At 58.8% G+C, this 115343-nt stretch carries 86 protein-coding genes, 7 tRNA genes, 6 rRNA genes, 1 other RNA gene and 1 riboswitch (1 of these 101 running past the window's edge); of the genes, 24 read left to right on the forward strand and 76 right to left on the reverse strand.

From position 1 onward, the window contains the following. The 3 genes in view from J0X03_RS22420 to fes are tightly spaced (at most 32 nt apart) and all read right to left on the reverse strand, a layout consistent with a single transcriptional unit that may run on beyond the window. Positions 1–1359: the 5' portion of an enterobactin synthase subunit F gene (locus J0X03_RS22420; RefSeq protein ID WP_160203905.1), read on the reverse strand. It extends 2586 nt beyond the left edge of the window; the window shows 1359 of its 3945 coding nt (coding positions 1–1359); it begins with the start codon at positions 1357–1359; its stop codon lies off the left edge, out of view. Positions 1360–1391: 32 nt separating this feature from the next. Then, a complete protein-coding gene (locus tag J0X03_RS22425; RefSeq protein ID WP_033644173.1) occupies positions 1392–1598 on the reverse strand; it encodes an MbtH family protein in 207 nt (68 codons plus the stop codon). Next, positions 1573–2952: an enterochelin esterase gene (fes, locus tag J0X03_RS22430; RefSeq protein WP_074446879.1), complete on the reverse strand. Its 1380-nt coding sequence runs from the start codon at positions 2950–2952 to the stop codon at positions 1573–1575. The genes J0X03_RS22425 and fes overlap by 26 nt, the downstream gene beginning before the upstream one ends. A gap of 282 nt (positions 2953–3234) precedes the next feature. On the opposite strand from fes, the gene J0X03_RS22435 reads away from it, so the two are divergent. Next, positions 3235–5517, forward strand: coding sequence for a TonB-dependent siderophore receptor (locus tag J0X03_RS22435; protein ID WP_047573056.1), 2283 nt, complete (start codon positions 3235–3237; stop codon positions 5515–5517). A gap of 220 nt (positions 5518–5737) precedes the next feature. Here the strand turns inward: J0X03_RS22435 and J0X03_RS22440 are convergent, their stop codons facing one another. The 3 genes from J0X03_RS22440 to J0X03_RS22450 form a co-directional block, all read right to left on the reverse strand. Beyond that, a complete protein-coding gene (locus J0X03_RS22440; RefSeq protein WP_103101951.1) occupies positions 5738–6970 on the reverse strand; it encodes a YncE family protein in 1233 nt (410 codons plus the stop codon). Between the two features lie 47 nt (positions 6971–7017). After that, positions 7018–9927, reverse strand: coding sequence for a condensation domain-containing protein (locus J0X03_RS22445; RefSeq protein WP_160203904.1), 2910 nt, complete (start codon positions 9925–9927; stop codon positions 7018–7020). A 78-nt stretch (positions 9928–10005) separates the two neighbouring features. Then, positions 10006–12099 (reverse strand): TonB-dependent receptor, encoded by a 2094-nt coding sequence (locus J0X03_RS22450; RefSeq protein WP_033641581.1) that lies wholly within the window; start codon positions 12097–12099, stop codon positions 10006–10008. A 535-nt stretch (positions 12100–12634) separates the two neighbouring features. On the opposite strand from J0X03_RS22450, the gene J0X03_RS22455 reads away from it, so the two are divergent. Together J0X03_RS22455 and J0X03_RS22460 are read left to right on the forward strand one after the other, a co-directional pair. Next, positions 12635–14245 (forward strand): condensation domain-containing protein, encoded by a 1611-nt coding sequence (locus J0X03_RS22455; protein ID WP_160203903.1) that lies wholly within the window; start codon positions 12635–12637, stop codon positions 14243–14245. A gap of 64 nt (positions 14246–14309) precedes the next feature. After that, positions 14310–17405, forward strand: a complete 3096-nt coding sequence (locus J0X03_RS22460; RefSeq protein ID WP_129993846.1) for an amino acid adenylation domain-containing protein — start codon at positions 14310–14312, stop codon at positions 17403–17405. A gap of 42 nt (positions 17406–17447) precedes the next feature. Here J0X03_RS22460 and J0X03_RS22465 read toward each other — a convergent pair whose 3' ends face one another. Then, positions 17448–18791, reverse strand: a complete 1344-nt coding sequence (locus J0X03_RS22465; protein WP_129993845.1) for a condensation domain-containing protein — start codon at positions 18789–18791, stop codon at positions 17448–17450. A gap of 275 nt (positions 18792–19066) precedes the next feature. After that, the gene (gltP, locus tag J0X03_RS22470) at positions 19067–20383 is read right to left on the reverse strand and encodes a glutamate/aspartate:proton symporter GltP (RefSeq protein WP_033641576.1); all 1317 of its coding nucleotides are present in this window, start codon (positions 20381–20383) and stop codon (positions 19067–19069) included. A gap of 901 nt (positions 20384–21284) precedes the next feature. Between gltP and acs the strand changes: the two genes are divergently transcribed. From acs to actP, 3 genes are all read left to right on the forward strand, one after another. Then, entirely contained in the window at positions 21285–23243 is a 1959-nt protein-coding gene (acs, locus tag J0X03_RS22475) for an acetate--CoA ligase (RefSeq protein WP_033641574.1), read from the forward strand. Between the two features lie 91 nt (positions 23244–23334). Then, positions 23335–23646: a DUF485 domain-containing protein gene (locus tag J0X03_RS22480; protein WP_004930047.1), complete on the forward strand. Its 312-nt coding sequence runs from the start codon at positions 23335–23337 to the stop codon at positions 23644–23646. After that, positions 23643–25295 carry a cation/acetate symporter ActP gene (gene actP, locus J0X03_RS22485; protein WP_103101956.1) on the forward strand — a complete coding sequence of 551 codons (1653 nt, stop codon included), beginning with the start codon at positions 23643–23645 and terminating at the stop codon, positions 25293–25295. The genes J0X03_RS22480 and actP overlap by 4 nt, the downstream gene beginning before the upstream one ends. A 185-nt stretch (positions 25296–25480) precedes the next feature. Here the strand turns inward: actP and rrf (J0X03_RS22490) are convergent. From rrf (J0X03_RS22490) to J0X03_RS22510, 5 genes are all read right to left on the reverse strand, one after another. Then, positions 25481–25596 (reverse strand): 5S ribosomal RNA (gene rrf, locus J0X03_RS22490). A gap of 99 nt (positions 25597–25695) precedes the next feature. Further along, positions 25696–28602 (reverse strand): 23S ribosomal RNA (locus J0X03_RS22495). Positions 28603–28808: 206 nt separating this feature from the next. Beyond that, positions 28809–28884: transfer RNA gene (locus J0X03_RS22500), tRNA-Ala, on the reverse strand. Between the two features lie 38 nt (positions 28885–28922). After that, positions 28923–28999 (reverse strand) — tRNA-Ile (locus tag J0X03_RS22505). Between the two features lie 74 nt (positions 29000–29073). Continuing rightward, positions 29074–30615 (reverse strand): 16S ribosomal RNA (locus J0X03_RS22510). The 16S, 23S and 5S rRNA genes sit together here with 2 tRNA genes alongside, the layout of an rRNA operon. A 637-nt stretch (positions 30616–31252) precedes the next feature. Here J0X03_RS22510 and purH point away from each other — a divergent pair. Together purH and purD are read left to right on the forward strand one after the other, a co-directional pair. Beyond that, positions 31253–32842, forward strand: a complete 1590-nt coding sequence (purH, locus tag J0X03_RS22515) for a bifunctional phosphoribosylaminoimidazolecarboxamide formyltransferase/IMP cyclohydrolase (RefSeq protein ID WP_103682164.1) — start codon at positions 31253–31255, stop codon at positions 32840–32842. A 48-nt stretch (positions 32843–32890) separates the two neighbouring features. Beyond that, a complete protein-coding gene (purD, locus tag J0X03_RS22520; RefSeq protein WP_046688074.1) occupies positions 32891–34174 on the forward strand; it encodes a phosphoribosylamine--glycine ligase in 1284 nt (427 codons plus the stop codon). Between the two features lie 49 nt (positions 34175–34223). Here purD and J0X03_RS22525 read toward each other — a convergent pair whose 3' ends face one another. The 6 genes from J0X03_RS22525 to nudC all read right to left on the reverse strand — a co-directional run bounded on the left by J0X03_RS22525 (position 34224) and on the right by nudC (position 38599). Then, a complete protein-coding gene (locus tag J0X03_RS22525) occupies positions 34224–34895 on the reverse strand; it encodes a DUF1481 domain-containing protein (protein ID WP_080273415.1) in 672 nt (223 codons plus the stop codon). Positions 34896–34931: 36 nt separating this feature from the next. After that, entirely contained in the window at positions 34932–35204 is a 273-nt protein-coding gene (hupA, locus tag J0X03_RS22530) for a nucleoid-associated protein HU-alpha (protein ID WP_004929874.1), read from the reverse strand. Positions 35205–35393: 189 nt separating this feature from the next. Next, entirely contained in the window at positions 35394–35984 is a 591-nt protein-coding gene (locus J0X03_RS22535) for a YjaG family protein (RefSeq protein WP_033644369.1), read from the reverse strand. Between the two features lie 48 nt (positions 35985–36032). Beyond that, positions 36033–36719 carry a deoxyribonuclease V gene (gene nfi, locus J0X03_RS22540; RefSeq protein ID WP_160203902.1) on the reverse strand — a complete coding sequence of 229 codons (687 nt, stop codon included), beginning with the start codon at positions 36717–36719 and terminating at the stop codon, positions 36033–36035. Between the two features lie 9 nt (positions 36720–36728). Next, on the reverse strand, positions 36729–37793 hold the full coding sequence (gene hemE / locus J0X03_RS22545) for a uroporphyrinogen decarboxylase (RefSeq protein WP_122017098.1): 1065 nt from the start codon (positions 37791–37793) through the stop codon (positions 36729–36731). A 38-nt stretch (positions 37794–37831) separates the two neighbouring features. Further along, positions 37832–38599, reverse strand: coding sequence for an NAD(+) diphosphatase (gene nudC / locus J0X03_RS22550; protein WP_033644901.1), 768 nt, complete (start codon positions 38597–38599; stop codon positions 37832–37834). A gap of 101 nt (positions 38600–38700) precedes the next feature. Between nudC and J0X03_RS22555 the strand changes: the two genes are divergently transcribed. The 8 genes from J0X03_RS22555 to J0X03_RS22590 all read left to right on the forward strand — a co-directional run bounded on the left by J0X03_RS22555 (position 38701) and on the right by J0X03_RS22590 (position 46434). Beyond that, positions 38701–39204, forward strand: coding sequence for an Rsd/AlgQ family anti-sigma factor (locus tag J0X03_RS22555; protein WP_019456431.1), 504 nt, complete (start codon positions 38701–38703; stop codon positions 39202–39204). 39 nt (positions 39205–39243) lie between these two features. Continuing rightward, positions 39244–39368: riboswitch (TPP riboswitch) on the forward strand. Between the two features lie 114 nt (positions 39369–39482). Beyond that, complete coding sequence (gene thiC / locus J0X03_RS22560) at positions 39483–41426, forward strand: phosphomethylpyrimidine synthase ThiC (protein ID WP_160203901.1); 1944 nt, start codon at positions 39483–39485, stop codon at positions 41424–41426. Then, a complete protein-coding gene (thiE, locus tag J0X03_RS22565; RefSeq protein WP_160203900.1) occupies positions 41419–42069 on the forward strand; it encodes a thiamine phosphate synthase in 651 nt (216 codons plus the stop codon). The genes thiC and thiE overlap by 8 nt, the downstream gene beginning before the upstream one ends. After that, a complete protein-coding gene (locus J0X03_RS22570) occupies positions 42062–42811 on the forward strand; it encodes a HesA/MoeB/ThiF family protein (RefSeq protein ID WP_033644364.1) in 750 nt (249 codons plus the stop codon). Before thiE ends, J0X03_RS22570 begins: the two co-directional genes overlap by 8 nt. Then, on the forward strand, positions 42808–43008 hold the full coding sequence (gene thiS, locus J0X03_RS22575; RefSeq protein WP_016929423.1) for a sulfur carrier protein ThiS: 201 nt from the start codon (positions 42808–42810) through the stop codon (positions 43006–43008). Before J0X03_RS22570 ends, thiS begins: the two co-directional genes overlap by 4 nt. 1 nt (position 43009) lies before the next feature. Further along, a complete protein-coding gene (locus tag J0X03_RS22580; RefSeq protein WP_046688070.1) occupies positions 43010–43789 on the forward strand; it encodes a thiazole synthase in 780 nt (259 codons plus the stop codon). Then, the gene (gene thiH / locus J0X03_RS22585) at positions 43789–44922 is read left to right on the forward strand and encodes a 2-iminoacetate synthase ThiH (RefSeq protein WP_033644362.1); all 1134 of its coding nucleotides are present in this window, start codon (positions 43789–43791) and stop codon (positions 44920–44922) included. Before J0X03_RS22580 ends, thiH begins: the two co-directional genes overlap by 1 nt. 816 nt (positions 44923–45738) lie before the next feature. Then, positions 45739–46434, forward strand: coding sequence for a helix-turn-helix domain-containing protein (locus J0X03_RS22590; RefSeq protein ID WP_033644361.1), 696 nt, complete (start codon positions 45739–45741; stop codon positions 46432–46434). Here the strand turns inward: J0X03_RS22590 and J0X03_RS22595 are convergent. The 17 genes from J0X03_RS22595 to J0X03_RS22675 form a co-directional block, all read right to left on the reverse strand. Continuing rightward, complete coding sequence (locus tag J0X03_RS22595; protein WP_147839220.1) at positions 46420–47694, reverse strand: sensor histidine kinase; 1275 nt, start codon at positions 47692–47694, stop codon at positions 46420–46422. The genes J0X03_RS22590 and J0X03_RS22595 overlap by 15 nt on opposite strands. A 1-nt stretch (position 47695) precedes the next feature. Continuing rightward, positions 47696–48160, reverse strand: a complete 465-nt coding sequence (locus J0X03_RS22600; protein WP_160203899.1) for a putative pterin-binding protein — start codon at positions 48158–48160, stop codon at positions 47696–47698. Continuing rightward, complete coding sequence (locus J0X03_RS22605) at positions 48160–48606, reverse strand: GNAT family N-acetyltransferase (RefSeq protein ID WP_033652702.1); 447 nt, start codon at positions 48604–48606, stop codon at positions 48160–48162. The genes J0X03_RS22600 and J0X03_RS22605 overlap by 1 nt, the downstream gene beginning before the upstream one ends. Before the next feature lie 168 nt (positions 48607–48774). Then, positions 48775–52998 carry a DNA-directed RNA polymerase subunit beta' gene (rpoC, locus tag J0X03_RS22610; protein WP_033644357.1) on the reverse strand — a complete coding sequence of 1408 codons (4224 nt, stop codon included), beginning with the start codon at positions 52996–52998 and terminating at the stop codon, positions 48775–48777. A 118-nt stretch (positions 52999–53116) separates the two neighbouring features. After that, positions 53117–57145 (reverse strand): DNA-directed RNA polymerase subunit beta, encoded by a 4029-nt coding sequence (gene rpoB, locus J0X03_RS22615; protein WP_047024913.1) that lies wholly within the window; start codon positions 57143–57145, stop codon positions 53117–53119. A 332-nt stretch (positions 57146–57477) separates the two neighbouring features. Beyond that, the gene (gene rplL / locus J0X03_RS22620; RefSeq protein ID WP_004929903.1) at positions 57478–57843 is read right to left on the reverse strand and encodes a 50S ribosomal protein L7/L12; all 366 of its coding nucleotides are present in this window, start codon (positions 57841–57843) and stop codon (positions 57478–57480) included. A gap of 63 nt (positions 57844–57906) precedes the next feature. After that, positions 57907–58404, reverse strand: a complete 498-nt coding sequence (gene rplJ / locus J0X03_RS22625; protein WP_004929905.1) for a 50S ribosomal protein L10 — start codon at positions 58402–58404, stop codon at positions 57907–57909. Positions 58405–58742: 338 nt separating this feature from the next. Beyond that, a complete protein-coding gene (gene rplA / locus J0X03_RS22630; RefSeq protein WP_004929908.1) occupies positions 58743–59447 on the reverse strand; it encodes a 50S ribosomal protein L1 in 705 nt (234 codons plus the stop codon). Between the two features lie 3 nt (positions 59448–59450). Further along, positions 59451–59879, reverse strand: a complete 429-nt coding sequence (gene rplK / locus J0X03_RS22635; protein WP_015376316.1) for a 50S ribosomal protein L11 — start codon at positions 59877–59879, stop codon at positions 59451–59453. Positions 59880–60044: 165 nt separating this feature from the next. Continuing rightward, entirely contained in the window at positions 60045–60590 is a 546-nt protein-coding gene (gene nusG, locus J0X03_RS22640; protein ID WP_004929914.1) for a transcription termination/antitermination protein NusG, read from the reverse strand. A gap of 1 nt (position 60591) precedes the next feature. Further along, positions 60592–60975, reverse strand: coding sequence for a preprotein translocase subunit SecE (gene secE, locus J0X03_RS22645; protein WP_004929916.1), 384 nt, complete (start codon positions 60973–60975; stop codon positions 60592–60594). Between the two features lie 259 nt (positions 60976–61234). Beyond that, a complete protein-coding gene (tuf, locus tag J0X03_RS22650) occupies positions 61235–62419 on the reverse strand; it encodes an elongation factor Tu (protein WP_015376315.1) in 1185 nt (394 codons plus the stop codon). A gap of 109 nt (positions 62420–62528) precedes the next feature. Beyond that, positions 62529–62604 (reverse strand) — tRNA-Thr (locus tag J0X03_RS22655). Positions 62605–62610: 6 nt separating this feature from the next. Then, positions 62611–62685 (reverse strand) — tRNA-Gly (locus J0X03_RS22660). Between the two features lie 37 nt (positions 62686–62722). Then, positions 62723–62838, reverse strand: a non-coding RNA gene (locus J0X03_RS22665) — RtT sRNA. Positions 62839–62884: 46 nt separating this feature from the next. Then, a tRNA-Tyr gene (locus J0X03_RS22670) sits at positions 62885–62969 on the reverse strand. A 25-nt stretch (positions 62970–62994) separates the two neighbouring features. Further along, a tRNA-Thr gene (locus J0X03_RS22675) sits at positions 62995–63070 on the reverse strand. A gap of 396 nt (positions 63071–63466) precedes the next feature. Here J0X03_RS22675 and J0X03_RS22680 point away from each other — a divergent pair. Together J0X03_RS22680 and coaA are read left to right on the forward strand one after the other, a co-directional pair. Continuing rightward, complete coding sequence (locus tag J0X03_RS22680; RefSeq protein ID WP_033644356.1) at positions 63467–64015, forward strand: GNAT family N-acetyltransferase; 549 nt, start codon at positions 63467–63469, stop codon at positions 64013–64015. Positions 64016–64234: 219 nt separating this feature from the next. Continuing rightward, positions 64235–65185 (forward strand): type I pantothenate kinase, encoded by a 951-nt coding sequence (coaA, locus tag J0X03_RS22685; RefSeq protein WP_025304936.1) that lies wholly within the window; start codon positions 64235–64237, stop codon positions 65183–65185. A gap of 48 nt (positions 65186–65233) precedes the next feature. Here coaA and birA read toward each other — a convergent pair whose 3' ends face one another. The 11 genes from birA to J0X03_RS22740 all read right to left on the reverse strand — a co-directional run bounded on the left by birA (position 65234) and on the right by J0X03_RS22740 (position 78370). Next, positions 65234–66196: a bifunctional biotin--[acetyl-CoA-carboxylase] ligase/biotin operon repressor BirA gene (gene birA / locus J0X03_RS22690; RefSeq protein WP_160203898.1), complete on the reverse strand. Its 963-nt coding sequence runs from the start codon at positions 66194–66196 to the stop codon at positions 65234–65236. After that, positions 66193–67230, reverse strand: coding sequence for a UDP-N-acetylmuramate dehydrogenase (murB, locus tag J0X03_RS22695; protein WP_033644353.1), 1038 nt, complete (start codon positions 67228–67230; stop codon positions 66193–66195). Before murB ends, birA begins: the two co-directional genes overlap by 4 nt. A gap of 377 nt (positions 67231–67607) precedes the next feature. Beyond that, positions 67608–67723: ribosomal RNA gene (gene rrf / locus J0X03_RS22700) — 5S ribosomal RNA — on the reverse strand. Positions 67724–67822: 99 nt separating this feature from the next. Next, a 23S ribosomal RNA gene (locus J0X03_RS22705) occupies positions 67823–70729 on the reverse strand. Between the two features lie 239 nt (positions 70730–70968). Continuing rightward, positions 70969–71044, reverse strand: a tRNA-Glu gene (locus J0X03_RS22710). Between the two features lie 88 nt (positions 71045–71132). Next, positions 71133–72674, reverse strand: a 16S ribosomal RNA gene (locus J0X03_RS22715). Positions 72675–73074: 400 nt separating this feature from the next. Next, the gene (gene hemG, locus J0X03_RS22720; RefSeq protein ID WP_033644954.1) at positions 73075–73608 is read right to left on the reverse strand and encodes a menaquinone-dependent protoporphyrinogen IX dehydrogenase; all 534 of its coding nucleotides are present in this window, start codon (positions 73606–73608) and stop codon (positions 73075–73077) included. 21 nt (positions 73609–73629) lie between these two features. Then, complete coding sequence (gene trkH / locus J0X03_RS22725) at positions 73630–75081, reverse strand: Trk system potassium transporter TrkH (protein WP_004934492.1); 1452 nt, start codon at positions 75079–75081, stop codon at positions 73630–73632. Between the two features lie 34 nt (positions 75082–75115). After that, positions 75116–75730: an IMPACT family protein gene (locus J0X03_RS22730; RefSeq protein WP_033644956.1), complete on the reverse strand. Its 615-nt coding sequence runs from the start codon at positions 75728–75730 to the stop codon at positions 75116–75118. Beyond that, positions 75730–77061, reverse strand: coding sequence for a Xaa-Pro dipeptidase (pepQ, locus tag J0X03_RS22735; protein WP_033644957.1), 1332 nt, complete (start codon positions 77059–77061; stop codon positions 75730–75732). Before pepQ ends, J0X03_RS22730 begins: the two co-directional genes overlap by 1 nt. Positions 77062–77173: 112 nt before the next feature. Further along, positions 77174–78370 carry an MFS transporter gene (locus J0X03_RS22740; protein WP_180995575.1) on the reverse strand — a complete coding sequence of 399 codons (1197 nt, stop codon included), beginning with the start codon at positions 78368–78370 and terminating at the stop codon, positions 77174–77176. A gap of 233 nt (positions 78371–78603) precedes the next feature. Here J0X03_RS22740 and fadB point away from each other — a divergent pair, with 233 nt between their 5' ends. Next, on the forward strand, positions 78604–80793 hold the full coding sequence (fadB, locus tag J0X03_RS22745; RefSeq protein ID WP_103101681.1) for a fatty acid oxidation complex subunit alpha FadB: 2190 nt from the start codon (positions 78604–78606) through the stop codon (positions 80791–80793). A gap of 10 nt (positions 80794–80803) precedes the next feature. Beyond that, positions 80804–81967, forward strand: coding sequence for an acetyl-CoA C-acyltransferase FadA (gene fadA, locus J0X03_RS22750; RefSeq protein ID WP_033644961.1), 1164 nt, complete (start codon positions 80804–80806; stop codon positions 81965–81967). Between the two features lie 172 nt (positions 81968–82139). Here fadA and fre read toward each other — a convergent pair whose 3' ends face one another. The 3 genes from fre to pepE form a co-directional block, all read right to left on the reverse strand. Continuing rightward, the gene (fre, locus tag J0X03_RS22755; RefSeq protein WP_033644962.1) at positions 82140–82841 is read right to left on the reverse strand and encodes an NAD(P)H-flavin reductase; all 702 of its coding nucleotides are present in this window, start codon (positions 82839–82841) and stop codon (positions 82140–82142) included. Positions 82842–82891: 50 nt separating this feature from the next. After that, positions 82892–84412: a 4-hydroxy-3-polyprenylbenzoate decarboxylase gene (gene ubiD, locus J0X03_RS22760; protein WP_033644963.1), complete on the reverse strand. Its 1521-nt coding sequence runs from the start codon at positions 84410–84412 to the stop codon at positions 82892–82894. A gap of 62 nt (positions 84413–84474) precedes the next feature. Then, on the reverse strand, positions 84475–85200 hold the full coding sequence (pepE, locus tag J0X03_RS22765; RefSeq protein WP_103101682.1) for a dipeptidase PepE: 726 nt from the start codon (positions 85198–85200) through the stop codon (positions 84475–84477). Between the two features lie 245 nt (positions 85201–85445). Here pepE and rfaH point away from each other — a divergent pair, with 245 nt between their 5' ends. Beyond that, complete coding sequence (gene rfaH / locus J0X03_RS22770) at positions 85446–85934, forward strand: transcription/translation regulatory transformer protein RfaH (protein WP_033644965.1); 489 nt, start codon at positions 85446–85448, stop codon at positions 85932–85934. Between the two features lie 42 nt (positions 85935–85976). Here rfaH and hemB read toward each other — a convergent pair whose 3' ends face one another. The 12 genes from hemB to udp all read right to left on the reverse strand — a co-directional run bounded on the left by hemB (position 85977) and on the right by udp (position 96746). Then, complete coding sequence (hemB, locus tag J0X03_RS22775; protein WP_042783470.1) at positions 85977–86999, reverse strand: porphobilinogen synthase; 1023 nt, start codon at positions 86997–86999, stop codon at positions 85977–85979. A gap of 14 nt (positions 87000–87013) precedes the next feature. Further along, a complete protein-coding gene (gene tatD, locus J0X03_RS22780; RefSeq protein ID WP_103101717.1) occupies positions 87014–87796 on the reverse strand; it encodes a 3'-5' ssDNA/RNA exonuclease TatD in 783 nt (260 codons plus the stop codon). 53 nt (positions 87797–87849) lie between these two features. Beyond that, on the reverse strand, positions 87850–88620 hold the full coding sequence (tatC, locus tag J0X03_RS22785) for a Sec-independent protein translocase subunit TatC (RefSeq protein WP_033644968.1): 771 nt from the start codon (positions 88618–88620) through the stop codon (positions 87850–87852). Positions 88621–88623: 3 nt separating this feature from the next. Then, the gene (tatB, locus tag J0X03_RS22790; RefSeq protein ID WP_033644970.1) at positions 88624–89181 is read right to left on the reverse strand and encodes a Sec-independent protein translocase protein TatB; all 558 of its coding nucleotides are present in this window, start codon (positions 89179–89181) and stop codon (positions 88624–88626) included. A 3-nt stretch (positions 89182–89184) separates the two neighbouring features. After that, complete coding sequence (tatA, locus tag J0X03_RS22795) at positions 89185–89448, reverse strand: Sec-independent protein translocase subunit TatA (RefSeq protein WP_004934452.1); 264 nt, start codon at positions 89446–89448, stop codon at positions 89185–89187. 80 nt (positions 89449–89528) lie between these two features. After that, positions 89529–91160 carry a ubiquinone biosynthesis regulatory protein kinase UbiB gene (ubiB, locus tag J0X03_RS22800; protein WP_033644971.1) on the reverse strand — a complete coding sequence of 544 codons (1632 nt, stop codon included), beginning with the start codon at positions 91158–91160 and terminating at the stop codon, positions 89529–89531. Then, positions 91157–91765: a ubiquinone biosynthesis protein UbiJ gene (gene ubiJ / locus J0X03_RS22805; protein ID WP_033644973.1), complete on the reverse strand. Its 609-nt coding sequence runs from the start codon at positions 91763–91765 to the stop codon at positions 91157–91159. The genes ubiB and ubiJ overlap by 4 nt, the downstream gene beginning before the upstream one ends. Before the next feature lie 13 nt (positions 91766–91778). Continuing rightward, positions 91779–92534: a bifunctional demethylmenaquinone methyltransferase/2-methoxy-6-polyprenyl-1,4-benzoquinol methylase UbiE gene (ubiE, locus tag J0X03_RS22810; RefSeq protein WP_004934443.1), complete on the reverse strand. Its 756-nt coding sequence runs from the start codon at positions 92532–92534 to the stop codon at positions 91779–91781. 78 nt (positions 92535–92612) lie between these two features. After that, positions 92613–94160 carry a DNA recombination protein RmuC gene (rmuC, locus tag J0X03_RS22815; RefSeq protein ID WP_033644974.1) on the reverse strand — a complete coding sequence of 516 codons (1548 nt, stop codon included), beginning with the start codon at positions 94158–94160 and terminating at the stop codon, positions 92613–92615. Positions 94161–94300: 140 nt separating this feature from the next. After that, on the reverse strand, positions 94301–94831 hold the full coding sequence (locus J0X03_RS22820; RefSeq protein WP_004934438.1) for a DedA family protein: 531 nt from the start codon (positions 94829–94831) through the stop codon (positions 94301–94303). A 76-nt stretch (positions 94832–94907) separates the two neighbouring features. Continuing rightward, positions 94908–95690, reverse strand: coding sequence for a tyrosine-protein phosphatase (locus J0X03_RS22825; protein WP_033644975.1), 783 nt, complete (start codon positions 95688–95690; stop codon positions 94908–94910). 294 nt (positions 95691–95984) lie between these two features. After that, on the reverse strand, positions 95985–96746 hold the full coding sequence (udp, locus tag J0X03_RS22830; protein WP_004934432.1) for a uridine phosphorylase: 762 nt from the start codon (positions 96744–96746) through the stop codon (positions 95985–95987). Between the two features lie 488 nt (positions 96747–97234). Between udp and J0X03_RS22835 the strand changes: the two genes are divergently transcribed. Further along, positions 97235–98062, forward strand: a complete 828-nt coding sequence (locus tag J0X03_RS22835; RefSeq protein WP_033644976.1) for a dienelactone hydrolase family protein — start codon at positions 97235–97237, stop codon at positions 98060–98062. An 84-nt stretch (positions 98063–98146) separates the two neighbouring features. On the opposite strand, the gene metE is transcribed toward J0X03_RS22835, so the two are convergent. Beyond that, positions 98147–100435 carry a 5-methyltetrahydropteroyltriglutamate--homocysteine S-methyltransferase gene (gene metE / locus J0X03_RS22840; protein WP_083223815.1) on the reverse strand — a complete coding sequence of 763 codons (2289 nt, stop codon included), beginning with the start codon at positions 100433–100435 and terminating at the stop codon, positions 98147–98149. A 90-nt stretch (positions 100436–100525) separates the two neighbouring features. Between metE and metR the strand changes: the two genes are divergently transcribed. Then, on the forward strand, positions 100526–101470 hold the full coding sequence (gene metR, locus J0X03_RS22845) for an HTH-type transcriptional regulator MetR (protein WP_016929455.1): 945 nt from the start codon (positions 100526–100528) through the stop codon (positions 101468–101470). Between the two features lie 15 nt (positions 101471–101485). On the opposite strand, the gene J0X03_RS22850 is transcribed toward metR, so the two are convergent. Further along, the gene (locus J0X03_RS22850) at positions 101486–102346 is read right to left on the reverse strand and encodes a carboxylate/amino acid/amine transporter (protein ID WP_033652651.1); all 861 of its coding nucleotides are present in this window, start codon (positions 102344–102346) and stop codon (positions 101486–101488) included. 151 nt (positions 102347–102497) lie between these two features. Here J0X03_RS22850 and J0X03_RS22855 point away from each other — a divergent pair, with 151 nt between their 5' ends. Beyond that, positions 102498–102827, forward strand: a complete 330-nt coding sequence (locus J0X03_RS22855; protein WP_033652650.1) for a hypothetical protein — start codon at positions 102498–102500, stop codon at positions 102825–102827. On the opposite strand, the gene J0X03_RS22860 is transcribed toward J0X03_RS22855, so the two are convergent. From J0X03_RS22860 to J0X03_RS22915, 12 genes are all read right to left on the reverse strand, one after another. Next, complete coding sequence (locus J0X03_RS22860; RefSeq protein ID WP_160203896.1) at positions 102808–103764, reverse strand: AEC family transporter; 957 nt, start codon at positions 103762–103764, stop codon at positions 102808–102810. The two genes, J0X03_RS22855 and J0X03_RS22860, sit on opposite strands and share 20 nt — an antisense overlap. A 60-nt stretch (positions 103765–103824) precedes the next feature. After that, the gene (gene ugpQ, locus J0X03_RS22865; RefSeq protein WP_160203895.1) at positions 103825–104562 is read right to left on the reverse strand and encodes a glycerophosphodiester phosphodiesterase; all 738 of its coding nucleotides are present in this window, start codon (positions 104560–104562) and stop codon (positions 103825–103827) included. Beyond that, positions 104562–105632, reverse strand: coding sequence for a sn-glycerol-3-phosphate import ATP-binding protein UgpC (locus J0X03_RS22870; RefSeq protein WP_060434765.1), 1071 nt, complete (start codon positions 105630–105632; stop codon positions 104562–104564). The genes ugpQ and J0X03_RS22870 overlap by 1 nt, the downstream gene beginning before the upstream one ends. A 5-nt stretch (positions 105633–105637) precedes the next feature. Then, complete coding sequence (gene ugpE / locus J0X03_RS22875; RefSeq protein ID WP_004934403.1) at positions 105638–106483, reverse strand: sn-glycerol-3-phosphate ABC transporter permease UgpE; 846 nt, start codon at positions 106481–106483, stop codon at positions 105638–105640. Further along, entirely contained in the window at positions 106480–107367 is an 888-nt protein-coding gene (gene ugpA, locus J0X03_RS22880) for a sn-glycerol-3-phosphate ABC transporter permease UgpA (RefSeq protein WP_015376293.1), read from the reverse strand. The genes ugpE and ugpA overlap by 4 nt, the downstream gene beginning before the upstream one ends. 78 nt (positions 107368–107445) lie before the next feature. Further along, positions 107446–108765 carry a sn-glycerol-3-phosphate ABC transporter substrate-binding protein UgpB gene (gene ugpB, locus J0X03_RS22885; RefSeq protein ID WP_033644983.1) on the reverse strand — a complete coding sequence of 440 codons (1320 nt, stop codon included), beginning with the start codon at positions 108763–108765 and terminating at the stop codon, positions 107446–107448. 187 nt (positions 108766–108952) lie between these two features. Then, positions 108953–110140, reverse strand: a complete 1188-nt coding sequence (locus J0X03_RS22890; protein ID WP_160203894.1) for an aminotransferase-like domain-containing protein — start codon at positions 110138–110140, stop codon at positions 108953–108955. Positions 110141–110184: 44 nt separating this feature from the next. Continuing rightward, positions 110185–110886 carry a high-affinity branched-chain amino acid ABC transporter ATP-binding protein LivF gene (livF, locus tag J0X03_RS22895; protein ID WP_015376292.1) on the reverse strand — a complete coding sequence of 234 codons (702 nt, stop codon included), beginning with the start codon at positions 110884–110886 and terminating at the stop codon, positions 110185–110187. A 4-nt stretch (positions 110887–110890) separates the two neighbouring features. Further along, the gene (livG, locus tag J0X03_RS22900) at positions 110891–111658 is read right to left on the reverse strand and encodes a high-affinity branched-chain amino acid ABC transporter ATP-binding protein LivG (protein WP_142001777.1); all 768 of its coding nucleotides are present in this window, start codon (positions 111656–111658) and stop codon (positions 110891–110893) included. Beyond that, complete coding sequence (locus tag J0X03_RS22905; protein WP_042783462.1) at positions 111655–112938, reverse strand: high-affinity branched-chain amino acid ABC transporter permease LivM; 1284 nt, start codon at positions 112936–112938, stop codon at positions 111655–111657. The genes livG and J0X03_RS22905 overlap by 4 nt, the downstream gene beginning before the upstream one ends. Then, complete coding sequence (gene livH, locus J0X03_RS22910; RefSeq protein ID WP_015376290.1) at positions 112935–113861, reverse strand: high-affinity branched-chain amino acid ABC transporter permease LivH; 927 nt, start codon at positions 113859–113861, stop codon at positions 112935–112937. The genes J0X03_RS22905 and livH overlap by 4 nt, the downstream gene beginning before the upstream one ends. A 117-nt stretch (positions 113862–113978) precedes the next feature. Beyond that, positions 113979–115094: a branched-chain amino acid ABC transporter substrate-binding protein gene (locus tag J0X03_RS22915; protein WP_025304902.1), complete on the reverse strand. Its 1116-nt coding sequence runs from the start codon at positions 115092–115094 to the stop codon at positions 113979–113981. Positions 115095–115343 lie beyond the last annotated feature (249 nt).

Raw genomic sequence — 115343 nt, forward strand, 5'->3', positions numbered from 1 at the left:
GCGATCGTCGGCGGTCAGCATATCGGCCTCGCCGATCGGCAACGTTGCCTGCGCGGCGAACTGCGCCAGCAGCAGCGGCAACCGTTGCAGGTGCGCCTGCAGCTCCTGGCGGCTGTAACGTTCGGCATTGGCCAGCAGCTCCACCTTCAATTGGTGGTTTTCATCGATAAACAGCGCAATCTCCAGATCGCGCACCGGCCCGGAGGCCAGATCGTGGGTAATGCCCTCGATGCCGGCGAAATCCAGCTGGTAATCGAACATTTTGAAGTTGAAGACCGTGCCGTACAGCGGTTCGCCGTCGCCGATGCGCCCCAGATCGCGCTGCACCTGTTCGGCGTCGTAGCGCTGATGGCGGCGCACCGTTTTCAGCTCGCGGCTGATGCGTGCGGCGGCCTCATACAGCGTGGCCTGCGGCTCGAGATGCATCTCCATCGGCAGCACATTGATCACCGGGCCGGCGGCGCACAGGGCGGCCGAGCCGGTACGGCGCATGAAGATAAAACCGGCGCTGAAGCTCGGTTGGCCGCTCAGGCGTGACACCCACAGCGCCACCAGCGCCACCGCCATATCGGCGGCGTTCAGCTTCTGCTGCGCGCCACGCTGCACCAGTTCGGCGAAGGCCTGCGGATCGCAGCGCTGTTCCAGCCGGTGGATGCGCGGCGTGGGCGTTTGCCCGGCCAGCGGCTGCGGGCAGATCGTGGCCGGCGGCGGCAGCTGCCGCGCTTTTTCGCGCCAGAAATCGGCGTCGCGTTGCCAGGCCGGCGCCTGCCGGTAAGCCTGGTATTCCGCCACCACGTCGCTGAACGCCGTAAATGGCGTCGGCTCGAGCGCGTCGCCGCGGCAAAGGTGGGTATAAATCGCCGCCACGCGGCGAGCGATGGCGGTGAAGCTGAAACCGTCCACCAACAGATGGTGATAACGCTGATACCAGAACCAGCGATCGTCCGCCAGGCGCATCACCACATGGCGATACAGCGGTGCGCCGCTGCCGGCGCGCAGATCGCTCGCCAGATCGATGTCCATCAGCGCGCGAGCGGCGGCTTCGGGATCCGGCGACGTCGTCAGATCGACAAGTTCCGGCGCGTGCACCGCCAGCGCGTCGTCCAGCCATTGCACCGGCACGCCGTCGCGTTCCGCAAAACGCAGCCGCAGCATGTCCACCTCGCCGAGGCCCTGGGTGATGGCCTGCAGCAGGGGCTCCACGGCGACGGGGCCGTTGAGTTCGATGGCATGCGCCACCGCGTAAGCATTGCGATGCGGGGAGATTTGATCGGCGACCCAAATGCCGGGTTGCGCCGCGACCAGCGGCCATTCGCCCGCAAGCGCCGGGCCGCTGAGAGAGTTAGGGGTGTGTGACACTGCTTATTGCTCCCGTGATTACCAGGCGCCGGTCACGCCTTGCGTGCTGCGACCGGCAGAATATCTTGCCAATGCTGTTCCAGCCACTCGGCGCACTCGGTGCGCGCCGCCGGGCCAAATACGATCGTCCAATCGGGTGGAATGGCGCGGAAATCCGGCCACAAACTGTATTGTTGTTGTACGTTGCGCAGCACCAGGCTGCGCTGCTGTTGATCATCGAACGGATTCAGGCTTTCCATCCTGCGTTCCTTGTGCCGCTGTCGTTACCGATGCCGGATAAGCGGTAGCGAAAGCGGAAGCCCACACCGCCTGCAGCCCGTCGGTCAGGCCGCTGCGCCAGCACAGCGCGTCGTGCCCGCCTTCCACCACCCGGTAGTGCACCCGATGGCCGGCTTCGCTCAGGCGCACCGCCATTTGCCCGCTGACCTGATGCACCAGCTTTTCCTGCGTACCGGCTTCCATAAATACCTTCAGCGCGCCGTGGTTGCCCAGGCCGTGGCGTTCGACCTGTTGCATCAGCCAGCAGGCGTCGTCAGGAATGCTCGGCAGCTGCAGCATGTCGCGCCGCGGCCACCAATAGGAGCCGGACTGGGTGATCACCGCGCCGAAGCGCTGCGGCCAGCGCAGCCCGGCGTACAGAGAGGCCAGGCCGCCAAAGCTTTGCCCCGCCACCACCGTCTCGGCCGGATTGTCGCTGTGCGGCGCCCATTCGGCCAGTTGCGGCATCAGTTCTTCCTGCACCGCCAGCCAGAAATCGTCCTTGCAGGTCAGCTCACGCGCCCGGTGCGGCAGATCGATGATGTCGATCAGCACATACACCGCTTCCGGCAACGCCCCCTCGCGGGTCAGTTGCATCAACGGCGCCCAGACCGGCATTTGCTTCGCCCAGAACTGGCCGTCGAGCAGGATCGCGAGCGGGCGTTCGGCCGGCTTGCTGTCGCCGGTGGTGTAGATCCAGACATCGCGGCTGTTGCCCAGACGCTCGCTCTGCCAGGTATGGCGCTGCAAACGCGCCGGCAGCGGCGGCGTGCAGCGCCCGCTGGCGATCTCATACTCATCGAACGAGCGCCACACCGGCTGCGGCGGCGCATCCGGCATGTGCAGACCGGAAACGCTGTGGCCGCTGGCGCTTTGCCAGGAGCGATAGGGGTTGAGCAGATCGGGAGTGGCGCAGGCGAACACCTGGTGCCACCAGTGACGCAGGTTGTGCATGTTGGCGTGCGCGTCGTCGTCGCTGAACGCCGGCGGCCGCTCGTCAAAACAAGGAATAAAGCAGTAGCTGCCGCGCCAGGCGCCGTTCAGCTCGGTCTGCCAGTACCATACGTCGGTACCGGCCAAACGCAGCAGGCTTTGCGGCGGATTCGGCTGATGGTGGTCGGTCAGGCAGTTGATGTTGATCCACACCCGGCGGTAGGCGGAAGTCAATTCGCATCCCTGCGGATCGCGCCAGAAAAAGGTGGTTCGCCACCGGCCGTTACCCGCCGGTTCTACCCATGGCGTACCGCGTCGTGCCACCGTCAACCACCACCCTGGACTGCCCGCATTGCTGCTGGCCAATAATCTGCTGCTTTCTGACTCTAGTTCTGTATTCACAACGCCTACCCATTTTGTAGTTGGCGGCACCGGGAACGTCGACTTTTCCCTATCGCCGGCCACCGCCCGAACACACTGTAGGCCAAATACTATTGATAATAATTTGCATTTGCAATAGTGTGTAAGGCTTGGAGATCGTGCTGGTATTGCGCGCAACGGACAGGGATCGGGGATACATCAATGGCATCCCTTGCCGCAGCCGATTTTCTATTCCGACTACACAAAAACTACAACCGCCTTTCCCCCATTCGGCGAGGGAGGGCAGCAAGGTAGGACACTCAAATGAAAAGCAAGCTATCACGTTATTCTTTGGCCACTCTTATCGGCTTGGGATTGGGCGCGTCCGCGTTCGCCAACGCCGCGCAGCAGACCGACACCCCCACCACGGAAGAAAACAGCGGCACAGCGGATAAAAAGCCGCGCGGCGAAGACACCATCGTCGTGACCGCCGCCCGGCAGAACCTGCAGGCGCCGGGGGTATCCACCATCACCGCCGACGAGATCAAGAAACGCCCGCCGGCGCGCGACATCAGCGAACTGATCCGCACCATGCCCGGGGTTAACCTGACCGGCAACTCCACCAGCGGCCAGCGCGGCAACAACCGCCAGATCGATATCCGCGGCATGGGCCCGGAAAACACCCTGATTCTGATCGACGGCAAACCGGCCTCCAGCCGCAACTCGGTGCGTCAGGGCTGGCGCGGCGAACGTGACTCACGCGGCGATACCGCCTGGGTGCCGCCGGAAATGATCGAACGCATCGAAGTGCTGCGCGGCCCGGCTGCGGCGCGCTATGGCAACGGCGCCGCGGGCGGCGTGGTCAACATCATCACCAAGAAGGCCGGCGATGCGCTGCACGGCTCGCTGAACGGCTACTTCAACGTGCCGCAGCACAAGCAGGAAGGCGCCACCAAGCGCACCGATTTCAGCCTGTCCGGCCCGCTGAGCGATTCCCTGAGCTTCCGCCTGTTCGGCGGCTACAGCAAAACGCAGGCCGACGCCTGGGACATTAACGAATCGCACAAATCCGAACGCGTCGGCGCCTACGCCAACAGCGTGCCCGCCGGGCGCGAAGGGGTGGTCGATAAAAACATCGACGCCTTGCTGCACTGGGATTTCGCCCATCTGCAGTCGCTGGAGTTCGAATACGCCTATGGCCGCCAGGGCAACCTGTACGCCGGCGATACTCAGAACACCAACACCAACGCCCTGGTGCAGAGCAACTACGGCAAAGAGACCAACCGCATCTACCGTGAAACCTTCGGCCTGACCCACCGCGGCGCCTGGGACAACGGCGTGAGCACCAACAACTACGTGCAGTTCGAACGCACCCGCAACACCCGCCTGAACGAAGGCTTGGCCGGCGGCACCGAAGGCATCTTCGATACCAAGAACACCGGTTTCGGCACCACCAAGCTGGATGACTTCCTGGCGCACAGCGAAGTCAGCGTGCCGTTCGAGCTGGGCGTCGCGCAAACCGCTACGCTGGGCACCGAGTGGAGCCAACAACGCATGAAGGACGGCACCTCCACCAGCCAAACGCTGATGGGCGGCACCATTCCCGGCATGACGGCCGGTACGCGCAGCCCTTACGCTTCCGCGCATATCTTCTCGCTGTTCGCCGAAGACAACATTGAACTGACCGACACCACCATGCTGACGCCGGGTCTGCGCTACGATCTGCATTCGGAATCCGGCAACAACTGGAGCCCGGCGCTGAACCTGTCGCAGGAACTGGGCGACTACTTCACGCTGAAGATGGGCATCGCGCGTTCCTATAAAGCCCCGACCCTGTTCCAGACCAACGGCAACTATCTGCTGTACAGCAAAGGCCAGGGATGCGCCGGTAGCGATACCAGAAACGGCTGCTACCTGCTCGGCAACGACGATCTGAAGGCGGAAACCAGCGTCAACAAAGAGATCGGGCTGGAGTTCCATAACGACGGCTGGCTGGCCGGCGTGACCTACTTCCGCAACGATTACCACAACAAGATTGAAGCGGGTAACTCCCGCATCGCCACCAGCAGCACCGGCACGGCGGTCTATCAGTGGGAAAACGTGCCGAAGGCGGTGGTGCAAGGGCTGGAAGGCTCGCTGAACGTGCCGGTCAGCGAGACCGTCACCTGGAGCAACAACGCCACCTACATGATCGAGAACAAGAACAAGACCACCGGCGATTACCTGTCGGTGATCCCGAAGTTCACCGTCAACTCGACCCTCAGCTGGCAGGCCACGCAGGATCTGTCGATGCAGTCCACCCTGACCTGGTACGGCCGTCAGAAGCCGAAGAAGTACAACTACCAGGGTAAACCGGCCACCGGCGGCGAAACCCGCGAGGTCAGCCCTTACGCCGTCGTCGGCGCCAGCGCGACCTATGATCTGACCAAAAACGTCAGCCTCACCGCCGGCATCGACAACCTGTTCGATAAACGCCAGTTCCGCGCCGGCAACGCGCAGAACGTCGGCGACCCGAACACCGGTGCGATCAACATCGCCGGTGCGGGCGCGGCCACCTACAACGAACCGGGCCGCACCTACTACATGAGCATCAACACCCACTTCTGATGACATGAACCAACGACAAAGGGGTGCTCTGCACCCCTTGAGGTAAATGACAAAGCGGATGACGTTGCCGGGCTTTCATTAGGCGACAGATAGAAAACAAGGAAAATCAATTCATTGATTTTCGGCTGATAACCACAAAGGAGGAAAAACCACGCTTTTTCCTCCTTTGTCAGCCACGAGAAAGGGCGCCGCGGCGCCCTTTTTTTATCTTTCCATTCAGTTATTTGGTGTGTAGCTGAATGCGCACCACGCTTTCGGGTTTGCCGGCCTTGGTGGCAGCGCCGTCGTTTTTCACCGTCACGAACAGCGCGTCACCTTTCGGATCCAACGCCAGACTGTTAGGGTGCGGCGGCAGGTCTACGGTTTGCAGGCGTTTAAGCGTTTTGGCGTCGAACACCGTCAGCGTCCCGGCGCCGTGATCCACGCGCACGCCTTTGCGGTTGGCGACATACAGCCGCTGGCTGCGCTCGTCGAGCAGCAGACCGATCGGTACCTCATCCGTCAGCTCGCTGGCCAGCACTTTGCCGCTGTCCGCATCCAGCGCAAACACCCGGTGGCCGCTGCTGCGCTTCACGTAGTCGCGCCCCAGATGATGGTTGCGGTAGTCGTCGCGATCGATACCCTGATCGACGCCCAGCAGGCGATTGCTCGCCGGGTCATATACCAGGTTCAGCAGCTGATCGGCCTGTACTTCGTGCGTGGCGGTGATCGCCAGCGTGTCGGCGTTCAGGGTGATCACCTGCCCCTGCATGTTGGAAACGAATACCCGACGGCCCTTCTCATCCAGCGTGATGCCCACCGCGTTGTAGCCGAAGCCCGGGATCACTTTCTCCAGCTTGCCGGCTTTGGTATCGACCACGTACAGCACGCTGTCAACGCCGAAGCCCAGGCCCGGCAGGAACAGGCGGCCGCTTTGCGCGTCATACTTGAGCTCGCGGAGGCGGTACAGGTAGTCCTCGGTGATTTTGAATTTCTTCAGCTCCGCCAACAGGAAGTCCAGGCGCTTGCCGCTGATGCCCGACTGCTTGTAAGCCTGCTCCAGCACCGCTTTGTCCAGCAGCTTGATGCTGCCCAGCGCGTGGTTGGTGGTGGTGTCCACCACCCCGACTTCGCCGTTGAAGGCCTGCGTCAGGTACAGGCGATTGCCCGCGTCGTTCAGCGCCACGCCGAAGCCTTTCACCTGCAGCGGGATCTCTGCCTTGATCGCCAGGGTGTTGGGATCCAGCCGCAGCACGCGGGAGCGCGCCTCTTCCTTCCAGTCCGGCGCGCTGACGAACAGCGCCTGCTGCGAGGTGCTGTAGGCCATCTCCACCACCGCCGACGACAGCGCCTGGCGCTTGATGTCCTGCGGTTTGATGCCGGCATCGTCCGCCTGCGCGGCGCCGGCGACCACCAGAGAGGCCGCCACCAGCAGCGACAGTAACGCGCGCGGGGTTGCTAGGGTTCCAGACATCCTTTTATCTCCTTGAAAATCATGCTTTCGGTTAGAGTGAAACAACGTCATGCCTGCGGCCCGGGCGGCAGCGCCGCCAGAGCGATATCACCAGCGATGTGCTGCGCAAACTGGGTAAAGACATGCTGAACGCCGTCGGCGATCAGAGTGGCCTGCTCCCGGCTGTAGTGGTCCTGACGGTAGGTCATCATCACCCGCAGGGATTTCTTCCCGGCCAGATCGTCTTCCATCACCTCAAACTGCAGGCCGAGCAGCGATTCGGCTTTCTCCGGCTCCACCTGACGGTAGGCGATCGCACTGCCGTCCTGCAGCCGGAACTCGCCGTTCAGCTTGATGCGGCTGTGGATCTGGATGAACACTTCAAACATGTGGTTCTTGCGGTCGGCGTCCACGCCGAACAGCCCTTCCTCCACCAGATCGATCGGAATGTCGGTGTACGGCAGCGAGCCATTGATGGTGTTTTTCACCTGGCTGACCAACCCGGCCACCGTCAGCCCCTCGTCGAAGCGCACGCGGTGCACCACCACGGTGGTGAAATAGCCGACGGTATCGAAGAACTCGGCGTCGTTACGGCCAGAGGTTGAGGTGCCCACCAGCAGATCCGCCGGGCCGCCCAGCAGACGCAGCGCCGAGGTAATCCCGGCATACACCACGTTGAACAGCGAAGCGTTGTTGCGGCGGGCAAGCTGATACAGGCCTTCCGCCACGGCAGGATCGACCTCGAACTCCAGCCAGCCGCCGTTGACGTCCGCCGGCGCCGGCACCGCCGGGTGGGTGGACGCTTCTTGCCGGAAGATCGGTTGGCCGACCGGTGCGCCGCGCAGCGCATCGAGCCAATAGTCCAGATGTTGCTGCTGCACCCCCGAGGCCCGCTGCTGCCGGGCGAAGGTGTGGAACTGCGGCGGCTGCCCGCTCCACTGCGGCGCCTGGCCGACGACGCGATGGCGATAGGCGACGCCCAGCTCGTCCATCATCAGGTTGAGCGACCATTCATCCAGCACCACATGGTGGAACAGCAGCGACAGCAGCTGTTGGCCGTTGTCCGCATCGCGCAGCAGCGTGGCGCGCAGCGGCAGCTCGGCGGCCAGATCGAACCGGTGCTGGCCGGCGTCGGCCAACAGGGCCGCGGCGTTACCCGCCGGCGTCTCGTGAGAGAAGCGGAACCACTGATAATCCGGCAGTTCTGCGGCCGGCACCACCACCTGCACCACCTCGCCCTGCTGCTCGACGAAGCGTGAACGCAGCACGGTATGGCGAGTCATGACGTCGATAAACGCCTGACGCAGCGCCGTTTCATCCACCGCATCGAAGAAGCGCAGAGAGAACGGCAGGTTGAAGATCTCGTCATGACCAAAGGCTTCATACACCTTCCACAACGATTCCTGCGCCAACGACAGCGGCGCCTGCGCCCGATCATGATCGTCGGCGGTCGTCGGTGCGGCATTCGGCTGCGCGACGTTCAGGCGTTTGGCGTACCCCGCCAGCCCGCGCGCCGTGGGATGGCTGAACAGATCGTTAATATTGATTTCGATCTGATGCAGGCTCAGCAAGCGGCCGATCACCCGGGTGGCGACCAGCGAATGGCCGCCGCGATCGAAGAAGTCTTCATCCAGGGTCATTTCCGGCGCCGCCAGCGCCTCACGGAACGCCTGCAAAATCAGTGATGCAATGCTTTCGTCCGCGTCGCCGTTCGCCGCCGGCGCGGCCATCGCCGGGGAAACGGCCTCAGCCGCCGGCAATGCGACGGCAATCCGCTGCCCGGCCAGGAACGCGCTGAACTGCTCCAGCAGGAAAGGCGCCGCGTGCGGAGACAGACGCGGATCGGTGACCAGCTCCAGCGTCAGCGTTTCCGCCTCGGGCGAGCTCAACAGCAGCGCCAGTTCAAACGGCGTATGCAGCGGCGGCAGCAACAGGCGTTCGGCGTGAACGCCTTCCAACCGCCACTCTGCAGCCAGATCGTCGCGCCAGGCCACCAGCAGCTGCGCCCGCTGCCGATCCGGCTGTTCAGCCACGGTCTGCGCCAGCAGCCGTTGCCCGGCATCGCCGTCGCCGTGACGTACGGTCAGGCGCATCAGCGGCGCTGCCGTCAGGCCCAACTCCAGGCCGACGCTCTCCGCCGTTTCTGCCGCCGGCACGCACAGCTGCACCGCTTGGCCGCCGGCCTGCGCGGCGACGAACTCGGCAAAACGCGCCGCCACCGCCGCCATCAACGCCCGCGGCGTGTCGTTGGCGGGCAACAGCGAGCGCGCAATGCGCGTGACCACGCGCGCGCCCACCGGTGGCAACGCTTCAACACGCTGCGCCGGGCTGCGATAATCCTGCAGCGCGACCGCCTGGCGCGCCCAGGGCAGCTGTGGCTCCGGGGTTTCCGGCGGCTCGACCGGCTCCGCCGCGAAAGGCAGAGGCATCGCATCTCCGTTATAACGGGCGGACAACATCGCCGGCAGGTGGCGCCACGGCAGCGTTTCCGCCAGGATGTCATGCAATACCGCGCCCAACATCACATCACCGCCCGGCGTGAGCAACAGCAAGAAGCGCAGCGGCGCTTCGCCTTCCAGTTCAAACGGCGCCGCCTGCGCCTGCAGCAGGCAATCCATGGCGTGTTGTTCATCCGCCACCTGACGCAGGCTCACCGGCAACGGCGCCGAATCGGCGGCGCGTTTAATCAGACCGTTTTCGTCATCAAAAACGTAATGCACGTTCACGCCCGGCGTTTCCCGCACCAGCGCCTGCAGCGCCGCCGTCAGTTGGGCGATATCCACCTCTCCCGTCAGGCGCCAGGCTAGCGCCCGCTGCCCGCGTGCGTCACCCTGCTGCAGATGGGCAAACCATGCCCGCTCTTCGGCTTCGCTTACCGGCCGCTCGCCGTTCGCCGCCCCTGCGCCCAGCGCCTGAAACGCGCTCTCCAGCCGCTGGGCCTCTTCATCGCTCAGAATGCTGTCAAAATCACCGATCACTGCGTTATCTCCTTTGCCCGGCCGTGCCGGGATAGCGCATAAAACGGGGGACATTCGTCCCCCGTCACCGCGATAGCGTTAGAAAGTCAGCTCAACCGCTGCGCCGACCAGGCGGCCTCGCTGGAGCGTCGCCGTGTAAATGTCATTGCTTCTGACCATCTCGCGGCGGTCGGAATCAAACAGGTTTTTCGCATACAGCGTGGCGCGACCGTAGTCGAAGGTGTAAGCCAGCTGGGCGTTGGCCGTCCAATAGGAGCCGATGCGCCCGCGCGAGTCGTTGTCGTATTGCGAATAGTAGGAGTCGGTAAACGCCACATTGCTGCTCAGCTCCCACCCTTTCAGGAACTGATATTTGGCGCCCATGTTGGCGGTGTAAGCCGGCGCGCGCGCCAGCTCATGCCCTTCCACGCCGCTGCCCGAGAACTTCTTGATGTCGGTTTTCAACAGGCCGAGGTTGCCGAACAGTTCGAAATCCCAGCGCGGCTGCCAGGTAGCGCCGATTTCCGCGCCGTAGGTTTCCACCTTGTCGGCGTTGCGGATCACGCTGGAGTTCTCACCCAACGAGTAAGGCAGCTGCATATCCTTGTAATCGTTGTAGAAGATGTTACCCGTCAGCACCACATTGGCGTCTTTCAGGTGATGGCGGGTGTACAGCTCGTAGTTCCAGACATACTCGGAACCGTAGGTGTAGCTGACCACCGGCGTGCCGATCGTGATGCCGCCGCCGCCGGCGTTATAGCCGCGTGCGATCTTGGCGCCGTAGGTTTGGGTATCCGTCGGTTTCCAGGCCACGTCCAGCTTCGGCAGGAACACGGTGTAGGTTTCATCGAAATCGATGCGCACCGCCTGGCTGCCGCCGTCTCGGCGACGATGTTCGCGCTCCAGACGGCTGGCGGCGGTCACGTCCACCTGCGGCGTCAGCGCATAGGTCAGCTCGGCGAACGCCGAATGGGTATCGGTCTTATCCTTGAAGGTCGAGCCGCCGAAGATGTTGACGAACTCATCCTGCGTGCCGTGGAAGTAACGCAGCCCCGCCAGCCCGTGCAGGCGGCTGTCCGCGCCGCCGAAGCGCACTACCGGCTCCACGTGAACTTCCTGGCCGTCGATCTCGGCGTATTGGATGTTGTAAGCGGTCGGACGGTTGATGTTGAAGTCGGTGTAGATAACGCGGTTTTCCAACGTCAGTGCGTCGGACTGCTCCCAGGCCAGATCCCAGATGGTGCTGTTCATGTTGCTTTTGAACACGGCGCGGCGCGGATCGTGGCGCGGGTTGGTCGGATGCGGCTGCGGGTTGAGGCTTTCGTTCTGCGGCGCGGTGCTGCCGAAGTGGTTGAAGGTCAGCTTGGTGGTCAGATCGCGCAGGCCGGCCGGGTTGAACAACAGCTTGGCGCGGGCGGTGGTGGCTTCCACTTCGCGCGGATCGCCCACCGGCGCATAGGCCGGCAGATCGGCTTCGCTGCGGCGGCGCTGGCGATCGACGCTGACGCGGAACGCCAGCTGATCTTCCACCAGCGGGCCGGACGCCATGGCCGCCAACTGTGAAGAGTGCTGGTTGCCGGCCCCGCCCTTGAAGGCGCTTTCCCACTCGAAGGTCGGATCCTTACTGGCCATGACGATGGCGCCGGCGATGGCGTTGCGCCCCTGGATGTAGCTTTGCGGGCCGAGGAACACTTCGACGCGATCCAGATCCCACAGCGACTGCGGACCGAACGCCTGTTCGTTATAAGTCAGCGAACGGCCGTCCAATGACAGATTGAGGCGCGGGCGGGTGCCGCTAAGGAAAGCGTTGGCGCCGACGTTCGGGCCGGAACCGTCGATGCCGCGCACGGTCGGCAGTTCGTTGCCGATGCCCAGATCCACCACGTTGGGGGTCATGCGCAGCAGATCGGGGATCTGCACCGCATCGGGCATCGAGGCGATGCGGTTGCTGTCGAACACCTGCACGCTGGAGCCGGTGTCGAAAATGGACCGTTTGATCTTCTCACCGGTGACCAGCAGCGTTTCCGCGTCCTGGTAGGTTTCGTTGCTCTTCGTTTCCGCCGCGTTGACGTTACCGATCGCCAGTGAACAAACCCCTAAAAATACGGAGGAAAATGCCCCAATGGCTTTCAACCCCGCCTTTTCCCCGTTTCCTACGCTTTCATGCCGTTGAGCCGCAAAATGCTTGCCCATAGATGTCTTCTCCTTTCATCCCAGAGGTGCACAAAATTTGATTTTTTTTTACACAACCTACATCGACACTCACACAGATCATGACGCTGCGGCCTTCCCGGCCTTGCTGTTGCTTATCCCTGCGGCAAACCCATGTCTTTCGCGGCCGAACGGGCGCGGCCCCGTCCACGGCCAAGCCGCCGGCGGAGCGGCCGGCAGCTTGTATAAAAACGTAAAATAATGTTAAGAATGATAATATTTTGCATTTTCTAATGCAAATCATTATCAATAAAGGTGTGAGGGCTGACAAGACAACTGCCAGAAGCCCTTATACTTTCGCAGGAAAAACGAGCGCTGCAATAACAAGCAATCATTTCAATGCTAAGAATAATATAGATAAATTACTCACGCCCAACGCCCTCTCTGCTCAGTATTGCTAAAACGCCTTATAGATAGCACCCATGCGCCAAATGGATCAAATAATAATAATTTTCATTCCTATTAACATTTGGATATATTCTTGCAGTCTCGTTGGCTGAATCAAAATGGATACCCGATGAAAGCGTTAACCACGATGCAGGCCGCCTATTGGGTAGGCCGACAGTCCGCTCCCCCTCTGGGCGGCATGGCCGCCCACCTGTATGCGGAGTTCGACGGCGGCGAGCTGGATGCCGCTCGGCTCTGCCAGGCCGTAGAGATGTTGTACCTGCATCATCCGCTGCTGCGCCTGCGCATTACCGACGATGGCCAACAGACGATCGCGCCCCCCAGTCCCCGGCATACCTTGCATCTCGACGACTGGCGACACGCCGATGAAGCGACGCTGGCGGCCGCGCTCGCCGCCAAACGCCAGGCGAAAAGCACCCAGCTGCTGCCGCTGGAACAGGGCGTTCCCTGCGATATCAGCCTGAGCCTGCTGCCGGAAGGGCGCAGCCGCTTGCACGTCGATCTCGACATGATCGCCGGCGATGCCATGAGCTTTCGCCTGCTGATGGAGGATCTGGCGGCGTTTTATCACCAGTGTCCGGCGGCGCCCTCCCATGACGCGCCGCCGGCCTACTTCGATCACCTCGAACGACGCAACGCCGACGAGGCGCTGCACCAGCGGCGCGAACGCAGCCAGCGTTGGTGGCGTGCTCGCCTGGCGCAGGTGCCGCCGGCGCCGCGCCTGCTGCGCACGCCGGACCGCTGCCGCAGCGATCGTTTGGCCATCCAGTTGAATGCAGAAGAAAGCCGCGCGTTGGAGAGCGTGGCCAAGCGGCACCACACCTCCCTCTCGACGCTGTTTTTAGCGCTGTTCGCCCTGGCCGTCGGCCAGGGTTGGAACATGACGCGCTTCCGGCTCAACGTGCCGCTGTTCCACCGCGAGAGCGAACGGGAAGACGCGCATCGCCTCGTCGGCGACTTCTCTAATCTGGTATTGCTCGGCGTGGAATTGAACCCGACGGAAAACCTGAACGCCTTCTGCCAACGCCTGATGGCGCAGCTGGCGGAGCTGATCGAGCATGCGGATTATCCCGGCGTCAGCGTGATGCGCGATCTGTCACGCCTGCACGGCAGCCTGCAGCCTTCGCCGGTGGTGTTTACCGCCGGTTTCGGCATCCGCGGCAAGACGCTGTTTTCCGAACGAGTCGCCGACACCTTCGGCCCTCTCGGCTGGGTCATCTCTCAGGGACCGCAGGTCGCGCTGGATGCGCAGGTCGCCCACGTCGACGACGGCATTCTGATCAACTGGGACGTGCGGCTGGACGCGTTTCCCGAGCACGTGTTGCCACGCCTGCTGGCCTGTTACCGGGCGCTGCTGCACCTGGCCGCGCGGCAAGCGGGGGCGTTCGATCGCCCGCTGTCGCAACTGCTGGCGCAGTGTACCCCCGACGCGCTGGCGCAGCAGGCGCCGGTGCGCCAGGTGCTGCACCGGCTGCTGGAGCGGGTGGCTCCCGAGGCCGGCTTGCACGACCACGACGATATCCACCGCTTGGCCCTGCCGGATGCTGGGGTGAACGCGCTGCTAACGGTGCTCAACAGGTATCTGGCGGCGGCGCTGACGGTGCAGGATCTGGCGGCGCATCCCTCTCCGGCGGCGCTGGCGGCATTGATCTGCCAACGCTCGCCCGAGGCAGGACGGCATGCGAAAACGCTGCTCGCCGCGCTGGCGCCGCAGCACTGAGATCGGTTTCCGGGCGCGCGACGTCCGGCACGTTTTAATCGGTTAGCGACTATAGGGAAGCACCATGGAGACACCATTAACCGCACTGCAGCAGGCCTATCTTCTCGGCCGCAGCGATCGATGGCCGCTCGGCGGCGTGGCGATGCACGACTTCCGCGAATACCGCGCCCGGCAGCGGGATGTGCTGCGCCTTGAAGCGCGCCTGGCCGAGCTGGTACAGCACTACCCGGCGTTGCGCACCTGCATCGATGTGCAGCGCGGCACGCAGCACGTGCGCCCGGAAATCACGCTGCATCTGGATCGCCACGACCTGAGCTCGCTGGATGACGAAGCGGCGCAGCGCCAGACGGAACAACTGCGCGAGCGTTACTCCCACCAGCGCCACGATCCGAGCCAACCGCTGTGGCGCATCGCCGTGATCCAACTTGCCGAACAGCAGGATCCGACGGGATCGCCGTACGATACGCTGATCTTTACCAGCTTTGATGCCTTGATCCTCGACGGCCAAGGGATCTCCGCCGTGATCGCGCGCCTGTTCGACGATCGCCCTCTGACGCCGACCGCCGCCGCGCTGCCGCCCCCTGCGGCATCGGCGGCGCAACGCCAGGCCGATGCCGCCTATTGGCGCGAGAAGCTGCAGGATGTCACCACCCCGTCGGCGTTGCCGTGGCGCGCCCCGCTCGCCAATCTCACCGCATCACGCTATCGCCGCGCCACCCTGACGCTGCCGCACGACACGGTCAAACAACTCGGCCGCCTGGGATCGCCGCATGCGCTGCTGCGCAACAGCCTGCTCTCGGCGCTGATCCTCGATACGCTGGCCCACTGGACCACCGACGGGGAGCTGTGCGTCGGGGTGCCGGTGGCGTTCCCCGCCGCCGACGGCGCGCTGGGCAACGCCTCCAGCTTCGTGGCGGTGCGCTATTCGCGCTATGGCGAAGACTTTATCCAGCGCGCGCAAGCCTTGCAGGACGATGTGCTCGGCGCGCTCGATCACCTGGCGTTTTCCGGCGTCGATCTGGCGCGTCAGTTGCTCGGCCAAAGCCAGGGCGGCCCGGCGCTGCCGGTGATCCTGACCAACTGTTTAGGTTGGGAAACGCTGCCGGCCGAGGCGCCGGTGCGCTTCCACGATGGCCTGACCCAAACGCCGCAGGTCGCCATTGATATCCGTCTGACGCTGGACAGCGAAAAAAACCTGCAGCTGTGCGTGGATTACGCCGAGCAGGCGCTGCACGGCGAGCAGGTAGCGGCCATGCTGGCGGCCTTGCAGCGGCGCATCCTGCACAGTTGCCAACGCGCCGATCTGGCGATCGCCCCGCGAGATTTCATCGATCTGGCGCATTACCGCCACAACGACAGCGAAGCGAATTACGCGCTTTATCCTTATCTGGCGCAGCTGGCCGAGCGGCTGTTCGGCGCGCATAACGGCGGCAACGCGCTTATCTGTGGCGAGCAGACGCTGACCTATCGCGAGCTGGGCCGGCGGATCGCCACGGCGATCGCCAACCTGCAGAGCCGCGGCGTACAGCCGGGCAACGTGGTGGCGCTGTATTTGCCGCGCAGCCCGGAACAGATCATCTTCAGCCTCGCCTGCGCCCTCCAGGGGGTGATCTGGGTGCCTATCGACATCAACTCGCCGCCGGAACGCACCGCCTACCTGCTGGAGAACTGCCGGCCGACGCTGGTGGTGCACGGCGGCGATCTGGAGACGCCGATCGGCGTGACGCCGGCTACCCTGCTGACGCCGACAGATCGCGCGCCTGCGCTGCCGGATGAACAGGCGTTGACGGAACGCAGCGCCAGCCAGGCCGCGAGCTATTACCTGTATACCTCCGGCACCACCGGTAAACCCAAGTGCGTGGTGCTCAACAACCGCGCCACCGCCAACGTCGTGCACCAAACCCAACAGCGCTGGAGAGTCACCGCCGACGACGTCTTTATTTCCGTGACGCCGCCGCACCATGACATGTCGATGTTCGATCTGTTCGGTTCGCTGTGCGCCGGCGCCACGCTGGTACTGCCGGCGCCGCATCAGGAAAAAGACGCCATCAGTTGGAACCAGTTGGTGGAAAAACATCGGGTCAGCCTGTGGTGCTCGGTGCCCGCCATTCTGGAGATGCTGCTCACCTGTAAAACGGCCGACAGCCTGCGCTCGCTGCGCTTGGTGGCGCAGGGCGGCGACTACATCAAGCCGGCGACGGTGCAAACCCTGCGCACCTTGCGCCCGGATCTCGCGCTGTTCTCACTCGGCGGGCCGACCGAAACCACCATCTGGAGCATCTGGCACCCGATCGCCCCGCAGGAGAGCGGCACCGTGCCTTACGGCCGCCCGCTGCCGGCCAACCGCTATTTCATCTGCCATGACGACGGCAGCCACTGCCCGGCCGGCGTGGTCGGCCGCATCCATACCGCCGGGGTCAACCTGGCGTTGGGCTACCTGGAGCAGGGGGAGCTGAAACAGCACGACTTCGTCACCCTCGCAGGGCCGGACGGGCAGCCGCAGCGCGCTTTCCGCACCGGCGATCAGGGCTATTACCGTCCGGACGGCAACATCATGTTCGCCACCCGGGTGAACGGCTATGTGAAGATCCGCGGCGTGCGCGTCTCGCTGCCGGAAATCGAAGACGTGCTGCGCCGCCATCCGGCGATCCGGGATATGGTGGTCGTGGATTATCCCAGCGAAGAAAACAACGAGGCGGCGCTCGGCGCCCTGTATCTGACCCGCGACGGCAAGCCGCTGCCGCTGTCCGAGATCCGCGCCTTCGCCACCGGCTATCTGCCCTGTACCCATATTCCCACGCGCTTTATCCACGCCGAGGCGCTGCCGCTGTCTGCCAACGGCAAAACCGACCGCCATCGCATCCGCGCCGACCTGAGCCAGCGGCAAACCGCGCCGGCGCTGAACGCCTGCGCAGCCCCGCCGCCGAACGCGCCTTTGGCGCGCAGCGCAGAGATCCTGACCATCTATTGGCAGGCGATCGGCGTGACGCCGCGCCCGGAATGGGGAGAAGAGACGGCGTTTATCGCCATGGGGCTGAAGCTGCCGCATATCAAACAGGTGGCGGAGCGCCTCAATGACGCTTTCGGCACCCGGCTGGTAAGCAGTGCGCTCTTGCCGTGCAAGAATGCGCGCGAAGTGGCGGCGTTACTGACCAGCTGAAGCCACATCACTCGGGCGGGGATATCCCCCGCCCGCAGGTTATCAGGCGGGCAATGCCGTCAGGGCCGCGAGAGGTTGCTCCCAGGCTTCTCGCTGCAGCGCGCGCAGCAGAAATTCTTGCAGCACCTCGCCATAGTCCAGCGCATCCTCCGTCGGGAACTGTTCCAGATAAATATCGATATCCACCTGCAGATCGCGGGCGTCGGTGCGGCCGCGATACGTCAGGTTGAAACCGTCGCCCGAGCCGCCGGCCAAAACGCGCCGGGCGCCGCGACAGCCGACAAAACGGGGCGCGTCGAAGGGTTGCACGTTGATGAAGGGAGAAATAAAGAAGCGCGAGTTCGGATCCACGCCGCGATCGGCGGCCAGTTGGCGCAGACGATAGCCGGCGTGGCTGCGCAGCTCGCGCAGCTGCTGCGTCAGGGTGGTCAGAAAGCTCCCCAGCGTCTCCATTGGCGCCGGCGATACCAGCAGCGGCAGGGTATTAACCGCCAACGAAGGGACGTTGGTGGCGGCTTGCCCGCGGCGATTCATCGCCGGCATCCACATCGGCAACGCATCGCCCTGCCGGGCGTGGCGCGGCATGACCTGAAACAGCCAGGCCGCCGACAGCGCCACCAGCAAGTCGGGCCAATTGATGCCACTGCGTTCCGACTGCTGCGCCAGACGTTGCGCGACTTCTGTCGGCAACCGACGGTTGACGCTCAGGCGTCGTACGCCATACTCCCCGCCGCCCTTACGCACCGTCGGCAGCGCCTGCGACGGCGGCAGATAGGCCTGCCAAAAGCGCCGATCGCGCTCGCAGCGTTCAGAATCGACGTAGGCCAACTCGGCCTGTTGAAAGGGGGCGAAGGCGCCCAAAGGGATGCCCGCGCTCCCCTGGCCGAGGTAGTGCGCATAGAGCGCGGCGCAGCGGTGTTCGATTAGCGCCATGCCGAAACCGTCGACCAGAATATGGTGCGCACGCACGTACCAGAGGTAACGCTCCGGTCCCAGCTTCAGCAGCCAGGCGGCGGCTAACGGTTCGCGGTGCAACGCCCGGTGCTGCGCGATATCCTCGTGCATCAGGCTTTGCGCCGCCTGCCAGGGATCGCGATGCGTTTGCAGATCGATACGTTGCAATGGCGGTATGCGCTGTGGCTCGTGCCGTAGCGGCGGTGGATGGTCGCCACGCCGTTCGCCAAAGCGCAGGGCAAACGCCTGCGTCTCGGCGAGGGTGGCGGCGATCGCCCGGCAGAGCGCCGCTTCCTCTATTGCGCCGCACAGTTCGGTGCAATGGGCGACGGTGGATAAGGTCTGCCCAGGGTGCAAGGTGTATTCTTCCCAGAAATCAAGCTGCGCTGGCGCCAGCGGCAACCATTCAGAGGCCAAAGCGGTGTCCGACATGTTACCTACCTTTGATAAGCCTGAATAAAAGCGCCGAACGGGCGATACCCCGCCGTTCAACGGCTTTTGTGTGTCTCCATACATCATCAAATGAAAATGATAATAACATCTATTATCATTTCCAATAATTTGGTAACACTTTAGATTCTGTTAAGCGGGGATGCAAGCGACGCAGCGGGGGCAGAGAAAAGAAAGTGGCAGGCTGAAAGGGCATAAAAACAAAACGCCCCGGGCACGGATGCCCGGGGCGGTTTTCATATCCCGCTAGCCGGTGATTAGCCTTGATTGGCCGGCTTCACCTTCTGCGCCAGGAACTCCGTTTCGTAGGCCAGCGCCTTCTTGCGATCGAACTGGTGCTCCCACTTGGCGATAACCAGTACCGCCAGCGCGTTGCCCACGACGTTCAGCGCGGTGCGCGCCATATCCAGGATACGGTCCACGCCGGCGATAAACGCCAGGCCTTCCAGCGGAATGCCGACGCTGCCCAACGTCGCCAGCAGCACCACGAACGAGACACCCGGCACGCCGGCGATCCCTTTCGAGGTCACCATCAGCGTCAGCACCAGCACGATCTCCTGCCCCAACGATAGCTCAATGCCGTACAGCTGGGCGATAAAGATGGCGGCGATGCTCTGGTACAGCGTCGAACCATCCAAATTAAAGGAGTAACCGGTCGGCACCACGAAACTGGTGATCGACTTGGGCGCGCCGTAAGCCTCCATCTTTTCGATGATGCGCGGCAGCACCGTTTCCGAACTGGCGGTGGAATAAGCCAGGATCAGTTCGTCTTTCAGGATGCGGATCAGCGTCCAGATGCGCAGGTTGCACAGCCGAGCGACCGCCCCCAGCACCACCAGGGCGAAGAACGCGATGGCGAAGTACACCAGCACCACCAGCTTGGCCAACGGCAGCAGCGAAGCGAAACCGAAGTTCGCCACCGTGACCGAAATCAGACCAAACACCCCGATCGGCGCATAACGCATGATCATGTGGGTGACTTTGAACATGCTCTCGGACACTGCCTTGAAGACCTTCAGCAGCGGCTCTTTGGTCTCTTTCGGCAACGACGACAGCCCCAGACCAAACAGCACCGAGAAGAAGATAATCGGCAGCATGTCGCCCTTGGCCATCGACGAGAAGACGTTCGACGGGATCAGCGACAGAATGGTCGCCACCAGGCTGTGCGAACCGCTTTGCACCTGTTCGGTGGTTTTCTCATACTGCGAAATGTCCACCGTGGTCAGCGTCGACATATCGATGCCGTGACCCGGTTGGAAGACGTTGGCCAAGGTGAGCCCCACCACGATGGCGATCGTGGTGATCACTTCGAAGTAAATAATGGTTTTCAATCCGATGCGGCCCAGCTTTTTCGCATCCCCCACGCCGGCAATACCGACGATCAGCGTGGAAATAACGATCGGCACCACAATCATCTTAATCAGACGAATAAAGATATCACCCGCCGGGCTGAGAATATTGCTCACCAGCCACTCACGAGATTCGGTCTGGTTGTGCAATACCGCGCCAACAATAATACCCAGCACCAACGCGATCAGGATTTGCCAAGCCAGGCTAATTTTTACACTTTTCATACCCAAAAAGTCCTCAAAGACTCTTTGCGCCGTACAAAGTCGCAACACGGCGAAAAGAATACTTAATCATTTATTACAGGCTTATGTTAATTCAGTGGAAGCGTTCACCTGCCCTGGGTGCGACGCAGTATAAATCTGTATCATCCGGGCGGCATGCTCTGCAAGCCTTGATTTGTCAGGGTTGAGCGCTGAATCGAATCACAAAAAATTCGCGCAACTATTTCAAATGGCATAATTGCTTGTTATTAAAAACATAATTTTTCATATAATGAAGCACATAACCGCGCCAGCGACGTTTTTTTGAACGCGATTAAAATGCGTTATTTTTCGTCCATTCTGCATATTTAGTCCGCATCAAATGTTTATATTTTGTTACTCAAAAGTCAAATAAATGGGAATTGACCGAGTGACATTTTCACCCATAAATGCAGCGCCGTTTTATATTCCGATTAAAAATCGAACAATTCGGCATGATGAATGCCACACGGTATTTCCCGAGTTTTCATCAGGAATTAAGCGTTAATAGAACGTTATTTCACGATGTGCCGTCCATCGTTATATCGCGTTAATACCAACTTCGAATATTAATAGCGAAAAATAATCAAAAAAGATTTATAGCGCGAAATAATGTCGGTCTCTCCCCCCCTTATTAAGCGCGAGGCAAACACCCTCGCCTTTGTTTATTCTTTTTTGTTCTTTAGATAAGTGTTTTTGGCTAAAAAAGCGGGTTTATGATGATTTAAACGCCAAATAGATAGATACGTACTGCAAATGCGACAGAACTATTACAAATCAATATCTTTGTTGCGTGATCTGCCGCGCAAAAAAGAAACAAAGAATCGTAGCAAACTATACTTAACCTTCAGTTGACATATCATTAACAACTTCAAGGAGAAAAGCTATGAGCCAACTGCATAAACACGCTATTCCTTCTGCAATTGCAGAACGCGCCCTGATTAATCCGGCACAATACCAACAGTATTATCAACAGTCGGTTCAAGACCCAGAAGCTTTCTGGGGTGAGCATGGCAAAATCCTGGACTGGATCAAACCCTATACCAAAGTCAAAAACACCTCGTTCGATCCGGGCCACGTCAGCATCCGTTGGTTTGAAGACGGCACGTTGAACCTGGCGGCCAACTGCCTGGACCGTCATTTGGCTGAGCGCGGCGACCAGACCGCCATTATCTGGGAAGGCGATGACCCGACCCAATCCAAGAAAGTGACCTACAAACAGCTGCACCATGATGTCTGCCAATTCGCCAACGTGCTGAAAAAGCTCGGCGTGAAAAAAGGCGACGTGGTGGCTATCTATATGCCGATGGTGCCGGAAGCGGCGGTCGCGATGCTGGCCTGCGCCCGCATCGGCGCCGTACATTCGGTGATCTTCGGCGGCTTCTCACCGGAAGCGGTCGCCGGGCGCATTATCGACTCCAACGCCAAACTGGTGATCACCGCCGATGAAGGCCTGCGCGCCGGCCGCGCCGTGCCGCTGAAAAAGAACGTCGACGATGCGCTGAAAAACCCCGGCGTGGTCAGCGTGGCCAACGTCGTGGTGTTCCAGCGCACCGGCAAACCGGGTTACTGGCAGGAAGGGCGCGATCTGTGGTGGCATGAGCTGACCCAGGGCGTTTCCGCCGATTGCCCGCCGGAAGAAATGAACGCGGAAGATCCGCTGTTTATCCTGTACACCTCCGGCTCGACCGGCAAGCCAAAAGGCGTGCTGCACACCACTGGCGGCTACCTGGTGTACGCCGCGATGACCTTTAAGTATGTGTTCGACTATCACGACGGCGACATTTACTGGTGCACCGCCGACGTCGGCTGGGTCACCGGTCACAGCTATCTGCTGTACGGCCCGCTGGCCTGCGGCGCCACCACGCTGATGTTCGAAGGCGTACCTAACTATCCGGGCGTCAATCGTCTGTCTCAGGTGATCGACAAACACCAGGTCAACATTCTGTATACCGCGCCGACCGCCATTCGTGCCCTGATGGCCGAAGGCGACAAGGCGATCGAAGGCACCCGACGCGATTCGCTGCGCATCATGGGCTCGGTCGGCGAACCGATCAACCCGGAAGCCTGGGAGTGGTACTACAACAAGATAGGCAACGCCAAATGCCCGATCGTCGACACCTGGTGGCAAACTGAAACCGGCGGCTTCATGATTACCCCGCTGCCGGGCGCCACCGAGCTGAAGGCCGGTTCCGCCACGCGGCCTTTCTTCGGCGTACAGCCGGCGCTGGTTGATAATGTCGGCACGCCGCAGGAAGGCGCCTGCGAAGGCAACCTGGTGATCGTCGATTCCTGGCCGGGCCAGGCGCGCACCCTGTTCGGCGATCATGACCGCTTCGAGCAAACCTACTTCTCGACCTTCAAAGGCATGTATTTCAGCGGCGACGGCGCCCGCCGCGACGAGGACGGTTACTACTGGATCACCGGCCGCGTCGATGACGTGCTGAACGTCTCCGGCCACCGTTTGGGCACCGCCGAGATCGAGTCCGCGCTGGTATCTCACCCGAAAATCGCCGAAGCGGCGGTGGTCGGCATTCCTCATAACATCAAAGGCCAGGCGATCTACGCCTATATCACGCTGAACCACGGCGAAGAACCGACGCCGGAGCTCTATGCCGAAGTGCGCAACTGGGTGCGCAAAGAGATAGGGCCGATCGCCACGCCGGACGTGCTGCACTGGACAGACTCGCTGCCCAAAACGCGCTCCGGCAAGATCATGCGGCGTATCCTGCGCAAAATTGCCGCCGGCGACACCAGCAACCTGGGGGATACCTCCACGCTGGCGGATCCGGCTGTAGTCGACAAGCTGTTGGAAGAAAAACAATCAATGAAAGTGCCGTCATAATTTACGCCGCTTCAGGCCGCTCATTCGGATAACGCGCCGTTGAGCGGCCCTGGCGCGGCGTACTCTATCAATACCTACTGGAGACACTCTGATGAATGACACCATTTATCAAGGGATTGAAGAAAACCCGCGCTTTAAAGAGCTGGTGAGAAAACGCGGCCGGTTCGCCTGGCTGCTTTCGCTGATTACGCTGGCGCTGTACGTCGGCTTTATCTTGTTGATCGCCTTCGATCCCCAATGGCTCGGCACGCCGATCGCCGCCGGATCGACCATTACCCGCGGGATCCCGGTCGGCGTCGGGCTGATCGTGATCTCTTTCGTCTTGACCGGGATCTATGTCTTCCGCGCCAACGGCGAATTCGATCGCCTCACCGCAGAGATTCTGCGCGAGGTGAAACAATGAAGCGTTTATTGTCCGCCGCCGCGCTGCTGTTGCTGCCGGTCCTGGCCTGCGCCGACGCCATTGGCGGCGAGGTGCATCGTCAGCCGCTGAACATCCAGGCGATCGTGATGTTTATCCTGTTTGTCGGCGCCACGCTCTACATCACCTATTGGGCCTCCAAACGCACCCGTTCCCGTCAGGACTACTACACCGCGGGCGGGCGCATCACCGGTCTGCAAAACGGGCTGGCGATCGCCGGCGACTTCATGTCCGCCGCCTCGTTCCTCGGCATCTCCGCACTGGTCTATACCTCGGGCTATGACGGCCTGATCTACTCCATCGGCTTCCTCATCGGCTGGCCGATCATTCTGTTCCTGATCGCGGAACGCCTGCGCAATCTCGGCCGCTATACCTTCGCCGATGTCGCCTCTTACCGTCTGCAGCAGAAACCGATCCGCACCCTCTCGGCCTGCGGCTCGTTGGTGGTGGTGGCGTTGTATCTGATCGCGCAGATGGTCGGCGCCGGCAAGCTGATCCAGCTGCTGTTCGGGCTCAACTACCATGTGGCGGTGATCCTGGTCGGTATCCTGATGGTGCTGTACGTGCTGTTCGGCGGCATGCTGGCCACCACCTGGGTGCAGATCATCAAAGCGGTGCTGCTGCTGGCCGGCGCCAGCTTTATGGCGCTGATGGTGATGAAGTCGGTTAACTTCGACTTCAATACCCTGTTCGCCGAAGCGGTGAAGGTGCATCCGAAAGGCATCGCCATCATGAGCCCCGGCGGGCTGGTGTCCGATCCGATTTCCGCGCTGTCGCTTGGCCTGGCGCTGATGTTCGGCACCGCCGGTCTGCCGCACATCTTGATGCGTTTCTTCACCGTGAGTGACGCCAAGGAAGCGCGCAAGAGCGTGTTCTACGCCACCGGCTTTATCGGTTACTTCTATATTCTGACCTTTATCATCGGCTTCGGCGCCATCCTGCTGGTCAGCGCCAATCCGGCGTTCAAAGATGCCACCGGCGCGTTGCTGGGCGGCACCAACATGGCGGCAGTGCATCTGGCCAATGCCGTTGGCGGCAACTTCTTCCTCGGCTTTATCTCGGCGGTGGCGTTCGCCACCATTCTGGCGGTGGTTGCAGGCCTGACGCTGGCCGGCGCCTCGGCCGTGTCCCACGATCTGTACGCCAGCGTGATTAAAAACGGCAAGGCGACCGAGCGCGATGAGCTGAAGGTCTCCAAGATCACCGTCGTGGTATTAGGCCTGGTCGCCATTGCCCTGGGGATTTTGTTCGAGAAGCAGAATATCGCCTTTATGGTCGGGCTGGCGTTCTCCATCGCCGCCAGCTGTAACTTCCCTATCATCATCCTGTCGATGTATTGGTCGCGTTTGACGACCCGCGGCGCGATGATTGGCGGCTGGTTAGGCCTGCTGACAGCGGTGATTCTGATGATCCTCGGCCCGACGATCTGGGTGCAGATCCTCGGCCATGAGAAACCGATTTACCCGTACGAATACCCGGCGCTGTTCTCGATGATCGTGGCCTTTGTCGGCACCTGGCTGTTCTCGATCACCGACAGCTCACTGGCCGGGCAGCAAGAGCGGGAACGCTTCCGGGCGCAGTTTGTTCGTTCGCAAACCGGGCTGGGCATTTCTCAGGGCAGCTCGCATTGACCGAATAATAAGTGAAAAAAGCAAACACACCCTAATCAAAGGCCCTTCGGGGCCTTTTCTCTGGCTCGCTGACGGAGAATGGAGAATAAGGAGGGGAAAGCAGTGCAGCGTAGCTGCGCTTTTTTGCGTTTTACGCACAGCAAAAAGCCCTGAACGTCAGTTCAGGGCTTTCGGCTTTGTTTGATGCCTGGCAGTGTCCTACTCTCGCATGGGGAGACCCCACACTACCATCGGCGCTACGGCGTTTCACTTCTGAGTTCGGCATGGGGTCAGGTGGGACCACCGCGCTATTGCCGCCAGGCAAATTCTGTTTCATTCCAACCGCTTCACTTCCGTGAAGCCATCAGAACCAATCTTGGAACGTCGCTGAAAATCTCTCTAAAAACACCTTCGGTGTTGTAAGGTTAAGCCTCACGGATCATTAGTACTGGTTAGCTCAATGCATCGCTGCACTTACACACCCAGCCTATCAACGTCTTAGTCTTAAACGTTCCTTCAGGGGCCTTAAAGGCCCAGGGAAGACTCATCTTGAGGCAAGTTTCGCGCTTAGATGCTTTCAGCGCTTATCTTTTCCGCACTTAGCTACCGGGCAATGCCATTGGCATGACAACCCGAACACCAGTGGTGCGTTCACTCCGGTCCTCTCGTACTAGGAGCAACCCCTCTCAATCTTCCAACGCCCACGGCAGATAGGGACCGAACTGTCTCACGACGTTCTAAACCCAGCTCGCGTACCACTTTAAATGGCGAACAGCCATACCCTTGGGACCTACTTCAGCCCCAGGATGTGATGAGCCGACATCGAGGTGCCAAACACCGCCGTCGATATGAACTCTTGGGCGGTATCAGCCTGTTATCCCCGGAGTACCTTTTATCCGTTGAGCGATGGCCCTTCCATTCAGAACCACCGGATCACTAAGACCTACTTTCGTACCTGCTCGAGCCGTCACTCTCGCAGTCAAGCTAGCTTATGCCTTTGCACTAACCTCACGATGTCCGACCGTGATTAGCTAACCTTCGTGCTCCTCCGTTACTCTTTGGGAGGAGACCGCCCCAGTCAAACTACCCACCAGACACTGTCCTCACCCCGGATCACGGGGCCGAGTTAGAACATCAAACATTAAAGGGTGGTATTTCAAGGATGGCTCCACGCAGACTGGCGTCCACGCTTCAAAGCCTCCCACCTATCCTACACATCAAGGCTCAATGTTCAGTGTCAAGCTATAGTAAAGGTTCACGGGGTCTTTCCGTCTTGCCGCGGGTACACTGCATCTTCACAGCGAGTTCAATTTCACTGAGTCTCGGGTGGAGACAGCCTGGCCATCATTACGCCATTCGTGCAGGTCGGAACTTACCCGACAAGGAATTTCGCTACCTTAGGACCGTTATAGTTACGGCCGCCGTTTACTGGGGCTTCGATCAAGAGCTTCGCCTTGCGGCTGACCCCATCAATTAACCTTCCAGCACCGGGCAGGCGTCACACCGTATACGTCCACTTTCGTGTTTGCACAGTGCTGTGTTTTTATTAAACAGTTGCAGCCAGCTGGTATCTTCGACTGGCTTCAGCTCCATCCGCAAGGGACTTCACCTACATGCCAGCGTGCCTTCTCCCGAAGTTACGGCACCATTTTGCCTAGTTCCTTCACCCGAGTTCTCTCAAGCGCCTTGGTATTCTCTACCTGACCACCTGTGTCGGTTTGGGGTACGATTTAATGTTACCTGGAGCTTAGAGGATTTTCCTGGAAGCAGGGCATCAACTACTTCTGCACCGTAGTGCATCGTCATCACGCCTCAGGGTTAGCATGCAACCGGATTTACCAGGTCACACCCCCTACACGCTTAAACCGGGACAACCGTCGCCCGGCTAGCCTAGCCTTCTCCGTCCCCCCTTCGCAGTAACACCAAGTACAGGAATATTAACCTGTTTCCCATCGACTACGCTTTTCAGCCTCGCCTTAGGGGTCGACTCACCCTGCCCCGATTAACGTTGGACAGGAACCCTTGGTCTTCCGGCGAGCGGGCTTTTCACCCGCTTTATCGTTACTTATGTCAGCATTCGCACTTCTGATACCTCCAGCAACCCTCACAGGCCACCTTCAACGGCTTACAGAACGCTCCCCTACCCAACAACGCTAAGCGTCGCTGCCGCAGCTTCGGTGCATGGTTTAGCCCCGTTACATCTTCCGCGCAGGCCGACTCGACCAGTGAGCTATTACGCTTTCTTTAAATGATGGCTGCTTCTAAGCCAACATCCTGGCTGTCTATGCCTTCCCACATCGTTTCCCACTTAACCATGACTTTGGGACCTTAGCTGGCGGTCTGGGTTGTTTCCCTCTTCACGACGGACGTTAGCACCCGCCGTGTGTCTCCCGTGATAACATTCTTCGGTATTCGGAGTTTGCATCGGTTTGGTAAGCCGGGATGGCCCCCTAGCCGAAACAGTGCTCTACCCCCGAAGATGAGTTCACGAGGCGCTACCTAAATAGCTTTCGGGGAGAACCAGCTATCTCCCGGTTTGATTGGCCTTTCACCCCCAGCCACAAGTCATCCGCTAATTTTTCAACATTAGTCGGTTCGGTCCTCCAGTTAGTGTTACCCAACCTTCAACCTGCCCATGGCTAGATCACCGGGTTTCGGGTCTATACCTTGCAACTAATCGCCCAGTTAAGACTCGGTTTCCCTACGGCTCCCCTATACGGTTAACCTTGCTACAAAATATAAGTCGCTGACCCATTATACAAAAGGTACGCAGTCACACCACGAAGGTGCTCCCACTGCTTGTACGTACACGGTTTCAGGTTCTATTTCACTCCCCTCGCCGGGGTTCTTTTCGCCTTTCCCTCACGGTACTGGTTCACTATCGGTCAGTCAGGAGTATTTAGCCTTGGAGGATGGTCCCCCCATATTCAGACAGGATGTCACGTGTCCCGCCCTACTCATCGAACTCACGACCTGTGCATTTTAGTGTACGGGGCTATCACCCTTTGCTGCGCGACTTTCCAGACGCTTCCACTAACACACAAGCCGATTCAGGTTCTGGGCTCCTCCCCGTTCGCTCGCCGCTACTGGGGGAATCTCGGTTGATTTCTTTTCCTCGGGGTACTTAGATGTTTCAGTTCCCCCGGTTCGCCTCATGCCACTATGTATTCATGACATGATAGTGTGTCGAAACACACTGGGTTTCCCCATTCGGGTATCGCCGGTTATAACGGTTCATATCACCTTACCGACGCTTTTCGCAGATTAGCACGCCCTTCATCGCCTCTGACTGCCTAGGCATCCACCGTGTACGCTTAGTCACTTAACCTCACAACCCGAAGATGTTTCCATCATTCGCGCTGCAAACATTTGAGAGACTCTATGACAGGTTACTCTTCATCCCAGTACATCTACGGAGGGATAAATTTCAGCCGTCATGTTTCAATTTTCAGCTTGTTCCAGATTGTTAAAGAGCAAAATACTTCGCAGCATACTGTCGCCAATATACTCTGAAGTATTCAATACCGGACTATATGGTGGAGCTAAGCGGGATCGAACCGCTGACCTCCTGCGTGCAAGGCAGGCGCTCTCCCAGCTGAGCTATAGCCCCATACAGTCACGTGCAGTACCTTTTCCACTTACAAGAAGTGGTAGGCCTGAGTGGACTTGAACCACCGACCTCACCCTTATCAGGGGTGCGCTCTAACCACCTGAGCTACAAGCCTATAAAGGTATTTCTGCTCGTTACTTTCTATCAGACAATCTGTGTGAGCACGCCACTCGAACTAATATCTTTAGGTAAGGAGGTGATCCAACCGCAGGTTCCCCTACGGTTACCTTGTTACGACTTCACCCCAGTCATGAATCACAAAGTGGTAAGCGCCCTCCCGAAGGTTAAGCTACCTACTTCTTTTGCAACCCACTCCCATGGTGTGACGGGCGGTGTGTACAAGGCCCGGGAACGTATTCACCGTAGCATTCTGATCTACGATTACTAGCGATTCCGACTTCATGGAGTCGAGTTGCAGACTCCAATCCGGACTACGACATACTTTATGAGGTCCGCTTGCTCTCGCGAGGTCGCTTCTCTTTGTATATGCCATTGTAGCACGTGTGTAGCCCTACTCGTAAGGGCCATGATGACTTGACGTCATCCCCACCTTCCTCCAGTTTATCACTGGCAGTCTCCTTTGAGTTCCCGGCCGAACCGCTGGCAACAAAGGATAAGGGTTGCGCTCGTTGCGGGACTTAACCCAACATTTCACAACACGAGCTGACGACAGCCATGCAGCACCTGTCTCAGAGTTCCCGAAGGCACCGATCCATCTCTGGAAAGTTCTCTGGATGTCAAGAGTAGGTAAGGTTCTTCGCGTTGCATCGAATTAAACCACATGCTCCACCGCTTGTGCGGGCCCCCGTCAATTCATTTGAGTTTTAACCTTGCGGCCGTACTCCCCAGGCGGTCGATTTAACGCGTTAGCTCCGGAAGCCACGCCTCAAGGGCACAACCTCCAAATCGACATCGTTTACAGCGTGGACTACCAGGGTATCTAATCCTGTTTGCTCCCCACGCTTTCGCACCTGAGCGTCAGTCTTCGTCCAGGGGGCCGCCTTCGCCACCGGTATTCCTCCAGATCTCTACGCATTTCACCGCTACACCTGGAATTCTACCCCCCTCTACGAGACTCTAGCTTGCCAGTTTCAAATGCAGTTCCCAGGTTGAGCCCGGGGATTTCACATCTGACTTAACAAACCGCCTGCGTGCGCTTTACGCCCAGTAATTCCGATTAACGCTTGCACCCTCCGTATTACCGCGGCTGCTGGCACGGAGTTAGCCGGTGCTTCTTCTGCGAGTAACGTCAATTGATGAACGTATTAAGTTCACCACCTTCCTCCTCGCTGAAAGTGCTTTACAACCCGAAGGCCTTCTTCACACACGCGGCATGGCTGCATCAGGCTTGCGCCCATTGTGCAATATTCCCCACTGCTGCCTCCCGTAGGAGTCTGGACCGTGTCTCAGTTCCAGTGTGGCTGGTCATCCTCTCAGACCAGCTAGGGATCGTCGCCTAGGTGAGCCATTACCCCACCTACTAGCTAATCCCATCTGGGCACATCTGATGGCAAGAGGCCCGAAGGTCCCCCTCTTTGGTCTTGCGACGTTATGCGGTATTAGCTACCGTTTCCAGTAGTTATCCCCCTCCATCAGGCAGTTTCCCAGACATTACTCACCCGTCCGCCGCTCGTCACCCGGGGAGCAAGCTCCCCTGTGCTACCGCTCGACTTGCATGTGTTAAGCCTGCCGCCAGCGTTCAATCTGAGCCATGATCAAACTCTTCAATTAAAAGCTTGATTTGCTTCCACTCGAGAAGCGATGCTCAAAGATTTACTGCATGAATTTTACTTCAGTTAGTCACTCTTCAAGACTTGATATTTTTTTGCATCCGAAGATGCTGGATATCGTCTTGTGGAGTGCCCACACAGATTGTCTGATAAATTGTTAAAGAGCAGTGAGTTAGGCGCTTTCGCTTGCTAACTCGAGGCGGCGTATATTACGCTTTCCTCTTTCAGAGTCAACCCTAATTTTCAGGATTTTTTCTCTGCGACCCCCGGAGACTCTGTGAAGTTGTTCACATGTTCCGTGTCGATGGAGGCGCATTATAGGGAGTTCCTCGCAGGCCGCAACAGGTATTTTCAGCAAAAACGATCGTTAGCTGCATTCCACAGCAAAACCCCGCTTTATACCCACTTGCACACAGTGTTATCCACAGATGCGATTTGTACGGAAAATTTACGAGCGCCACGCAAACGTTTTCGCTACAATTCCCCGCGACGAAACGATCCCCCTTTTTACGGGGGCGTTACCTGAATTTGTGCCTGTCCCTCCCTTTATAAGGCAGAAAACCGCGCTTTATAGAGAGAACGAGGTGGACATTCACGTAACGCTCTTTAATTGCGACTCAAAGCCAAGGGATAAAACCATGCAACAACCTCGTCCAATCCGCCGGGCTCTGCTCAGCGTGTCTGACAAAGCCGGTATCGTTGAATTCGCCGAAGCGCTTTCCCAGCGCGGCGTTGAACTGCTCTCCACCGGCGGCACCGCCCGCCTGCTGGCAGACACCGGTCTGCCCGTTACCGAAGTTTCCGACTACACCGGCTTCCCGGAGATGATGGACGGACGAGTTAAGACCCTGCACCCGAAAGTTCACGGCGGTATCCTCGGCCGCCGCGGCCAGGACGACACGGTCATGAATCAGCATGACATCCAGCCTATCGACATGGTGGTCGTCAATCTGTACCCGTTCGCCCAAACCGTGGCGCGCCCAGATTGCTCGCTGGAAGACGCGGTCGAAAATATCGATATCGGCGGCCCGACCATGGTGCGCTCCGCCGCCAAGAACCATAAAGACGTCGCCATCGTGGTGAAGAGCAGCGACTACGCCGCCATCATTACCGAGATGGACAACAACGACGGCTCGCTGCGCTATGCCACCCGCTTCGATCTCGCCATCAAGGCTTTCGAACACACCGCCGCCTACGACAGCATGATCGCCAACTACTTCGGCGCGCTGGTGCCGGCGTACCACGGCGAGACCGAACAGCCGTCCGGCCGCTTCCCTCGTACCCTGAACCTCAACTACATCAAGAAGCAGGATATGCGTTACGGTGAGAACAGCCACCAGCAAGCCGCCTTCTATATAGAAGAAGAGGTAAAGGAAGCGTCCGTCGCGACCGCCGAGCAGCTGCAGGGCAAAGCGCTGTCCTATAACAACATCGCCGATACCGACGCCGCGCTGGAATGCGTGAAAGAGTTTGCCGAACCGGCCTGCGTGATCGTCAAGCACGCCAACCCTTGCGGCGTGGCGATCGGCGACGACATCCTCGCCGCCTATGAGCGCGCTTACCAAACCGACCCGACTTCCGCCTTCGGCGGCATCATCGCCTTTAACCGCGAGCTGGACGCCGCCACCGCGCAGGCGATCATCAGCCGCCAGTTCGTGGAAGTGATCATCGCGCCAAACGTCACTCAGGAAGCGCGCTCCCTGCTGGCCGCCAAACAGAACGTGCGCGTGCTGGCCTGCGGCCAGTGGCAGCAACGCGTGGCGGGGCTGGACTTCAAGCGCGTCAACGGCGGGCTGCTGGTACAGGATCGCGATCTCGGCATGGTGACCGCCGCCGATCTGCGCGTGGTATCCGAGCGCCAACCGACCGAACAGGAACTGCGTGACGCGCTGTTCTGCTGGAAAGTGGCCAAGTTCGTGAAATCCAACGCCATCGTTTATGCACGTGACAACATGACCATCGGCATAGGCGCCGGCCAGATGAGCCGCGTTTATTCCGCCAAGATCGCCGGCATCAAAGCGAGCGACGAAGGGCTGGAAGTGAAAGGATCCGCCATGGCCTCCGACGCCTTCTTCCCGTTCCGTGACGGCATCGATGCCGCAGCTGCAGTCGGCATCACCTGCGTGATCCAGCCTGGCGGCTCGATCCGCGACGACGAAGTAATCGCCGCCGCCAACGAACACGGCATCGCGATGATCTTCACCGACATGCGTCATTTCCGCCATTAATTCCTTTTGCCGCGTGCGCTCCGGCGCACGCCATTCGTGGAGCCCCTGATGAACATTTTGATTATCGGCAACGGCGGGCGCGAACACGCGCTGGCCTGGAAAGCCGCCCAGTCTCCGCTGGCGGATAAAGTCTACGTTGCGCCGGGCAATGCCGGTACCGCGCTGGAAGCCAATCTGGAGAACGTGGCGATCGCCGCCACCGATATCCCCGCCCTGGTCGCTTTCGCCCAGAGCCATGACATCGGTCTGACCATCGTCGGGCCGGAAGCCCCGCTGGTGATTGGCGTGGTCGACGCCTTCCAGGCCGCCGGTCTGAAAATCTTCGGCCCGACGCAGGCCGCCGCGCAGCTCGAAGGCTCCAAAGCTTTCACTAAGGATTTCCTGGCGCGCCACCGCATCCCGACCGCCGAATATGAAAACTTCACCGACGTGGAGCCGGCGCTGGCCTACGTGCGCAGCAAAGGCGCGCCGATCGTCATCAAGGCCGATGGCCTGGCGGCCGGTAAAGGCGTGATCGTCGCGATGACGCTGCAGGAAGCGGAAGAGGCGGTGCGCGACATGTTGGCCGGCAACGCCTTCGGCGACGCCGGTCATCGCATCGTGGTGGAAGAGTTCCTTGACGGTGAAGAGGCCAGCTTCATCGTGATGGTCGACGGCGAGAACGTGGTGCCGATGGCCACCAGCCAGGACCACAAGCGCGTCGGCGACGGCGACACCGGCCCGAACACCGGCGGCATGGGCGCCTATTCTCCCGCACCGGTAGTGACCGACGAAATCCACCGGCGCGCCATGGACCAGGTGATCTGGCCGACGGTGCGCGGCATGGCGGCGGAAGGCAACACCTACGTCGGCTTCCTTTACGCCGGCCTGATGATCGCCGCCGACGGCCAGCCGAAGGTGATCGAATTCAACTGTCGTTTCGGCGATCCGGAAACCCAGCCGATCATGCTGCGCCTGCGTTCCGATCTGGTGGAACTGTGCCTGGCGGGCGCCGAAGGTCGCCTGAACGAGAAAACCTCCGACTGGGACGAGCGCCCCGCGCTCGGCGTGGTGCTGGCGGCCGGCGGTTATCCGGGTGACTATCGCAACGGCGAGGTGATCCAGGGGCTGCCGCAACAGGAAAGCGCCGACGGTAAGGTCTTCCATGCCGGCACGCGCCTGCAGGGCGATGACGTCGTCACCAGCGGCGGTCGCGTTCTGTGCGTGACGGCGCTGGGCGACACCGTGGCGCAGGCGCAACAACGCGCCTATCAGCTGGCGGAAGGCATCCAGTGGCCGGGCAGCTTCTGCCGCAAAGATATCGGTTATCGCGCGATTGCGCGCGGCAAGTGATTCGACCTGATAAGGTCATGACAAGAGGCTCCGCAGCGCGGGGCCTTTTTTATAGCTGGTCTTCTTTCGGTTCCCAGCTGCAGAAGTCGTCGTTTGCTACCAGCAGCAGCTCGCTGCCTTCCGGCGCTTCCAACCAGGCGACGCTCACCGGCCGGCTGCTGCTGCGGGCGCGTTTTTCGATCCAGGCGATGGCGGAGGCATCCAACCCGGGTTTTAAGCGCTGCCCGTCGCAGGTTTGCACTTCGCCCTGCAACCAACGCCCCTGCAGCAATTTGACCTTGCCGGCGCGCAGCGCATTGCTGACTTCGAGGATACGTCGCGCCTGATATTGATACAGGGCGATTTCATCGCGGGTCAACGGTTCGCGGCGTGTCGCCAGCTGGCGCTGCATAAAGCTCACCGTGCCGTCGTCGGCAAAGCGCAGTTGAATGGAATCTCGATCGCCGTCGGCGTCGTTGCGTTTGATTTGGCGCAGCACGTCGCCCTGATAGGTGTACAGCGTGGTGATGGTACCCGGTCCGCGGTAGGGACTATAGACGCTGACCAGCACCTGCGGGCGATGTTGCTCATCGTCTTTACGCCACAGGCGTATCACGCCTTGATCGGCCACAAAGCCGCTGGCGGTAAAGCTGGGAATATCGGAATGGAAACTGCAGGCGCTCAGACCGAGGGCGATGCCGGCGGCCATGAGCACCCGACGAGTAAACAAAAGGGGCGCCATCGCCCCTCTGTTTAATCTTTTCACCGAGGCGCGGTCTTATTTAACAGCGTCTTTCAGTGCTTTGCCAGAAACGAACGCAGGCACGTTGGCTGCTGCGATTTTGATTTCTTTGCCAGTCTGTGGGTTGCGGCCAGTGCGCTCGCTACGATGGTTTACTTTGAAAGTACCGAAGCCAACCAATTGTACTGCATCACCTTCTTTCAGAGACTCAGTAATAGCAGCCAGGGTGGATTCCAGAGCCAGTTTAGCTTGTGCTTTGGAAAGGTCAGCCTTGTCCGCGATTACATCAATCAGTTGAGTCTTGTTCATAAGTTATCCTTACAGTGTGTTTATCGTTTGCAAAGCATCGAGTGCGACGGATATGCCGATTGACAGCACTCTCCTGCATACACGCACCGATAGCCACTTTTTTTACGCCCCCCAAATGTAGACCAGACAGGGTGCGGATGTGAAGCCTTAAGGCATGACAAATCAGGCGTTAAATCACGTTTTGTTGCCTTATTGCGCTAAATTTATCCCGATGTTGCTGACACCGGCCTCTCGCAGGTCGGATCGCAGCCCCTTGATCAGGTCTATATCGCGCTCTTCACAGGCGTCCAACAGGCGGAAAATTTCCCATTGAATGTCCCATTCTTCCTCTACCGCAGGCAAACTTCCCAACTCTTCGTCGGTCATTTCCCTACCGGCTTGAGTCATTTCCAACATCGCCACGGTGCGAATCGATGTTTCGCTGATGGCGATGGCGTGCTCCAGCGTCTCCCCGCCGAGCCGCGAATGGATCAGTTCCCCTAATGCGATACAGGCATCAATTGCCGGGTAAACGCCGTAAAGATCGTAATCTTCCGCCGACGGAATCGCCTCTTCCAACTTCTCGAGCTGGCTGTCGAAGTTGACCTTGGCGTCCTTCACCACCAGCGTTTCCCACACCAAATCCAGAATGCGGCGATAAATCGCCGGATCGCCGAACTCGGTCTGTTTGCAGAACATCTGGTAATTCGGGTACATACGCTCGCACAAACTGGCCATAAAGGTCAAATGTTGCCAAGCCTCGTGCCGTTCCAGACGTAAATGAATCGGGTTACGTAGCATGCTTTACTCTCTTACGCGTTATCTGCGGCGCAGTGTACCCGAAATCGCTCATGGCGACACCTCCGGATGCTGCTGTAACCAACGCTGAAACGCCGGACGGCGCGAAGCGATGGCGTCGGCCCAGCGGGTCGGCTCCGGCAAACGGTAGCCCGCCATACAGCGCTGCACCCACGCCAGCGCGCTGTCGGCGCCCACGCGGTGACCGGTAGAGATGAACAGCGGGTTGCAGCGCGCCTTGCTGCGCCATACCCAGCCCAGCTGTTCCCCCTTATCTTCCAACGGTGCCAGCGCGCCGACGGCGGCCTCCAGCGGCGCGAATTTGCCGCACAGGCGCTTCTTGGCCACGCCGATGGTCGGTACATCGACCAGCAGGCCGAAATGGCTGGCGACGCCGAGGCGCCGCGGATGTGAAATGCCATGCCCATCGACGAAGATCAGCCCCGGCTTTTGCCGCAGCTGTGCCCAGGCGGCCAACAGCGCCGGGTATTCGCGAAACGACAGGAAGCCCGGAATATAAGGCATGACGGTGGCGATGCGCGCCACCTGATATTCCACCAGCTCCAGCGACGGATAGCGCAGTATGGCGATAGCGGCACGCGTCACCGCCCCCTCCTGCTCGAAGCCCACGTCGGCGCCGGCGATGAAGGCCGGCGGTTCGGCCGGCAGATCGTCGTAGCGAATGACTTCAGCAGCGCGCCGCAGCTGTTCGGCGCGCAGGACCTGCATATCGGTCACATCGAATCCTTAACGGTGGTATTTCGCCGACTGCGCGTGCACCGCCTCGACGAAGGCGCCGGCGTGCTCAGGCGGCACATCCTGATGGATGCCGTGGCCCAGGTTGAACACATGACCGTTGCCGTGGCCAAAACCGGCCAGAATGGTCTCCACCTCTTCCGCGATGCGCGCCGGAGAAGCATAGAGCATCGACGGATCCATATTACCCTGCAGCGCCACTTTGTCGCCCACGCGCCGACGCGCGTCGGCGATATCGGTGGTCCAGTCCAGCCCCAGCGCATCGCAGCCGGTAGCGGCCATCGCCTCCAGCCACTGCCCGCCGCCTTTGGTAAACAGCGTCACCGGCACGCGGCGGCCGTCATTTTCACGCAGCAGGCCATCGACGATCTTGTGCATGTAGTGCAACGAGAACTCGCGGTAATCGCGCCCGGTCAGCACCCCGCCCCAGGTGTCGAACACCATCACCGACTGCGCGCCGGCCTTGATTTGGGCGTTGAGGTACAGGATCACGCTGTCCGCCAGCTTGTCCAGCAACAGGTGCAGCGTGGCCGGTTCGGCATACATCATTTTTTTCAGCTTGGTGAAGGCCTTGCTGCTCCCGCCTTCAACCATATAGGTAGCCAGCGTCCACGGGCTGCCGGAGAAGCCGATCAGCGGCACTTCGCCCTTCAGCTCGCGGCGGATGGTGCGCACCGCGTTCATCACATAGCCCAGCTCCACTTCCGGATCAAACGCCGGCAGTTTGTCGACGTCGGCACGGCAGGTGATAGGTGAGCTGAAACGCGGGCCTTCGCCGGCTTCAAAGTACAGGCCAAGCCCCATGGCGTCGGGAATGGTGAGAATGTCGGAGAACAGAATGGCGGCGTCCAGCGCATAGCGGCGCAGCGGCTGCAGCGTAACCTCACAGGCCAGCTCCGCGTTCTTGCACAGCGACATGAAATCACCGGCCTGGGCGCGGGTCGCCTTGTACTCCGGCAAATAACGACCGGCCTGGCGCATCATCCATACGGGGGTCACATCCACCGGCTGGCGCAACAGCGCGCACAGGTAGCGATCGTTCTTCAACTCAGTCATTTATGGGGCTCCCTTAATAATCTGCCGGCCATTGTACATTATTCTTCCCGGCACAGCGCCACGGTGTCCTCAATCAACCGGCGCGCCACGGTGCCGGGCGGCGGCAACAGCGGCAGTTGGTCGTAGCGATACCAGCCGGCGTTAAGCAGCTCCTTGGGATCGTGACGAAGGTCGCCCTGATGGTAATCGGCCATAAAGGCCATCATCAGCGAGTGTGGGAACGGCCAGGGTTGTGAAGTGACGTAGCGCAGGTTCTTGATTTCGATATTGCTCTCTTCCATCACTTCGCGCGCCACCGCCTGCTCCAGCGTTTCGCCCACTTCGACGAAACCGGCCAGCACCGTGTGGATACCGCCGCGATGGCGCACGTGCTGCGCCAGCAGGATCTGATCGTCGCGCCGAATGGCGACGATCACGCAGGGCGCAATCTGCGGGTAGTACCGTTCTTTGCAGTGGCCGCAGAGGCAGGCGCTTTCGGTGCGGCTGAGATGCATCTCATGGCCGCAGTAGCCGCAAAAGCGATGGGAGCGGTAGAAATCCGCCAGCTGCACGCCGCGCCCGGCAAGCTGGAACAGACCGCGATCCTGATCCAACAGCTGACGCACCGATCCCATCTCCCGCGGCATCGCCTGGCGCACCAGCCAGACCGGCGCGCCCTCCCACTCACCGATGATGCGCGCCATGTGGCCCTGCAGCCCGAGGACGGCGGCCGTTCCTGACGGCAATTCACCGTTCGGTAACCAAAGTTTGCTTTCATGGCTGACGATCCACCAGCCGTTTTCATTGCCCGTTAATGCAAGTTCCATATCGTTGTTGCACAACCTCAGCTTCACTGGCACTCTACAAATCGGCTTTGTTACATTTTAATAACTTACCGGTTACTTTTGTTACTTACACGGAGTCAAACATGCTCAACCGTTTGGAAAGGCTGACTCAGCGCGTTGGCGGTAGTAATGAATTAGTTGATCAATGGCTTCAGGCCCGCAAGCAGTTGCTGGTCGCCTACTGCACGCTGGTAGGCCTCAAACCGAATAAAGAAAAGCATACGCCGCTGAATGAAAAAGCGCTGGAGAACTTTTGCCATAACCTGGTGGATTACCTCTCAGCAGGGCATTTTCATATCTATGACAGAATTATCAAACAAGTGGAAGGCGCAGCCAGTCCGAAAATGTCGCTGGCGGTGAACATCTACCCCAAGCTATGGGCCAATACCGAACAGATCATGGCGTTCCACGATCGCTATACCGAAGTGGATATCGATCAGGAGGTCTGTCTGGAATTCCATCAGGCCTTGTCGGATATCGGCGAAACGCTGGCGGCGCGCTTTGCGCTGGAAGATAAGCTGATCCTGTTGGAAGCGGAGGCCGCGCAGCAACCGCTGCCGGACCAGGCGCTGGATCCGGCGCGTTAAAATTTTATAGTTTTTTTTCTTATCCCTCCTATACTGGGGGGCATCTTGTCGGAGTGCCTAGCGCCTGATTTGTTCATCGAATCAGCCAGGCTGAGACCGTTAATTCGGGATCCGCGGAACCTGATCGGGCTAATACCCGCGAAGGGAACAAGAGTAATCTATCGCCACAGGCACGGCCTTCCCTTTGCGGGCGTCCAGCCTTATCGGCCACCATCATTACTCCCTCCGAGCTCCAGACAAGCAACTTTCCCAACCCAACACACTGGTAGGAACTTGCTATGTCTAACGTTAATCCACCGCGCGCCCGTAAAGCGCAACGCGAAGCCGCCCAGCAGTTTATCGACACGCTGCAAGGCATGGCTTTCCCAAACTCACGCCGCATCTACCTGCAGGGCTCGCGCCGCGATATCCAGGTGCCGATGCGCGAAATTCAGCTCAGCCCGACCCTGGTCGGCGGCAGCAAAGATAGCCCGCAGTATGAACAGAACGAGGCGATCCCGGTATATGACACCGCAGGCCCATACGGCGATCCGCAGGCCGAGCTCGATGTGCACGCCGGCCTGGCCAAGCTGCGCGCCGGCTGGATCGACGCGCGCGGCGATACCGCGACCCTGAGCGGCGCCAGTTCCGGCTTCACCCAACAGCGTCTGGCGGACGAGGGGCTGGATCACCTGCGCTTCGAACATCTGCCGCTGCCGCGCAAGGCGTTGCCGGGCAAGTGCGTGACCCAACTGCACTATGCCCGCGCCGGCATCGTCACCCCGGAGATGGAGTTCATCGCCATCCGTGAAAACATGGGGCGCGAACGCATTCGCGGCGAGGTGCTGTGCCACCAGCATCCGGGCCAGGGCTGGGGCGCCAACCTGCCGGACAACATCACGCCGGAGTTCGTGCGCCAGGAAGTGGCCGCCGGCCGCGCCATCATTCCCGCCAACATCAATCACCCGGAGGCGGAGCCGATGATCATCGGCCGCAATTTCCTGGTGAAGGTGAACGCCAATATCGGCAACTCGGCGGTCACGTCGTCGATCGAAGAAGAGGTGGAGAAGCTGGTGTGGGCCACCCGCTGGGGCGCAGACACCGTGATGGATCTCTCCACCGGCCGCTACATTCACGAAACCCGCGAGTGGATCCTGCGCAACAGCCCGGTGCCCATCGGCACCGTGCCTATCTACCAGGCGCTGGAGAAGGTCAACGGCGTGGCGGAAAACCTCACCTGGGAGATGTTCCGCGATACGCTGCTGGAACAGGCTGAACAAGGGGTCGATTACTTCACCATCCACGCCGGCGTGCTGCTGCGCTACGTGCCGATGACCGCCAAACGCCTGACCGGCATCGTGTCGCGCGGCGGCTCGATCATGGCCAAATGGTGTCTGTCGCACCATCAGGAAAACTTCCTCTATCAGCACTTCCGTGAAATCTGCGAGATCTGCGCCGCCTACGACGTTTCGCTGTCGCTCGGCGACGGCCTGCGCCCCGGTTCGATTCAGGACGCCAACGACGAGGCCCAGTTCGCCGAGCTGCATACGCTGGGCGAGCTGACCAAAATCGCCTGGGAATACGACGTACAAGTGATGATTGAAGGCCCGGGCCACGTGCCGATGCAGATGATCCGCCGCAACATGACCGAAGAGCTGGAACATTGCCACGAAGCGCCGTTCTACACCCTTGGCCCGCTGACCACCGATATCGCCCCGGGCTATGACCATTTCACCTCCGGCATCGGCGCGGCGATGATTGGCTGGTTCGGCTGCGCCATGCTGTGTTACGTCACGCCGAAAGAGCACCTCGGCCTGCCGAATAAAGAGGACGTCAAACAGGGCCTGATCACCTACAAGATCGCCGCCCACGCCGCCGATCTGGCCAAAGGCCATCCGGGCGCGCAGATCCGCGATAACGCCATGTCCAAGGCGCGTTTCGAATTCCGCTGGGAAGATCAGTTCAATCTGGCGCTCGATCCGGCCACCGCGCGCGCCTATCACGACGAAACCCTGCCGCAGGAGTCCGGCAAGATCGCTCACTTCTGCTCGATGTGCGGACCGAAATTCTGCTCGATGAAGATTTCACAAGAGGTGCGCGACTACGCCGCCGCCCAAGAGGCCGCCAAACCGATCGAGGTGCAGCTGACCGGCATGGAAAAAATGTCCGCCGAGTTCCGCGCCCGCGGCAGCGAGCTGTATCACAGCGCCGGCAATCTGCAGGAGGAGACGAGCAATGACTGATATCACGACGCCCTTCCCGGCGACGCCCCACAAACTGGGGCTTTACCCGGTCGTCGACAGCGTGGAATGGATCGCTCGTCTGCTGGAGGCCAGCGTTACCACGATCCAGCTGCGCATCAAGGATCTGCCGGACGAGCAGGTCGAAGAGGATATCGCCGCCGCCATCGCGCTGGGCCGGCGTTATCAGGCGCGGCTGTTCATCAACGATTACTGGCGGCTGGCGATCAAGCACGGCGCCTACGGCGTGCATCTGGGCCAGGAAGATCTCGATACCACCGATCTGGCGGCCATTCACCGCGCCGGGCTGCGGCTCGGCGTTTCCACCCATGACGATGCCGAGCTGGCGCGCGCGCTGGCGGTGAAACCCTCCTACATCGCGCTGGGGCACATCTTCCCCACCCAGACCAAAGACATGCCTTCGGCGCCGCAGGGGCTGGCGGAGTTAAAACGCCACATCGCCGGTTTGGCGGATTACCCGACGGTGGCGATCGGCGGGATCAGTATCGATCGCGTACCGGCGGTGCTGGCGTGCGGCGTCGGCAGCGTGGCGGTGGTCAGCGCCATCACCCAGGCGCCGGACTGGCGCGCGGCGACGGCCGAACTGCTGCGGCTGATCGAAGGTAAGGAGCCGAACGATGCTTAACGATCGGGAGTTCCTGCGCTACAGCCGCCAGCTGCTGCTGGAGGATGTCGGCCCGGAAGGTCAGGAAAAACTCAAGCGCGCCACGGTGCTGATCGTCGGCCTGGGGGGGCTGGGGTCCCCGGCTTCGCTGTATCTGGCCGCCGCCGGGGTCGGCACGCTGCTGCTGGCCGACGACGACACGCTGCACGTCACCAACCTGCAGCGGCAAATCCTGTACCGCAGCGCCGATACCGCCACCGGCAAAGCGGCGCTGGCGCAACGCCATCTGCAGGCGTTGAACCCGTTGGTGGAGTCCATCCCGCTGGCGCAGCGGCTGCAAGGGCAAGCGCTGCGCGACGCGGTCGCCCGCGCCGATCTGGTGCTGGACTGCTGCGACAACATGGCGACCCGCCATGAGGTCAACGCCGCCTGCATCGCCGCCGCCAAGCCTCTGATCAGCGGCAGCGCAGTGGGTTTCAGCGGCCAGCTGCTGGTGCTCGAGCCGCCCTATGCGCACGGCTGCTACGCCTGCCTGTACCCGGAGCAGGAAGAACCGCAGCGCAACTGCCGCACCGCCGGGGTGCTCGGCCCGGTGGTGGGCGTGATCGGCACTCTGCAAGCGCTGGAGGCCATCAAGATGCTGGCCGGCCTTCCTTCCTCCCTCAGCGGCAAGCTGCGGCTGTTCGACGGCAAGCAGCAGAGCTGGAGCACGCTGCAGCTGAGCCGGGCCCGCGCCTGCCCGGTCTGCGGAGGCGCCGCATGAAGATCCGTCTGAACGACCAACCGCTGGAGCTGGCACAGCCGCTCAGCGTCGCCGCCCTGCTGACCCAGCTGGAACGCCACCAGCCGGGCACCGCGCTGGCGATCAACCAAACCATCATCCCACGCGCCGACTGGGCCGACCATCAGGTGCAGGACGGTGACGACATTTTGCTGTTTCAAGCGATCGCCGGAGGCTGACATGCTGAAAATCGCCGATACCACTTTTACCTCGCGCCTGTTCACCGGCACCGGCAAGTTCGCCACCCCGGCGCTGATGTTGGAGGCGCTGGCGGCCTCCGGCTCACAGCTGGTGACCATGGCCATGAAGCGCGTCGATCTGCGCGGCGGCAACGACGCCATTTTGGCGCCGCTGCAACAGTTGGGCGTCAGGCTGTTGCCCAATACCTCCGGCGCCAAAACGGCCGCCGAAGCGGTGTTCGCCGCCCGACTGGCGCGCGAAGCGCTCGGCACCCACTGGGTGAAGCTGGAGATCCATCCCGATGTGAAATACCTGCTGCCGGATCCGATAGAAACGCTGAAGGCGGCGGAAACGCTGGTGAAAGACGGTTTTGTGGTGCTGCCCTACTGCGGCGCCGATCCGGTGCTGTGCAAACGGCTGGAAGAAGTGGGATGCGCAGTGGTGATGCCGCTCGGCGCCCCTATCGGCTCCAACCGCGGTCTGCGCACCCGTGACTTCCTCGAAATCATCATCGAGCAAGCTAAGGTGCCGGTGGTGGTAGACGCCGGCATCGGCGCGCCAAGCCACGCGCTGGAAGCGATGGAGCTGGGCGCCGACGCGGTGCTGGTGAATACCGCCATCGCCGTGGCGCGCGATCCGGTGCAGATGGCGCGGGCATTTCGCCTGGCGCTGGAGGCCGGCGAGCTGGCACGCAGCGCCGGATTAGGCTCCAGCCAGCGCGGCGCGGTCGCGTCCAGCCCGCTGACCGCTTTCCTCAGCCAGCCAGAGGAGGCGCAGTGATGACCGACGATTTCAGTAGCCGCTGGCAACAGCTGGACTGGGACGACATTACGCTGCGCATCAACGGCAAAACGGCGCGCGACGTGGAACGCGCATTGAACGCCGACAAGCTGACGCGCGACGACTTTATGGCGCTGATCTCCCCCGCGGCCGCGCCGTATCTGGAACCGTTGGCGCAACGCGCGCAGTTGCTGACCCGTCAGCGGTTCGGCAACGTCGTCAGCTTCTATGTGCCGCTGTACCTGTCCAACCTGTGCGCCAACGACTGCACCTACTGCGGCTTTTCGATGAGCAACCGCATCAAGCGCAAAACGCTGGATGCGGCGGAGATTGCGCGCGAGTGCGAAGCCATCAAGGCGCTGGGGTTCGAACATCTGTTGCTGGTCACCGGCGAACATCAGACCAAGGTCGGCATGGACTATTTCCGCCAGCACATTCCGGCGATCCGCCGCCACTTCAGCTCGCTGATGATGGAAGTGCAGCCGCTGGCGCAGGAGGAATACGCCGAACTGAAAACGCTGGGCCTGGACGGCGTGCTGGTGTACCAGGAAACCTACCATCCGGCCACCTATCTGCAGCACCACCTGCGCGGCCAGAAGCAGGATTTCCATTGGCGCCTGGCCACGCCGGATCGCCTGGGGCGCGCCGGGATCGACAAGATCGGCCTCGGCGCGTTAATCGGCCTGTCCCACAGCTGGCGAACCGACTGCTATCTGCTGGCGGAACACCTGTTCTACCTGCAGCAAACCTATTGGCAGAGCCGCTACTCGATCTCGTTCCCACGCCTGCGCCCCTGCGCCGGCGGCATTGAGCCCGCGTCTATCATGAGTGAGCCTCAGCTGGTGCAGCTGATCTGCGCCTTCCGGCTGTTCGCGCCGGACGTTGAGCTGTCGCTGTCTACCCGGGAGTCGCCGTACTTCCGCGATCATATGATCCCGGTGGCGATCAATAGCGTCAGCGCCGGATCCAAGACGCAACCCGGCGGCTATGCCGACGACGTACCGCCTGAGCTGGAACAGTTTGAGCCGCACGACGGCCGCACGCCGCAGCAGGTCGCCGAGGCCATCAGCAACGCCGGGCTGCAGCCAGTGTGGAAAGACTGGGACGATTATCTGGGACGCAGCGCGCAATAAGCGGCAACGTTTGCCGCCGTGCGAAGAAAACGCTGGAGCGGCCGCGCAATGCCGAACGGTGGCGCTGGCGCCGGCAAACGCGCCGATTATAGTGACGTTGCCGACCGCCAAACCCGGTGTCGGCCGGGGCCGTTACCCTCTTGATGGCCCCGCCTTATCCAACCCCGGATCGCGCACAGACGCTCTTGCGCGACTCCGGTTCCTCACCAACGGCCATCCTGGAACCTGCGCCTGAGGGCACGCACGAACAGGCGGTTTTATCGGCTCAGGTGACGGGCATGATGAGGGAATAGCGGTGTTCAGCACTCATGCAGAGTGTTTTTCAATGGAGCCCGTTGCGGCAGAGAACGGCAGAACGAGGAAAAAGTCGATGCGGAGACGAAAAGTGACTCGAGGGGTAATCCCCGATACTGCCAATGGCCCTGGTGTTGGCCGTCGCGTTTTTTTGCCGCCTGCTCCCTGCTTACAGACAAGAGCAGGCGGTTTATTTTGTGAGACTGGCAACCCCCCCAGGACGCGAATCACACAGTATGTGCGCTAATTAACCATACAAACGATTAAATGTGAATGTCTTTTGAGTGTTTTTTTATTTGATATCGAGTGTATTCTGAGTTTGCCAAGGAAAATCAAACTGATATCACCGCAACCTCCGGGGCATCATCTATAATCCAGCACGGGTCCTCGCGCAGATTTGCCACGCTCGCGGTCAACATCAAAAAAGCCAAGGTTGTCATGAAGAAAACGCCAAATTACATCGATGCAATCAGCGCGTTGCTCACTCTGAAAGGGGTTGGCGACAGAAAACATGCCTCCACGATGGCCAACATACTGAACCTTCAGTACAACAGCGCCAAGCAGAAGCTAGATGGTAAAAGGGGCATCACCCTCGACGAAGTCAGAAAGGTGTTTCAGTACTTCAACGAGCCATTCGCCGGCCAAAGAACGCATAACGGCGTTTTTATCATGAACAGCATTCACAAACGCTGTAAGGTTGAAGTCGACGAACACCCGGTGACACAGCTGGACGACGACGAAACCTACGCCTACAAAAAAGATGATCTTTTCATCATCAATACCAGCCGGGATACGCAGGCCGACGTACCGCTGTACAGAGTCAACAAGATAGACTTTCTGCCGGCGCCGCGCATCGCGATCCTGGACAACGACAGCGATATCCTCGAGCTGTTGAAGAAAATCGCCTGCCGCTACGGCATTGAGACCGAGACCTTTCAAACGGCGGATGCCATGCTGGCCGCACTTGAGCAACAGTCCTTTGAGGCGTTTATTCTGGACTGGCTGTTGGACTTCGGCGAAACCTCAGAACGCGTCGTGAAGAAAATAAAGGACACCCTCGATCCGCACGCGCGCATCATCATTCTGACCGGCCAGCTGAATCACTATGAGAAGAATATCGGCGATATGATCCTGCACTATGACGTGCACCTGGTGGAAAAACCGACCAAACCGCTGATTATCTCCTCACTGCTGCTGTCGAATTTATTCTTTAATTAGTTTGACCGGAATGCGGATGAAAAACGATGAACCAACGCCTTCGGTGGATTTGACTCTGATGGCGCCTTTCAGCGTCGTCACATAATTCTTGATAATGGTCAGCCCCAGCCCCAGTCCCTGCCGCGTTTCCCTTTCTACTCCCTGATTGAACGCCTTGTACAACCGTTCCAGATTATTAACGTTAAATCCGATGCCGTTGTCTTTTACCCATAAATACAGATTGCCATGGCACACCTTCACGTTAAGGATGATCGCGCCGTGGTGGGTAAATTTGTCCGCGTTGCTGAGCAGATTGGCCAATATTCGGTAGAGCTTATATTTGTCGGAGCAAATCAAACCAACATAGGATGAACGACGCACCACGATGCGATTACCGCGCCCGGCGCTGATACTGGTCATGGCATCGTCCACCACCTCATGCAGCCGAAAGGTGGAAATATTGACGTTCACCTCCCCCATTTCAAACCGCGAATAATCCATCACCTCGCGCGTTTGTTCGGCGATCTTGTTGCCGTGGTAGGAGATCAGGCGGGCTTCCTTTTTCAGCTCTTCCTGCGCCAGCTCGTGCTCCATGATATCCGCGGCGATGACGATGGCCTGCGTCGAACCGGCGATTTCATGGTAGATGGATGAGATAAAGATGTTCTTGTTCTTGATGATCTCTTTTAACGAGAAGGCGTTTCTCACCACCAGGAACATCATCAGGAACACCAAAATCAGCGATAAGACGGCGAACATCTCGGCTTTTCTCGAATTATCCTGGATGATGCCTTTAACCTCGGTGAAGTTTTTAATTTGTATCCGATAAATAATCTCCTGGATATCGACCAACGTGCCCTCGATGTCATCCATATAAGCGAGGATATCCGCCTTGCTTTTCCGCCCTGCCAGCAAACCGACGGAAAGATCGCCCAGCGTTAGGTACTGTTGCTTCAGCAGAGCGACGTTCTTGATAAATTCGTCGTCGTAATAGAAAGAGTCGCTGAAGGTGGAGCGGCTCTCCAGGATTTGGATCTTCGAGTAAAATATTTTCTTTTTGATCAGGAAAGCGTCGTAGTCGTCGTTTTCACTGAGCAGCAGCGCAGTTTTGGTTCTTTCAAACGCCAGAAACAGGATCTCGGCCACCGAGTAGTTATCCAGATTGGGTTCGATCTGCTTATAGCGCTCTTTTACGCCACCGAAGTTAATGGCAATCAGCAAAATTAATAAGGAGAAGATGGCAACCAACGCGATAAGAGTACCGATCAGTTTCTTGCTCATCTCATTTAATCTCCAGCCGTTTGACTTGCCAGACGGTTTTCGCGTTCACGTCCAGGTTATTCAGCTCGGGGTATTGATCGCGCGGATAGATAATAGCGAATGGCCCCAGCTCCCCCACGTCGATCGGCTTACCGCCGCGCAGATAGGCGACAATCACGCGATATTTAATCATCTCGTCAATCGGCATCGAATAGGAATAGTCGTCCCACGCGAAAGCGCGCACCGACTTCCCTTGCAGATGGTACGCTTTCACCAGCTCCGAAAACTCAACGCCGGTGAACGCCTCTTCCGGGGTGAAATTGGTCGAGGTTTTAATCGTGTGCGACGGCATCGCCTCCAGCATCTGTCGGGTGACCTTGATCTTCTCGCCGTCCGCCGGCTTCAGGTAAAAAGAGTCAACGACCGCGTACAGCGGTGCGCTGAACAGCGAAAGCAGCAGTAACGTCATCAATCCTTTGATTTTCATTATTCACCCTCTTTGCGCTTCACCAGTTCCGCCTGACCGAACTCATCCCGCCCGATCACATCCCAACCGTGATGTTGATAAAAACCTTCGGCTTTAGAGCCGGGATCGGTGGTTAAGTGAATGGCTTCGGCGCCGTGCTCAAACATCCAGGCAGTGACGCGCGCCAGCAAGGCAGAACCCATTCCCATTGATTGGTATTCCGGCTTCACGAACAGTCCGCCGATCAACGGTTCGGGGATGAACAACCCGAATCCAACGCCGGCATAGTCCTCGCCATACTTGCAGATCCAGCCACCGCCCTGGTTGATGTCTTCCAGCGCCTGCTTGCGCTGCAGATACTGGATCTGATGCGGATGCAGCAGGTTCTCTTCGACGGAAAAGCGGATCTCATACAGGTAAGGCAGGTGTTTCGCCGTCAGTTTTTCGAAGGTAATGAGGCTGTCCATGTTTCGTACTGTCCTTGGTTGTCAGGTAAAAAGCGCCGGTCAATTTCTGCTGTAACCATAGTAGCAAAGTTTGTCATAACCCGGCGCGAGGCGAAAAAAAACCGCCCCCGAGGGAGCGGTTTATCTGGCGATGGGCCCGGCGTAGCGGGCCCACGGCGCGGATGACGATTACTCGTCGTCGCTGCCGCCCAGACCTGCGTTGAGCAGTTCGGCCAGGTTCGCGGTCGCTTCTTCCGCGCTGACTTGCGGAACAACCGGCGCTTCGCCCTGAGCACGACGACGCATGCGATCCTGATGATAAGCGTAACCGGTACCGGCTGGGATCAGACGGCCCACGATGACGTTCTCTTTCAGGCCACGCAGTTCGTCGCGCTTGCCGGCTACGGCAGCTTCGGTCAGAACGCGCGTCGTTTCCTGGAACGATGCGGCGGAGATGAAGGACTCGGTCGCCAAGGAAGCCTTGGTGATACCCAGCAGATCGCGCGAGAAGGTTGCCGGGATCTTACCTTCAGCTTCCAGCTGACGGTTGGCAATCTTGACGCGAGACACTTCAGCCTGCTCGCCTTCCAGGAACTCGGAGCCACCAGCGCTAACGATAGTGCCTTTACGCAGCATCTGACGAACGATAACTTCGATGTGCTTATCGTTAATCTTAACGCCTTGCAGACGGTAAACTTCCTGCACTTCGTTGGTGATGTAGCGGGTAACCGCATGCACGCCACGCAGACGCAGAATGTCGTGCGGAGACTCTGGGCCGTCGGAGACGACGTCGCCACGTTCCACCACTTCGCCTTCGAACACGTTGAGCTGGCGCCATTTCGGAATCATCTCTTCGTAAGCGTCGCTGCCGTCCAGCGGAGAAATCACCAGGCGACGTTTGCCTTTGGTCTCTTTACCGAACGAGATAATCCCGCTGATTTCAGCCAGGATTGCCGGCTCTTTCGGACGACGCGCTTCGAACAGGTCGGCAACGCGCGGCAGACCACCGGTAATATCCTTGGTACCGCCGGATTCCTGAGGAATACGCGCCAGGGTATCACCCGCACCGATCTGAATGCCGTCTTCCAGCTGAACGATCGCTTTGCCCGGCAGGAAGTATTGAGCAGGCATATCAGTACCTGGGATCAATACGTCTTCGCCCTTAGCGTCAACGATTTTCAGTGCCGGACGCAGGTCTTTACCGCTACCGGTACGCTCTGCGCTGTCCAGGACAACCAGAGAAGACAAACCGGTCAGTTCGTCGGTCTGACGAGTAATCGTCTGGCCGTCGACCATGTCGGCGAAGCGAATGAAGCCGCTGACTTCACTGATGACCGGCATGGTATGCGGATCCCAGTTAGCAACGGTTTCGCCGCCGTTAACTTCTTCACCGTCGCCTTTGCCCATCACGGCGCCGTAAGGCACCTTGTAGCTTTCTTTGGTACGGCCGAATTCGTCGATCAGTTTCAGTTCGGTGTTACGCGAGGTGATCACCAGCTTGCCTGCGGCGTTCATAACGAACTTCGCGTTGCTCAGCTTGATGCTACCCTTGTTTTTCACCTGAATGCTGGATTCAGCAGCCGCACGAGATGCCGCACCACCGATGTGGAACGTACGCATCGTCAGCTGTGTACCCGGCTCACCGATGGACTGTGCCGCGATAACGCCGATGGCTTCACCTTTGTTGATGATGTGGCCACGTGCCAGGTCGCGACCGTAGCAGTTTGCACACACACCGAAGTCGGTTTCACAGCTCACCACGGAACGGACTTTAACGCTGTCGACAGAGTTCTCTTCCAACAGGTCACACGCCTTCTCGTTCAGCAGGGTGTTGCGCGGCACCAGAATGTCCGCCGTACCCGGCTTGAGGACGTCTTCTGCCGTCACACGGCCCAGAACGCGTTCACGCAGCGGCTCTTTCACATCGCCACCTTCGATAACCGGAGTCATCAGGATGCCGTCGTGGGTGCCACAGTCGTCTTCGGTCACCACCAGGTCCTGCGCCACGTCAACCAGACGACGGGTCAGATAACCGGAGTTCGCGGTTTTCAGTGCGGTATCCGCCAGACCTTTACGAGCACCGTGAGTGGAGATGAAGTACTGGAGTACGTTCAGACCTTCACGGAAGTTCGCGGTGATTGGCGTTTCGATGATGGAGCCGTCCGGCTTCGCCATCAGACCACGCATACCGGCCAGCTGACGAATCTGAGCGGCGGAACCACGCGCACCGGAGTCGGCCATCATAAAGATGCTGTTGAAGGAAACTTGCTGTTCCACTTCGCCGTCACGGTTAACCACGTCTTCTACCGACAGGTTTTCCATCATCGCTTTCGCAACGCGTTCGTTCGCGGCAGCCCAGATATCGATCACTTTGTTGTAGCGTTCGCCGGCGGTCACCAGACCAGACTGGAACTGCTCCTGGATCTCGGCAACTTCGGTTTCCGCTTCTTCGATGATCTCCGCCTTCTTGGCCGGGATAACCATGTCGTCGATACCTACGGAAGCGCCGGAACGGGCTGCGTAAGCAAAGCCGGTGTACATGATCTGGTCAGCAAAGATAACGGTCGGCTTCAGGCCCAGGATGCGGTAACAGGTGTTCAGCATCTTGGAGATCGCTTTCTTGCCCAAAGGCTGGTTAACGATCGCGTACGGCAGACCTTTCGGTACGATCATCCACAGGATGGCGCGGCCGATGGTGGTGTCGATGATGCTGGTCTGAGAGGTCCACTCGCCTTCGGCGTTCTTGACGTCTTCGGTGATACGCACTTTAACGCGCGCATGCAGCGACGCCAGGCCGGCGCGGTAAACACGCTCAGCTTCTTTGGAACCGTTCAGCACCATGCCTTCGCCTTTGGCGTTAACACAGTCGCGGGTCATGTAGTACAGACCCAGTACAACGTCCTGAGAAGGAACGATGATTGGCTCGCCGTTCGCTGGGGACAGGATGTTGTTGGTGGACATCATCAGCGCACGCGCTTCCAGCTGGGCTTCCAGCGTCAGCGGTACGTGAACGGCCATCTGGTCACCATCGAAGTCGGCGTTATATGCCGCACAAACCAGCGGGTGCAGCTGGATCGCTTTACCTTCGATCAGAACCGGTTCAAACGCCTGGATACCCAAACGGTGCAGGGTTGGTGCACGGTTCAGCAGTACCGGGTGTTCGCGAATCACTTCGTCCAGGATATCCCAAACGACGGCTTCTTCACGCTCAACCATTTTCTTGGCGGCTTTGATGGTGGTGGCCAGGCCACGCAGCTCCAATTTGCCGTAGATGAACGGTTTGAACAGCTCCAACGCCATCTTCTTAGGCAGACCGCACTGATGCAGACGCAGGTATGGACCTACGGTGATAACGGAACGGCCTGAGTAGTCAACGCGTTTACCGAGCAGGTTCTGACGGAAACGACCCTGCTTACCTTTGATCATGTCGGCCAAAGATTTCAGAGGGCGTTTGTTGGAACCGGTGATCGCACGACCGCGACGGCCGTTATCCAGCAGGGCGTCTACCGCTTCTTGCAGCATACGCTTTTCGTTGCGCACGATGATGTCCGGCGCAGCCAGATCCAGCAGGCGTTTCAGACGGTTGTTACGGTTGATCACGCGGCGATACAGATCGTTCAGATCCGACGTCGCGAAACGACCGCCATCCAGCGGAACCAGCGGGCGCAGATCCGGCGGCAGTACCGGCAGCACGGTCAGGATCATCCACTCCGGCTTGTTACCGGACTGTACGAACGCTTCCAGTAGCTTGATACGCTTGGTCAGCTTCTTGCGCTTGGTTTCGGAGTTGGTTTCGTTCAGCTCTTCACGCAGCTGCTCGCACTCGGCTTCCAGATCCATGTTTTTCAACAGGGCCTGAATGGCTTCCGCACCCATCTTGGCGTCGAATTCGTCACCGAACTCTTCCAGCGCGTCCAGATACTGCTCTTCGGTCAGGATCTGACGACGCTCGAGGTTGGTCATACCGCCTTCGACCACCACATAGGATTCGAAGTACAGTACGCGTTCGATGTCACGCAGCGGCATATCCAGCAGCAAACCGATGCGGGATGGCAGCGATTTCAGGAACCAGATGTGCGCAGTCGGGGAAGCCAGCTCGATGTGGCCCATGCGCTCACGACGCACTTTGGTCTGGGTCACTTCAACGCCGCACTTCTCACAGATCACGCCGCGGTGTTTCAAGCGCTTGTACTTACCGCACAGGCACTCGTAATCTTTTACCGGCCCGAAGATACGGGCGCAGAAAAGGCCGTCACGCTCTGGTTTGAACGTACGGTAGTTAATGGTTTCCGGCTTCTTAACTTCACCGAACGACCACGAACGGATCATGTCTGGCGAGGCCAGAGCAATCTTGATCGCATCAAACTCTTCGGTCTTAGTTTGCGCTTTCAGAAACTTCAATAAGTCTTTCACGGATTGGCTCCTGTCGGAGTTAAACCTGTTGGGCACCCACAACCGCAGTAGGTACCCGTGTGACCTGAACAACCACCCTCAGGCTCCCTTAGGCGGGGAGCCTGAGCCGGAATGACGATTACTCGTCTTCCAGTTCGATGTTGATGCCGAGCGAGCGGATTTCTTTCAACAGTACGTTGAAGGATTCCGGCATGCCTGGCTCCATCCGGTGATCGCCATCCACGATGTTTTTGTACATCTTGGTACGGCCGTTAACGTCATCCGACTTAACGGTGAGCATTTCCTGCAGGGTATAAGCCGCGCCGTATGCTTCCAGTGCCCACACTTCCATCTCACCGAAGCGTTGACCACCGAACTGCGCTTTACCACCCAGAGGCTGCTGAGTAACCAAGCTGTAAGAACCGGTTGAACGGGCGTGCATTTTATCGTCAACCAAGTGGTTCAGTTTCAGCATGTACATATAGCCGACAGTAACCTGGCGCTCGAATTGCTCACCGGTACGGCCATCGAACAGCGTGATCTGACCGGAGGTCGGGATACCGCCCATTTCCAGCAGCTTCTTGATTTCAGTCTCTTTCGCACCGTCAAACACCGGCGTTGCGATCGGCATACCTTTTTTCAGGTTCTCTGCCAGACGCAGCACTTCGTCGTCGCTGAAGGTGTTCAGGTCAACTTTCTGGCAAACGTCGTCGCCCAGATCGTAGGCCTTCTGGATGAACTCACGCAGCTTGGCCACTTCCTGCTGCTGCTTCAGCATCTGGTTGATCTTCTCACCGATGCCTTTCGCAGCCATACCCAGGTGGGTTTCCAGGATCTGACCGATGTTCATACGTGATGGTACGCCCAGCGGGTTCAGTACGATGTCTACCGGCGTGCCGTTTTCATCGTAAGGCATATCTTCGATCGGGTTGATCTTGGAGATAACACCCTTGTTACCGTGGCGGCCCGCCATCTTGTCACCCGGTTGGATCTGACGTTTAACGGCCAGATAAACCTTGACGATTTTCAGTACGCCCGGCGCCAGATCGTCGCCCTGAGTGATCTTACGACGCTTGGCTTCCAGCTTCTTCTCGAAGTCGGATTTCAGTTCGTCGTACTGCTCAGCCAGCTGCTCCAGCTGGTTTTGCTTCTCTTCGTCGGTCAGGCCCAGTTCCAGCCAGCGATCGCGCGGCAGCTTGCTCAGCTTGTCGGCTTCGATGCCACCGGCAACCAGTACCGCGTGGATACGCGCAAACAGGCCGGCTTCCAGGATCTGCAGTTCTTCAGTCAGGTCTTTCTTCGCCTGCTTCAGCTGCATCTCTTCGATTTCCAACGCGCGCTTGTCTTTTTCCACGCCATCGCGGGTGAAGACCTGCACGTCGATAACCGTACCGGAAACGCCGTTCGGCACACGCAGAGAAGAGTCTTTAACGTCAGACGCTTTCTCACCGAAGATCGCACGCAGCAGTTTCTCTTCCGGCGTCAGCTGGGTTTCGCCTTTAGGCGTTACCTTACCGACCAGGATGTCACCGCCGGTCACTTCAGCACCGATATACACGATACCGGACTCATCCAGCTTGGAGAGCGCCGCTTCACCCACGTTAGGGATGTCGGCGGTGATCTCTTCAGGCCCCAGCTTGGTGTCGCGAGACACGCACGCCAGTTCCTGGATGTGGATGGTGGTGAAGCGATCTTCCTGCACCACGCGCTCGGAGACCAAGATGGAGTCTTCGAAGTTGTAGCCGTTCCAAGGCATGAACGCTACGCGCATGTTCTGGCCCAGCGCCAGTTCGCCCAGGTCTGTCGATGGGCCATCCGCCAGCACGTCGCCGCGCTCGATTGGCTCACCCAGATTCACACACGGCATCTGGTTGATGCAGGTGTTCTGGTTAGAACGGGTGTACTTGGTCAGGTTGTAAATATCGATACCTGCTTCGCCCGGGTACATCTCGTCTTCGTTAACTTTGATAACGATACGGGAAGCATCCACGTACTGGATCACACCGCCGCGTTTGGCAACGGCGGTTACGCCGGAGTCAACCGCTACAGCGCGTTCCATACCGGTACCGACCAGCGGCTTATCGGCGCGCAGGGTTGGTACGGCCTGACGTTGCATGTTCGCACCCATCAATGCACGGTTGGCGTCATCGTGTTCCAGGAATGGAATCAGTGAAGCACCAACGGAAACAACCTGCTGGGTGGATACGTCCATGTAGTCAACCTGGTCGCGGCTGAACAGGCTTGATTCGCCTTTGCTGCGGCAGGTGACCAGGTCTTCTACGAAGCGGCCTTCGTCATCCAGGTTGGAGTTCGCCTGGGCGATAACGAAGTTGCCTTCTTCAATAGCAGACAGGTAGTTGATTTCATCGGTCACCACGCCGTCACGCACGCGGCGGTACGGGGTTTCCAGGAAGCCATACTCGTTAGTCTGTGCGTACACGGACAGGGAGTTGATCAGACCGATGTTTGGACCTTCCGGCGTTTCGATTGGGCACACGCGGCCGTAGTGGGTCGGGTGTACGTCTCGAACTTCAAAGCCGGCGCGCTCACGGGTCAGACCGCCCGGGCCCAGTGCGGAGATACGACGCTTGTGCGTGATCTCGGACAGCGGGTTGTTCTGGTCCATGAACTGGGACAGCTGGCTGGAGCCGAAGAACTCTTTCACCGCCGCCGAAATCGGTTTGGCGTTGATCATGTCCTGAGGCATCAGGGTATCCAGATCGCCCAGAGACAGACGCTCTTTCACCGCACGCTCAACACGCACCAGACCTACGCGGAACTGGTTCTCGGCCATTTCGCCGACGGAGCGGATACGACGGTTGCCCAAGTGGTCGATATCGTCCACTTCGCCCTTGCCGTTACGGATATCGATGAGCTTCTTCATCACTTCGATGATGTCGTCTTTGCTCAGGATGCCCGAACCTTCGATCTCGTCGCGCAGCAGAGAACGGTTGAACTTCATACGGCCAACCGCGGACAGATCGTAGCGGTCTTCGGAGAAGAACAGGTTCTCGAACAGGCTTTCGGCAGCTTCGCGCGTTGGCGGCTCACCAGGGCGCATCATGCGATAGATTTCTACCAGCGAGCTCAGACGATCGTTGGTCGGATCGACACGCAGCGTTTCAGAGATGTACGCGCCGTGGTCCAGATCGTTGGTGAACAGCGTTTCGATGCGCTTGTGGCCGGACTGGCTCAGCTTGGCCAGCAGATCCAGCGACAGCTCCATGTTGGCTGCGCAGATCAGTTCGCCGGTATTGGTATCGATATAGTCTTTCGCGACCACTTTGCCCGCGATGTACTCTACCGGTACTTCAATGCTCTGAATGTCGTCTTTTTCCAGCTGGCGGATATGACGAGCGGTGATGCGACGGCCTTTCTCTACGTAGATCTTGCCGTTGGCTTCGATATCGAACGAAGCGGTCTCACCACGCAGGCGCTCTGGCACCAGCTCCATCTGCAGCTTGTTGTCGCGGATTTCGAAGACGATCTTGTCAAAGAACAGGTCGAGGATCTGTTCAGTGGTGTAGTTCAGCGCGCGCAGAATGATGGTCGCAGGCAGTTTGCGGCGACGGTCAATACGCACGAACAGGTTGTCTTTCGGATCGAACTCGAAGTCCAACCATGAACCGCGGTAAGGGATGATGCGTGCGTTGTACAGCACTTTACCCGAGGAGTGGGTTTTACCCTTATCGCTGTCGAAGAATACGCCAGGACTACGGTGCAACTGAGATACGATAACCCTCTCAGTACCGTTGATCACAAAGGTGCCGTTTTCGGTCATGAGCGGAATTTCGCCCATGTAGACTTCTTGTTCCTTGATGTCTTTGACCGTACCTTCAGGCGCTTCGCGCTCATAGATAACCAGGCGCAGTTTTACGCGCAGCGGTGCAGAGAACGTCACACCACGGATCTGGCACTCTTTGACGTCGAAGACCGGCTCACCAAGACGGTAGCTAACGTATTGCAGCTCCGAATTGCCACTGTAGCTCTGGATAGGGAAAACAGAACGGAATGCGGCTTCAAGGCCGTACTGCCCTTCTGGATCTTGCTCGATAAACTTCTGGAACGAGTCAAGCTGGATAGAAAGGAGATATGGTATGTCCAGCACTTGTGGACGTTTACCAAAATCCTTACGAATACGTTTTTTCTCGGTATAGGAGTAAACCATAGGGTTCCTCAGCTCGCTGATCAGTGACCCAATCTGTCCGTCCGATTAGGGACAGTTCATGCAACACCGTTTTGTCGACCGGAAAGCGGGAACACTTTCCGCAATATCTCTTGCTATCACGCTTAAACCATTTCATCGCGCCTTCCCCCAGAACTCCTGGTAGTGCAAAGACCGCGGTATATTAAGTCGTCGATAGAAACAAACATTGGGAGGCGAAACCAGCAGCCAAACAGTGTGAAACGCTACTGGCGCCCTACAGCGCAAAAAGGCTGGTGACTAAAAAGTCACCAGCCATCAGCCTAAAAGACTAGGCTGCAACCGGAAGGGTTGGCTTATTTAACTTCAACTTCTGCGCCAGCTTCTTCCAGAGATTTTTTCAGAGCTTCTGCGTCATCTTTGCTCACGCCTTCTTTCAGAGCGGCTGGAGCAGATTCAACCAGGTCTTTAGCTTCTTTCAGACCCAGGCCGGTAGCGCCACGCACTGCTTTGATAACAGCAACTTTGTTAGCGCCTGCAGCTTTCAGGATAACGTCGAATTCAGTTTTCTCTTCAGCAGCTTCAGCTGGGCCAGCAGCTACAGCTACAGCAGCAGCAGCAGAAACGCCGAATTTTTCTTCCATAGCGGAAACCAGTTCAACAACATCCATTACGGACATAGCGGCAACTGCTTCCAGGATTTGGTCTTTAGTGATAGACATAACAATTGTTCCTAAAATTCAGAAATAGTTTAAATACGTTAGCAAAGGCTAAGAAAGAGTGGCTTACGCCGCTTCTTTCTGATCGCGTACTGCAGCCAGAGTGCGAACCAGTTTGCCGGCAGCGGCTTCTTTCATGGTTGCCATCAGGCGTGCGATCGCTTCTTCGTAAGTTGGCAGCGTCGCCAGGCGGTCGATTTGCGCCGCTGGGATCAGCTCACCTTCAAAGGCCGCAGCTTTAACCTCGAATTTTGCATTCGCTTTCGCGAACTCTTTGAACAGACGAGCAGCAGCGCCCGGGTGTTCGTGAGAGAATGCAATCAAGGTTGGACCGACAAACGTGTCTTTCAGGCATTCGAATGGAGTGCCTTCAACTACGCGACGCATCAGGGTGTTGCGAACAACACGCATGTAAACGCCAGCTTCACGACCTGCTTTACGCAGTTCAGTCATTTTATCTACGGTAACGCCGCGGGAATCCGCAACAACCGCAGACAGCGCGCCTTTGGCTACTTCGCTGACTTCAGCAACAATCGCTTGTTTGTCTTGAAGATTTAATGCCATTAGCTTTTTGCTCCTGGATTAGCCGGGGAAAATCCCCCGGAACTCACTTCACTCGGCGCTTTGTAAAACGCCACGCCGAGCGGCTTAACACGGTGAGCAGAATCCAGCAAAGACATTCTTTTATAAAAAAGAAAAATTTTCTTAGGCTCTGTCACCGTCTACGCAGGAAGGATTAAGTATCTTGCGATACACCTGCGGTCTTGGACGGAGGCCTGGATAGGCCAGGCTCCAACCGAAAAATCTTTGTTTTGCCTACGGCATAGCCAATAGCAAAACCTTGGGGCATAAGATTCTAGACAAATCTCGGCCCCAAGTCAAAGCGATAATCGCAAGTGCGATTAGTTCGCTGCGGCAGACAGACCGCTTTGATCGATAGCAACGCCAGCACCCATGGTGGTGGAGAGGCTAACTTTCTTGATGTACATGCCTTTCGCCTGAGAAGGTTTTGCTTTTTTCAGCGCAACCAGCAGGGCTTCCAGGTTTTCTTTCAGTTTGTCTGCGTCGAAATCAACCTTACCGATAGTGGTATGGATGATGCCGTTTTTGTCGTTACGGTAGCGAACCTGACCTGCTTTAGCGTTTTTCACTGCTTCAGCAACGTTCGGAGTAACGGTACCCACTTTCGGGTTTGGCATCAGGCCGCGTGGACCCAGGATCTGGCCCAGTTGACCTACAACGCGCATTGCATCCGGGGAAGCAATAACAACGTCGAAGTTCATTTCGCCTTTCTTGATCTGCTCAGCCAGATCGTCCATACCTACCAGCTCTGCGCCGGCAGCTTTCGCTGCTTCAGCGTTAGCGCCTTGGGTAAATACGGCAACGCGAACGGAACGACCGGTGCCGTGTGGCAGAACGGTAGCGCCACGAACGTTTTGGTCAGATTTACGAGCGTCGATGCCGAGGTTAACGGCAACGTCAACGCTTTCTACGAATTTAGCGGTGGCCAGCTCTTTCAGCAGAGCAACAGCTTCAGTGATGTCATACTGTTTAGTAGCATCAACTTTGTCACGGATCACGCGCATGCGCTTGGTCAGCTTAGCCATCTCTTAATCCTCCACTACCAGGCCCATGGAACGAGCGGTACCTTCGATGGAGCGAGTCATCGCTTCAACGTCAGAACCAGTCATGTCCGCAGCTTTGGTTTCTGCGATTTCACGTACCTGAGCACGGGTCACTTTACCTACTTTGTCTTTGTTCGGCTTACCGGAACCAGACTTGATACCAGCCGCTTTTTTCAGCAGAACTGCTGCTGGCGGGGTTTTGGTAACGAAAGTGAAGGAGCGATCAGAATAAACGGTGATAACAACCGGAATCGGCAGACCTTTCTCAACGCTGTCAGTTTTAGCGTTGAATGCCTTACAGAATTCCATGATGTTAACGCCCTGCTGACCCAGAGCTGGACCCACTGGTGGGCTCGGGTTAGCCATACCAGCTGCAACTTGCAGCTTAACGTAGGCTTGTACTTTCTTAGCCATTTAAATTTCCTCGGTTTGGGTAGTATCGCCTCGTGAGAGGCTCCCCGTGTTTAACCTCGCCAGACAAACATCAGGCAAGGCATCTAAAAACAAAAGGCGCGAAATTGTAGTTCAATTTCGCGCCTTTGACAAGCGGCAACGGACCGCTTATTGCTGATTATTCGATCAGCCTTTTTCAACCTGGCTGAAGTCCAGTTCCACCGGCGTTGCACGGCCGAAGATGGAAACGGAAACTTTCAGGCGGCTCTTCTCGTAATCGACTTCTTCGACCACGCCGTTGAAATCGGCAAACGGGCCGTCGTTGACGCGCACCAGCTCGCCCGGTTCGAACAGCGTTTTCGGACGCGGTTTGTCACCGACCTGCTGCAGGCGGTTCATGATCGCATCAACTTCTTTATCGCTGATCGGCGCAGGACGGTCAGACGTACCGCCGATGAACCCCATGACACGCGGTACGCTGCGCACCAGGTGCCAGCTGGCGTCATTCATCACCATCTGCACCAGCACGTAGCCAGGGAAGAATTTACGCTCGCTCTTGCGACGCTGGCCACCACGGATTTCAACCACTTCTTCCGTAGGCACCATCACTTCGCCGAACAGCTCTTCCATATCGTGCAGTTTGATGTGTTCACGCAGCGATTGCGCTACGCGACCTTCAAAACCGGAAAACGCCTGAACGACGTACCAACGTTTTTTTGGAGCTTCAGACATTTTAGAACCTCAGGCCAGTAATAAACGACACCAGACGGACCAGAATACCATCCAGCCCCCACAGAATCAGTGACATCACGGCGGTTACCGCGGCAACGATCAACGTGGTGTGTAGCGTTTCCTGACGAGTTGGCCAAATCACTTTACGTACTTCGGTACGCGCTTCGCGGGCAAACGCAACGGTAGCTTTGCCTTTGGTGGTCATCAGAGCCACTGCACCTGCAACGGCGATGATCAGCACAACTGCCAGCGCGCGCAATGGCAGGCTTAAATCACGGTAGTAATAGTTACCGACAATAGCCACAACCAACAGAACGGCGACGATCAGCCACTTTGCCGCTTCCAGGCCGCGTCCGCTCCCTTGAGCCTCGGTATTCGCACTCATAAACCAACCTGTCACAATGATGATTCAGAACAAACAACTTTGCCTCGCATTGCGAGGCAAACCAAACCGATCGGATACCGCACTAGCGATATCCCGGTGTTTTACGCCATGACGTATTCAGTCAATACGGTTTAAGAGCCCATCTCACCAATGATTATGACTGCAAAATCGCTGATGAGATAGGTTCTAGTTCACAGCGTAGAAAAAGGGCATCAAATGATGCCCTTTTACCGCGTGTCGCGTCAAACTTTATCAGCGATTAAGCGATAACTTTAGCAACAACACCAGCGCCTACAGTACGGCCGCCTTCACGGATTGCGAAACGCAGACCGTCGTCCATCGCGATTGGGTGAATCAGGGTTACAACCATGTTCACGTTGTCGCCTGGCATTACCATCTCTACGCCTTCTGGCAGTTCGATGGTACCGGTCACGTCAGTAGTACGGAAGTAGAACTGTGGACGGTAGCCTTTGAAGAATGGCGTGTGACGACCACCTTCATCTTTGCTCAGGATGTACACTTCAGATTCGAACTGGGTGTGCGGCTTGATGGAGCCTGGTTTAGCCAGTACCTGACCACGTTCGATTTCTTCACGTTTGATACCACGCAGCAGAACACCTACGTTCTCACCAGCACGGCCTTCGTCCAGCAGTTTGCGGAACATTTCAACGCCAGTACAGGTAGACTTAACGGTGTCTTTGATACCAACGATTTCAACTTCTTCGCCAACTTTGATGATACCGCGCTCAACACGACCGGTAACAACGGTACCACGACCGGAGATGGAGAATACGTCTTCGATTGGCAGCAGGAACGGCTTGTCGATAGCACGCTCTGGCTCTGGGATGTAGCTGTCCAGGGCTTCGGCCAGTTCGATGATTTTCGCTTCCCACTCAGCTTCGCCTTCCAGCGCTTTCAGCGCGGAACCGCGGATCACTGGCAGGTCGTCGCCTGGGAAGTCGTACGCGGACAGCAGTTCGCGAACTTCCATTTCTACCAGTTCCAGCAGCTCTTCATCATCAACCATGTCGCATTTGTTCATGAATACGATGATGAAAGGAACGCCAACCTGACGACCCAGCAGGATGTGCTCACGGGTCTGAGGCATTGGGCCGTCAGTCGCAGCAACTACCAGGATCGCGCCGTCCATCTGAGCAGCACCGGTGATCATGTTTTTCACGTAGTCGGCGTGCCCTGGGCAGTCAACGTGCGCGTAGTGGCGAGTCGGGGTGTCATACTCAACGTGAGAGGTGTTGATGGTGATACCACGAGCTTTTTCTTCTGGTGCGTTATCGATCTGGTCGAAAGCACGTGCAGAACCGCCGTAGGTTTTAGCCAGAACGGTAGTGATCGCTGCAGTCAGGGTAGTTTTACCGTGGTCAACGTGGCCGATAGTACCGACGTTAACGTGCGGTTTTGTACGTTCAAACTTTTCTTTAGACATCGATTGTCCCTCTAAGACACGGATAAATCGGTGGTATCACCACATCAACCAAGCATTTGCTCGTTGAATCCAGAACAGAAAGAAAATCAGGGGGCGAGAAATTAAGAAGTGGTGCTGATAGGCAGATTCGAACTGCCGACCTCACCCTTACCAAGGGTGCGCTCTACCAACTGAGCTATATCAGCACATCTTGGAGCGGGCAGTGGGAATCGAACCCACATCATCAGCTTGGAAGGCTGAGGTAATAGCCATTATACGATGCCCGCATCCTGGAACTCGGCTACCTGATTTTTCTGTAGAATTTTGGGGATAGAGCAGGATTGTTCATCACTCGGCTCGTATCCTTCGGGCCGGCTGCGCCTCGCGCTGCACAACTCGAACCTTGCCGAAGGCTTTCGCCCTCTCCTCCCGCCATCAACCGTTGCGGTGTTTATCGCATCTCAGTTAATCGCCGAAGGCAAGATTTGGTGGTGGGGGAAGGATTCGAACCTTCGAAGTCTGTGACGGCAGATTTACAGTCTGCTCCCTTTGGCCGCTCGGGAACCCCACCAGATTTTAACTACTTGTGACTTGAATGGTGCCGGCTACCGGAATCGAACTGGTGACCTACTGATTACAAGTCAGTTGCTCTACCTACTGAGCTAAGCCGGCATCAAGTGCAGCGCATTCTAGGTAGAGCGGGCGACCTATGCAACAAAAAAATTGCTTTACGCGCACTTTCGCTCATAAATCAGTCAATTTTGCATGCTGTCATGCAATTCGCAGCCTGTGGCGTGCAAACATTCATCACTTGCGGCAATCATTCTCTACAATTTTATCCACTTTTTGCAAGCTTTGAACGCCCCTTTCTCCGTGTCGGGCTTCTCAAAACACGTAACCCACGACGGTAAACCGTGAGCGGGATCGATGCACCAAAAAGAGGATGGCTGCCCTGGTTCGTGGCGTGAACTACACTTATTCCTCGCCCTTTCGCCGTGGCTATGCCTTTTATCGCTCTGGCGCAGTTATTGCTTATCTTCATTACCCCCATATCTGGAGGAATGACCGATGAAAATAGTGCCTATTAACGCCGCTACGCTCCCGATTTATCGCGATGAATTGGCTCGCCTGTTGACCGATGCGGTCACCCACGGCGCTTCAGTGGGCTACGACACCTTAATCCCGCATGAAGACGCCGAGAGTTACTTCCACAGCCTGCGTCCGGCCTTGGCCAAGGGTGAGCTGCTATTGTGGATTGCCCGCGACGAACGCGGCGTCGTTGGCACCGTTCAACTCGAGCTCTGCCAGAAACCGAATGGCCGTAATCGTGCGGAGGTAGTGAAACTGCTGGTTCATAGCCGCGCTCGTCGCAACGGCGTAGGCCTGGCGCTAATGAAGACGTTGGAGCAAGCGGCACTGCAACAGCAGCGCGGGCTACTGTATCTGGATACACAGGCCGGTTCGGCGGCAGAAGCACTTTATCGCAGTCTGGGCTATCGCTGCCTGGGTGAAATGCCTGACTATGCGGCCGGACCCGATGGCTATTACCACTCAACCGTCATTTATTACAAACGTCTGTTCACCGTGACCCCGTCTTCACGCGCTATCGCCAGCTAACCTTCAGGCGGTATCCTGACTCCATGATACCGCCTTGCAACCCCGCTTTATCAACTGCGCGCCGCTTCGCACAATTGACATAAACTGCTGCCTATCGACAACTTTTGCGAAAAAAGTCTACGCCAAAAACGAAGCTGTCTATAATATGCAGCTTGTTTATTCTCTGGAGTTGGCGTCCGGCGCCTTTCCCAACCTGCGTTAACAGGCAGAATTTGGCTTATGATAAAAAGAGATCAATCTTTAGCAACGCCTTACCTACAGTTCGATCGTACCCAGTGGGCTGCGTTGCGAGATTCGGTGCCGCTGACGTTGTCGGAAGAAGAGATCGTTAAACTGAAAGGGATTAACGAAGATCTCTCGTTGGAAGAAGTTGCGCAGATTTATCTGCCGCTGTCACGACTGTTGAACTTCTATATCAGTTCCAACCTGCGCCGGCAGGCGGTACTGGAACAATTCCTCGGCACCGACGGGCAAAAGATTCCCTATGTCATCGGCATCGCCGGCAGCGTAGCCGTCGGCAAGAGCACGACCGCACGTCTGTTGCAGGCGCTGCTGAGCCGCTGGCCGGAACACCGCAGCGTTGAGCTGATCACGACCGACGGCTTCTTGCATCCAAACAAGGTGCTGAACGAACGCGGTTTGATGAAGAAAAAAGGCTTCCCGCAGTCTTACGATATGCATAGCCTGGTGAAGTTCGTGTCGGAAGTGAAATCCGGCGCCAAACGTGTCACCGCCCCGGTTTATTCCCATTTGATCTATGACGTTGTGCCCGAAGGTAATAAAGTCATCGAACAGCCGGACATTCTTATCCTGGAAGGGCTTAACGTATTGCAAAGCGGTATGGATTATCCTCACGATCCGCATCGCGTATTCGTTTCCGACTTCGTCGACTTCTCTATATATGTCGATGCGCCGGAGACGCTATTGCAAAGCTGGTATATCAACCGTTTCCTGAAATTCCGTCAGGGCGCATTTTCCAATCCTGATTCTTATTTCCATAATTATTCAAAATTGCCGGAACCGGAGGCGATTAATATTGCCACGCAATTATGGAATGAAATCAATGGATTGAATTTGCAGCAGAACATACTGCCTACCCGCGAACGCGCGAGCCTGATTATGACCAAAAGCGCCAACCATGCCGTTGAAAGCGTGCGTTTAAGAAAATAAGCCTACCGAACGATCAAGGGGACGCTGCCGTCCCCTTGTCTTTTCTCACTATTCCGCGCTGCGCAGCGATATCTCTCCGCCGATAAAGGGTTTGATTTCCCCTTCTTGTTCCAGCAGGAGTGCACCTTGCGCGTCGATACCCCGGGCGATACCCACAATCTGTCGCTCGCCAATCAGCAGTTTGACCGGTCTGTCGATAAAATTATCCAGCGTGCGCCAACGGCCAATGAATGGCGCCAGCCCATCTATCTCGAATTGTTTTAAGGACTGCCGCAATTCATTAAGCAGAGTGGCGGTCAGCTCATTACGATCGATGTTAATACCGGCTTCTTGCAGGTTGATCCAACCTTGGTTGATCCCACTCGCATTGGTATCCCGCATCGCCAAATTAATGCCGGCGCCGATGACCAACTGAGCCGCGTCGCCGGTTTTCCCCGTCAACTCGACCAAGATCCCTGCCAATTTACGATCGTTCAGGTAAAGATCGTTGGGCCATTTGACTCGCACATCTTTAGCGCCAAGACGCTGCAAGACCTCCGCCATCACCATGCCGATCACCAGGCTCAGCCCCATCGCCGCAGCTGGCCCCTGTTCCAATCGCCAAAACATCGACAGGTATAAATTGGCGCCAAACGGCGAAACCCACTGACGCCCACGACGACCGCGGCCGGCCAGTTGGTACTCAGCGATGCAGGCGTCGCCAGATTGCAGCGTTTCGATACGATCCAGCAAATATTGATTGGTAGAGTCTACGACCGGCAGCACGGTAACTCGCTTGTCGTCCAGCCCTCTAAGAATGCGTTCCGCCTCCAATAGCTGCATGGGAGCAGGCAAGCTGTATCCTTTCCCCGGTACAGTAAAGACATCCAGCCCCCACTCGCGAACGGTTTGAATATGCTTATTGATCGCGGCACGGCTCATGCCCAATGACTCACCGAGCTGTTCCCCGGAATGGAATTCACCGTCGGCCAATAGCGCGATCAGTTTTAACGGGACCTTGGTATCTCTCATGACAGCACCACCACAGCGTTCAATTCGCCAGTTGCGCCAATGAAACGCACCTCAGGTTCCAGCCATACGCCAAATTTATCGGCCACAGTCTTACGGACATGGCGCGCCAGAGCCACCACATCCTGACTATGCGCATTATCGATATTCACCAGCACCAGCGCCTGCTGGCGGTGTACGGCTGCGCCACCGATGCGATACCCCTTCAGTTCGCACTGATCGATCAGCCAGCCAGCGGCCAGCTTCACCTGACCATCCTGCTGCGGATAATGCGGCATGCCGGGATATTGTGTGATGAGTTCTGCGGCTTTCCCCGCGTTCACCAGCGGATTCTTGAAGAAACTGCCGGCATTACCGGTTTCGCGCGGGTCCGGCAGCTTGCTGCGGCGCATGGCACATACGGACTCGAATACCTGAAGTGGCGTCACCGTGGCGGGATCCAGCTTGGCCAGATCGCCATAGCTCAACTTGGGTTGCCACTGCTTGCTCAGACGCAGACCCAGCCCGACAATGGCATGCCCAGTTTGGAAGCGATGTTTGAAAATGCTTTCCCGATAGCCGAAACCACAATCGGCTGCCGGAATGCGATCGATGGCACCCGTAGAGAAGTCCAGCAGGTCGACATACTCACAGACATCTTTCAATTCGACGCCATAGGCACCGATATTCTGGATAGGCGCGGAGCCGGCCAATCCAGGAATCAACGCCAGGTTCTCCAACCCGCAGATCCCGGCCTGCAGCGTATATTGCACCAGATCGTGCCAATTCTCACCGGCGCTGACATGGAGATACCAGGCATCGTTATCTTCTCGAACATCGATGCCCTTCAGTTGGTTAACCATGACCGTACCCGAAAAGTCTTCCAGGAACAGTACGTTGCTACCTTCACCGAGAATCAGCAGCGGCTCCTGACGCTTGCGCGTTTGTTGCCAGACTTTGAGCATCAACTCAATTCTATCGGCGATGACCAGGTGCGCTGCGTTGACCGGGAGCGCAAAAGTATTGTGGTTTTTTAAAGACGCGCTTTCAGTAGACATAACGTTCAGTACCCATGCGGAAATAATCTTTTGCTTAGTCTACTCGATTCGAAGCGTCTGGCTAATATTTGTTTTAATTAACGTGAAATTTATCGAGTAATGCACTGAAGAATTAGGATTTATCTTTGATATAACAGGATAATTCTTATCAACATGTTCATAAATAGGCATTTTTATTATTTAAATAATAATCTTAATCTATCAATTATATATTGAGCTGGTTATTCTCCTGCTCAAAAGCATTATACGTGCTTATGTAAATAAGCAACGTCCGCTGAAATAGGTATTTTTCTAAGCAATAGATACGATCAGGGGATTTATTTTACGCATAGCAAAAAGCCCTGAACGTCAGTTCAGGGCTTTCGGCTTTATTTGATGCCTGGCAGTGTCCTACTCTCGCATGGGGAGACCCCACACTACCATCGGCGCTACGGCGTTTCACTTCTGAGTTCGGCATGGGGTCAGGTGGGACCACCGCGCTATTGCCGCCAGGCAAATTCTGTTTCATTCCAACCGCTTCACTTCCATGAAGCCATCAGAACCAATCTTGGAACGTCGCTGAAAATCTCTCTAAAAACACCTTCGGTGTTGTAAGGTTAAGCCTCACGGATCATTAGTACTGGTTAGCTCAATGCATCGCTGCACTTACACACCCAGCCTATCAACGTCTTAGTCTTAAACGTTCCTTCAGGGGCCTTGAAGGCCCAGGGAAGACTCATCTTGAGGCAAGTTTCGCGCTTAGATGCTTTCAGCGCTTATCTTTTCCGCACTTAGCTACCGGGCAATGCCATTGGCATGACAACCCGAACACCAGTGGTGCGTTCACTCCGGTCCTCTCGTACTAGGAGCAACCCCTCTCAATCTTCCAACGCCCACGGCAGATAGGGACCGAACTGTCTCACGACGTTCTAAACCCAGCTCGCGTACCACTTTAAATGGCGAACAGCCATACCCTTGGGACCTACTTCAGCCCCAGGATGTGATGAGCCGACATCGAGGTGCCAAACACCGCCGTCGATATGAACTCTTGGGCGGTATCAGCCTGTTATCCCCGGAGTACCTTTTATCCGTTGAGCGATGGCCCTTCCATTCAGAACCACCGGATCACTAAGACCTACTTTCGTACCTGCTCGAGCCGTCACTCTCGCAGTCAAGCTAGCTTATGCCTTTGCACTAACCTCACGATGTCCGACCGTGATTAGCTAACCTTCGTGCTCCTCCGTTACTCTTTGGGAGGAGACCGCCCCAGTCAAACTACCCACCAGACACTGTCCTCACCCCAGATTATGGGGCCGAGTTAGAACATCAAACATTAAAGGGTGGTATTTCAAGGATGGCTCCACGCAGACTGGCGTCCACGCTTCAAAGCCTCCCACCTATCCTACACATCAAGGCTCAATGTTCAGTGTCAAGCTATAGTAAAGGTTCACGGGGTCTTTCCGTCTTGCCGCGGGTACACTGCATCTTCACAGCGAGTTCAATTTCACTGAGTCTCGGGTGGAGACAGCCTGGCCATCATTACGCCATTCGTGCAGGTCGGAACTTACCCGACAAGGAATTTCGCTACCTTAGGACCGTTATAGTTACGGCCGCCGTTTACTGGGGCTTCGATCAAGAGCTTCGCCTTGCGGCTGACCCCATCAATTAACCTTCCAGCACCGGGCAGGCGTCACACCGTATACGTCCACTTTCGTGTTTGCACAGTGCTGTGTTTTTATTAAACAGTTGCAGCCAGCTGGTATCTTCGACTGGCTTCAGCTCCATCCGCAAGGGACTTCACCTACATGCCAGCGTGCCTTCTCCCGAAGTTACGGCACCATTTTGCCTAGTTCCTTCACCCGAGTTCTCTCAAGCGCCTTGGTATTCTCTACCTGACCACCTGTGTCGGTTTGGGGTACGATTTAATGTTACCTGGAGCTTAGAGGATTTTCCTGGAAGCAGGGCATCAACTACTTCTGCACCGTAGTGCATCGTCATCACGCCTCAGGGTTAGCATGCAACCGGATTTACCAGGTCACACCCCCTACACGCTTAAACCGGGACAACCGTCGCCCGGCTAGCCTAGCCTTCTCCGTCCCCCCTTCGCAGTAACACCAAGTACAGGAATATTAACCTGTTTCCCATCGACTACGCTTTTCAGCCTCGCCTTAGGGGTCGACTCACCCTGCCCCGATTAACGTTGGACAGGAACCCTTGGTCTTCCGGCGAGCGGGCTTTTCACCCGCTTTATCGTTACTTATGTCAGCATTCGCACTTCTGATACCTCCAGCAACCCTCACAGGCCACCTTCAACGGCTTACAGAACGCTCCCCTACCCAACAACGCTAAGCGTCGCTGCCGCAGCTTCGGTGCATGGTTTAGCCCCGTTACATCTTCCGCGCAGGCCGACTCGACCAGTGAGCTATTACGCTTTCTTTAAATGATGGCTGCTTCTAAGCCAACATCCTGGCTGTCTATGCCTTCCCACATCGTTTCCCACTTAACCATGACTTTGGGACCTTAGCTGGCGGTCTGGGTTGTTTCCCTCTTCACGACGGACGTTAGCACCCGCCGTGTGTCTCCCGTGATAACATTCTTCGGTATTCGGAGTTTGCATCGGTTTGGTAAGCCGGGATGGCCCCCTAGCCGAAACAGTGCTCTACCCCCGAAGATGAGTTCACGAGGCGCTACCTAAATAGCTTTCGGGGAGAACCAGCTATCTCCCGGTTTGATTGGCCTTTCACCCCCAGCCACAAGTCATCCGCTAATTTTTCAACATTAGTCGGTTCGGTCCTCCAGTTAGTGTTACCCAACCTTCAACCTGCCCATGGCTAGATCACCGGGTTTCGGGTCTATACCTTGCAACTAATCGCCCAGTTAAGACTCGGTTTCCCTACGGCTCCCCTATACGGTTAACCTTGCTACAAAATATAAGTCGCTGACCCATTATACAAAAGGTACGCAGTCACACCACGAAGGTGCTCCCACTGCTTGTACGTACACGGTTTCAGGTTCTATTTCACTCCCCTCGCCGGGGTTCTTTTCGCCTTTCCCTCACGGTACTGGTTCACTATCGGTCAGTCAGGAGTATTTAGCCTTGGAGGATGGTCCCCCCATATTCAGACAGGATGTCACGTGTCCCGCCCTACTCATCGAACTCACGACCTGTGCATTTTAGTGTACGGGGCTATCACCCTTTACTGCGCGACTTTCCAGACGCTTCCACTAACACACAAGCCGATTCAGGTTCTGGGCTCCTCCCCGTTCGCTCGCCGCTACTGGGGGAATCTCGGTTGATTTCTTTTCCTCGGGGTACTTAGATGTTTCAGTTCCCCCGGTTCGCCTCATGCCACTATGTATTCATGACATGATAGTGTGTCGAAACACACTGGGTTTCCCCATTCGGGTATCGCCGGTTGTAACGGTTCATATCACCTTACCGACGCTTTTCGCAGATTAGCACGCCCTTCATCGCCTCTGACTGCCTAGGCATCCACCGTGTACGCTTAGTCACTTAACCTCACAACCCGAAGATGTTTCCATCGTTCGCGCTGCAAACATTTGAGAGACTCTATGACAGGTTACTCTTCATCCCAGTACATCTACGGAGGGACAAATTTCAGCCGTCATGTTTCAATTTTCAGCTTGTTCCAGATTGTTAAAGAGCAATATCTTAAACATGACTCGGAAGTCATCTTTAAGATATGGTGTATCGTCAGATACTTGGGACCGCCGCTTTCACCGGGTGGGTCGGAAGCTTGGCGTCCCCTAGGGGATTCGAACCCCTGTTACCGCCGTGAAAGGGCGGTGTCCTAGGCCTCTAGACGAAGGGGACACGACACCGTACTTTTATGACGCTTTTGCTCGTTACTTTTTCATCAGACAATCTGTGTGAGCACGCCACGCGAACTAATATCTTTAGGTAAGGAGGTGATCCAACCGCAGGTTCCCCTACGGTTACCTTGTTACGACTTCACCCCAGTCATGAATCACAAAGTGGTAAGCGCCCTCCCGAAGGTTAAGCTACCTACTTCTTTTGCAACCCACTCCCATGGTGTGACGGGCGGTGTGTACAAGGCCCGGGAACGTATTCACCGTAGCATTCTGATCTACGATTACTAGCGATTCCGACTTCATGGAGTCGAGTTGCAGACTCCAATCCGGACTACGACATACTTTATGAGGTCCGCTTGCTCTCGCGAGGTCGCTTCTCTTTGTATATGCCATTGTAGCACGTGTGTAGCCCTACTCGTAAGGGCCATGATGACTTGACGTCATCCCCACCTTCCTCCAGTTTATCACTGGCAGTCTCCTTTGAGTTCCCGGCCGAACCGCTGGCAACAAAGGATAAGGGTTGCGCTCGTTGCGGGACTTAACCCAACATTTCACAACACGAGCTGACGACAGCCATGCAGCACCTGTCTCAGAGTTCCCGAAGGCACCAATCCATCTCTGGAAAGTTCTCTGGATGTCAAGAGTAGGTAAGGTTCTTCGCGTTGCATCGAATTAAACCACATGCTCCACCGCTTGTGCGGGCCCCCGTCAATTCATTTGAGTTTTAACCTTGCGGCCGTACTCCCCAGGCGGTCGATTTAACGCGTTAGCTCCGGAAGCCACGCCTCAAGGGCACAACCTCCAAATCGACATCGTTTACAGCGTGGACTACCAGGGTATCTAATCCTGTTTGCTCCCCACGCTTTCGCACCTGAGCGTCAGTCTTCGTCCAGGGGGCCGCCTTCGCCACCGGTATTCCTCCAGATCTCTACGCATTTCACCGCTACACCTGGAATTCTACCCCCCTCTACGAGACTCTAGCTTGCCAGTTTCAAATGCAGTTCCCAGGTTGAGCCCGGGGATTTCACATCTGACTTAACAAACCGCCTGCGTGCGCTTTACGCCCAGTAATTCCGATTAACGCTTGCACCCTCCGTATTACCGCGGCTGCTGGCACGGAGTTAGCCGGTGCTTCTTCTGCGAGTAACGTCAATTGATGAGCGTATTAAGCTCACCACCTTCCTCCTCGCTGAAAGTGCTTTACAACCCGAAGGCCTTCTTCACACACGCGGCATGGCTGCATCAGGCTTGCGCCCATTGTGCAATATTCCCCACTGCTGCCTCCCGTAGGAGTCTGGACCGTGTCTCAGTTCCAGTGTGGCTGGTCATCCTCTCAGACCAGCTAGGGATCGTCGCCTAGGTGAGCCATTACCCCACCTACTAGCTAATCCCATCTGGGCACATCTGATGGCAAGAGGCCCGAAGGTCCCCCTCTTTGGTCTTGCGACGTTATGCGGTATTAGCTACCGTTTCCAGTAGTTATCCCCCTCCATCAGGCAGTTTCCCAGACATTACTCACCCGTCCGCCGCTCGTCACCCGGGGAGCAAGCTCCCCTGTGCTACCGCTCGACTTGCATGTGTTAAGCCTGCCGCCAGCGTTCAATCTGAGCCATGATCAAACTCTTCAATTAAAAGCTTGATTTGCTTCCACTCGAGAAGCGGTGCTCAAAGATTTACTGCATGAATTTTACTTCAGTTAGTCACTCTTCAAGACTTGATATTTTTTTTGCATCCGAAGATGCTGGATATCGTCTTGTGGAGTGCCCACACAGATTGTCTGATAAATTGTTAAAGAGCAGTGAGTTAGGCGCTTTCGCTTGCTAACTCGAGGTGGCGTATATTACGCTTTTCACCCGGAGAGTCAAGCGTTTATTTCGCTTTCCTCTCGCTGACCCGGCGGCTTGTCAGTCGTTGTTCCCGGTCAGTGGAGGCGCATTATAGGGAGTTCTCGGCAGGCCGCAACCCCTAAATGCAAAAAACTTTTCAAGCGCGGATTTTTTCGGCAAAACGCTGGCCAAACCCGCATTTTTGTCACTTTTCGTACTGAATCTGGCTAAATTCCTGGGCGAAACGATCGACTTGCTGCCAATCTGTGTACTCAACTTCCTTACTGGTATCCGTTTCTCCACCGGTCATACGCATAATAAATTGAATCATGATGCGATCGAACCAGCGATAACGTGGATAACGCAATGCCCCGGCAAACACCGCGCACTGTTTTGGCTGCCACGGCGACGCCAACAGGAACTTGCGGGTATAGGCGTTGGTTTGCGGCGAACGCTTTTCCGGTTTGCGCGCGGTCAGATTGACGGCAAAGAATGCACTCGGCATCCGATTCAACTGTTCGGCATGACGTTTAACGAATTTATCCAGCGCCGGGTTAAAGTGCCCGTAGCGAATAGAAGCGCCGATCATCACCTGCTGATACTGGCTAAGGTCGATCTGTTCCGCCTGCAACAGATCGATAACCTCACAGCGCAGTGTATCCTGCAATTTGCTTGCTATATAAGAAGCGATAGCACGTGTTTGCCCGTCACGGCTCGAATAAAGTATCAATGCCTTCATGGCGTACTCCTTATAACAGGCTCACTCACGCCAGAAGGTTGGCGTGAACAGCACCAGCAATGTAAACACTTCCAGGCGCCCGAACAGCATCGTCACCACCAGGATCCACTTGGCCGCCGCCGGCATCGTGGTGAAGTTGTCCGCCACCACGCCCAGACCAGGACCAAGGTTATTCAGCGTTGCCGTCACTGCGGCAAACGCGGAGAAATCATCAACGCCGGTCGCAATGATCGCCAGCATGCTGACGATAAACACCAGCGCATAGGCGGAGAAGAATCCCCACACTGCTTCCAGAATACGTTCCGGCAGTGCGCGATTGCCCAATTTGATGGTATAGACCGCGTTGGGGTGCACCAGCCTTTTCAACTCGCGCGAGCCCTGCAGGTACAACAGCAGAATACGGATCACCTTCAGGCCGCCGCCGGTCGAACCGGCGCAACCGCCGATGAATGCCGAACACAGCAACAGCATCGGCAGGAACAGCGGCCACTTGGCGATGCTGTCGGTCGTAAAACCGGCCGTGGTCGCCATCGATACCACCTGGAAGAACGCCTGATTGAGCGTTTCCATACCGCTCTTATAGACGCCATGTCCCCAGAGCACCAACGTGCACACCACCACCAGCGTCAGTTGAACGAAGATAAACATGCGGAATTCAGGATCGCGCCCATAGACCTTCAGACTGCGGCCGCTTAGCAAAGCGAAGTGCAGACCGTAGTTACAGCCGGAAATCAGCAGGAACACGGCAATGATGGTGTTGATGGTCGGGCTGGCGTAATAACCGATACTGGCATCGTGGGTAGAAAACCCGCCAATGGCGATGGTCGAGAAACTGTGGCCGATGGCGTCGAACACCGACATCCCGGCCCCCCAGAGCGCCAGCGCACAGGCGACGGTCAGCAACACATAGATTAGCCACAGGGTTTTGGCGGTTTCGGCAATACGCGGACGCATCTTGTTATCTTTCAGCGGCCCGGGCATTTCCGCCCGATACAGCTGCATGCCCCCGACGCCGAGTATCGGCAGTATCGCCACCGCCAACACGATGATCCCCATCCCGCCCATCCATTGCAGCATTTGGCGATAGAACAGGATGGCCTTAGGCAACGAGTCCAGCCCCACCAGCGTCGTTGCGCCGGTAGTCGTCAATCCCGAGAAGGATTCAAAGAAGGCGTCGGTCAGCGACAAATTAGGACGTTCCGAAAACAGGAACGGCAATGCCCCCACGCTGCCCAGCACGGTCCAGAACAGCACAACGATCAGGAAACCTTCACGCGGCTTCAGCTCGTGTTTCTGCTTACGGTTCGGCCACCACAGCATCAGCCCGATGGTCAACGCCACGAAGAACGTTTGGCTGAACGCTCGCCCCGCCCCATCGCGATAAATCAATGCCACCAGGCCGGGAATAAACATCGTCCCGGAGAACAGGATGACCAGCAGACCAACGATACGGGTTATGGCGCGAAAATGCATTTCAGCACGATCCTTAGCAATTCAATTGGGAGGATTATTGCGAAATGGGGGTTAATTGCAAATTACCGCGACTGAGATCACGCAATTTATTCCCAAACAGCTCGACCTCAGTCGCCGGCAGCGCCAAATGCAGCACGACGGCGGCGCCGTATTCACCCTGCAGGATCCGACCTGCGATTTGCTGCAACAAGTTCTCCACCAGCGCCAACTGCGCATAGTCGCACTGCAAGATATATTCGGCTTCGGGCACCTTTTGCGCCAGCGCCAGCTGCTTCAATGCCTGTTGAACACCGTTGCCATAAGCTTTCACCAGCCCGCCGGTGCCCAGCTTGACACCGCCGTAGTACCGAACGACTACGGCGGTCACTTCACCGATACCGCTGCCCATCAGCTGCGCGAGGATAGGTTTGCCGGCAGTGCCCGACGGTTCTCCATCGTCGGAGAACCCCAGCTGCTGCGAATCATCGGGGCTACCGGCGACGAAAGCCCAACAGTGGTGCCGCGCCGCCGGGTGCTCATCCCGCACCTGCTGAATAAACGCCTTTGCCGCCTCCACCCCGCCGGTCGGCGCCAGCAGGGTGATGAAACGGCTCTTCTTTATCTCTTCGGTAAAGCAGGTTGCTTCCGCCGGTATCGGGTACGGCCGCATCAAGCCAGGTTCAGATCGCGCGTCATGTTCTCGATGCGCTTTTCATGGATCACGATGTTGTCTTCGATGCGAATACCGCCATACGGTTTCAGCGCATCGATGCGATCCCAGGCGAAGTGCTGCTTGAACTCGCCGCTGCGCCACGGCGCCAACAGAGACTCGATGAAGTACAGACCCGGTTCGATGGTCAACACCATGCCCGGCTGCAACACGCGGGTGCAACGCAGGAATGGGTACTTGGACGGCGCCGCCAGATGGGTGCCTTGCTCATCCTGCATAAAACCGGCGGCGTCGTGCACCTGCAGGCCCAACGGATGGCCCAACCCGTGCGGCAGGAACGGCGTGGTGATACCCGTTTCGACCATCGCCTCTTCGCTGAGGCCATTCACCAGTTTGTGATTCTTGAGCAGCTTGGCGATGCGCTGATGCATCTGCACATGATAGTCGGTGTAACGCACGCCGGTTTTAATGGTGTCGATCAGCGCCAGCTGTTCACTATTGAGATCTTTCACCAGATGAGCGAACTCGCTGCCGCTTTGCGCCGCATAGGTACGCGTCAGATCGGCGGCGTAGCCGTTATATTCCGCCCCGGCGTCGATCAGAAAACTCAGGGACTCGGCCGGCGGCTGATGATCCAGCTTGGTGTAGTGCAGCACCGAAGCGTGCTCGTTCAACGCCACGATGTTGTCGTAAGGCACATCGGTATCGCGATGGCCGGTAGCCGTCAGGTAGGCCAGATTGATGTCGAACTCGCTCATGCCGGAGAGGAAGGCCTCATGCGCGGCACGATGGCCGGTTACCGCCGTCTTCTGCGCTTCGCGCATGCAGGCCAGCTCATAGCCGGTTTTAATCGAACGGTGGAAATCCAGGTAGTTCAGCACCGCTTTCGGGTTGATGTTTTCCGAAGGGATGCCGAGATCGCGGGCGCGCTGTTGGGCATAACCGATATAGCCGACGCGCTCACGCTGCGGCGGCAGCTGCTGCGCGATCGCATCGGCGTTGGCCAGCGGCATCAATTCGAGGGACTTGGTCCAGAAACTGTTCGGCAGCGGCTCTACGCTGTGCCAGTAGTCAACCGGGGAGTAGAACCACAGCTTCGGCTTGTTGACGCCATCTATCCACAACCAGCAGTTCGGCACCGACGTCACCGGCACCCAGGCTTTGAAATGCGCGTTCACTTTGAACGGGTAGCTATGGTCGTCCAAAAATACCTTTTGCAGTTCCCCGGAGTGAATCAGCAGCGCATCCAACTTGTTGCGCTCCAGCACTTCACGCGCGCGTTTTTGCAGCTCTGCCAGGTGGTCGTTATACAAAGAAGCCAGCGTTTCCATCACAGTACCCTTATGCCTTAGCACGAAAGAAGCCATCTTAACACAGCGCTCCGACGCACCAACCTCATCGCGTTGGGCATGCGGAGCAGCTCGCAATTCCCTGCAAATGCCGTTACATCCGCAGCTTAACCATTAACCAGCCGCCCAAACCGAGCAGCGCTATCGCCAGCGCCCACAGGCCATGGTGTTCCAACAACACCGCGCCGGCCGCGGCGACGCCCGCCAGACACTGCTGCAGAAAGCCACACAGCGCCATCGCATAAGCGCCGTACTCTTTGGCATCGCTGACCGCCATCGCCATGCTGTTGGGAAACAGCACCGCCTGGCCAAAAATGGTCAGGCAATACAGCGCGATGAACAGCGCCATGCCGGAAAGGCCGGCCAGGACGCCGCTCCACCACAGCAGCAGGATCGCCGCCGTCGCCAGCGCCACGATGCCGCTGCCGGCCTGCATCAGTTTTTTCCCGCCGAGACGCGCCACCGTACGGTTCACCGTCAGCGCCCCGCTGAAGTAGGCGACGCCGATCACCAGCCCCAGGGCGCCGAACGCCGTGACGTTGAGACCAAACTCCTGCTGCATGACGAACGGACTCACTTCCTGCAGTGTCACCGTGGTGGCAAACCCCAGCCCGCCGACGCAGGCCGGCCAAAAGAACCCAGGCCGCCGCAGGATGGCAAAGTAGGTTGCCGCCATCGCCGGGCGCACGCCCCCTGCCCGTCCCGCCTCCAGCGGCAGCGTCGCCATCAGCGCCAGAATGATCAAACCGGTGGCGCCCATCAGGACGAAGCCCATCTGCCAGTGCGCATATTGGCTCAGCAGGCCACCGATAAACTGACCGCCGCCCAGCGCGGTGATAAAGGCGATGGAGAGCACCGACAGACGCCGCGCCAGTTCGTCCCCGCTCCAGTTATCCCGCACGATGATGCGCGCGATGATCGCCGCACCGCCGGCACCCACGCCCTGCAGCGCACGCAGCGTCAGCAATTGGGCGCCGTTGCTGCACAGCGCCAACAGCCCGCTGCAGCCAATGAAAAGAAATAAAGACAGCGTCAGGGGCGCGCGGCGGCCAAAGCGATCGGCGGCCGCGCCCCAGAACAGCACCGGCAAGGCGGCGCCGATGACGAAGATTGAAATGGACAACTCGGTGGCGCGCCGGCTCATCGCCAGCTCCCGCATCACCGTCGGCAGCGAAGGCAAGTACACGGTCGTCGCCATTTGCGCCATAAACACCAACAGACACGCCAGCGTCATGGTTCTGGCGGGAATGCTCCATAAGCCGCTGCGTTTAACACAAGCCGCCTTAGTCATGCGTAACCTCGTCTGAATGTTCATTCGCTGCGAGCAAGTGTATGAGGGCCGACAAGCTCCGGCAAATGCCGATAGCACATAAAATATAACTTCGTTTCAAATCAAAAAACTAACTTAGCGACATGTGATCAGACCAGCAAAAATGCAATCTCTCATTTGCATATTGTTAACATAAAAACCACACTCCTCTTCATCTGGTCATACCAGATCATACGCTGATTCAGGAGATAGACATGCTCTACCAAGGCGAAACATTACAACTGCACTGGCTCGATAACGGCATCGCCGAGCTGGTGTTCAACGCACCGGGCTCGGTCAACAAGCTGGACACCCGCACCGTCGCCAGCCTGGGCGAAGCGCTCACCATGCTGGAAAACCAGCCAGGGCTCAAGGGGCTGCTGCTGCGCTCCACCAAAGCCGCATTTATCGTCGGCGCCGATATCACCGAATTCCTTTCTCTGTTCGCCGCGCCGGCTGAAAAGCTGCAGGAGTGGCTGGTATTCGCCAACAACGTCTTTAACCGGCTGGAAGATTTGCCGGTGCCGACCATTTCGGCCATTAACGGCTATGCGCTCGGCGGCGGTTGCGAATGCATTTTGGCGACCGATTTCCGCGTCGCCTCACCGGACGCGCGCATCGGCCTGCCTGAAACCAAATTGGGCATCATGCCGGGCTTCGGCGGCTCCGTCCGCCTGCCGCGCCTGCTGGGTAACGACAGCGCGCTGGAAATCATCGCCGCCGGCAAAGACGTCAGCGCCAAAGACGCGTTGAAAGTCGGCCTGGTCGATGCGGTAGTGGCGCCGGAAAAACTGGCCGAAGCCGCGCTCAACATGCTGCAACAGGCGATCGACGGCAAGCTGAACTGGCGCGCCGCGCGTCAACCGAAGCTGGAGCCGCTGAAGCTCAGCCCGATCGAGGCGGCAATGAGCTTCACCACCGCCAAAGGCATGGTGCTGCAGACCGCCGGCAAACATTACCCGGCGCCGATGACCGCGGTGAAAACCATTGAAGCCGCCGCCAAGCTGGGCCGCGATGAAGCACTGAAACTGGAAACCGCCAGCTTCGTGCCGTTGGCGCGCTCCAACGAAGCGCGTGCGCTGGTCGGCATCTTCCTTAACGATCAGTTCGTGAAGGGTCAGGCGAAAAAGCTGGCCAAGAATGTGGACGCGCCGAAACAGGCGGCGGTGTTGGGCGCCGGCATCATGGGCGGCGGCATTGCTTACCAATCGGCGTTGAAAGGCGTGCCGGTGATCATGAAGGACATCAGCGACAAATCGCTGACGTTGGGCATGAACGAAGCGGCCAAGCTGCTCAATAAGCAGTTGGAACGCGGCAAGCTGGATGGCCTGAAAATGGCGCAGGTGCTGTCGACCATTCAGCCGACGCTGGACTACGCCGGCATCGAGCGCGCGCAGGTGATCGTCGAAGCGGTCGTGGAGAACCCGAAGGTCAAAGCCGCCGTGCTGTCGGAAGTGGAAAACCTGATCGGCGAAGACACCGTTCTGGCGTCGAACACCTCGACCATTCCGATTAATCATCTGGCAAAATCGTTGAAGCGTCCGCAAAACTTCTGCGGCATGCACTTCTTTAACCCGGTACACCGTATGCCGCTGGTCGAAATCATCCGCGGCGAACAAACCAGCGACGAGACCATTGCCAAAGTGGTGGCCTACGCCAGCCGCATGGGCAAAACGCCGATCGTGGTGAACGACTGCCCGGGCTTCTTCGTCAACCGCGTGCTGTTCCCATACTTCGCCGGCTTCAGCCTGCTGCTGCGCGACGGCGCCGACTTCCGTCAGATCGATAAAGTGATGGAAAAACAGTTTGGTTGGCCGATGGGCCCGGCCTACCTGCTCGACGTGGTGGGCATCGACACCGCACACCACGCGCAAGCGGTAATGGCGGCCGGCTTCCCGGAGCGCATGAGCAAAGACTATCGCGACGCCATTGACGTGATGTTCGACAACCAGCGCTTCGGTCAGAAAAACCAGCTGGGCTTCTACCGCTACAGCCAGGACAACAAAGGTAAGCCGCGCAAGGACAACGACGAGCAGACCGATGCGCTGCTGGCAGAAGTGAGCCAACCGCGCCAGACCATCAGCGACGAAGAGATCGTTGCGCGCATGATGATCCCGATGATCAACGAAGTGGTGCGTTGCCTGGAAGAGAAGATCGTCGCCAGCCCGGCCGAAGCCGATATGGCGTTGGTCTACGGCATCGGTTTCCCTCCGTTCCACGGCGGCGCGTTCCGCTACCTGGATACGCTCGGCACCGCCAACTACGTTGAGCTGGCCCAGCGCTACGCACACCTCGGCGCCCTGTATCAGGTGCCGGCCGGTCTGCGCGCCAAGGCCGAACGCAATGAAAGCTACTACCCGGTGGCGACACCGCTGTCCGACGTCGCAACCCGCCAACCGGCATGAGGTCATAAAGATGGAAAACGTAGTTATTGTTGATGCCGTACGCACGCCGATGGGCCGCTCCAAGGGCGGCGCCTTCCGCCAGGTGCGCGCCGAAGATCTCTCCGCTCATCTGATGCGTGAAGTGCTGAGCCGCAACCCGGCGCTGAACGCCGACGAGATCGATGACATTTACTGGGGCTGCGTGCAGCAGACGCTGGAACAAGGCTTCAACATCGCCCGCAACGCCGCGCTGCTGGCCGAGATCCCGCACCGTGTGCCGGCGGTGACCGTCAACCGCCTGTGCGGCTCTTCGATGCAGGCGCTGCACGACGCGGCGCGCGCCATCATGGTTGGCGACGCGCACATCAGCCTGATCGGCGGCGTGGAACACATGGGCCATGTGCCGATGAACCACGGCGTGGATTTCCATCCGGGCCTGAGCCGCAGCGTAGCCAAGGCCGCCGGGATGATGGGGCTGACCGCCGAAATGCTGGCCAAGATGCACAACATCAGCCGCCAGATGCAGGATGAGTTTGCCGCCCGCTCCCACCAGCGCGCGCATGCGGCGACGCTGGCGGGTTACTTCAAAAACGAGATCATTCCGACCAACGGCCATGATGCCGACGGCGTGCTGACCCGTTACGATTTTGACGAAGTCATTCGCCCGGAAACCACCGTCGAAAGCCTGTCGGCCCTGCGTCCGGCGTTCGATCCGGTCAACGGCACCGTCACCGCCGGCAGTTCCTCCGCCCTGTCGGACGGCGCTTCCGCCATGCTGCTGATGAGCGAATCGCGCGCCAAAGCGCTCGGTTTGAAGGCCCGCGCCCGCATCCGCTCGATGGCGGTCGTCGGCTGCGATCCTTCCATCATGGGTTACGGCCCGGTGCCGGCCAGCAAGCTGGCGCTGAAACGCGCCGGTCTGAGCGTGCAGGACATCGATCTGTTCGAGCTGAACGAAGCGTTCGCCGCCCAGTCGCTGCCGTGCATCAAAGATCTGGGGCTGATGGACAGCATCGACGACAAGATTAACCTGAACGGCGGCGCCATCGCGCTCGGCCACCCGCTGGGCTGTTCCGGCTCCCGCATCTCGACCACCTTGTTGAACAACATGGAACGTCGCGACGCGCAGTTCGGCCTGGCGACCATGTGCATCGGCCTGGGCCAGGGTATCGCCACCGTGTTTGAACGCGTTTAGCTGTGTCTATCTTGGGATGACCGCGTCACCACTTCAAATCGCGGCATCCCGCCAAGTTTAGTTGCCGTTCTTCCCGCCTGTCAGGGGCGGGTTTTTTATGCCTGAAATTTGCCGACGCCCAAATAAAAACGGGGCGACCCTCGGCCACCCCGTTCACTGCGCATCGCCTCTGTCAGATAAACGAAAACGCGTCGCCAAACATATGCGCTTCCTGCGCGCCGCGCTCGGCGCAGAAACGCTCGCGGGCGATTTTCGCCATCTCGAAACGCCCGGCGATGTAGATGTCATGCTCCGCCAACGTGCCGAAATCCTGCAACACCGCGCTGAGCACGGTGCCGCTGCGGCCACGCCATTCCGCCTCCGGCTGCTCGACCACCGGGATCACCTTCAGGTTCGGGTGTTGCACCGACAGCGCTTCCAGCTCGCTCAGATCGTACAGGTGCTTCAGCTCACGCCCGCCCCAGTAGATGGAAATGTCGCGATCGGGCTGCTGCTCCAACGCGGTCAACAGGATTGAGCGCGCATAGGAGAAGCCGGTGCCGCCGGCGATCAGCACCAGCGGACGGCTGCCCTCTTCCCGCAGCCAGGCGTCGCCGTGCGGCATATCGACGGTGATCGCCTGCTCTTTCAGAATGCGATCCATCACCGCCATGGCGTACAGATTCAGCTCCGAAGCACCGATATGCAGCTCGATATAATCTTGCTGCGTCGGGGTTGATGCCAGCGAGAACGGACGTTTGTCGCGCTCGTCCATCACCACCATCAGATATTGCCCTGCCTTGAAAGAAAACGGCTGCTCGGGCACCAGACGTACCCGATAAACCGTATCGGTAATGGCCTCTACCGAGGTCACTTTACAGCTCAATATTGTCATGCGTTCCCTCTGTCGGGTCATCAATGCAAAGCTGAGAACAGGGCCTGACGCTATAACGTCGGTTCCCTGTCACTGAAAATTGCGAGCTCATCCCAGATTTCGTCGACGCGCGCACGTACCTTTTCATCCATCTGAATCGGACGGCCCCATTCGCGATCGGTTTCACCCGGCCATTTGTTGGTGGCGTCCAGCCCCATCTTCGAACCCAGTCCGGAAACCGGCGAGGCGAAGTCCAGATAGTCGATCGGCGTATTCTCCACCAGAACCGTATCCCTTGCCGGATCCATTCGTGTGGTGATCGCCCAAATCACGTCATTCCAGTCGCGCGCATTGACGTCATCGTCACAGACGATAACAAATTTGGTGTACATAAACTGCCGCAGGAACGACCAGACGCCCATCATCACGCGTTTCGCGTGGCCGGCGTACTGTTTTTTCATGGTCACCACCGCCAGGCGATACGAGCACCCTTCCGGCGGCAGATAAAAATCAACGATTTCCGGGAACTGTTTTTGCAGGATCGGCACGAACACTTCATTCAGCGCCACGCCCAGGATCGCCGGCTCATCCGGCGGCCGACCGGTGTAGGTCGAGTGGTAAATCGCGTTGCGACGCTGGGTGATGTGCGTGACGGTGAATACCGGGAACTGGTCGATTTCATTGTAGTAACCGGTGTGGTCACCGTAGGGGCCTTCCGGCGCCATTTCACCCGGCTCGATATAGCCCTCCAGCACGATTTCGGCACTGGCAGGCACTTCCAGATCGTTGGAAAGGCACTTGACCACTTCGGTTTTATTGCCGCGCAGCAGCCCGGCAAAGGCATATTCAGACAGGGTATCCGGCACCGGCGTCACCGCGCCGAGGATAGTGGCGGGATCGGCGCCCAGCGCCACCGCAACCGGGAAACGCTCGCCGGGGTGCGCCTGGCACCACTCCTGGTAATCCAGCGCGCCGCCGCGGTGCGACAGCCAGCGCATGATCACTTTATTCTTGCCCAGCACCTGCTGACGATAGATACCGAGGTTTTGCCGTTCCTTATGCGGGCCGCGGGTCACCGTCAGCCCCCAGGTGATCAGCGGCGCGGCGTCTTCCGGCCAGCAGTGCATCACCGGAATGCGGCCCAGATCGACATCATCGCCCTGCCATACCTGCTCCTGACAAGGCGCGGATCCCAGCACCTTGGTCGGCATGTTCAGCACCTGCTTGAACTTCGGTATTTTGTCGAACAGATCGCGGAAACCTTTCGGCGGCTCCGGCTCTTTGAGGAAAGCCAGCAGTTTGCCGACTTCGCGCAGCGCGCTGATGTCTTCCTGCCCCATGCCCATCGCCACGCGATTGGCGGTGCCGAACAGGTTGCACAGCACCGGCATGTCGTACCCTTTCGGGTTTTCAAACAGCAGTGCCGGGCCGCCCGCCCGCAGGGTGCGATCGGCAATTTCCGTCATTTCCAGGTAAGGATCGATCGGCTGGCTGATGCGTTTTAGTTCCCCTCTCTTCTCCAGCAACGAGAGGAAATCGCGTAAGTCACGGTATTTCATGCTGATCATTATAGCGGCCAGTGGGGAGGGCATTATAAGCCCTCTTCAAGGTTGTTGCTGCAATTTTGTTAACGCCGCCCGCTGCCGGGTGGCCCTCAGCCGCAGTTGAACGGCACCAGCGCAGCCAGTGCGCGCGTATCCTGATATTCGCGCGTCTCTTCGCCGTGGCGGAACACCTTAAAGCCCTGCCCGTTGGCGCTGAAATAACGCAGCGCATTGCCTTCAACGTGCAACAGACTGCCTTCACGCAACGCCACTACCGATTCGCTCGGGTTGATCGCACAGAACTCCGCGAGACGCTCGTCACGGGTTTCGCCCATGTGGCCGCTGATGTGCGCATCGATGTAATGCGGGTTAATCTGCACCGGGAACAACCCCAGCGCCGGCAACACCACGCTGCAGCGCACCGGCATGTCATTGGTGGTGCGAATACTCGGCGTCGCCACGTTGCAACCTGCGCTCCAGCCGACGTAAGGCACTTCACGCTCGCGCACCGCGCGCTGGATAGGCACGATCAGGCTTTGTTCGTGCAGCATCTGGTTCAGCAACCAGGTGTTGCCGCCGCTGACCAAAATGCATTCGGCCTGCGCGATCGCCGCCGCCGGTGAAGCGGTGTGGTGAATGCTGGTGACTTCAATGCCCAATGTTTGCGCCAGCTCCTGCGCGCGCCGATCGTAGTCGTAACGGATCAGCGCGTAAGGGATAAAGACGGCGGATTTGATGCCGCGGCGCGCAATCATCGCCAGCAGTTGGCTTTTGGCGTACCCCAGCAGCTCGGCTTCGCCAGACAGCTTGCCGTTGCTCAACAGAAACAGCTCCATTTTTCTCCCCTCGGTCAAAAACGATGAATAGCGTCACAGCCGGCGGCGCAACGCCTTGCCATACTGTGACGGTAACAAATTTTTAGCCCTCTGTTATACCAGCGCCGTATCGATAAGTGTGTGACCCCTCGCTAATAGCCGTAGATTCAGAAAGATAGGCGATGTTACATGCTGAAACTTGCATCACTATGTATCCGGAATAGCTTTTGATATGCTTACCGGCTGGCAGAAAGGCATGTGAAATTATGGAATCCTGGTATCTACTTTATTGCAAACGCGGTCAGCTGTTGCGAGCGCAGGAACATCTGGAGCGGCAGCAGGTAAACTGCCTCAGCCCGATCATCACGCTGGAAAAAATCGTGCGTGGTAAGCGCATCGCGGTCAGCGAACCCCTGTTTCCCAATTATCTGTTTGTGGAATTCGACCCGGAGCGCATTCACACCACCACCATCAGCGCCACCCGCGGCGTCAGCCACTTCGTGCGTTTCGGCGCGCTGCCGAGCGTCATCCCGAGCAAGGTGATCGATGAACTGCGCACGCACACCAGCGAGACCTACGTCGATCCGGAAACCCCGCAGCCGGGCGATACCGTTCTGATCGTCGATGGCGTATTCGAAGGGCTGCAGGCGATCTACACCGAGCCGGACGGCGAGGCCCGCTCGATGCTGTTGCTCAACCTGATCAACAAACAGGTCAGTCAAAGCATCGACAATCGGCAATTCCAGAAAATGTAATGCAAAAAGGCGCCCTCAGGCGCCTTTTTTACGGTATCGCGCTTAGCGGCGCAGCGCTTCTTCATGCAGCCATTGGGCGACACGCTTGGCGAAGTAGGTCAGCACGCCGTCGGCGCCGGCGCGTTTAAAGCACATCAACGACTCCATCACCGCAGGCTGCTCCTGCAGCCAGCCGTTCTGAATCGCCGCCATGTGCATGGCGTACTCACCGGACACCTGATAAGCGAAAGTCGGCACGCCGAAGGTATCCTTCACCCGGCGCACCACATCCAGATAAGGCATGCCCGGTTTCACCATCACCATGTCCGCGCCTTCCTGCAGATCCTGCGCAATCTCTTGCAGCGCTTCATCGCTGTTGGCCGGATCCATCTGATAGGTCTTTTTGTTGCCGCCTTTCAGGTTGCCGCTGGAACCCAGCGCATCGCGGAACGGACCGTAATAGCAGGAAGCGTACTTGGCGGAGTAGGCCATGATCTGGGTGTTCACCAGGCCCTGCAGTTCCAGACGATCGCGGATCGCCCCGATACGGCCGTCCATCATGTCGCTCGGCGCCACGATTTCCGCGCCCGCTTCGGCATGAGACAGCGCCTGACGCACCAGAATGTCTTTGGTCACGTCGTTAATCACGTAGCCCTGCTCATCGATCACCCCGTCCTGACCGTGGGTGGTGTAGGGATCGAGCGCTACGTCGGTCAGAATGCCCAACTCAGGCACCGCGTCTTTCAGCGCGCGCACCGTGCGCTGCACCAGCCCTTCCGGGTTGTAGGCTTCTTCCGCATGCAGCGACTTCAAGCCCGGTTCAATCACCGGGAACAGGGAGATCACCGGCACGCCGAGTTTGGCGATGGTTTCCGCTTCCTTGACCAGCAGATCGATCGTCATGCGCGATACGCCCGGCATCGAGGCCACTTCTTCCTGGCGGTTGCTGCCTTCCATGACGAACACCGGATAAATCAGGTCATTGACCGTCAGTTGGTTCTCGGCGACCAGACGGCGGCTGAAGTCATGACGGCGCACGCGGCGCATACGGCGACCAGGAAAGGTGCCCGGAAATGCATAGCTCATAGTTTTCTCCTAGCTCAAACCAGCCGGAATAGCCGGCGGGCGTTCTCATCGGTTTTTTGCCCCAGCCATTGCGGCTCTTCCTGCCGCCAGACGGCGACCTGATGCACGAGGTGGGGCAGGAAACAGGGTTCGTTGCGGCGAGATGCGGGTTTAGGCTGTAAATCCCGGGGCAACAGATAAGGGGCGTCAGTTTCCAGCAGCAGACGCTCGGCCGGGATTTGCGGCAGCAGGGCGCGCAATTCCAGACCGCGCCGCTCGTCGCATACCCAACCGGTAATCCCGATCGACAGGCCCAGCGACAGGCAGCTTGCTAATTCTTCGGCGGTGCCGGTGAAGCAGTGCACCACGGCCGCGGGCAGTTTATCCAACCACGGCGTCAGTAGCTCGGCAAAACGTGCGTGTGCGTCGCGACAGTGAAGAAACACCGGCAGCGCCAACTCCGCCGCCAGCGCCAGTTGCGCGCTGAACGCCGCTTCCTGCTGCTCCGGCGTCGAGAAGTTGCGGTTGAAATCCAGACCGCATTCACCGATCGCCACCACTTCTGGGCCGGCGGCCAGGGCATAAATCTGCTCAGTGCTACGTTCATCCCAGCTGCCGGCGTTATGCGGATGCACACCGGCGGTGGACCAGCAATAGCCCGCATGCTGCTGCGCCAGTTTGGCGGCCTCGCGGCTCTCAGGCAGATCGGTGCCGGTAATCAGCATCCCGGTAACGCCCGCCGCGCGGGCGCGCTCCACCACGGTCTCGCGGTCTTTGGCGAATTGGCTGCTGGTGAGGTTAACGCCGATATCAAACATGGTTTTTTCCAAAGCAAAAGCCGCCCTATGGGCGGCTTCGCAATCAATGTGGATCAGGGCGCTGGGGGTTCGTCACCCTCGTCGTCGTCTTCCGCCTGCGGACGGCGTTTGCCGGTATAGAAGCGAGCGAAGAATACCCCCACTTCAAACAGCAGATACATCGGTATCGCCAGCAGGGTTTGCGAGAACACGTCCGGCGGCGTCAACAACATGCCGACCACAAACGCGCCGACCAACACATACGGCCGTTTCTTCTTCAGGTCTTCCGGCGAAGTGACGCCGCTCCAGCACAGCAGAATGATGGCGACCGGCACTTCGAAGGCGACGCCAAACGCCATAAACAGCGCCATGACGAAATCGAGGTAGTTTTTAATGTCGGTCGCAATGGTCACCCCCATCGGCGCGGTCTTGGCGAAGAAGCCGAAGGCCAGCGGGAACACGATGAAGTAGGCGAAGGCCATGCCGAGGTAAAACAACAGGCTGCTGGACACCAGCAACGGCATCATCAGGCGGCGTTCATGCTTGTACAGCGCAGGCGCGATGAACGCCCATACCTGATACAGGATCATCGGCGCGGAGACGAACACCGAAACGATCATGGTCAGCTTGATCGGGGTGAAAAACGGTGACGCCACGTCGGTGGCGATCATGCTCGCGCCGGCCGGCAACTGCTTGAGCAGCGGCGCAGAAACCAGCTGGTAGATGTCGTTGGCGAAAAACACCAGCACCACGAACACCGCCAGTACGCAAATAATCGAGTTCAACAGCCGCTTGCGCAGCTCTATCAGATGACTGATAAGGGGTTGGGTATCTTCAACAGCCATGTATTAACGATCGCCACTAGGTTGGTGAGACGCTGGGGTTTTATCCGCAACAGGTTCGACAGGAGCAGGCGCGGTTTCCACCGGCGCTTTAGCGGGTTGCGCCGCCACTGGCGCAGCCACGACGGCTTCAGGTTCCACTGCCGGTTTTGGCACGGCGGCGGGCGCGCTGGCGCTGGTTGCCGCTTCCGCCGGCGTCACGCCGTCGTGCAAGGCTTCCGGATCGATGGCCTGCGGGTTATGGATGGTGTTCGCCAGCTCTTCTTTCTCGCCCCGGTAGGTGCGTTTCAAGGATTCCGCCGCGTCTTTCAGCTCATCCATCGACGCCTTCAACTCCGGCGTCAGGTTCTGCAGGCCGGCCTGTTCGGCTTTCTTCAGGCTGTCCTGCAGCTCCTGCAGCTTCAGCTCCTGAGACAGTTCGTGCTGCACCGAGGCCGCCAGCGAGCGCAGCGCGCGGATCCAGCCCGATACCGTTCTGACCGCAACCGGCAAGCGTTCCGGCCCCAGAACAACCAGGCCGATCACCAGCACCAGCAGCAGCTCACTAAACCCAATGTCAAACACGGTTTATACCTGCTCTTTGTTCTTCGACTCTTCCGGTTTCACTTCCGGCTGCTTATCGGTAATAGGCTTGGCCGAGAAATCAGCGTCATCCAGGCTGCTTTTTTCAGCCGTGTTGGGGGTCGACGGCGTATCGTCACCGATCGCTTTTTTGAAGCCCTTGATCGAGGCGCCGAGATCGGAACCCAGCGTGCGCAGTTTTTTGGTGCCGAACAGCAGCACCACGATCACTGCGATGATCAACAATTGCGTAATACTAATACCGCCCATTTTAATTACCTCTAATTTTAAGGGGTCTTTTAAAGCCAGCCCGCATTATAGAGCCGACTTCACCAGAGTAACGAATTAAATCAGGTGGTTCGCTTCCAGCCAATCACCCAGCATACGATGCCGGCGGCCATCATCCAGGCGGGGAACACCTCGATTTGCCCCAGCAGCAACAGCGTGCCGCTTACCAACAGTGTAGCGCCAACGCCGAACAAATAACGTGACTGCCCCTGACGAACCCGCTGAGCCTGCATCTGGTTGGTCAGCTTATCAACGCTTTGTTGCAACAGTTTATGCTGCTGCAGGCTGTCGTAAAACAGCTCGGGCAGCTCGGGCAGTTTCTCCGCCCAGAACGGCGCCTTCTCTTTCAGCGCGCGCACCACGGCGGGAATGCCGACCTGATCGCGCAGCCAACTCTCGAGGAACGGCTTGGCGGTGGTCCACAGATCCAACTGCGGGTAAAGCTGACGCCCCAGCCCTTCAACATACAGCAAGGTCTTCTGCAATAACACCAGCTGCGGCTGCACTTCCATATTGAAGCGGCGCGCGGTGTTGAACAGGTTCAGCAGCACGTTGCCGAAGGAGATCTCCGCCAACGGCTTCTCGAAAATCGGTTCGCACACGGTACGGATGGCGAATTCGAAGTCTTCCACGTTAGTGTCGCGCGGCACCCAGCCGGAGTCGACGTGCAGTTCCGCCACCTTGCGGTAATCGCGGTTGAAGAAGGCGATGAAGTTTTCCGCCAGATAGCGTTTGTCATCCTTGTTCAACGAACCGACGATGCCGCAGTCGATGCCGATGTAGCAAGGATCTTCCGGATGTTCGTAGCTGACGAAAATATTACCGGGATGCATGTCCGCATGGAAGAAGCTGTCGCGGAATACCTGGGTAAAGAACACCTGAACGCCGCGTTCCGCCAACAGTTTCATGTTGGTGCCCTGCTGCTCCAGCGTGGCGATGTCCGAGACCGGAATGCCGTAGATACGCTCCATCACCAACACGCTTTCGCGGCAGTAGTCGGAGTAAACTTCCGGCACGTACAGCATCGGGCTGCCGTCGAAATTGCGACGCAGCTGAATGGCGTTGGCCGCTTCGCGCAGCAGGTTCAATTCGTCCAGCAGGGTTTTTTCGTACTCGCGCACCACTTCGCGCGGACGCAGGCGGCGGCCGTCCGGCAACAGCTTCGGCACCCAGCCTGCCAGCCGGTACATCAAGCGCACGTCGGCTTTGATAATCGGCCCGATATCCGGCCGGATCACCTTCAGCACCACTTCCTGGCCGGTGGTTTTCAGCCGCGCGGTATGCACCTGCGCGATCGAGGCGGACGCCAGCGGCTGCTGCTCGAAGTCGTCGAACCAGGTTTCCAGCGGGCCGCCCATCGCCAGCTCGATATGCTTGCGCGCCAGCGCACCGTCGAAAGGCGCCACCCGATCCTGCAGCAGCGTCAGCTGATCGGCAATGTGCGGCGGGAACAGATCGCGGCGGGTCGACATCATCTGGCCGAACTTGATCCAGACCGGCCCCAATTCCTGCAGCGCCAGCCGCAGACGTTCGCCCAGCGGTTTGTCCTTGTGCCGATTAGGCATCCAGAACAGCAACCGGCGGCCGAAGCGCAGCGGCAGCGTCAAACGCATTGTCGGGATCAGCTCGTCCAGCCCATAGCTGAGAAAAACGCGGACGATAAAATACAAACGACGCAGTTCGCCTGGGGTCATCGCTTGCCCTCCAACTTATCCATGCGGGCAATCAGCGCTTCCGCGCTGCGGGCGAGCGCATCCACTTCTTCATTGAACCACACCACTTCCAGCGGCCCCGGCGCCAGACGCCACTCTTCCGTCAGCGCCTCAGCCATGTCTTGCTGCCGACGCATCAATCCGGCCTTGAGTAACGAAGCACCTTTGCCCAGCGCCTGCGTAATGCCTTGAGCGGCGATATCGCCGATATAGGGCGCCAGCCATTCCGCCGGATCCCACTCCGCCAGATCGAGCAGGCCAACCAGCTGTTGCACCACCTGAATATCCCCTTCCACCGTCAATTCGCCGCTGCGCATCAGCACCGGCAACTGCTGGCGATCGCGCAGCTTCAGTAAGGAGGGAATGCGGCTGCGCACCGTGCAATCGGCGCTGTCTTCAGACTGCCCCAGCACATCCACGCGCAGTTCGCTGAACACCAGCACCAGCGGTGAAGCCAACTCTTCCAGTTCGATGCGCAGCACCTTGCCCGCCAGGCGTTGGCGAGCGGCTTTCATGCTGCGATCGCGAAACAGCAGGTTATTCAGCGAGGTTTCCAGCGCACCGGTCAGCAGAGGGGTAAACAGCATCGGCATCTCCCTCTCAGAACTTGAAGCCGCGATGCAGGGCGACAATCCCACCGGTCAGGTTGAAATAGGTGACGTTTTCAAAACCGGCGTTGCCCATCATGCCCTTCAGGGTTTCCTGATCGGGGTGCATACGGATCGATTCCGCCAGATAGCGATAGCTGTCCGGATCTTTCACTACCAGCTCGCCGATCTTCGGCAGCACGTGGAAAGAGTATGCGTCGTAAGCTTTGCTCAGCGGCGCCAGCAGCGGTTTGGAGAACTCCAGCACCAACAGGCGGCCGCCCGGCTTCAGCACGCGGAACATCGAACGCAGCGCTTTGTCTTTGTCGGTGACGTTACGCAGGCCAAAGGAGATGGTGATGCAATCGAAGTAATTGTCCGGGAACGGCAGCGCTTCGGCGTTGGCCTGCACGTAATTGATGTTGCCGACGATGCCGCGATCGCGCAGCTTCTCGCGCCCCATCTTCAGCATCGAATCGTTGATGTCCGCCAGCACCACCTGCCCCTGCTCGCCAACCATGCGGGAGAACTTGGCGGCCAGGTCGCCGGTGCCACCGGCCAGATCCAGCACGCGCTGCCCGCGGCGCACGCCGCTGCAGTCAATGGTGAAACGCTTCCAGATACGGTGGATGCCGAACGACATCAGGTCGTTCATCACGTCATACTTTGCCGCTACCGAATGAAAAACGTCCGCCACCATGGCCTGTTTTTCGTCTCTAGCGACGGTGCGAAAACCGAAATCGGTGGTTTCCTGCGATTGATCTGCCATTGTCCTGCCTGCTATTCAGTCAATTTTGTGTGGATGAGTGTACCAGAAGCCCGAGGAATACCCCACCTCGCCACGGCCTCAGCCGTGCGAAACGAAGCCCGGTTCCCCGGTGGTATCATCATCGTCGTTCGTCTGCGGCAGCGCGGCGACCTCGTCGTCGTTCGCCTCTTCCGCTTCATCGTGTTGCGCGCCGGCTTGCTGCGCCAGCAGCGGGTTTATCGGCCGCTTGACCTCAACCCCCAGCGCGCGGAAACCTTCAATTTGGCCGATAAGATTACCACGGCCTTCGCTCAGTTTGTTCATCGCCTGACGATAACTGCCCTGCGCCTTGTCCAGGCTCTGCCCCAGCGCGGACATATCGTCCACGAACAGCCGCATCTTGTCATACAGTTTCGCCGCGCGCTCGGCGATGCGCTGGGCATTCTGGCTCTGATGCTCATAGCGCCACAGGTTGGTGATGGTACGCAGCGCCACCAGCAACGTGGTCGGGCTGACCAGCATGATGTTGTGCTTGAGCGCTTCGCTGATCAGCTCCGGCTCGCGATCGATAGCCAGCAGGAAGGCCGGCTCGACCGGAATGAACATCAGCACATAGTCCAGCGAACGCAGCCCCGGCAGCTGCTGGTAGTCCTTACGGCCCAGCATGCGAATGTGGCCACGCAGCGAAGCGATATGTTCGCTCAGCGCCGCTTCGCGCTCCGCCTCGTCTTCACCGTTGAAATAGCGCTCGTAGGCGATCAGCGACATCTTGGCGTCGATCACGACATCCTTGCCCTGCGGCAGGCGCACGATCACATCGGGCTGCATGCGACTCTGATGATCTACCCGCACGTTGACCTGCGTTTCATACTCGTGCCCTTCGCGCAGGCCGGAGGCCTCCAGCACCCGGCTCAGCACCACTTCCCCCCAGTTGCCCTGGGTCTTGTTGTCGCCTTTCAGCGCCTTGGTGAGGTTGATGGCCTCGCGCGCCATTTGCGCATTCAACTGCTGCAGATTGCGTATCTCGTGCGTCAGCGTGTGGCGCTCACGCGCCTCCTGGCCAAAGCTGTCCTGCACCTGTCGGCGGAAACCGTCCAGTTGTTCGCGCAGCGGCAGCAGTAACCGATCCAAACTTTGCTTATTTTGCTCGTCCACCTTGCGGCCGCTGTGTTCAAAAATGCGGTTGGCGAGGTTTTCAAACTGGGTGGTGAGGCGCTGTTCGCTGTTGATCAGCAGACGCTGCTTCTCCTCCGCCGCCATGCGCGTCTCTTCCAGACGGATGGTGACTTCGCGCAGCTCGGCCTCCTGCGCGCTGTTCACCTCGCGCTGGGCGCGCAGCTCTTGGTTGAGCAGCTCGCATTCGTTGCGCCAATGGTTGAGCTGTTGCAGTTTTTCATGCCCGGCCGCCAGCTGGCTGTGCAGGTTGCGCAGCTCCAGCTCGTTCTGGCGCGACTGCTGTTCGTGGCGCAGCAGGGCCTCCTGCCGCACGGCCGTCTCCTGCTGCGCCTGCTGCAACGCTTGCTCCAGCAACCGCAGTTCGGTTTCATGTTGCGCGTTCGTCTGCTGCACTCGCAGACTGGCGATCAGCCACCCTAACAGCATGCCGATCGCGACGCCGCCAATCCCATAAATCAGACTGGTATCCACCCTGCCTCCTGTTGCACCTTGCCGTTCCGGCGTTTCGCACGCCCATTGCCCGTCACGTTAAGGGGAGGCTGTATGGATGTCCAGCCTGATTTTGCCCGCCGCGCACAATATTGCGCGGCGCTGCGCAATTTAGCGAGAAATCAGCCCAGCCACTGGCTGAGCCACTTGATGCCGAACGCCCCCGGCGCCAGAATGCCGAACGCCCAGATCATCGCCGACGTGACGTTGGCCAACTGGAAGTAGCGCTGCGGCATGCCGCAAATGCCCCCCACCAGCGGCACCACGGCGCGCAGCGGGCCGAAGAAGCGGCCAATGAAAATGCCCAGCACGCCCCAGCGCTCAAAGAAGGCGTGGCCGCGCGCCAGCAGCTGCGGATTGCGCGACAGCGGCCACATATGGGCCACCCGATCCTGATAGTGGTAGCCGATCCAGTACGAGAGCCAGTCGCCGAAAAACGCCCCGGCGGCGGCGGCGGCCCAAATCGGCCAAAAGGCGATGCCGCTTTCGCCGATCAGCGCGCCCAGCGCCAGCAGGATCACCGTGGCCGGCAGCAGCAGCGACAAAAACGCCAGCGACTCGCCGAACGCCAGGAAGAAGATGATGGGAATGGCCCAGCCTTCGTGCTGACGCACGACGTCGCTGACCCAGTTGATAACGTCATTGAGGCTCAATGCGGGGCTCCTGATACGCGATGGTTCGCCTAGGATAAGCCGGGGCGAGTTAAACCCCGGCTAAACACGCGGCAATTTACTCGAGGTAGAACGCCCGCAGCACTTCGCGCTGGGCCGCGCCCAGGCCGTATTCCGCTTCCAGCCAGCGGTCGGTGGAGCCGTATTGTTGGCGGATGCAGCCCAGCGCCGTCATCAGGAACTCCTCGCGCGCGCTGAGCACGTAGGCGAATTGCTCGAGCGCCGCCGCATTCAACTTGATAGACAGCTGATCCAGCATCTGCTCGCGGAAAGCGGCCAGCGTGGTTTCGGTCAGCAGATAGTCTTCCAGCACCGTCGCTTCGTCGGCCCCCAGCGCGAACAGCACCAGCGCCGAACCGACCCCGGTGCGATCCTTGCCGACCGCGCAGTGTTGCACGATTGCGCCGCCGCCGGGGTTGCTCAACAGCTGCGCCAACCGCTGATAGGCCGCATTGCCGAACGGCAGGCGGCGATACAGCTCCAGCATGAACGCCCGGGCGTCGAAAGCGGCCAGCGTTTCGTTGGTGAGCTTTTCCAGGTTGGCGTTGACTTCGCTGCTCAGCGGGTTGGCCGGCACGTGGTGATAGTCGGCGCCATTCCACAGAATATCCGGTTTGGCCTGCACTTCGTCGGCATCGCGGTAGTCCAGCACCGAACGCACCGGCACCCCAGCGAGGAAAGTGCAGTCGTTTTCCGTCAGCCGCTCGAGAGAACCGGAGCGGAACAGCAGGCCGCGTTTGATGCGGCGCCCGTCGGCCACGCCGTTGCCGCCGAAGTCACGGAAGTTAATGCCGCCGTCGAGCGGCGCAAGCGAAGGATGAAGCAGGATCTGGGCGGTCATAAACGTCCTCGTTGTTTTTGTTCTGACAACGCGCGGCAGCCATCGGCGCAGCGCTGAGGAGTATCACCGTAACAGATTAGCCGCGAATGGAAAAACGGACCGCGTCGGCGTCCCGTTCAGTCCGTTGACAAAGGAGGAAAAAACGCGGTTTTTCCTCCTTTGTGGTTATCAGCCGAAACTCAATAAATTGATTTTCCCTGTTTGTTATCCGCTGCTTTCTGCAAACCGGGCAATGGCATGAGGTTTGTCATCAATCTCAACGGACCGCGTCGGCGGCCCGTTGAGGGAAGGCGATTACAGCAGACGGCGGGCGGCGTCCACCACGATCTGCACCGCTTTGCTTTCGGTGTTTTTCATGGTCTCGGCGTTCGGGATCTCTTGCTGGGTGCGGTTGACGATCACCCCAGCCACCATGCCGGCGCGCAGGCCCTGGCTGGCGCACATGGTCAGCAGCGTGGCAGATTCCATTTCATAGTTCATCACGCCCATCGCCTGCCACTCTTCCATCGAGCCTTTGAAACGACTAACGACGCGGCCAGAGTAGGTATCGTAACGTTCCTGGCCCGGATAGAAGGTATCGGAAGAGGCGGTCACACCAATGTGCGTGGTAGCGCCGCTGGCCTTGGCCGCTTCCACCAGCGCGGTGGTACAGGCGAAGTCCGCGACCGCCGGGAACTCCATCGGCGCAAAGTGCAGGCTGGCGCCGTCGAGACGTACCGCCGCCGTGGTGACCAGCACGTCGCCGACGTTGATGTTCGCCTGAATGGCGCCGGTGGTGCCGATGCGCAGGAAGGTGCGGATGCCCAGCTGCGCCAGCTCTTCCACGGCGATAGAGGTAGACGGGCCGCCGATGCCGGTGGAGCAGACGATCACCGCCTTGCCATCCAGCTCTGCGCGCCAGGTGGTGAATTCACGATGGGAGGCCAGATGCACCGGATTTTCCATCAGCTTGGCAATTTTCTCTACGCGCTGCGGATCGCCCGGCACGATGGCAAGCTGGGCCCCTTGTAAATCGTTCTTGGTGAGGCCGAGATGAAAAACATCAGACTGAGACATACGAGACTCCTCATGGATCATGTTTATTGGGAGGAACAAAAAAGCACTCTACTGAAAATCGCCGCTTAATTTCGTGACGATAGTCACTATGAAAAGAGAAACAAATTACATGCTACATATTTTTTGTGATTTTTATCACAAAAAAAGCACTGCAAGGCATCCAGAACGTACCGCTAAACCTCAGTCTAGCCGACAAACCTTGCCGCTCCCTGCCTGTTGGTTGCCGACTGAAACTATTTAGCTCATCAATTCGAAATACCCCCATCTTATCGGTTGCTTAGGGACAAAAAAGCCCTCTAACGCACCTTATGGCACTTACGCGGGCCAAAACGCGTAATAACATGATAAAAAGCGCTTAAAAATGCCGTAAAGCCAGATAATTAGCCGTTTTTTATCGACTTGTCCGAAAGTGCGCCACGCGGCGCCAATAATGGGTAATCTTTCCTATAGTTAATCTCAGCGCTTTTTTCTATTGCACGGAGACCGCAATGAAAACCGAACATGTGATGACATTAGAACAGGCTCAGGGAGGATTCGCCCCGGCCGCCGCGCCGGTAGCCGCCTCCGCGATTATCACCGATGAACAGGGCATTCACGCCGGGCAAACGACTATTCCTTCCCAGGGAGACGCGCTGCCGGCCTACGTCGCCAAACCCGCCGACCACAACGGCCCCTTCCCCATCGTGCTGGTGGTGCAGGAAATCTTCGGCGTCCATGAACATATTCAGGATCTGTGCCGCCGTCTGGCCAAACAGGGCTATCTGGCGATTGCTCCCGAGCTCTATTTCCGCCAGGGCGACGCCAACGACTACACCGATATCGGCGAGCTGTTCCAGCAGCTGGTGACCAAGGTGCCGGATCGTCAGGTGCTGTCGGATCTGGATCACGCCGCGCACTGGGCTATCCGCCACGGCGGCGACGCCGGCAAGCTGGCGATCACCGGTTTTTGCTGGGGCGGCCGAATTACCTGGCTGTACGCGGCGCACAACCCGCAGTTAAAAGCGGCCGTCGCCTGGTACGGCAAACTGGTGGGTGAAAAAACGCTGAATTCGCCGAAGCATCCGGTCGATATCGCCACGCACTTGTCAACGCCAGTGCTGGGGCTGTATGGCGGGCAGGACAGCGGTATTCCGCTGGATACGGTGGAAAACATGCGTCAGGCGATCCGCGCCGCCAACGCCGATGCCGAAATCGTGGTGTATCCTGGCGTCGGGCACGCATTCAACGCCGACTATCGCCCCAGCTACAACGCCGAAGCGGCGGAAGACGGCTGGCAGCGCATGCTGGCGTGGTTCGCCCAGCACGGCGTCAAGTAATCCCCCTCGCATAAAAAAGGGCGCCGAAGCGCCCAATCATCACACCAGTAAATCTATCTGCGGCGGTTTACCCGCCGCACGGCATCACGCGTGCTCGCGCAGGCGCTGCGCCGCCAATACCATGTTGGCCAGCGACTGCCGGGTTTCAGGCCAACCGCGAGTTTTCAGGCCGCAATCGGGGTTGACCCACAGGCGTTCCGCCGGGATGTTCTGCGCCGCTTTACGCAGCAGCGCTTCGATCCATTCCACGCTCGGCACGTTCGGCGAGTGGATATCGTAGACGCCCGGCCCGATTTCGTTCGGGTATTCGAACTCTTTGAAGGCTTCCAGCAGATCCATATCGGAACGCGAGGTCTCGATGGTGATCACGTCGGCGTCCAGCGCGGCGATGGAGTCCATGATGTCGTTGAACTCGCAGTAACACATGTGGGTGTGGATCTGGGTGTCATCCTGCGCCACGGCGGCGTTCAATTTGAAGGCGTCCACCGCCCAGTTCAGGTAGGCGGCCCAGTCGGATTGTCGCAGCGGCAGCCCCTCGCGCAGCGCAGGTTCGTCGATCTGAATGATGCCGATGCCGGCTTTTTCCAAATCCTCCACCTCGTCGCGCAGCGCCAGCGCAATCTGCTTGGCGATCACTTCGCGGGTCACGTCTTCACGCGGGAACGACCAGCACAGGATGGTCACCGGCCCGGTCAACATGCCTTTCACCGGCTTGTCGGTCAACGACTGGGCGAATTTGGCCCATTCGACGGTAATGGCTTCCGGGCGGCTGACGTCACCGATGATCACCGGCGGCTTCACGCAGCGGGAACCGTAGCTCTGCACCCAACCATTTTGGGTAAACACGAAGCCGTCGAGGTTCTCACCGAAATATTCCACCATGTCGTTGCGCTCGGCTTCACCGTGCACCAGTACGTCCAACCCGAGGCGCTCCTGCTCGACGATCGCCTGTTTGATGTGCTCACCGATGCTGGTGCGGTAGTTGCTGCCGTCCAAACGGCCCTGTTTGAAGTCCAGACGCAGGCCGCGGATTTCGGTGGTCTGTGGGAACGAACCGATGGTCGTCGTCGGCCAGGCCGGCAGCTTGAAACGCTCGCGCTGCGCCCTAGCGCGCTCGGCGTACGCGCTGCGGCGTTCGCAGTCCTGCGCGGTGATCGCGGCCAGACGGCGCTCAACCTGTGGGTTATGCACGCGGTTCGACTGGCGACGGGCGCGGATCGGCGCGCTGTAGGCGTCCAGCTCGGCCTGTTTCGTCGCGTCAGGCGCGTTCAGCGCCGAGCTCAACAGCGCCAGCTCGGCGCATTTTTGCAGGGCGAAGGCGAACCAGCTTTTCACTTCTTCGTCCAGACGGCTTTCCACGCTCAGATCGATCGGGCTGTGCAGCAGTGAACAGGAGGTGCCGATCCACAGCGGGCGCTGTCCCACCAGCGGCTGCAGACGTTCGAACCAGCGGCTCAGATCGGCGCGCCAAACGTTGCGGCCGTTGATCACGCCCAGCGACAGCAGCCAGTCTTGCGGCAATGCGGCGCTCAGCGCGGCGATATCGTCATGGCCGGCGACCAGATCGACGTGCAGCCCCTGCACCGGCAGCGTGCGAATGGTGTCGAGGTTGTGGCCGACGCTGTCGAAATACGTGGTCAACAGCAACTTAACCTGCCCCTGCAACGCGTCATACGCCGGTTTGAAGGCGTCCAGCCAGGCTTGCGGCAGCTCCAGCACCAGCGCAGGTTCGTCGATTTGCACCCATTCGACGCCGCGCTTCGCCAGCTCCGCCAGCACCTGCTGGTAAACCGGCAGGATCTCTTTCAACAGCGACAGGCGGTCGAACGGCTCGCCCTTCACTTTACCCAACCACAGATAAGTCACTGGGCCAAGCAACACCGGCTTGATGTGATGCCCCAGCGCCAGCGCTTCGTCCACTTCGTCCAGCAGTTGGGTCCAGCCCAGCTTGAACTGCTGGCCTTGCTGGAATTCGGGCACCATGTAGTGATAGTTGGTGTTAAACCATTTGGTCATTTCCGCCGCGGCCGCCGGCTCGCCGGTCGGTGCGCGGCCACGGCCGATGCGGAACAGCGTGTCCAGATCAATAGAGCCATCCGCATTCTGATGGCGCGCCGGCACGTTGCCCAGCAGCAGGCTGGTGGTCAACACATGATCGTACCAGGCGAAATCGCCGACCGGCACCAAATCCACCCCGGCCTGCCGTTGCTGCTGCCAATGACGAGCGCGCAGCTCGCGGCCAACCGCCAACAGCTCTTCCTGCGTTGAGTTGCCGGCCCAGTAGCTTTCCTGAGCTTTTTTCAGCTCACGTCGTAGCCCAACGCGAGGAAAACCCAGTGTGTGATTCAAGATTGCCATCGTCATATTCCCCATTTAGCCGTCCAGATGTTTACACATCCATAATCAGCAGGTACTGTATTAACCACAAGCGCAATTTATTCACTGTCAATGTGAAGGACTCTCATGATCGAACTGAAACATTTACGGACTCTGCAGGCTCTGCGCAACAGCGGTTCGTTGGCGGGGGCGGCGGCCCAACTTCATCAGACGCAGTCTGCCCTGTCGCACCAGTTCAGCGATCTTGAGCAACGTCTGGGCTTCAAGCTGTTCGTGCGCAAGAGCCAGCCCCTGCGCTTCACCGCCCAGGGCGAAATCCTGCTGCAGCTGGCGGAACAGGTGCTGCCGCAGATCCAGCAGGCGCTGCAGGCCTGCCACGAGCCGCATCAAACCACGCTGCGCATCGCCATCGAATGCCACAGCTGCATTCAGTGGCTGACGCCGGCGCTGGACAACTTCCGCCAGCGTTTCCCGCAGGTGGTGATGGACTTCACCTCCGGCGTCACTTTCGATCCGCAGCCGGCCCTGCAACAGGGCGAGCTGGATCTGGTGATGACGTCGGATATCCTGCCGCGCAGCGGCCTGCACTATTCGCCGATGTTCGATTTTGAGGTGCGTCTGGTGCTGGCGCCGGATCATCCGCTCGCCGGCAAGCCGCACATCGAGCCGGAAGACTTGAGCGATGAAACGCTGTTGATTTACCCGGTGCAGCGCCAGCGGCTGGATATCTGGCGGCATTTCCTGCAGCCGGCGGGCGTCAACCCGGCGTTGAAGAACGTCGATAACACGCTGCTGCTGATCCAGATGGTCTCGGCGCGGATGGGGATTGCGGCGCTGCCGCATTGGGTGGTGGAGAGTTTCGAACGGCAGGGGCTGGTGGTGACCAAAACCCTGGGTGACGGCCTGTGGAGCCGCCTGTACGCCGCCGTGCGCGACGGCGAACAGCGCCAGGCGGTGACCGAAGCCTTTATCCGCTCGGCCCGCCAGCACGCCTGCGATCATCTGCCGTTCGTGCGCGACGCCGCACGCCCCGGCGCGACCGGCGCCAAAGCGTTGGCGGCCGGCGTGTAAACTGCCGGCCCTCGTTTAGCCGAGCTGTTTCGGCGCCACCCAGCGGCGGTGCACCCACAGCGAAGCGACGATCACCGCCCCGCCGAGGATAAAGCTCGGCCAGTGCGGCTGCTGCTGCCAAATGGCCAGGTTGACCAACAAGCCGGCCGGCACATGCATGTTGTTCATGATGCCGAGCGTGCCCGCATCGACCTGAGTCGCGCCGTAGTTCCACATGAAGTAACCCAACCCCGACGCCACCACGCCCAGCCAGATCAGCACGCCCCACTGCAGATTGGTGGTTGGCAGCTGCTGCGGATTGCCCCACAGGAACCAGGCCACCACCGCCACCGCCGCCGCCCCCAGGTAGAACCAGGAAAAGGCGGTGTGCTGCGGCAAGGGGTGCACTTCCATCAGGCGCTTATAGCCGACCATGCCGATGGCGAAGCTGATGTTCGCCGCCTGCACCAGCAACAGCCCCCACCAGAAGTGTTCGCTCAGTTGGTGATAGCGAATGATCGCCGCGCCCAGCACCGCCAGCAGCGCGCTGAAGGCGTAGCCCCAGCGCAGGCGCCGGCCGCTCAGCAAGTCGTAGATCAGCGTGATGTACAATGGCGTCAGCACGGTGAACAACAGGAACTCCGGCACCGTCAGATAGAGATAGGCGCGGAAGCTGATGAGGTACATGATGCCCAGCTGGAAGGCACCCACCAGCATATACAGCAGGATCACCTTGAGTTTGATGTTGCGCCAGCGCAGGAACGGCAGGAACACCAGCGCCGCCAGCCCGATGCGCATCAGCACCGAGAACCAGCTGTCGACATGGCCCGCCAAATATTCGCCGATCAGGCTGAAAGAGAACGCCCACAGAATGGTGGTGATAACCAAGAGCAGCACGATGGGTTCATCCTAACAATTCATAAACCGCGATTGTAACGGAAGATGGACGCATAAGGGGATGAAAGGCGGTTTACATCTGAACAAAATACAAACTACCGGCAAAATTTCACCGCTGAGTTAGGCTTAATAAAAAGGCGAGGTAACCATCATGAAAACTTCTCACATTCTGTTCGCTCTGCTGTTGCTGCCTGGGTTGGCGGCGGCGGCCAACGGCGTAACCGACCTGCGCTCACAGCAGCAGTTACTCAACCAAAACAGCCAGCAGGCGCAACAACAGCGCTTGTTGAACAACCGGCAGATGGATCAACGCCGCCTCCAGCAGCAGCGACAGTTCGACAATCAACGGCAACAGCTGTTGCAAACCGCGCCGAACGGCGGGCAACTGCTGCCTAACGGCAACCAGCCGCGCGATCCGTTCAATCGTACCGCGCCGGCGGTGCCGCAGGCGCCGATGCCGGCTACGCCCGCACGCCCATAACGGTGAGGATCAGCGGCGTGGTGATCGCCGCCAGCACGGTGGACATCACCAGGCTGGTGGCGGCCGGGCCGGTGAGCGTATTGAACTGGCGCGACATCAGGTAGACGTTCACCCCCACCGCCATTGAGCCCAACAGCACCACCACGCGGGTCTCCATCGGCGGCAGATCCATCATCCAGGCCAGCAGCCAAATCACCAACGGCTGCACCAACAACTTCAGCACGCAGATGGCGCTGCTCAGCTGCCAGCCTTCGCTGATGCGATACTCCGCCAGGCTCATGCCGAGCACCACCAGCGACAGCGGTGCCGCCACCTGGCCGAGCATGCTGACCGGCCGATCGACGAAGGCCGGCAGCGGCAGGCCGGTCAGGCTGAACAAGGTGCCGGACAGGATGCCGACGATCAACGGGTTGGTCAGCACGCTGCGGGCGGTTTTGGCAAAGCCGCTCAGCGTCGGCGAGCCGTTGCGCGCCCATTCGATCGACACCGTCACCAGCGTCCACAGGATCAGGCCGTTGAACACCAGCACCAGCGCTACCGACGGGATCGCCGCCTGCCCCAGCATCACGCTGGCGATCGGTAAACCGAGCATCACGTTATTGGAGAAAATACCGCCCAGCGCAAACACCGAACCAGCGACCCCATCCAGCCGGAAGAGGTGCCGGGCGACCAGGCGGCCGAGCACGAACACCAGCAGGCAACTGCCGAAGAACGCGATCAGCAGCCGGGCGTCGACCGCCGGGCGCTGCGAGAAATCGCACATCATGCGAAACAGCATGGCGGGCAAAGCGAGGGAAAACACGAAGCGCGTCAGGCCATCGGTGATGCTGGAAGGCCATTTCCCCCAGCGAATCAGCCCATAACCCAACGCGATCAGGACGAACAGCGGTAAAGACAGCACGATCTGGTGCCACAGTGACAGGATAAAGCCAGGCATCGCATTCCTTCCGGTGGTGCGGCGGCAAGGCTTGTCGTCGCGGGATTCATCGGCGCCGGATTAAAAATCCGGGCCAATCAAATCTATCCGGTCGGTGCAAATGCAGTCAACGCCCCAATCGAGCAACAGGCGCGCGCGATCCGCTTGGTTGACGGTATACACCAGAATGCGCAGCCCGGCGTCTTTCAACGCTTTCACCCGCTCAGCGGTCAGCGCTTTGTGGTCGATATGCAGCGAGACGCAATCCAGACGCTCCGTCAGCTCGCGCCAGTTGTCGTCCCAGGCCTCCAGCAGCAGGCCGCGCGGCAAGTCCGGCACGGTGCGTTGCGCCGCCGCCAACGCTTCCACCGAGAAGGAGGAGAGCAGCGGGTCGGTCTGCCCTTGCCACAGCAACCGCGCCGCCAGCGCCACCACCCGCCCGGTTTCATCGTCGCTGCCGGTGGTCGGTTTGATCTCGATATTGGCCATCAGGCCGTGTTCCCGGCAGCGTTCCGCCACCTCCGACAGCAGCGGCAGCCGCTCGCCCTTGAAGGCCGAACTGTACCAGTTGCCGGCGTCCAGCTGCACCAGTTTGTCCCACGGCAGCTCGCCCGCCACGCCCCAACCGTTGCTGGTGCGATCCAGCGTGTCGTCGTGCAGCAGGAAAATTTGCCCGTCCTGCGCCAGCTTGGCGTCGAACTCGATCATCTTGTGGCCGTGGCGCGCGCCGACGTCGATCGCCGCCAGGGTGTTTTCCGGCGCCAGAGAACCGCCGCCGCGGTGGGCGACAATATGAGGGTAAGGCCAGGGTCTCGTCATCAATCCATCCGTAATCCGCTGTGGGTGTCAAAGAAGTGCAGCGCCTGAGCAGGCAGCTGCAAATATAGCGTACTGCCCGCCGTCGGCAAGGTTTCATGCGACAACCGCGCGATCACCCCGTGACCGCCCCACTGGCCGTGCGCCAGATTGTCGGCCCCCAGCAGTTCCAGCGTCTGCAGCTGCAGCGGCACGCCCTGGCCTTGCGCCACCAGCTGAATATGCTCCGGCCGAATGCCCAGCGTCAACTGCCGCCCCGCCCACTGCGGCTTGGCCGCCGGCAACGGCAGCGTCATGCCGTCCGCCAGCAGCAGCTGGCCGCCGTCGGCGCTCAGGGTGCCGGGCAACAGGTTCATCGCCGGCGAGCCGATAAAGCCGGCGACGAACAGCGAAGCCGGCCGCTGATACACCTCGCTCGGGGTGCCGATCTGCTCCGCCACGCCCTTGTTCATTACGATCACCCGCTGCGCCAGCGTCATCGCCTCCACCTGGTCGTGAGTCACGTACAGGCTGGTGGTTTTCAGGCGTCGGTGCAGCTGTTGCAGCTCCAGGCGCATCTGCACCCGCAGCTTGGCGTCCAGGTTGGACAGCGGTTCATCGAACAGGAACACCGCCGGTTCGCGCACGATGGCGCGCCCCATCGCCACGCGCTGGCGCTGGCCGCCGGAAAGTTCGCGCGGTTTGCGCTTGAGCAGCGGCTCCAGCTCCAGGATGCGCGCCGCTTCCTCCACTCGCTGGCGGATATGCTCCTTGCCGAAACCGCGGATCTTGAGGCCGTAAGCCATGTTGTCGTACACGCTCATGTGCGGATAGAGCGCGTAGTTCTGGAACACCATCGCGATGCCGCGATCCTTGGGCTCCAGATCGGTCACGCGCCGGGTATCGATATAGATATCGCCGCTGGTGGTGCGCTCCAGCCCGGCCACCATCCGCAGCAGCGTGGATTTGCCGCAGCCGGACGGGCCGACCATCACGATGAATTCACCGTCCGCCACGTCGAGGTCGATCTGTTTGATCACCGGCGTTTTACCGTCGTAAGACTTGGTGACCGCCTGTAGTTTTAATCCTGCCATCGTCGTTATTTCTCGCTATCAACCAGACCGCGCACAAACCAGCGCTGCATCAGAAGCACCACCGCCAGCGGTGGCAATAAAGTCAGAATCATCGCCGCCATCACCTGGTTCCACTGGGTCGGCGCGCCGGAAGTGGAGATCATGCTCTTGATGCCCGCCACCGCGGTGCCCATCGAAGCGTCGCTGGTGATCAGGATCGGCCACAGGTATTGGTTCCAGCCGTAGATAAAGGTGATGACGAACAGCGCCGCCAGATTGGTTTTCGACAGCGGCAACACGATGTCCCAGAAGAAACGCATCGGCCCGGCGCCGTCGATGCGCGCCGCCTCCAGCAGCTCATCCGGCAACGTCATGAAGAACTGGCGCAGCAGGAAGGTGGCGGTGGCCGAGGCCATCAGCGGCAGCGTCAGGCCGGTATAGCTGTCCAGCAGGTTGAGGTTGGAGATCACCTCCACCGTCGGGAAAATGCGCACTTCCACCGGCAGCATCAGGGTGAGGAAAATCAGCCAAAAAAACAGGCTGCGCAGCGGGAAACGGAAATACACGATGGCGTAAGCCGACAGCACTGACACCGCGATCTTGCCGCAGGTGATCGCCAGCGCCATGATCACGCTGTTGAGCAGCAGCAGCGAGAACGGCACCTTGAGGTTGCCCACGCCGCCCTGCCAGATATTGCGGATGTTCTCCCACAGGTGACCGCCGGGCACCAGCGTCATCGGCACCTGAAACACCTGCTTGTCGTCCAGCGTGGCGGCGACAAAGGCCACGTACAGCGGGAACAGCACCACCAGCACGCCGATAATCAGCATCACATGGCTGAAGATATCCAGCCCGCGTCGATTCTCAATCATTGATAGCGCACCTTACGTTCAACGAAGCGGAACTGGATCACCGTCAGGCCGATCACCAGCAGCATCAGGATCACCGACTGTGCGGCGGAGCTGGAGAGATCCAATCCGGCGAAGCCTTCGCGGTAGATCTTGTAGATCAACGTGGTGGTGGACTGCACCGGCCCGCCGCCGGTGGCGGCGTCGATCACCGGGAAGGTATCGAAGAAGGCGTACACCAGATTGACCACCAGCAGGAAGAAGCTCACCGGCGCGATCAGCGGCAGCACCAGATGGAAGAAACGCCGCACCGGGCCGGCGCCGTCGATGGCCGCCGCTTCCACCAGCGAACGCGGGATCGACTGCAGCGCCGCGAGGAAAAACAGGAAGTTATAGCTTATCTGCTGCCATACCGAGGCCAGCACCACCAGGAACATCGCCTGGCCGCTGTTTTGCGCATGGTTCCAGTTATAGCCCAGACCGTTGAGGAAATGGGTGATCAACCCCAGACCGGGGTTGAACAGAAAGATCCACAGCACCGCCGCCACCGCCGGCGCCACCGCGTAGGGCAGGATCATCAGCGTGCGATAGAGGCGGCTGCCGCGCAGCACGTAGTCCACCAGCGCAGCGAAGAACAGCGAAACCGCCAGCCCGATGCCGGCCACCAGGAAGCTGAAGATCAGCGTGGTGTAGAACGAGTCGAGGTAGTAAGGATCCTGGAACAGCTGTTTAAAGTTATCCAGCCCGACAAACTGGCTGGACAGGCCGAACGGATCGAGGCTCTGCACCGAATACCACAGCGCTTCGCCGGCGGGCCATAAAAAGAAGACGGCGGTAATCAGCAGCTGCGGCAGCACCAGCGCATAGGGCAACCAGCTGCAGCCGAAACCGGGACGGGAAGATGACATAGCAGTTAAACCATTAATCGGGTACGGAAGGATCGGCGTGAAGACGCGAGCCCGGTCTACCGGGCCCGCGACGCGGGGTTACTTGGTCGAAGCTTCGAAGCGGCGCAGCAGCACGTCACCGCGCTGCACGGCGGCGTCCAACGCCTGCTGAGGCGTTTTCTTGCCGGTCCACACGCCTTCCAGCTCCTCATCCACCACGCTGCGGATCTGCGGCATGTTGCCCAGGCGCAGGCCCTTGGTGAACGGCAACGGCGGCTTGTTCAGCATCTGACGAGTGGCGACGTCGGCACCCGGGTTCTTGTCGTAGAAGCCCTGCTGCTTGGTCAGATCGTAAGCCGCGGTGGTGATCGGCAGATAGCCGGTCTTCTGGTGCCATTCGGCGGCGATTTCCGGCTGCGCCAGGTACTGCAGGAATTCGGCCACGCCCTTGTAGGTGGCGGCGTCTTTGCCGTTCATCACCCACAGGCTGGCCCCGCCGATGATGGCGTTTTGCGGCGCATTTTTCGCGTCGGCGTCGTACGGCATCATGCCGACGCCGTAGTTGAATTTGGCGTAGTGCTTGATGTCCGCCAACGAACCGGATGAGGCGGTGGTGATGGCGCAATCGCCGTTATAGAACTTCTCGGTGGATTCGTCTTTGCGGCCGAAATAGGTGAAGTCGCCCTTCTTGTTCATCGCTTCGAGCAGCGCAATATGTTTGACCTGCAGCGGTTGGTTGAACTCCAGCTTGGCGCTGGTGCCGCCAAAGCCGTTGTTTTCACTGGCGAACGGCACGCCGTGCCAGGCGCTGAAGTTCTCCAGTTGGATCCAGCCCTGCCAGCCGCTGGCGTAACCGCACTTCATGCCGGCTTCGCGCAGTTTGGCGGTATCCGCCGCCAGTTCCTGCCAGGTTTTCGGCGGTTGTTCCGGGTTCAGGCCGGCCTTTTTGAAGGCGTCTTTGTTGTAGTACAGCACCGGCGTGGAGCTGTTGAACGGCTGCGACAGCAGATGGCCGCTCTTGTTGTCGGTGTAATAGCCGGCCACCGTCGGCACGAACACCGACTCGTCGAAGTTGATGCCGGCCTCTTTAAACACTTCGTAGACCGGTTTGATGGCCTTGCTGGCCATCATGGTGGCGGTGCCCACCTCGTAAACCTGCAGGATCGCCGGCGCCTTGCCGGAGCGGTAAGCGGCGATGCCCGCCGCCAGGCTCTGTTCGTAGTTGCCTTTATAAACCGGCACAATCTTGACGTCGCTGTGCGACTGGTTGAAGCGATCCGCCAGAGAGTCCACTTCTTTACCCAGTTCGCCTTCCATCGAATGCCAGAACGGGATTTCTGTCGCCGCCAGCGCCTGTGCGCTGACCGCCAGGGTCAATGCGACGCACAGCGTGGTTTTGCGAATAGCGTAGGTGAGCATGCCTAACTCCTGAAAAAGCTGGTGTAAAAGCGCGTGAGCGAAAAGAATCAGTTTTTTGTTCGGAAGCTAACATGCCATGCGCGGATGACAGAAAAATAACCGTTAGATGACAGCCACATGACGGCAAGGTGAAGTGAAGATGGCGGTTTGATGTCGGCGGCGGGCATGGGCTCCGCCGCCGCGAGGATTACAGCGAACGGCGCAGGCGCGCGACCGCTTCTTGCATCTGCTGCTCGGTGGCGGTGGCGAACGACAGGCGGAAGGTCGAACGATCCGGGTTGTCGGAGAAGAAGTATTCCCCCGGCACGAACACCACGCCCTGCTGCAGCGTGGTGTTCAGCCATTCGGTGGCGTTGAACGGCTGGCGGAAACGCGCCCACAGGAACATGCCGCCCTTCGGTTTATCGAAGGTGATGTAGTCGCCCAGCTCCTGCTCCACCAAACCGGCCAGGATCTCGCCCTTGTGTTTATAGGCGGCGCGGATCTTGTCGATCTGCGCCGGCAGGCGATCCAGGCCAAGGTAGCATTCGACGATGCTCTGCGACAGGGCGCTGGCGTGCAGATCCGCCGCCTGTTTGATGATCGCCACTTTATGCAGCAGGAACGGCGGCAGGATCGCCCAGCCCAAACGCAGGCCCGGCGCCAGGATCTTGGAAAAGGTCGAGGTATAGATGATGTGGTCGGTGTTGCCCAGCACCTGCTGCGACACCTGATGCAGCGTCGGGTGGCGCTCTTCGGTGAAACGCAGCTCGCCGTACGGATCGTCTTCGATGATCAGGAAGTTATGTTCGGCGGCCAGCTTCACCAGCAGTTCGCGGCGCTCGGCGCTGAGAGTGATGCCGCTGGGGTTGCCGAAGTTCGGCACCACGTACACGCCCTTGATGCGCTGGGTTTTCAGCAGCTCGGCCAGCTCTTCCACCACCATGCCGTCGCTGTCGGACGAGACCGACATGATGTTGGCCTCCGCCAGTTCCAGCGTTTGCAGCGCCGCCAGGTAGGTCGGGCGCTCCACCACGAACACGTCGCCCGGGTTGACGATGGCGCGCATCACCAAATCCAGGGCCTGCTGAGAGCCGGCGGTGACCATCACCTCTTCTGCGCGCGCGGTGACGCCGCGCTCGGCGCACAGCGCGCAAATGCGCTCACGCAGCAGCGGGCTGCCCTCGGTCAGGCCATACTGGAATGCGCTTTTCGGCTGTTCGGTGATCGCCTGCTGGGTGGCGATGCTCAATCCTTCGAAATCGAACAACGCATCAGAGGGGATGCCGCCCGCCAGCGAAATGACGTGTTCCATCTTGCTGTGCTTAAGCAATTCACGGATGGCCGAACTTTTTACGTTAACGATACGCTGCGCGAGTAACCCTTCTGTCTTCATTTCTTCTTCTCGTACCTGATTATTTTAATTCGTAGGGGGGCGGATTAACCGCCCAGATACGCCGACCTCACTGCTTCGTTGGCTAACAATGCAGCCCCCGTATCTTCCAACACCACGCGGCCGTTTTCCAGCACATAACCGCGGTCCGCCAATTTCAGCGCCTGATTGGCGTTTTGCTCCACCAGAAAGATGGTCATGCCCTCTTCCCGCAGCTGCTGAATGATGTCGAAAATCTGCTGGATGATGATGGGCGCCAGCCCAAGCGAAGGTTCGTCGAGCAGTAGCAGCTTCGGCTGGCTCATCAGCGCGCGGCCGATGGCCAACATCTGCTGTTCGCCGCCGGACATGGTGCCGGCACGCTGGCTTCGGCGCTCCAGCAGGCGCGGGAACAGCGTGAACACCCGTTCGATGCGCTGCTGATATTGGTGACGATCGGCGAAGAAGCCGCCCATCGCCAGATTTTCTTCCACCGTCATGCGCGAGAAGACGCGCCGCCCTTCCGGCACGATCGCCACCGCTTCGCGCATGATGCGCGAGGTTTGCCACTGGGTGATGTCCTGCCCCTGGAAGACGATGCTGCCTTCGCTGGCGCGCGGTTCGCCGCACAGGGTGCCGAGCAGCGTGGTTTTACCGGCGCCGTTGGCGCCGATTAACGTCACGATTTCGCCCTGACTAATCGTGAGACTGACCTGATGCAGCGCCTGGATTTTGCCGTAATGGGCGGATACCTGATTGAATGACAACATATTATTATTCGCCCAAATAAGCCCGGATCACATCCGGATTGTTGCGGATCTCCGCCGGTGTGCCCTGCGCCAGCGGCGTGCCCTGATTCACCACGTAAATGCGATCGGAGATGCCCATCACCAGCTTCATGTCGTGCTCGATCAGCAACACCGAGACCTTATGCCGATCGCGCAGCTCGACGATCAGATGATCCAGCTCGTCGGTCTCTTTCGGGTTCAGACCGGCGGCCGGTTCGTCCAGCATCAGCAGCTCCGGCCGGGTCACCATGCAGCGGGCGATCTCCAGCCGACGCTGCTGCCCGTAGGCCAGATTGCCCGCCGAACGGTTGGCCATATCCAGCAGGCCGACGCGCTCCAGCCACTCCGCTGCGTGCGCCAGTGCCTCGGCTTCGGCGCGGCGGAAGGCCGGGGTTTTCAGCAGCCCGGCGAACACGCCGCTTTTCAGGTGCTGATGCTGCGCCACCAACAGGTTCTCAATCACCGTCATTTCACGGAACAGCCGCACATGCTGGAAGGTGCGCACTACGCCCATACGGGCGATGGCCTGCCCCGCCAGCCCTTCCAGATGGCGATCGCGCAATTTGATGGTGCCGCCGCTCGGGCGGTAGAAACCGGTCAGGCAGTTAAACACCGTGGTTTTACCGGCGCCGTTGGGGCCGATCAGCGACACGATTTCGCCTTCATTGAGCGTCAACGCGACATTGTTGACCGCCAGCAGCCCGCCAAAACGCATTGACAGGCCTTCCACCTGCAGTAAAGGTTGAACGCTCATGCCTGTTCCCCCTTGCCCGCGTGAATGTCCGCCGCCTGCAGCTTCAGCTGCGGCCGTTTCATCGGCAACAGCCCCTGCGGCCGCCAAATCATCATCAGCACCATCAGAGCGCCCAGCAGCAGCATGCTGTATTCATTCAGATCGCGCATCAGCTCGCGCGACACCACCAACAGGATCGCCGCCAGAATGACCGCGAACTGCGATCCCATGCCCCCCAGTACGACGATCGCCAACACGAAGGCCGACTCGACGAAAGTGAAGGATTCCGGGCTGACGAACCCCTGGCGCGCGGCGAACAGCGTGCCGGCAAACCCGGCGAACGCGGCGCTGATGGTAAAGGCGGTCAGCTTGATGCGCGTCGGGCTGAGGCCCAGCGAGCGGCAGGCGATCTCGTCTTCGCGCAGCGCTTCCCAGGCGCGCCCGAGCGGCATGCGCAGCAGGCGGTTGATGACGAACAGCGTCAGCACCACCAGCAGCAGCGCCACCAGGTACAGAAATACGATGCGATCGCTCGGATCGTATTTCAGGCCGAAGACGTTATGGAAGGTATCCCAGCCGCCGTCGCGCACGCTGCGGTTAAACTCCAGGCCGAAGAAGGTCGGTTTCGGGATCTGGCTGATGCCGTTCGGCCCGCCGGTGATTTCGGTATTGTTCAGCAGCAGGATGCGCACGATCTCACCGAAGCCGAGCGTCACGATCGCCAGATAGTCGCCGCGCAGCCGCAGCACCGGGAAACCGAGCAGGAAGCCGAAGGCGGCGGTGACGATGCCCGCCAGCGGCAGGCTCTCCCAAAAGCCGAGGCCGTAATAATGATTCAGCAGCGCATAGGTGTAGGCGCCGATGGCGTAGAAACCGCCGTAGCCGAGCACCAGCAGACCGGACAGGCCCACCACCACGTTGAGGCCGAGGCCCAGCATCACGTAGATCAGCGTCAGGGTGGCGATATCCACCGTGCCGCGCGACACCAGGAACGGCCAGGCGACCGCCGCGACGAGCAGCAGAGCCGCCAGCAGCTTTTGCCGCGGCGTGGTGCCGTCGAAGCTCGGCAGCACGAACGCCGGGCCGGAGACCTTTTTCAGGCCCTGCTGCAGCAGCGGGCGCAACAGCTGGAAGAAAAAGACGATGACGCAGCCGATGCCGATCCACATCCAGCGCACTTCCGCCGCGCCGTGCACCACCAGTTTGGTGCCGTCCAGGCTCAGCTGCATGCCCATCAGGAACGACGCCATCACGAACAGCACCGCCGTGGCGATCAGCGCATTGAGCAGATTGAGTTTCATACTTTCTCAACCTCCGGACGCCCGAGGATGCCGGTCGGCATGATCAGCAGCACCACGATCAGCAGCGCGAACGACACCACGTCTTTGTATTCGGTGCTCAGGTAGGCGGAGGTCAGCGCTTCCGCCACGCCCAGCACCAGGCCGCCGATCATCGCGCCCGGAATGCTGCCGATGCCGCCCAGAACCGCGGCGGTGAAGGCTTTCATACCGGCCATGAAGCCGATGTAAGGGTTGATGACGCCGTAGAACTGGCCGAGCAACACCCCGGCCACCGCCGCCATCACCGCACCGATGACGAAGGTCAGCGAGATCACCCGGTCCGTGTTGATGCCCAGCAGGCTGGCCATCTTCAGATCTTCCGCACAGGCGCGGCAGGCACGGCCCATGCGCGAATAGCGGATAAACAGCGTCAGCGCCAGCATCGCCAGGAAGGTCACGAGCCAGATGGTCAGCTGCATGGTGCTGATGGTGGCGGCGAAGCCGTTGCTTTCCCCCAGCACCCACTGGCCGGTGACCAGGCTGGGCAGCGCCAGATCGCGTGAGCCCTGCGTCAGGCTGACGTAGTTTTGCAGGAATATCGACATGCCGATGGCCGAGATCAGCGCAATCAGGCGCTTGGAGTTGCGCACCGGCTTGTAGGCCACCCGCTCGATGCTCCAGCCGTAGGCGCTGGCGATGACGATCGAGACCAGGAACGCGGCGCCGATCAGCAGCCAGCCGACGTCGATGCCGAGCATCATCAGGGCGGCAATAACGATAAAGGAGACATAGCTGCCGATCATGTACACCTCGCCATGGGCGAAGTTGATCATGCCGATGATGCCGTAAACCATGGTGTAACCGATGGCGATCAATGCATAGGTGCTGCCCAACGTTAAGCCGTTGAACATCTGCTGCAGAAAATAGAGGAGCTGCTCTGACATACTCTGAACCCTTGGCTGCGAAACCCGCCGGCGGAGAACCGGCGGGTAAAGGGAGACGGGGCCGACAAGCCGACCCGCCGGGCGCAGCGGGCTGCGCCCCACCCTAATCATTATGGCTTATTTGATCGGTGTGGACGTGCCGTTGGCATGCCATTCGAACACGCCGAACTCGAAGCCTTTCAGGTCGCCCTTGTCATCCCAGGTCAGCGGCCCCATCACGGTCTCCACCGGCTTACCGGTTTTCAGATCCTTGACGATGTCCGCCGGTTCCTGACTGCCGCTGCGCTCCATGCCGGTGGTCAGCGACTGCAGCGCGGCATAGGTGGTCCAGACGAACGGGCCGGTCGGATCCAGCTTCTTGGCTTTCAACGCATCGACGATCGGCTGGTTGGCAGGCACCTGATCGTAGCGTTTCGGCAGCGTCACCAGCATGCCTTCCGAAGCGGCGCCGGCGATGTTGGACAGTGAGGAGTTGCCCACGCCTTCCGGCCCCATGAAGCGGGTAGTCAACCCGGCCTGTTTGGCCTGACGCAGGATCTGGCCCATTTCCGGGTAGTAACCGCCGAAGTACACGAAGTCGATATTCTCTTTCTTCAGGCGCGCCACCAGGGTGGAGAAGTCTTTGTCGCCGGCGGTGATGCCTTCGAACATCGCCACTTCGGTGCCCTGTTTTTTCAGGCTGTCGCGCACCGAGCGCGCCAGGCCTTCGCCGTATTGTTGCTTGTCGTGCACCACGGCGATGCGCTTCGGCTTGATGTCGCTGAGGATGTATTTGGCGGCGGTCGGGCCCTGATCCGAATCCAGACCGGTGGTGCGCAGGATCATCTTGTAGCCGCGGGTGGTCAGATCGGCGTTGGTGGCCGCCGGGGTAATCATGATCACGCCTTCATCTTCATAGATATCGGACGCCGGCTGGGTGGATGAGGAGCACAGGTGGCCGATCACGTAGCGAATGCCGTCGTTGATCACCTTGTTGGCGACCGCAACCGCCTGTTTCGGGTCGCAGGCGTCGTCGTATTCCACGCCGACCAGCTTGTCGCCCTTGATGCCGCCCTTGGCATTAATGTCGGCAATCGCCTGGCGCGCGCCGGTAAATTCCATGTCGCCATACTGCGCGACCGGGCCGGACATTGCCCCGACGATCGCCACCTTGATGTCTTTCGCCATGGCCGCCTGGCTCATGGCCATCGCAATACAACCCGCCAGCAGTGCCTTACCTGTTGTTAATTTCATCCGCAAATCCCCATCTGTCGTTGTGAACGTACCTGTTGTGTTTGCCTGCGCCCGATCGTTATTGACCGCTTTTGTTATAAGTAATAATGATTTAGGCGCCTTTCTGGCATTACTTTCTAATAAGACTTTATTTTTCATACCATTAAACAGGAATTTTCTGCTGCAAATCAACTTCATCCGACAGAAACAAGCGGTGTAAACAGGATAAAATTCGAATTAAATCTGCGCTGTTTACCTTGAGGCGTAGCG

The organism is Serratia ureilytica (assembly GCF_017309605.1).
Taxonomy (GTDB): domain Bacteria; phylum Pseudomonadota; class Gammaproteobacteria; order Enterobacterales; family Enterobacteriaceae; genus Serratia; species Serratia ureilytica.

What these genes read in the sequence shown, in the direction of transcription:
- J0X03_RS22730 (WP_033644956.1), bottom strand. Translation starts at nt 75,730, where the DNA reads ATGCGGCCGTACCCGATACCGGCGGAAGCAACCTGCTTTACCGAAGAG.
- J0X03_RS22450 (WP_033641581.1), bottom strand. Translation starts at nt 12,099, where the DNA reads ATGGGCAAGCATTTTGCGGCTCAACGGCATGAAAGCGTAGGAAACGGG.
- livF (WP_015376292.1), bottom strand. Translation starts at nt 110,886, where the DNA reads ATGTTGTCATTCAATCAGGTATCCGCCCATTACGGCAAAATCCAGGCG.
- hemB (WP_042783470.1), bottom strand. Translation starts at nt 86,999, where the DNA reads ATGAGCTATGCATTTCCGGGCACCTTTCCTGGTCGCCGTATGCGCCGC.
- ugpE (WP_004934403.1), bottom strand. Translation starts at nt 106,483, where the DNA reads ATGATTGAGAATCGACGCGGGCTGGATATCTTCAGCCATGTGATGCTG.
- tatD (WP_103101717.1), bottom strand. Translation starts at nt 87,796, where the DNA reads ATGTTTGATATCGGCGTTAACCTCACCAGCAGCCAATTCGCCAAAGAC.
- acs (WP_033641574.1), top strand. Translation starts at nt 21,285, where the DNA reads ATGAGCCAACTGCATAAACACGCTATTCCTTCTGCAATTGCAGAACGC.
- J0X03_RS22465 (WP_129993845.1), bottom strand. Translation starts at nt 18,791, where the DNA reads ATGTCGGACACCGCTTTGGCCTCTGAATGGTTGCCGCTGGCGCCAGCG.
- pepE (WP_103101682.1), bottom strand. Translation starts at nt 85,200, where the DNA reads ATGGAGCTGTTTCTGTTGAGCAACGGCAAGCTGTCTGGCGAAGCCGAG.
- coaA (WP_025304936.1), top strand. Translation starts at nt 64,235, where the DNA reads ATGATAAAAAGAGATCAATCTTTAGCAACGCCTTACCTACAGTTCGAT.
- tatA (WP_004934452.1), bottom strand. Translation starts at nt 89,448, where the DNA reads ATGGGCGGTATTAGTATTACGCAATTGTTGATCATCGCAGTGATCGTG.
- pepQ (WP_033644957.1), bottom strand. Translation starts at nt 77,061, where the DNA reads ATGGAAACGCTGGCTTCTTTGTATAACGACCACCTGGCAGAGCTGCAA.
- birA (WP_160203898.1), bottom strand. Translation starts at nt 66,196, where the DNA reads ATGAGAGATACCAAGGTCCCGTTAAAACTGATCGCGCTATTGGCCGAC.
- J0X03_RS22680 (WP_033644356.1), top strand. Translation starts at nt 63,467, where the DNA reads ATGAAAATAGTGCCTATTAACGCCGCTACGCTCCCGATTTATCGCGAT.
- J0X03_RS22870 (WP_060434765.1), bottom strand. Translation starts at nt 105,632, where the DNA reads ATGGCAGGATTAAAACTACAGGCGGTCACCAAGTCTTACGACGGTAAA.
- nudC (WP_033644901.1), bottom strand. Translation starts at nt 38,599, where the DNA reads ATGGAACTTGCATTAACGGGCAATGAAAACGGCTGGTGGATCGTCAGC.
- fre (WP_033644962.1), bottom strand. Translation starts at nt 82,841, where the DNA reads ATGACAATATTGAGCTGTAAAGTGACCTCGGTAGAGGCCATTACCGAT.
- J0X03_RS22905 (WP_042783462.1), bottom strand. Translation starts at nt 112,938, where the DNA reads ATGAAACTCAATCTGCTCAATGCGCTGATCGCCACGGCGGTGCTGTTC.
- ugpA (WP_015376293.1), bottom strand. Translation starts at nt 107,367, where the DNA reads ATGTCATCTTCCCGTCCCGGTTTCGGCTGCAGCTGGTTGCCCTATGCG.
- trkH (WP_004934492.1), bottom strand. Translation starts at nt 75,081, where the DNA reads ATGCATTTTCGCGCCATAACCCGTATCGTTGGTCTGCTGGTCATCCTG.
- purH (WP_103682164.1), top strand. Translation starts at nt 31,253, where the DNA reads ATGCAACAACCTCGTCCAATCCGCCGGGCTCTGCTCAGCGTGTCTGAC.
- rplK (WP_015376316.1), bottom strand. Translation starts at nt 59,879, where the DNA reads ATGGCTAAGAAAGTACAAGCCTACGTTAAGCTGCAAGTTGCAGCTGGT.
- tuf (WP_015376315.1), bottom strand. Translation starts at nt 62,419, where the DNA reads ATGTCTAAAGAAAAGTTTGAACGTACAAAACCGCACGTTAACGTCGGT.
- hemE (WP_122017098.1), bottom strand. Translation starts at nt 37,793, where the DNA reads ATGACTGAGTTGAAGAACGATCGCTACCTGTGCGCGCTGTTGCGCCAG.
- rfaH (WP_033644965.1), top strand. Translation starts at nt 85,446, where the DNA reads ATGGAATCCTGGTATCTACTTTATTGCAAACGCGGTCAGCTGTTGCGA.
- J0X03_RS22455 (WP_160203903.1), top strand. Translation starts at nt 12,635, where the DNA reads ATGAAAGCGTTAACCACGATGCAGGCCGCCTATTGGGTAGGCCGACAG.
- ubiJ (WP_033644973.1), bottom strand. Translation starts at nt 91,765, where the DNA reads ATGCTGTTTACCCCTCTGCTGACCGGTGCGCTGGAAACCTCGCTGAAT.
- udp (WP_004934432.1), bottom strand. Translation starts at nt 96,746, where the DNA reads ATGTCTCAGTCTGATGTTTTTCATCTCGGCCTCACCAAGAACGATTTA.
- J0X03_RS22600 (WP_160203899.1), bottom strand. Translation starts at nt 48,160, where the DNA reads ATGAAAATCAAAGGATTGATGACGTTACTGCTGCTTTCGCTGTTCAGC.
- rplJ (WP_004929905.1), bottom strand. Translation starts at nt 58,404, where the DNA reads ATGGCATTAAATCTTCAAGACAAACAAGCGATTGTTGCTGAAGTCAGC.
- J0X03_RS22435 (WP_047573056.1), top strand. Translation starts at nt 3,235, where the DNA reads ATGAAAAGCAAGCTATCACGTTATTCTTTGGCCACTCTTATCGGCTTG.
- J0X03_RS22855 (WP_033652650.1), top strand. Translation starts at nt 102,498, where the DNA reads ATGAAAACTTCTCACATTCTGTTCGCTCTGCTGTTGCTGCCTGGGTTG.
- J0X03_RS22570 (WP_033644364.1), top strand. Translation starts at nt 42,062, where the DNA reads ATGCTTAACGATCGGGAGTTCCTGCGCTACAGCCGCCAGCTGCTGCTG.
- J0X03_RS22580 (WP_046688070.1), top strand. Translation starts at nt 43,010, where the DNA reads ATGCTGAAAATCGCCGATACCACTTTTACCTCGCGCCTGTTCACCGGC.
- fadB (WP_103101681.1), top strand. Translation starts at nt 78,604, where the DNA reads ATGCTCTACCAAGGCGAAACATTACAACTGCACTGGCTCGATAACGGC.
- ubiB (WP_033644971.1), bottom strand. Translation starts at nt 91,160, where the DNA reads ATGACCCCAGGCGAACTGCGTCGTTTGTATTTTATCGTCCGCGTTTTT.
- J0X03_RS22460 (WP_129993846.1), top strand. Translation starts at nt 14,310, where the DNA reads ATGGAGACACCATTAACCGCACTGCAGCAGGCCTATCTTCTCGGCCGC.
- J0X03_RS22740 (WP_180995575.1), bottom strand. Translation starts at nt 78,370, where the DNA reads ATGACTAAGGCGGCTTGTGTTAAACGCAGCGGCTTATGGAGCATTCCC.
- J0X03_RS22480 (WP_004930047.1), top strand. Translation starts at nt 23,335, where the DNA reads ATGAATGACACCATTTATCAAGGGATTGAAGAAAACCCGCGCTTTAAA.
- rpoB (WP_047024913.1), bottom strand. Translation starts at nt 57,145, where the DNA reads ATGGTTTACTCCTATACCGAGAAAAAACGTATTCGTAAGGATTTTGGT.
- rplA (WP_004929908.1), bottom strand. Translation starts at nt 59,447, where the DNA reads ATGGCTAAGCTGACCAAGCGCATGCGCGTGATCCGTGACAAAGTTGAT.
- fadA (WP_033644961.1), top strand. Translation starts at nt 80,804, where the DNA reads ATGGAAAACGTAGTTATTGTTGATGCCGTACGCACGCCGATGGGCCGC.
- ubiE (WP_004934443.1), bottom strand. Translation starts at nt 92,534, where the DNA reads ATGGCAGATCAATCGCAGGAAACCACCGATTTCGGTTTTCGCACCGTC.
- livG (WP_142001777.1), bottom strand. Translation starts at nt 111,658, where the DNA reads ATGAGCGTTCAACCTTTACTGCAGGTGGAAGGCCTGTCAATGCGTTTT.
- tatC (WP_033644968.1), bottom strand. Translation starts at nt 88,620, where the DNA reads ATGGCTGTTGAAGATACCCAACCCCTTATCAGTCATCTGATAGAGCTG.
- ugpQ (WP_160203895.1), bottom strand. Translation starts at nt 104,562, where the DNA reads ATGACGAGACCCTGGCCTTACCCTCATATTGTCGCCCACCGCGGCGGC.
- J0X03_RS22825 (WP_033644975.1), bottom strand. Translation starts at nt 95,690, where the DNA reads ATGACCGCCCAGATCCTGCTTCATCCTTCGCTTGCGCCGCTCGACGGC.
- livH (WP_015376290.1), bottom strand. Translation starts at nt 113,861, where the DNA reads ATGTCAGAGCAGCTCCTCTATTTTCTGCAGCAGATGTTCAACGGCTTA.
- nusG (WP_004929914.1), bottom strand. Translation starts at nt 60,590, where the DNA reads ATGTCTGAAGCTCCAAAAAAACGTTGGTACGTCGTTCAGGCGTTTTCC.
- murB (WP_033644353.1), bottom strand. Translation starts at nt 67,230, where the DNA reads ATGTCTACTGAAAGCGCGTCTTTAAAAAACCACAATACTTTTGCGCTC.
- J0X03_RS22525 (WP_080273415.1), bottom strand. Translation starts at nt 34,895, where the DNA reads ATGGCGCCCCTTTTGTTTACTCGTCGGGTGCTCATGGCCGCCGGCATC.
- J0X03_RS22835 (WP_033644976.1), top strand. Translation starts at nt 97,235, where the DNA reads ATGAAAACCGAACATGTGATGACATTAGAACAGGCTCAGGGAGGATTC.
- J0X03_RS22915 (WP_025304902.1), bottom strand. Translation starts at nt 115,094, where the DNA reads ATGAAATTAACAACAGGTAAGGCACTGCTGGCGGGTTGTATTGCGATG.
- actP (WP_103101956.1), top strand. Translation starts at nt 23,643, where the DNA reads ATGAAGCGTTTATTGTCCGCCGCCGCGCTGCTGTTGCTGCCGGTCCTG.
- rplL (WP_004929903.1), bottom strand. Translation starts at nt 57,843, where the DNA reads ATGTCTATCACTAAAGACCAAATCCTGGAAGCAGTTGCCGCTATGTCC.
- ugpB (WP_033644983.1), bottom strand. Translation starts at nt 108,765, where the DNA reads ATGCTCACCTACGCTATTCGCAAAACCACGCTGTGCGTCGCATTGACC.
- J0X03_RS22890 (WP_160203894.1), bottom strand. Translation starts at nt 110,140, where the DNA reads ATGAAGACAGAAGGGTTACTCGCGCAGCGTATCGTTAACGTAAAAAGT.
- ubiD (WP_033644963.1), bottom strand. Translation starts at nt 84,412, where the DNA reads ATGCCCTCCCCACTGGCCGCTATAATGATCAGCATGAAATACCGTGAC.
- J0X03_RS22555 (WP_019456431.1), top strand. Translation starts at nt 38,701, where the DNA reads ATGCTCAACCGTTTGGAAAGGCTGACTCAGCGCGTTGGCGGTAGTAAT.
- J0X03_RS22605 (WP_033652702.1), bottom strand. Translation starts at nt 48,606, where the DNA reads ATGGACAGCCTCATTACCTTCGAAAAACTGACGGCGAAACACCTGCCT.
- hemG (WP_033644954.1), bottom strand. Translation starts at nt 73,608, where the DNA reads ATGAAGGCATTGATACTTTATTCGAGCCGTGACGGGCAAACACGTGCT.
- purD (WP_046688074.1), top strand. Translation starts at nt 32,891, where the DNA reads ATGAACATTTTGATTATCGGCAACGGCGGGCGCGAACACGCGCTGGCC.
- J0X03_RS22595 (WP_147839220.1), bottom strand. Translation starts at nt 47,694, where the DNA reads ATGAGCAAGAAACTGATCGGTACTCTTATCGCGTTGGTTGCCATCTTC.
- metE (WP_083223815.1), bottom strand. Translation starts at nt 100,435, where the DNA reads ATGGGGAATATGACGATGGCAATCTTGAATCACACACTGGGTTTTCCT.
- J0X03_RS22425 (WP_033644173.1), bottom strand. Translation starts at nt 1,598, where the DNA reads ATGGAAAGCCTGAATCCGTTCGATGATCAACAGCAGCGCAGCCTGGTG.
- J0X03_RS22860 (WP_160203896.1), bottom strand. Translation starts at nt 103,764, where the DNA reads ATGCCTGGCTTTATCCTGTCACTGTGGCACCAGATCGTGCTGTCTTTA.
- metR (WP_016929455.1), top strand. Translation starts at nt 100,526, where the DNA reads ATGATCGAACTGAAACATTTACGGACTCTGCAGGCTCTGCGCAACAGC.
- gltP (WP_033641576.1), bottom strand. Translation starts at nt 20,383, where the DNA reads ATGAAAAGTGTAAAAATTAGCCTGGCTTGGCAAATCCTGATCGCGTTG.
- hupA (WP_004929874.1), bottom strand. Translation starts at nt 35,204, where the DNA reads ATGAACAAGACTCAACTGATTGATGTAATCGCGGACAAGGCTGACCTT.
- secE (WP_004929916.1), bottom strand. Translation starts at nt 60,975, where the DNA reads ATGAGTGCGAATACCGAGGCTCAAGGGAGCGGACGCGGCCTGGAAGCG.
- J0X03_RS22535 (WP_033644369.1), bottom strand. Translation starts at nt 35,984, where the DNA reads ATGCTACGTAACCCGATTCATTTACGTCTGGAACGGCACGAGGCTTGG.
- thiE (WP_160203900.1), top strand. Translation starts at nt 41,419, where the DNA reads ATGACTGATATCACGACGCCCTTCCCGGCGACGCCCCACAAACTGGGG.
- thiC (WP_160203901.1), top strand. Translation starts at nt 39,483, where the DNA reads ATGTCTAACGTTAATCCACCGCGCGCCCGTAAAGCGCAACGCGAAGCC.
- thiH (WP_033644362.1), top strand. Translation starts at nt 43,789, where the DNA reads ATGACCGACGATTTCAGTAGCCGCTGGCAACAGCTGGACTGGGACGAC.
- J0X03_RS22590 (WP_033644361.1), top strand. Translation starts at nt 45,739, where the DNA reads ATGGCCAACATACTGAACCTTCAGTACAACAGCGCCAAGCAGAAGCTA.
- thiS (WP_016929423.1), top strand. Translation starts at nt 42,808, where the DNA reads ATGAAGATCCGTCTGAACGACCAACCGCTGGAGCTGGCACAGCCGCTC.
- J0X03_RS22440 (WP_103101951.1), bottom strand. Translation starts at nt 6,970, where the DNA reads ATGTCTGGAACCCTAGCAACCCCGCGCGCGTTACTGTCGCTGCTGGTG.